This is a genomic window from Serratia sp. OS31 (assembly GCF_014164835.1).
Lineage (GTDB): Bacteria > Pseudomonadota > Gammaproteobacteria > Enterobacterales > Enterobacteriaceae > Serratia > Serratia liquefaciens_A.
Map to the genome: position 1 here is coordinate 1 of NZ_JACJFQ010000013.1, position 115005 is coordinate 115005.

At 56.3% G+C, this 115005-nt stretch carries 104 protein-coding genes and 1 tRNA gene (1 of these 105 only partly in view); 40 read left to right on the forward strand and 65 right to left on the reverse strand.

Annotation, left to right across the window (positions count from 1 at the left end; translation table 11 throughout):
- Window positions 1-118 precede the first annotated feature (118 nt).
- The 8 genes from H5P17_RS12675 to H5P17_RS12710 form a co-directional block, all read right to left on the reverse strand.
- Window positions 119-1756: an ATP-binding protein gene (locus H5P17_RS12675; protein ID WP_182823282.1), complete on the reverse strand. Its 1638-nt coding sequence runs from the start codon at window positions 1754-1756 to the stop codon at window positions 119-121.
- Between the two features lie 312 nt (window positions 1757-2068).
- Window positions 2069-2305 (reverse strand): ogr/Delta-like zinc finger family protein, encoded by a 237-nt coding sequence (locus H5P17_RS12680; RefSeq protein WP_182823283.1) that lies wholly within the window; start codon window positions 2303-2305, stop codon window positions 2069-2071.
- Between the two features lie 3 nt (window positions 2306-2308).
- Window positions 2309-3058, reverse strand: a complete 750-nt coding sequence (locus H5P17_RS12685) for a hypothetical protein (RefSeq protein ID WP_182823285.1) — start codon at window positions 3056-3058, stop codon at window positions 2309-2311.
- 422 nt (window positions 3059-3480) lie between these two features.
- On the reverse strand, window positions 3481-6162 hold the full coding sequence (locus tag H5P17_RS12690; RefSeq protein WP_182823287.1) for a TOPRIM and DUF927 domain-containing protein: 2682 nt from the start codon (window positions 6160-6162) through the stop codon (window positions 3481-3483).
- A 9-nt stretch (window positions 6163-6171) separates the two neighbouring features.
- Window positions 6172-6522: a DUF5375 family protein gene (locus H5P17_RS12695; protein ID WP_182823289.1), complete on the reverse strand. Its 351-nt coding sequence runs from the start codon at window positions 6520-6522 to the stop codon at window positions 6172-6174.
- Window positions 6519-6800: a hypothetical protein gene (locus H5P17_RS12700; protein WP_182823291.1), complete on the reverse strand. Its 282-nt coding sequence runs from the start codon at window positions 6798-6800 to the stop codon at window positions 6519-6521. The genes H5P17_RS12695 and H5P17_RS12700 overlap by 4 nt, the downstream gene beginning before the upstream one ends.
- 44 nt (window positions 6801-6844) lie before the next feature.
- On the reverse strand, window positions 6845-7198 hold the full coding sequence (locus tag H5P17_RS12705; RefSeq protein WP_182823293.1) for a hypothetical protein: 354 nt from the start codon (window positions 7196-7198) through the stop codon (window positions 6845-6847).
- Window positions 7191-7367: a host cell division inhibitor Icd-like protein gene (locus H5P17_RS12710; RefSeq protein WP_021807316.1), complete on the reverse strand. Its 177-nt coding sequence runs from the start codon at window positions 7365-7367 to the stop codon at window positions 7191-7193. Before H5P17_RS12710 ends, H5P17_RS12705 begins: the two co-directional genes overlap by 8 nt.
- Window positions 7368-7504: 137 nt before the next feature.
- Here H5P17_RS12710 and H5P17_RS12715 point away from each other — a divergent pair, with 137 nt between their 5' ends.
- On the forward strand, window positions 7505-7693 hold the full coding sequence (locus tag H5P17_RS12715; protein ID WP_072022365.1) for a hypothetical protein: 189 nt from the start codon (window positions 7505-7507) through the stop codon (window positions 7691-7693).
- Window positions 7694-7730: 37 nt separating this feature from the next.
- Here H5P17_RS12715 and H5P17_RS12720 read toward each other — a convergent pair whose 3' ends face one another.
- The 6 genes from H5P17_RS12720 to H5P17_RS12745 all read right to left on the reverse strand — a co-directional run bounded on the left by H5P17_RS12720 (window position 7731) and on the right by H5P17_RS12745 (window position 13168).
- Complete coding sequence (locus H5P17_RS12720; protein WP_072022364.1) at window positions 7731-8003, reverse strand: AlpA family transcriptional regulator; 273 nt, start codon at window positions 8001-8003, stop codon at window positions 7731-7733.
- Window positions 8004-8135: 132 nt separating this feature from the next.
- Window positions 8136-8990 carry a hypothetical protein gene (locus H5P17_RS12725; protein WP_182823295.1) on the reverse strand — a complete coding sequence of 285 codons (855 nt, stop codon included), beginning with the start codon at window positions 8988-8990 and terminating at the stop codon, window positions 8136-8138.
- Window positions 8991-8998: 8 nt separating this feature from the next.
- Complete coding sequence (locus H5P17_RS12730; protein WP_182823297.1) at window positions 8999-10174, reverse strand: integrase arm-type DNA-binding domain-containing protein; 1176 nt, start codon at window positions 10172-10174, stop codon at window positions 8999-9001.
- A gap of 175 nt (window positions 10175-10349) precedes the next feature.
- Window positions 10350-10444 (reverse strand) — tRNA-Sec (locus tag H5P17_RS12735).
- A 102-nt stretch (window positions 10445-10546) separates the two neighbouring features.
- Window positions 10547-11893 carry an esterase-like activity of phytase family protein gene (locus H5P17_RS12740; RefSeq protein ID WP_182823299.1) on the reverse strand — a complete coding sequence of 449 codons (1347 nt, stop codon included), beginning with the start codon at window positions 11891-11893 and terminating at the stop codon, window positions 10547-10549.
- A gap of 75 nt (window positions 11894-11968) precedes the next feature.
- Window positions 11969-13168 (reverse strand): cyanate transporter, encoded by a 1200-nt coding sequence (locus H5P17_RS12745; protein WP_182823301.1) that lies wholly within the window; start codon window positions 13166-13168, stop codon window positions 11969-11971.
- Between the two features lie 126 nt (window positions 13169-13294).
- On the opposite strand from H5P17_RS12745, the gene H5P17_RS12750 reads away from it, so the two are divergent.
- A complete protein-coding gene (locus H5P17_RS12750; RefSeq protein WP_044554352.1) occupies window positions 13295-14149 on the forward strand; it encodes a LysR family transcriptional regulator in 855 nt (284 codons plus the stop codon).
- Between the two features lie 4 nt (window positions 14150-14153).
- Here the strand turns inward: H5P17_RS12750 and H5P17_RS12755 are convergent, their stop codons facing one another.
- The 6 genes from H5P17_RS12755 to xylF all read right to left on the reverse strand — a co-directional run bounded on the left by H5P17_RS12755 (window position 14154) and on the right by xylF (window position 20332).
- Window positions 14154-14591 carry a DNA-binding protein gene (locus H5P17_RS12755; protein WP_182823303.1) on the reverse strand — a complete coding sequence of 146 codons (438 nt, stop codon included), beginning with the start codon at window positions 14589-14591 and terminating at the stop codon, window positions 14154-14156.
- Entirely contained in the window at window positions 14542-15162 is a 621-nt protein-coding gene (locus H5P17_RS12760) for a nucleotidyltransferase domain-containing protein (protein WP_182823305.1), read from the reverse strand. The genes H5P17_RS12755 and H5P17_RS12760 overlap by 50 nt, the downstream gene beginning before the upstream one ends.
- A gap of 68 nt (window positions 15163-15230) precedes the next feature.
- Window positions 15231-16409, reverse strand: a complete 1179-nt coding sequence (gene xylR / locus H5P17_RS12765) for a D-xylose utilization transcriptional activator XylR (RefSeq protein WP_044554349.1) — start codon at window positions 16407-16409, stop codon at window positions 15231-15233.
- 194 nt (window positions 16410-16603) lie between these two features.
- Window positions 16604-17788 (reverse strand): xylose ABC transporter permease XylH, encoded by a 1185-nt coding sequence (gene xylH / locus H5P17_RS12770; protein WP_182823307.1) that lies wholly within the window; start codon window positions 17786-17788, stop codon window positions 16604-16606.
- Window positions 17766-19307: a xylose ABC transporter ATP-binding protein gene (locus H5P17_RS12775; protein ID WP_182823309.1), complete on the reverse strand. Its 1542-nt coding sequence runs from the start codon at window positions 19305-19307 to the stop codon at window positions 17766-17768. Before H5P17_RS12775 ends, xylH begins: the two co-directional genes overlap by 23 nt.
- A gap of 29 nt (window positions 19308-19336) precedes the next feature.
- On the reverse strand, window positions 19337-20332 hold the full coding sequence (gene xylF, locus H5P17_RS12780; RefSeq protein WP_020824692.1) for a D-xylose ABC transporter substrate-binding protein: 996 nt from the start codon (window positions 20330-20332) through the stop codon (window positions 19337-19339).
- 356 nt (window positions 20333-20688) lie between these two features.
- Between xylF and xylA the strand changes: the two genes are divergently transcribed.
- From xylA to H5P17_RS12805, 5 genes are all read left to right on the forward strand, one after another.
- Entirely contained in the window at window positions 20689-22008 is a 1320-nt protein-coding gene (xylA, locus tag H5P17_RS12785; protein WP_182823312.1) for a xylose isomerase, read from the forward strand.
- Window positions 22009-22054: 46 nt separating this feature from the next.
- Window positions 22055-23506: a xylulokinase gene (gene xylB, locus H5P17_RS12790; protein ID WP_182823314.1), complete on the forward strand. Its 1452-nt coding sequence runs from the start codon at window positions 22055-22057 to the stop codon at window positions 23504-23506.
- A 143-nt stretch (window positions 23507-23649) separates the two neighbouring features.
- Window positions 23650-25044 carry an amidohydrolase family protein gene (locus H5P17_RS12795; protein WP_182823316.1) on the forward strand — a complete coding sequence of 465 codons (1395 nt, stop codon included), beginning with the start codon at window positions 23650-23652 and terminating at the stop codon, window positions 25042-25044.
- Window positions 25045-25143: 99 nt separating this feature from the next.
- Window positions 25144-25695 (forward strand): cysteine hydrolase family protein, encoded by a 552-nt coding sequence (locus tag H5P17_RS12800; protein ID WP_044554343.1) that lies wholly within the window; start codon window positions 25144-25146, stop codon window positions 25693-25695.
- Between the two features lie 2 nt (window positions 25696-25697).
- Window positions 25698-26621 carry a GlxA family transcriptional regulator gene (locus tag H5P17_RS12805; RefSeq protein ID WP_182823318.1) on the forward strand — a complete coding sequence of 308 codons (924 nt, stop codon included), beginning with the start codon at window positions 25698-25700 and terminating at the stop codon, window positions 26619-26621.
- On the opposite strand, the gene H5P17_RS12810 is transcribed toward H5P17_RS12805, so the two are convergent.
- Entirely contained in the window at window positions 26616-27608 is a 993-nt protein-coding gene (locus tag H5P17_RS12810) for an acyltransferase (RefSeq protein WP_182823320.1), read from the reverse strand. The genes H5P17_RS12805 and H5P17_RS12810 overlap by 6 nt on opposite strands.
- A 219-nt stretch (window positions 27609-27827) precedes the next feature.
- Here H5P17_RS12810 and H5P17_RS12815 point away from each other — a divergent pair, with 219 nt between their 5' ends.
- The gene (locus tag H5P17_RS12815) at window positions 27828-29075 is read left to right on the forward strand and encodes an MFS transporter (RefSeq protein ID WP_182823322.1); all 1248 of its coding nucleotides are present in this window, start codon (window positions 27828-27830) and stop codon (window positions 29073-29075) included.
- A gap of 23 nt (window positions 29076-29098) precedes the next feature.
- Here the strand turns inward: H5P17_RS12815 and selB are convergent, their stop codons facing one another.
- The 8 genes from selB to fdnG all read right to left on the reverse strand — a co-directional run bounded on the left by selB (window position 29099) and on the right by fdnG (window position 39352).
- Window positions 29099-30940, reverse strand: coding sequence for a selenocysteine-specific translation elongation factor (gene selB, locus H5P17_RS12820; RefSeq protein ID WP_182823324.1), 1842 nt, complete (start codon window positions 30938-30940; stop codon window positions 29099-29101).
- Window positions 30937-32328: an L-seryl-tRNA(Sec) selenium transferase gene (gene selA / locus H5P17_RS12825; protein ID WP_182823326.1), complete on the reverse strand. Its 1392-nt coding sequence runs from the start codon at window positions 32326-32328 to the stop codon at window positions 30937-30939. Before selA ends, selB begins: the two co-directional genes overlap by 4 nt.
- Window positions 32329-32395: 67 nt before the next feature.
- Entirely contained in the window at window positions 32396-33001 is a 606-nt protein-coding gene (locus H5P17_RS12830; RefSeq protein ID WP_182823328.1) for a glutathione S-transferase, read from the reverse strand.
- 34 nt (window positions 33002-33035) lie between these two features.
- Complete coding sequence (locus tag H5P17_RS12835; protein ID WP_182823330.1) at window positions 33036-33683, reverse strand: DcrB-related protein; 648 nt, start codon at window positions 33681-33683, stop codon at window positions 33036-33038.
- Between the two features lie 148 nt (window positions 33684-33831).
- Window positions 33832-34761: a formate dehydrogenase accessory protein FdhE gene (gene fdhE / locus H5P17_RS12840; RefSeq protein ID WP_182823332.1), complete on the reverse strand. Its 930-nt coding sequence runs from the start codon at window positions 34759-34761 to the stop codon at window positions 33832-33834.
- Window positions 34761-35396: a formate dehydrogenase cytochrome b556 subunit gene (gene fdoI / locus H5P17_RS12845; protein ID WP_013810963.1), complete on the reverse strand. Its 636-nt coding sequence runs from the start codon at window positions 35394-35396 to the stop codon at window positions 34761-34763. Before fdoI ends, fdhE begins: the two co-directional genes overlap by 1 nt.
- Window positions 35393-36292 (reverse strand): formate dehydrogenase subunit beta, encoded by a 900-nt coding sequence (gene fdxH / locus H5P17_RS12850; RefSeq protein ID WP_020824680.1) that lies wholly within the window; start codon window positions 36290-36292, stop codon window positions 35393-35395. Before fdxH ends, fdoI begins: the two co-directional genes overlap by 4 nt.
- A 12-nt stretch (window positions 36293-36304) precedes the next feature.
- Window positions 36305-39352, reverse strand: coding sequence for a formate dehydrogenase-N subunit alpha (gene fdnG / locus H5P17_RS12855; RefSeq protein WP_182823334.1), 3048 nt, complete (start codon window positions 39350-39352; stop codon window positions 36305-36307).
- Window positions 39353-39497: 145 nt separating this feature from the next.
- On the opposite strand from fdnG, the gene fdhD reads away from it, so the two are divergent.
- From fdhD to H5P17_RS12880, 5 genes are all read left to right on the forward strand, one after another.
- Entirely contained in the window at window positions 39498-40355 is an 858-nt protein-coding gene (gene fdhD / locus H5P17_RS12860) for a formate dehydrogenase accessory sulfurtransferase FdhD (RefSeq protein ID WP_182823336.1), read from the forward strand.
- 98 nt (window positions 40356-40453) lie between these two features.
- A complete protein-coding gene (gene sodA / locus H5P17_RS12865; RefSeq protein ID WP_044554332.1) occupies window positions 40454-41074 on the forward strand; it encodes a superoxide dismutase [Mn] in 621 nt (206 codons plus the stop codon).
- 124 nt (window positions 41075-41198) lie between these two features.
- A complete protein-coding gene (locus tag H5P17_RS12870; protein WP_044554331.1) occupies window positions 41199-43127 on the forward strand; it encodes a methyl-accepting chemotaxis protein in 1929 nt (642 codons plus the stop codon).
- 91 nt (window positions 43128-43218) lie between these two features.
- Window positions 43219-43890, forward strand: coding sequence for a 6-hydroxyaminopurine reductase (yiiM, locus tag H5P17_RS12875; protein ID WP_182823338.1), 672 nt, complete (start codon window positions 43219-43221; stop codon window positions 43888-43890).
- Window positions 43891-44003: 113 nt separating this feature from the next.
- Window positions 44004-44783: a class I SAM-dependent methyltransferase gene (locus H5P17_RS12880; RefSeq protein WP_044554329.1), complete on the forward strand. Its 780-nt coding sequence runs from the start codon at window positions 44004-44006 to the stop codon at window positions 44781-44783.
- A gap of 31 nt (window positions 44784-44814) precedes the next feature.
- Here the strand turns inward: H5P17_RS12880 and H5P17_RS12885 are convergent, their stop codons facing one another.
- A complete protein-coding gene (locus H5P17_RS12885; protein WP_044554328.1) occupies window positions 44815-45177 on the reverse strand; it encodes a YibL family ribosome-associated protein in 363 nt (120 codons plus the stop codon).
- A gap of 71 nt (window positions 45178-45248) precedes the next feature.
- A complete protein-coding gene (locus tag H5P17_RS12890) occupies window positions 45249-46715 on the reverse strand; it encodes a PLP-dependent aminotransferase family protein (RefSeq protein WP_182823340.1) in 1467 nt (488 codons plus the stop codon).
- A gap of 140 nt (window positions 46716-46855) precedes the next feature.
- Here H5P17_RS12890 and H5P17_RS12895 point away from each other — a divergent pair, with 140 nt between their 5' ends.
- Window positions 46856-47464 carry a LysE family translocator gene (locus H5P17_RS12895; RefSeq protein ID WP_044554326.1) on the forward strand — a complete coding sequence of 203 codons (609 nt, stop codon included), beginning with the start codon at window positions 46856-46858 and terminating at the stop codon, window positions 47462-47464.
- Here H5P17_RS12895 and H5P17_RS12900 read toward each other — a convergent pair.
- The 4 genes from H5P17_RS12900 to H5P17_RS12915 form a co-directional block, all read right to left on the reverse strand.
- Window positions 47461-48012 carry an MltR family transcriptional regulator gene (locus H5P17_RS12900; protein ID WP_020824669.1) on the reverse strand — a complete coding sequence of 184 codons (552 nt, stop codon included), beginning with the start codon at window positions 48010-48012 and terminating at the stop codon, window positions 47461-47463. The genes H5P17_RS12895 and H5P17_RS12900 overlap by 4 nt on opposite strands.
- Before the next feature lie 94 nt (window positions 48013-48106).
- Window positions 48107-49258 (reverse strand): mannitol-1-phosphate 5-dehydrogenase, encoded by a 1152-nt coding sequence (locus tag H5P17_RS12905; RefSeq protein ID WP_182823342.1) that lies wholly within the window; start codon window positions 49256-49258, stop codon window positions 48107-48109.
- Window positions 49259-49316: 58 nt separating this feature from the next.
- Window positions 49317-51236 carry a PTS mannitol transporter subunit IICBA gene (locus tag H5P17_RS12910; protein ID WP_044554323.1) on the reverse strand — a complete coding sequence of 640 codons (1920 nt, stop codon included), beginning with the start codon at window positions 51234-51236 and terminating at the stop codon, window positions 49317-49319.
- A gap of 533 nt (window positions 51237-51769) precedes the next feature.
- Window positions 51770-52489, reverse strand: coding sequence for a DUF3053 domain-containing protein (locus H5P17_RS12915; protein WP_182823344.1), 720 nt, complete (start codon window positions 52487-52489; stop codon window positions 51770-51772).
- A 276-nt stretch (window positions 52490-52765) separates the two neighbouring features.
- On the opposite strand from H5P17_RS12915, the gene H5P17_RS12920 reads away from it, so the two are divergent.
- Window positions 52766-53731: a Fic family protein gene (locus tag H5P17_RS12920; protein WP_231479002.1), complete on the forward strand. Its 966-nt coding sequence runs from the start codon at window positions 52766-52768 to the stop codon at window positions 53729-53731.
- 38 nt (window positions 53732-53769) lie between these two features.
- On the opposite strand, the gene glyS is transcribed toward H5P17_RS12920, so the two are convergent.
- Together glyS and glyQ are read right to left on the reverse strand one after the other, a co-directional pair.
- Entirely contained in the window at window positions 53770-55839 is a 2070-nt protein-coding gene (gene glyS, locus H5P17_RS12925; protein WP_182823348.1) for a glycine--tRNA ligase subunit beta, read from the reverse strand.
- A 9-nt stretch (window positions 55840-55848) separates the two neighbouring features.
- A complete protein-coding gene (gene glyQ / locus H5P17_RS12930) occupies window positions 55849-56763 on the reverse strand; it encodes a glycine--tRNA ligase subunit alpha (protein ID WP_044554320.1) in 915 nt (304 codons plus the stop codon).
- Window positions 56764-57025: 262 nt separating this feature from the next.
- Between glyQ and H5P17_RS12935 the strand changes: the two genes are divergently transcribed.
- Window positions 57026-58366 carry an MFS transporter gene (locus H5P17_RS12935; RefSeq protein WP_182823349.1) on the forward strand — a complete coding sequence of 447 codons (1341 nt, stop codon included), beginning with the start codon at window positions 57026-57028 and terminating at the stop codon, window positions 58364-58366.
- Window positions 58367-58384: 18 nt separating this feature from the next.
- On the opposite strand, the gene H5P17_RS12940 is transcribed toward H5P17_RS12935, so the two are convergent.
- Window positions 58385-60373 (reverse strand): autotransporter outer membrane beta-barrel domain-containing protein, encoded by a 1989-nt coding sequence (locus tag H5P17_RS12940; RefSeq protein ID WP_182823351.1) that lies wholly within the window; start codon window positions 60371-60373, stop codon window positions 58385-58387.
- A 197-nt stretch (window positions 60374-60570) separates the two neighbouring features.
- Between H5P17_RS12940 and H5P17_RS12945 the strand changes: the two genes are divergently transcribed.
- The 8 genes from H5P17_RS12945 to ghrB all read left to right on the forward strand — a co-directional run bounded on the left by H5P17_RS12945 (window position 60571) and on the right by ghrB (window position 68085).
- The gene (locus H5P17_RS12945; protein ID WP_182823353.1) at window positions 60571-61137 is read left to right on the forward strand and encodes a DNA-3-methyladenine glycosylase I; all 567 of its coding nucleotides are present in this window, start codon (window positions 60571-60573) and stop codon (window positions 61135-61137) included.
- Window positions 61134-61568, forward strand: a complete 435-nt coding sequence (locus tag H5P17_RS12950; RefSeq protein WP_182823406.1) for an N-acetyltransferase — start codon at window positions 61134-61136, stop codon at window positions 61566-61568. Before H5P17_RS12945 ends, H5P17_RS12950 begins: the two co-directional genes overlap by 4 nt.
- A gap of 268 nt (window positions 61569-61836) precedes the next feature.
- Window positions 61837-62499 carry an OmpA family lipoprotein gene (locus H5P17_RS12955; protein ID WP_182823355.1) on the forward strand — a complete coding sequence of 221 codons (663 nt, stop codon included), beginning with the start codon at window positions 61837-61839 and terminating at the stop codon, window positions 62497-62499.
- A gap of 146 nt (window positions 62500-62645) precedes the next feature.
- Window positions 62646-63662, forward strand: coding sequence for a LacI family DNA-binding transcriptional regulator (locus H5P17_RS12960; protein ID WP_041415138.1), 1017 nt, complete (start codon window positions 62646-62648; stop codon window positions 63660-63662).
- 183 nt (window positions 63663-63845) lie between these two features.
- Window positions 63846-64598: a sugar phosphate isomerase/epimerase gene (locus H5P17_RS12965; RefSeq protein ID WP_044554313.1), complete on the forward strand. Its 753-nt coding sequence runs from the start codon at window positions 63846-63848 to the stop codon at window positions 64596-64598.
- A gap of 5 nt (window positions 64599-64603) precedes the next feature.
- Window positions 64604-65563 (forward strand): sugar kinase, encoded by a 960-nt coding sequence (locus tag H5P17_RS12970; RefSeq protein ID WP_182823357.1) that lies wholly within the window; start codon window positions 64604-64606, stop codon window positions 65561-65563.
- 109 nt (window positions 65564-65672) lie between these two features.
- Entirely contained in the window at window positions 65673-66941 is a 1269-nt protein-coding gene (locus H5P17_RS12975; RefSeq protein ID WP_044554311.1) for an MFS transporter, read from the forward strand.
- Window positions 66942-67107: 166 nt separating this feature from the next.
- Window positions 67108-68085: a glyoxylate/hydroxypyruvate reductase GhrB gene (ghrB, locus tag H5P17_RS12980; RefSeq protein ID WP_044554310.1), complete on the forward strand. Its 978-nt coding sequence runs from the start codon at window positions 67108-67110 to the stop codon at window positions 68083-68085.
- A gap of 43 nt (window positions 68086-68128) precedes the next feature.
- Here the strand turns inward: ghrB and H5P17_RS12985 are convergent, their stop codons facing one another.
- Both H5P17_RS12985 and H5P17_RS12990 read right to left on the reverse strand, forming a co-directional pair.
- A complete protein-coding gene (locus H5P17_RS12985; RefSeq protein WP_044554309.1) occupies window positions 68129-68416 on the reverse strand; it encodes a type II toxin-antitoxin system RelE/ParE family toxin in 288 nt (95 codons plus the stop codon).
- Window positions 68406-68654, reverse strand: a complete 249-nt coding sequence (locus H5P17_RS12990) for a CopG family ribbon-helix-helix protein (protein WP_044554308.1) — start codon at window positions 68652-68654, stop codon at window positions 68406-68408. The genes H5P17_RS12985 and H5P17_RS12990 overlap by 11 nt, the downstream gene beginning before the upstream one ends.
- A 188-nt stretch (window positions 68655-68842) precedes the next feature.
- Between H5P17_RS12990 and H5P17_RS12995 the strand changes: the two genes are divergently transcribed.
- Entirely contained in the window at window positions 68843-70912 is a 2070-nt protein-coding gene (locus tag H5P17_RS12995) for an alpha-amylase (protein ID WP_182823359.1), read from the forward strand.
- A 134-nt stretch (window positions 70913-71046) separates the two neighbouring features.
- Window positions 71047-72300, forward strand: a complete 1254-nt coding sequence (locus tag H5P17_RS13000; protein WP_044554306.1) for a valine--pyruvate transaminase — start codon at window positions 71047-71049, stop codon at window positions 72298-72300.
- A 36-nt stretch (window positions 72301-72336) separates the two neighbouring features.
- On the opposite strand, the gene H5P17_RS13005 is transcribed toward H5P17_RS13000, so the two are convergent.
- The 3 genes from H5P17_RS13005 to ibpA form a co-directional block, all read right to left on the reverse strand.
- Window positions 72337-73995 carry a putative transporter gene (locus tag H5P17_RS13005; protein WP_182823361.1) on the reverse strand — a complete coding sequence of 553 codons (1659 nt, stop codon included), beginning with the start codon at window positions 73993-73995 and terminating at the stop codon, window positions 72337-72339.
- A 224-nt stretch (window positions 73996-74219) separates the two neighbouring features.
- Window positions 74220-74648, reverse strand: coding sequence for a small heat shock chaperone IbpB (gene ibpB, locus H5P17_RS13010; protein WP_182823363.1), 429 nt, complete (start codon window positions 74646-74648; stop codon window positions 74220-74222).
- A gap of 98 nt (window positions 74649-74746) precedes the next feature.
- The gene (gene ibpA, locus H5P17_RS13015) at window positions 74747-75160 is read right to left on the reverse strand and encodes a small heat shock chaperone IbpA (protein WP_044554303.1); all 414 of its coding nucleotides are present in this window, start codon (window positions 75158-75160) and stop codon (window positions 74747-74749) included.
- Window positions 75161-75463: 303 nt separating this feature from the next.
- On the opposite strand from ibpA, the gene H5P17_RS13020 reads away from it, so the two are divergent.
- Window positions 75464-75808, forward strand: a complete 345-nt coding sequence (locus H5P17_RS13020) for a YceK/YidQ family lipoprotein (protein ID WP_182823365.1) — start codon at window positions 75464-75466, stop codon at window positions 75806-75808.
- A 34-nt stretch (window positions 75809-75842) separates the two neighbouring features.
- Here H5P17_RS13020 and H5P17_RS13025 read toward each other — a convergent pair whose 3' ends face one another.
- Complete coding sequence (locus H5P17_RS13025) at window positions 75843-77123, reverse strand: DUF3748 domain-containing protein (RefSeq protein ID WP_182823367.1); 1281 nt, start codon at window positions 77121-77123, stop codon at window positions 75843-75845.
- A gap of 172 nt (window positions 77124-77295) precedes the next feature.
- On the opposite strand from H5P17_RS13025, the gene H5P17_RS13030 reads away from it, so the two are divergent.
- Both H5P17_RS13030 and H5P17_RS13035 read left to right on the forward strand, forming a co-directional pair.
- The gene (locus H5P17_RS13030; protein ID WP_182823369.1) at window positions 77296-78264 is read left to right on the forward strand and encodes a threonine/serine dehydratase; all 969 of its coding nucleotides are present in this window, start codon (window positions 77296-77298) and stop codon (window positions 78262-78264) included.
- Window positions 78251-79192, forward strand: a complete 942-nt coding sequence (locus tag H5P17_RS13035) for an ornithine cyclodeaminase family protein (RefSeq protein ID WP_182823371.1) — start codon at window positions 78251-78253, stop codon at window positions 79190-79192. Before H5P17_RS13030 ends, H5P17_RS13035 begins: the two co-directional genes overlap by 14 nt.
- A 43-nt stretch (window positions 79193-79235) precedes the next feature.
- Here the strand turns inward: H5P17_RS13035 and yidA are convergent, their stop codons facing one another.
- The 5 genes from yidA to dnaA form a co-directional block, all read right to left on the reverse strand.
- Window positions 79236-80051, reverse strand: coding sequence for a sugar-phosphatase (gene yidA, locus H5P17_RS13040; RefSeq protein ID WP_182823373.1), 816 nt, complete (start codon window positions 80049-80051; stop codon window positions 79236-79238).
- A 123-nt stretch (window positions 80052-80174) separates the two neighbouring features.
- Window positions 80175-82589, reverse strand: a complete 2415-nt coding sequence (gene gyrB, locus H5P17_RS13045) for a DNA topoisomerase (ATP-hydrolyzing) subunit B (protein ID WP_044554297.1) — start codon at window positions 82587-82589, stop codon at window positions 80175-80177.
- Window positions 82590-82607: 18 nt separating this feature from the next.
- The gene (gene recF / locus H5P17_RS13050) at window positions 82608-83693 is read right to left on the reverse strand and encodes a DNA replication/repair protein RecF (protein WP_012004508.1); all 1086 of its coding nucleotides are present in this window, start codon (window positions 83691-83693) and stop codon (window positions 82608-82610) included.
- Window positions 83694-83738: 45 nt separating this feature from the next.
- Complete coding sequence (gene dnaN, locus H5P17_RS13055) at window positions 83739-84839, reverse strand: DNA polymerase III subunit beta (protein ID WP_044554296.1); 1101 nt, start codon at window positions 84837-84839, stop codon at window positions 83739-83741.
- 4 nt (window positions 84840-84843) lie between these two features.
- Complete coding sequence (dnaA, locus tag H5P17_RS13060) at window positions 84844-86241, reverse strand: chromosomal replication initiator protein DnaA (RefSeq protein WP_048824038.1); 1398 nt, start codon at window positions 86239-86241, stop codon at window positions 84844-84846.
- A 681-nt stretch (window positions 86242-86922) separates the two neighbouring features.
- On the opposite strand from dnaA, the gene rpmH reads away from it, so the two are divergent.
- The 10 genes from rpmH (at window position 86923) to H5P17_RS13110 (ending at window position 95895) form a co-directional block, all read left to right on the forward strand.
- Window positions 86923-87063, forward strand: coding sequence for a 50S ribosomal protein L34 (gene rpmH / locus H5P17_RS13065; protein ID WP_003849659.1), 141 nt, complete (start codon window positions 86923-86925; stop codon window positions 87061-87063).
- An 18-nt stretch (window positions 87064-87081) separates the two neighbouring features.
- Window positions 87082-87441: a ribonuclease P protein component gene (gene rnpA / locus H5P17_RS13070; protein WP_004950547.1), complete on the forward strand. Its 360-nt coding sequence runs from the start codon at window positions 87082-87084 to the stop codon at window positions 87439-87441.
- The gene (gene yidD / locus H5P17_RS13075; RefSeq protein WP_012004505.1) at window positions 87405-87662 is read left to right on the forward strand and encodes a membrane protein insertion efficiency factor YidD; all 258 of its coding nucleotides are present in this window, start codon (window positions 87405-87407) and stop codon (window positions 87660-87662) included. The genes rnpA and yidD overlap by 37 nt, the downstream gene beginning before the upstream one ends.
- Before the next feature lie 2 nt (window positions 87663-87664).
- The gene (gene yidC, locus H5P17_RS13080) at window positions 87665-89302 is read left to right on the forward strand and encodes a membrane protein insertase YidC (RefSeq protein WP_182823375.1); all 1638 of its coding nucleotides are present in this window, start codon (window positions 87665-87667) and stop codon (window positions 89300-89302) included.
- Window positions 89303-89403: 101 nt separating this feature from the next.
- On the forward strand, window positions 89404-90768 hold the full coding sequence (gene mnmE / locus H5P17_RS13085) for a tRNA uridine-5-carboxymethylaminomethyl(34) synthesis GTPase MnmE (RefSeq protein ID WP_182823377.1): 1365 nt from the start codon (window positions 89404-89406) through the stop codon (window positions 90766-90768).
- 155 nt (window positions 90769-90923) lie between these two features.
- Window positions 90924-91724, forward strand: coding sequence for an MBL fold metallo-hydrolase (locus H5P17_RS13090; RefSeq protein WP_182823379.1), 801 nt, complete (start codon window positions 90924-90926; stop codon window positions 91722-91724).
- Between the two features lie 143 nt (window positions 91725-91867).
- Complete coding sequence (locus tag H5P17_RS13095; RefSeq protein WP_182823381.1) at window positions 91868-93181, forward strand: lysine N(6)-hydroxylase/L-ornithine N(5)-oxygenase family protein; 1314 nt, start codon at window positions 91868-91870, stop codon at window positions 93179-93181.
- Window positions 93182-93277: 96 nt separating this feature from the next.
- Window positions 93278-94003, forward strand: coding sequence for a 4'-phosphopantetheinyl transferase superfamily protein (locus H5P17_RS13100; protein WP_044554290.1), 726 nt, complete (start codon window positions 93278-93280; stop codon window positions 94001-94003).
- 179 nt (window positions 94004-94182) lie between these two features.
- The gene (locus H5P17_RS13105; protein ID WP_020837735.1) at window positions 94183-94749 is read left to right on the forward strand and encodes an NADPH-dependent FMN reductase; all 567 of its coding nucleotides are present in this window, start codon (window positions 94183-94185) and stop codon (window positions 94747-94749) included.
- Between the two features lie 96 nt (window positions 94750-94845).
- On the forward strand, window positions 94846-95895 hold the full coding sequence (locus H5P17_RS13110) for a hypothetical protein (protein WP_182823383.1): 1050 nt from the start codon (window positions 94846-94848) through the stop codon (window positions 95893-95895).
- 37 nt (window positions 95896-95932) lie between these two features.
- Here H5P17_RS13110 and H5P17_RS13115 read toward each other — a convergent pair whose 3' ends face one another.
- Window positions 95933-97270 carry an NCS2 family permease gene (locus tag H5P17_RS13115; protein WP_020837732.1) on the reverse strand — a complete coding sequence of 446 codons (1338 nt, stop codon included), beginning with the start codon at window positions 97268-97270 and terminating at the stop codon, window positions 95933-95935.
- Window positions 97271-97494: 224 nt separating this feature from the next.
- Here H5P17_RS13115 and yieH point away from each other — a divergent pair, with 224 nt between their 5' ends.
- Window positions 97495-98160 carry a 6-phosphogluconate phosphatase gene (gene yieH / locus H5P17_RS13120; protein ID WP_182823385.1) on the forward strand — a complete coding sequence of 222 codons (666 nt, stop codon included), beginning with the start codon at window positions 97495-97497 and terminating at the stop codon, window positions 98158-98160.
- Between the two features lie 111 nt (window positions 98161-98271).
- Here yieH and H5P17_RS13125 read toward each other — a convergent pair whose 3' ends face one another.
- The 15 genes from H5P17_RS13125 to atpA form a co-directional block, all read right to left on the reverse strand.
- Entirely contained in the window at window positions 98272-99615 is a 1344-nt protein-coding gene (locus tag H5P17_RS13125; RefSeq protein ID WP_182823387.1) for a DUF1996 domain-containing protein, read from the reverse strand.
- 114 nt (window positions 99616-99729) lie between these two features.
- Window positions 99730-100470: an amino acid ABC transporter permease gene (locus H5P17_RS13130; protein ID WP_182823389.1), complete on the reverse strand. Its 741-nt coding sequence runs from the start codon at window positions 100468-100470 to the stop codon at window positions 99730-99732.
- Window position 100471: 1 nt separating this feature from the next.
- The gene (locus H5P17_RS13135) at window positions 100472-101197 is read right to left on the reverse strand and encodes an amino acid ABC transporter permease (protein WP_020837727.1); all 726 of its coding nucleotides are present in this window, start codon (window positions 101195-101197) and stop codon (window positions 100472-100474) included.
- A 78-nt stretch (window positions 101198-101275) separates the two neighbouring features.
- Window positions 101276-102115 (reverse strand): ABC transporter substrate-binding protein, encoded by an 840-nt coding sequence (locus H5P17_RS13140; RefSeq protein ID WP_182823391.1) that lies wholly within the window; start codon window positions 102113-102115, stop codon window positions 101276-101278.
- Between the two features lie 166 nt (window positions 102116-102281).
- Complete coding sequence (gene phoU / locus H5P17_RS13145; RefSeq protein WP_020837725.1) at window positions 102282-103016, reverse strand: phosphate signaling complex protein PhoU; 735 nt, start codon at window positions 103014-103016, stop codon at window positions 102282-102284.
- A gap of 11 nt (window positions 103017-103027) precedes the next feature.
- Window positions 103028-103798, reverse strand: coding sequence for a phosphate ABC transporter ATP-binding protein PstB (pstB, locus tag H5P17_RS13150; protein WP_369982368.1), 771 nt, complete (start codon window positions 103796-103798; stop codon window positions 103028-103030).
- 54 nt (window positions 103799-103852) lie between these two features.
- Window positions 103853-104743 carry a phosphate ABC transporter permease PstA gene (gene pstA, locus H5P17_RS13155; protein ID WP_044554284.1) on the reverse strand — a complete coding sequence of 297 codons (891 nt, stop codon included), beginning with the start codon at window positions 104741-104743 and terminating at the stop codon, window positions 103853-103855.
- Window position 104744: 1 nt separating this feature from the next.
- Entirely contained in the window at window positions 104745-105701 is a 957-nt protein-coding gene (gene pstC / locus H5P17_RS13160; RefSeq protein WP_020837720.1) for a phosphate ABC transporter permease PstC, read from the reverse strand.
- Between the two features lie 91 nt (window positions 105702-105792).
- Window positions 105793-106833, reverse strand: coding sequence for a phosphate ABC transporter substrate-binding protein PstS (gene pstS, locus H5P17_RS13165; RefSeq protein ID WP_044554282.1), 1041 nt, complete (start codon window positions 106831-106833; stop codon window positions 105793-105795).
- Between the two features lie 336 nt (window positions 106834-107169).
- The gene (gene glmS, locus H5P17_RS13170; protein WP_182823393.1) at window positions 107170-108999 is read right to left on the reverse strand and encodes a glutamine--fructose-6-phosphate transaminase (isomerizing); all 1830 of its coding nucleotides are present in this window, start codon (window positions 108997-108999) and stop codon (window positions 107170-107172) included.
- A 154-nt stretch (window positions 109000-109153) separates the two neighbouring features.
- Complete coding sequence (glmU, locus tag H5P17_RS13175; RefSeq protein WP_044554280.1) at window positions 109154-110524, reverse strand: bifunctional UDP-N-acetylglucosamine diphosphorylase/glucosamine-1-phosphate N-acetyltransferase GlmU; 1371 nt, start codon at window positions 110522-110524, stop codon at window positions 109154-109156.
- 296 nt (window positions 110525-110820) lie between these two features.
- The gene (locus H5P17_RS13180) at window positions 110821-111240 is read right to left on the reverse strand and encodes a F0F1 ATP synthase subunit epsilon (RefSeq protein WP_020837715.1); all 420 of its coding nucleotides are present in this window, start codon (window positions 111238-111240) and stop codon (window positions 110821-110823) included.
- A 20-nt stretch (window positions 111241-111260) separates the two neighbouring features.
- On the reverse strand, window positions 111261-112643 hold the full coding sequence (atpD, locus tag H5P17_RS13185; RefSeq protein ID WP_020837712.1) for a F0F1 ATP synthase subunit beta: 1383 nt from the start codon (window positions 112641-112643) through the stop codon (window positions 111261-111263).
- 32 nt (window positions 112644-112675) lie between these two features.
- Window positions 112676-113539 (reverse strand): F0F1 ATP synthase subunit gamma, encoded by an 864-nt coding sequence (gene atpG, locus H5P17_RS13190; RefSeq protein WP_020837711.1) that lies wholly within the window; start codon window positions 113537-113539, stop codon window positions 112676-112678.
- 58 nt (window positions 113540-113597) lie between these two features.
- Window positions 113598-115005: the 3' portion of a F0F1 ATP synthase subunit alpha gene (gene atpA, locus H5P17_RS13195; protein ID WP_020837710.1), read on the reverse strand. The gene runs 134 nt beyond the window's last position; the window shows 1408 of its 1542 coding nt (coding positions 135-1542); its start codon lies beyond the right edge, outside the window; it ends in the stop codon at window positions 113598-113600.

A 115005-nucleotide genomic window follows, 5' to 3' on the forward strand; every position in this document is an offset into this window, starting at 1 on the left:
TTTTCTACGTCTCGTGGGCGCTGCGATGTGTATAAGAGAGAGTTTTTAATTTATCTAAAGAAATACCATTTTCATCAAAGGATCTCCAACCAGATATTTTTATTCTTCTCATTTTCATTTACTTTTCTCTCCTTTCCCAACCTCTGATAATTGCTTCTACAGAATAACCATCTGGTTGTCCTGTCGTCCATGAGTGATGGTATCTGACATCGTTACTCTTAGGCATTGGTGCTGGGCTCCTGAACATAACTTTTCGAGGTAACTTAATACCATCCCCTGATACTAATGCCTCACCATCTCTTAAGCTTGGTAGCACATCAGCCTGCCCTCCCAATGTATCAGGAAGTAATCTTCTAACCTTATTCTGATCTATATCGTTAGTTAGCCGTAAAGTTATAAAAGTCCCACACTGTGAAAGTACTGTAGTAGATATATTTGAAGGTCTCTGGGTGACAACTATTAAGCTAATCCCGTACTTTCTACCTTCTTTAGCCACTCGTTCAACTCGTCGCTTACATAGCGAGAATCTTGCACTTTCCTCTTCAGGAATATAATTATGCGCCTCTTCAAGAACAAGTGCGAGGGGGAGATTTTCTGGATCCAAATCCCAATACTTATAATCAAAGCACAACCTAGTTAATATACCTATACATATATTTCTCACCTCAGAAGGTAATCCACTCAAATCTAAAATATTAAGATATTTACTTATTCCATTCAAGCCTAGTACTTTATTAAAATAGTTACTTAAATTGGTTTTATTTGAAATATCACAATGAAGGAAAGAATATCTGCTGTCATCAATAATATTCTCAAATTTCAATATTAGCTTCTCCCACGGTTCTGCCTTTGCAGCAGAGCTAGCTTTATCTCTCTTTTCTTTAAACTCTTTAATCAGATCGTTAATATCAAAGAATATTGGAGTATCTACCGATACTCTCTCAGATTCTGTTGATATTTCCGAATACTCTCTCTGTTTTAGAGTTGTTATTATACTTTTAACCTCTGCAAATTGTGTGGTACCAGCTCCTGGATAATATATATCTAAAAACTCTTCTATATCCAAGAACCAATACGGCAATGAGAATTCACTCCAAGCTGTGCACTGTGTTTTTTCTTTATAACCTTCGTTCGGTACATCTCCATATCCAAATGCAGATGGGTATTCATTATGTATATCAAAGAAGATAATTCTAGGGTGCTTATAGCTGTTTAATATAGATTGCATTATACTAGCAACAGTACAACTCTTTCCACTACCGGTTGTTCCTAAGATTGCAACATGCCTGCCGAGTAATTTATCTATATCCAAATAAACTTTATTTAAATCATTATCAGTCACAAGAAAATTTTTGTTTGTTACTTCTGAATCTATACCTAACAATTTATTTACTTGATCTGGCGTTAAAATATATGATTTACAGTTAATAGTCGGGAGTCTACTGGCTCCTCTCGTAAATTTATTGAAATCATCAACTGAACCGACAACGGAAAGTGTTACCTTATTTAGATCGCTTGATTGTATTTGTACCGAATCACCGTCCTTAATTTTTACTTCAACATCTTCAATCTGAATTTTTGAAACTATACATATAGTATCGCCATGCCTGCCTCCGCAATTAACATAACTACCGACTTCTAGTTGATAATTTTTATCTTCCAACTTTTTGTCTAAATCATCGGCTTTTAAAACAATATTTGAACCATCTACTTCTCTAACGCTACCAAACTGCAATTGTTCTAAACGTAATGTCATTAGTTATTCCTTATACTCATGAACTTATCCAAGTCATTATATTTATTACAGCAAAACGCACTTGCGCGCAATGCTATCCCCGCCTCGCCTGCCCGCTTATTGTGTCGCTTTTCATGCAGTTGCATTATGCCCCTTAAACCGCGCCAGCACTGGGACGGCGGGGAGGCCGTAAGGGCATTATAGGCATGCAAATTCATGCACCCTATGCATGCAAGCTCAAAAATGAGAGGCCCGCCAGAGAAAAACCCGCAGAAAACAAACACAGAAGGGAATAAAAAAACCGCCCCTCAAGAAAGGAGCGGATGCTATTAATCAATGTAGACAATTATTATTACCGTAACGGTTCAACGTTCGGTATTCCGGCGACGGTTCCGGAATAGTTTCCGGGGGTATAGGTTGCCGGATCACATGCTCAATACTTTCCCGCGTCTTAAAGGTGCTGGAGCAGTCGATATTTTGGCACTGGTAATAGGCCTCTTTGGTCTGTTCTGTCAGATAGCGACTGGTGCGGGTATGTGCGCCGCTGCGGCAGAAAGGACAACGCATCATCGTTTAGGCCTCCTCTGCTGCTTTAACTTTCTTACGTGCGGCGATTTCCTCAGCGAGTTTCGTGCGTGCTGCAGGGCTGTTAATCAGCGTTTGGTCAAGGCCACTGAAATCCGGGCCATACAACCCAATGGCGTCAAGAATAGGGTCATCCTTTGTGTTCAGGGGGTAGCTATCGGCGCGTGCAAGCAGCGCCTGCATGATTTCCTGCATCACGATACTGCGCGGATCCCGGGCGCACAGGTTATTGTTTTGGAACTGGTGTTCATCATGGCCGAGACGCGATTGGGCATGGATCCGCAATGCAACCGCGCGGATCAGCGACGATGCTTTCTCAAGCGCGATCTCCAGTGTCATTTCAGAGTAGGTACGTAAAATCGTGCGATGTTTCTGGTCATAGCTGCGGGCGGCGGAACAGGCTGAGAGCATTGCCTCTTCCTGTTCATCCGACAGCTCAGACAGCAGACCTTCATATTCATTCACCAGCTCGCGCTTGATGATGCGCTGGGTGTGCAGGTCTTGCATCTCCGGCGTCAGAGCCCCTTTTGCTTTGCGGAACCGCTTACGCCAGCCCTTGTCATCGAGAACGGCCTGCTCTGCTGTGGCACGTTTTTTATCGTGCGTGGACGCAATGGCCTGACGGATATCACTCAGCTCGGTTTTCTTTTGGTTATAACCAACACGAGCACTATCAAAGCCAGATTGTTGCTGCAAAAAACGGACAGACAGGGCGGCAAGCGGGGTCTTGGTGGTCATCGAAAAAACTCCAGTTCGTTATGTTGTGTGAACAGTGTCCGATAACCGGCACAACTGCTCAATCGAACACAGTTGTCACTCCGGCTACACAACTTGGAATTTTTTCAATGCGTTAGGTGACATTTTGCAGTAAAGGATTGCCCGCCAGAGAAAGGGTGTTTCGGTGAGTCGGCCGCTGCCTTTATCGATTTGAAGGGGTAACAGCGGTTACACAGGTTACAGCTATGATTAGAAAGGGAAAAATGTGTTACCCCGGCGATAATTGACGGGGTAACACCGGGTAACAGGGTGAAAAAAAGCCGACTTTGTTACCCCTGTTACCCCAATCAAAACAAAAGGGGTAACAGATTTTCTCCAGTGATTACAAAGCTGTAACCCCTGTTACCTCTGTTACCCTTTAAAAATAAGACTCGCGTAAAGACTTAGCCTAAGACGTCACTGGTAAATACATACAGTTTCTTGACGCCCATCTCTGGCGGGCGGGTGGCCGTTTGCATTTTGCCGTCTTTGGCCGGAACCAGAAAACCGGCCTCCGCGCACAACCTTGCGACCTTCCGCGCATCAAAGCCCTTGCAGATCTCCTTCCAGCCGGAAGGCATCACATAGAACGTTGTCATCGCCTCCACCTGCCGGGCATGGTTGCCTTTTTCCACCTTGCGCCAACCCACCATGTTACCGGGGCGGTTCATCTCGTTATGCCAGTCAGCGAAGCGGCTGAACTGCCCAGCTGTGAAGAAGGTGCGCACCTGCTCCAGCGCGGCAATATCTTCCTGATTGGCGCTGTGGCCACGGTCAGCCAGCCATGCCCGCATGCAGGTCTGGGTCGCCCGCAGCGCTTCCCCCTCCGGCCAGCCGGTGATGCCGAGTCGTGTCGCCAGCTCCCCGGCCATGGCAACCAGCGCAAAGCGGTTGATGGCTCGCCCGACCTGATTACCGGCATCCTCCGGCATCAGCAGTTGGGTGTACTCCTTCATCAGCACCTTGGCGTTGGCCGTCATGCCGTTAAGGTCTGCGGTGAGGGCTTTCAGCCAGGCGCGGAACGGCGTGCCGTACACCGTCGCGGTGGCAACTTCAAAATGTTCCGCCAGCGCCTTACCGCTGTCGAACCCGTGTAGAGTTTCAAACACGCCGTATTTACCGGAGTCGCTCGGTATCTGGAGCATCCGCACTTCCATCCCGGCAAATGTGCGTTCGCCGGCGCGGGCGGCGTGCTCGGTGAGCGACAGCTCCCCGGTCGAGAAGAACAACAGCCTCCACTGCTTGCGGGCGCGTAACTCGCCGTCGGTGCCTGCCCGCCCTTTGCCTTGGCCGTTCGCCAACATATAGGCGATGTTTCCGGCCTCACGGCCATCCACCTCCCGGATTTCATCAAGCATCATGGCTGCATCGTTACGGCGGCTGGCGGTGCCTTCCAGCGCATTACCGGTGGAGCGCCACGTGTGCCAGTAATCCGGGCCACCGCATACGGAGGTGGCCGCCTTCATGGTGGTGGTCTTGCCGTCGGTGGATTCGCCCTTGAGGTGATAACCGCCGCCGTCCATCCCCACCAGACGCAGCAGCGGCGCGGCAAATGCCAGACTGACCGCAAAGGCCACGCGGGAGTTGCCGACACAGTAGCGGCCAATCTGTTCCTGCCACTCCTCCAGCGTCCCGGCCACGCGAAAATCTTTGCCCTGCACACTGGCGGTTTGCAGTATCACCGCCTCCGCATCTTCGCCGATCACCTCATCCTGCAATACATAGACATCGCCGTGCCAGCCGGTCTTGTTCACGCAGGTGACTTTGCGCTCCGGCTTGCACAGGGAGATGTACTCCATCAGCCGGGCGCGGGCCTCGCCGGTGGTGCTGATGTACGACAGGCCGTTGACCAGCAAGATACGGCGCAGTTCTTCACCGCTGCCGCTCAACATCTCCATCGGCATCGCCCATTTGCGCGACTGGCCGTAGGTGTCCTCCCATTCCAGCAAACGGCCGAAGTTGCCGCCGTCGGCATCGCAGGTGATGGCTGTCACCCGCAACGGGTTACTGATTTTAATGTTGCGGATTTCGGTGTCGCCGTCCGACTTTTGCACCTGTTTGTCGAACCACAAATATTCCTGCGTCAGTCGGAACCCCTGCGGCAGTTTCACCGCCGACTTACCCAGTTGCACCAGTTCCTCGTTGAATGCCTCTTTGGCGCGTGCCGGGCCGTTCTCCTGCATAAAGTCATTCCAGTCCGCCTTATGGCGGGTTGGCGGCAGGGTGACGCAGCCGTTGACGGCCTTAGCGGCTTTCTCCGCCCAGACTTTGCCGGTGTTCTCTTTGCCGTCGTAGAAATCATTGTCTCCGGCGATGACGATTCGGGCTTGCGGCCAGCGGGCATGTACCGCCAGTGCCACGTTCGGCAGGTTGCTGGCCGAGATGGCAGCCACTACCCAGCCTGCGGCGAGCTGAGCGGCCGTCAGCGCGGTGGCGTAGCCTTCAGTGATAATGACCTGCGCCGGGGGGACTTCTGCGCCCGGCAGCTCACTGAGGGCGATAAATGCCCCCTTTTGTACCGTCCCCGGCAGCAAACGCTTATCGCCCAGCGGGGAAATAAGCTGTGCACCTGTCACTGCGCCGTGAATATCCGTCAACTCCAGCACCAGTGAACCGGGCGCGAAGTCCACACCGCCGCTTTTGCGGGCTGTGGTGGTCAACGGATGTGGCAGAGCCGGGAAGCCTTTGCCGTTCAGATACTCACTCTGCCCGACAGCGCAGAAGGCCAGCCATTGCGCCACCGTATCCGCCATTGCCGGTGCGGGGTTGGTGGCTTCTTTTCTGGCGGGCTTGGGTGGCTGTTGCTGTACCTGACTCAGTTGCAGCACGTCGGCCACCTCATTGACGGCCTGTCCGACGCTGATACCGTTAACCAGCGCCACCAAGTCCAGCCCGTCACCGTACGTGCAGTGCGTACAAATCCAGCGGCCATCGCCGTTCTTGTCATCCATGCGAAACGGCTTGGTGCCACCGCACTTCGGGCAGGCGCCGTGCTGACCGTGAGGCGGAACCGTCACGCCGAGCAGGGGAAAAAGGGCTTCCCAGCGGCCGCGGGCCGCCTGTTTGGTCTGTTCTAATTTAGTCATTGCGCCCCCTTAATGCAGCGTCGGTGCCGGATGGCTGGACGTGACCGCCACGCCGCACAGCTCCGCCATAATGTTGCAGCCCTGCGCCGTGAGCTGTGGTGCCGCCAGCAGGATATTCGGGGCCACCATCTCGCCCAGCAACGAACAGGCAATCTCCATGCCTTCGTCAATGCCGTGCATCTTCACGAACAGCGCTTCGATGTCGCTGGCAATCAGCTTCTGCAGGCTGTCCAGTGAGTGGGAAAGCGCCACGCCCTGCACGGCACAGGCGGCGAGATAGGCTTCGGCAACCGCACGGCGAAACAGCGCGGTGCGCACTTCCAGTGGAATGCAGGAGGCAGAACCGTTATCCAGCGTCATGCGACCACCTCCCCGTTAATCACGGCGCACTGCGCCTGAACGAAGGCCAAATCCTCCGACAGGTAAGCCACCATCGCGGCCATTTCCTGCGTGGTGATACTGGTCGGGAACTGCGTCGATGTGGTCTGACCGGCGAACAACATATCCAGCAGCGAACAGGCTTGCTTGGCGCGGTTTAATTTCTCAAAGGCGTCTTCGGTCATGCCGTAAGACAGGTACTGGCAGGATGGCGGCAACACAGTGCCCTGAGCTGATGATTGCCCATGTAATGAAGTCATGATTTTTGTCCGTCAGAATCGAAAATTAAGCGTGATGAACCGCGTTACAGGAAGCGGGAATAATGGGTATCGTCGTGCTCCGGCGCAGGACGTTCGGCCGTCCAATGGCGGCTACGCACCACTTTCACCGATGGATGCAGACGTAACGGCGGCTGACTGCCGGACGACCGGGAGCCAAGGGTACGCGGTGCATCGGCGATTTTGGTGTACACCTCAGCGAACCACGGCAGCGGCATAACGGTGACATTGCCGGATAACTCGTATTCAAAAATCACTTCATAGGCAAACTCAGGGTTGAGCTGTGAAATAGCCTCGCGGGCACGTTGCAGGTTCAGGATGCGTACCGTTCTGCCTTCCTGATGCTGATAGCGTTCGCCGTATTGCGGAAACTCACGCATGACAGCCTCCCTGCGGCAGGCGACCGGCAAACAGCAGCACATAATCCCCGGCTAACTGGCGGCGGGCGCTGCGTTCGTCACCGGCGGTAATGCGCAACATCACCGGGCGGATTTTGCGCTGGGTGCGGTTGATTGCGGCAAAGATGTAGGTACACTTTGATGTAGCCATGGCGTTGCTCTCAATTTACGTTGATGGTCAGGCCTCAACAGGTACTGGTAATACTCGTTGGGGCCGCTTGGAAATTAGGTTCAATTTCATGTAAGGTACGTACCTTATGTGGTGTATTACAAACAAAGGTACGTACAATGTCAAGAGTTAAAGACCGCACTCCCAAAACCGGCGGAAAATCACCTACTTTTCAAATCCGTATAAATCCGGAGCTACGCGAACAGTTGGATCAGGAAGCTGAAAAAGATCAAACCACCCTAGCTAACTGGTTCAAAGAACTTGCACGGAAAGAACTCAAAAGTAGAGGCATCGAACCAAAGGGATAACTTAGAGTTGGCGATATTTAGTGTATCGCCATAAAGCTTAATGTTTCCCCTGTCTGATCTTATTTGCTGCCAACCTTTGTTTATCGTATTCAGAAGAAGATTTTTTTTCTAAATTATCGCGCCAATCATAATAGTCGGCTGCACGCCAACGTGACATACGACCTAGCTTAATCGGACGAGGAAATCGTTCCTGAGAAATGAGACGGTAGATCCATTTGTCGCTTAAAAGACAGTCAGTCGTGATGAACTTCATGTCAATCAGGGCATCCATCGGTGGACGGGCAAGGTATGGATTGTTGGCTGTGTGCATTGCGCTCTATCTCCGTAATCTGTTGTATTTTCAGGTCAACGAGACATATTGAATCACTCTAGCATGCGCAAAAAAAGGGGGAGTAATACGCTTTACGCTAGCTATCTATTACTCCTCCTACTTGTTAATTTTTTATTTTATAAGAGGAGGCTTCACTGCTTTTCTAAGTAACCTGATAATTTCATCTTTTGACAGTGGTGCCCCATCTACTTCACCCCAATACTCATACCGCTTATCCCATAGCAGCGATCCCCAGCGAGAGGGATTTTTACTGCATTCATCCGGGAAGCGCTTATATAATGAAATAGCTGCCAACAACACGCGCTCTCTGTTAGCCGCATGTCGCTCAATTTGAGCTGATTTTTGAGATCTGTAACTGTATTTCTTTTTATTTATTAATTTTTTCCCATCTAACGCGCCTGCAATTATGATATTAAAATCACTCTCAGTAACATATAGATCATCAATTTTGCAACAACCTTCAAAATCGTTAGAATATAAACGCAAAAAATTTAAATTATTAAGATCACCATATGGTTGAAGGTGAGTGAAGTTCGCTCGAGGGTTGTATCCCAGAGTACCACATTTTTTAATATATGATTCCGTCAGTCTCCATACCCCAGAAATACTAACATTAACATAGATAACATTCTGTCCACTTGGTTTTACTCGTTCTTTCAAATAACGCTTATCACAATTTTCAGAAGGTATTAATGGCTCATCATCCCACCAATCACTTGGGCCTTTTTTTAACTCAGTGAAACCCGAGGATTTAGTTAAAAAATGAACATTGTCAGCGTATGAACTACCTAACCATGCATCTAATTCTTCTCTATTTCCAGAAAATTCCATATCAAAAATGGAATATTGATTAGATTCTAACTTAGTAAGTATATTTACTTCGCCAGTAATAGCACTATTAAAAATATCATTAATTGACAGGCCGCTGCTTTCTGCTGCCTCATATATCGTTATTAGCTTTTTCATTTTTATAATTAGCGTACTAATCCTTGTAAAAAGTCAGCATACCATTGCATCATTTCTCTACGGCCATCCAAGTATTGTGCATGGTTATAAGCTCCGCGAATTGCGTTTCTATCTACATGCGCTAGTTGCATTTCAACCCAAGCAGAATCATAGCCTTGCTCGTGCAGGATAGTACTCATCGTGTGCCTAAAACCATGGCCAGTCAGCCTGCCTTTATAACCTAAAAGCTCAATAACCTGATTGATGCTTTCCTTACTGATCGGCTTGCGCTGATCGTTCCTGCCAATAAAAACAAGCGGATAATGGCCTGTTATCGGCTGTAACTGCTTCAATAAGGATATGACTTGTCTTGATAATGGTACTTTATGAGGTCGGCGCATCTTCATATGTTCAGCCGGAACCTCCCACATAGCTTTATCAAGATCAATATCTTGCCAACGAGCAAAACGCAGTTCCTGAGTTCTTACACCGGTATACATTATTAAGTAAGTCGCTGTTTTGGTGATAATACTACCGGTGTAGCCCGCTAAATCCTGCAAAAAATCAGGCAACTCTTGCGCTGTTAAGAATGGGAGGTGTTGTTTCTTATGTACAGCTAAAGCACCGGCTAAATCAGGGGCAGGATTATACTCAGCGCGGCCAGTAATAATCGCATAACGGAATACCTCGCCGCATCGCTGGCGCACTTTACGCATTTTCTCCAATGCGCCACGTTTCTCCATTCTTTTGAGTGTTTCTAACAACTCTAACGGCTTAATTTCCGCAATAGGTCGTAACCCGATATAGGGGAAAATATCCTTTTCGAAAGTATCAATGATTTCATCACGGTAACGTAGTGACCAGCGATCAGCCTTGGCTTTATGCCACTCACGTGCAATCGCTTCGAAAGTGTTCTCTGCTGCTATTTTTTTAGCCTGTTTCTCTGCCTTCTTTATAGCCCCGGGATCATTGCCCTGTGCAAGGGCACGCCTCGCCTCGTCTCTTTTCTGACGGGCAACGGCTAAGGATATGTCGGGGTAGACACCAATGGACAACAATTTTTCACGCCCTATCACACGATACTTCATGCGCCAATAGCGGGAACCATTTGTGTTTACCAACAGATATAATCCCCCACCATCAGTGAGCTTGTAGGGCTTGTCTTGGGGTTTTGCTGTACGCACCTTTACGTCAGTCAAAGGCATTGCGTCTCCTTCTGGGGGTATCAATTTTTAGGGGTACTTTTTAACCCCCAAAAACACCCCTTAATGGGGGTAGATTTGAGTAGACACAGGTTGACATCAGAAGAGATGTATTTCAAGTTACCTATTGGTTTTTAATGAAAAATATGGACTTTAGTTGACATGAAAAGATGAGCTTTGGCGGAAGATCACAGGAGTCGAACCTGCCCAGGACCGCTGGCGGCCCCAACCGGATTTGAAGTCCGGCCGCCCCACCGGGGACGAGGATCTTCCTTCGGGAGTCAGAAGCAAGAGCCTGATTATAGCGCAGTTTATCCTTAGCGCTAAGAGGGAAATAGCGGCGGCCTCCGGCAACAATACCGGAGGCCGGCAGAATTACGGCTTCAACAGATCTTTGACGTCCAGCAGGATAAATTCGTTATCATCCGCCACGTTCGGCTGGCGGCTGGAGGAGAACGGGAAGTTATTGTCATTGCCGACAATGATATGGCTACCGTCCACCACGTCGACGTTTTCAATGGTGAAGAACGGGAAGGTCAGCACGCCGTTGTTCAGCGGTTTGCGCGCCAACTTGTTCGGGTCCTGAATGTTCAACAGGTCGATATAAGCCAGTTTGTCCACCGGTTTGCCGACGTTGGCATCAGAAAAAGCGATTTTATATACCCGCTTGAACTTCGCCACCTGGCTGAAGCAGTTGTCGGTTGGCGCCCCCGCCGCACAGGCTTGGTCCGGTGTGCCTTCGCCGTTATCACGCTCAATCACCAGGCCATGGGTAGCGTCGATCATATTGAAATCGCCGATGGCGTTCTGGTTGTCTTCCAACACGTACTGCCAGCTGCGACCGCTCCAGGCCTGCTGTTTCACGTCGAATTCCAGCACCCGCAGGTAACGTTTTCCGTCAAGGTTTTCAAACTTTTCGCCATCCCACAGTGCGCCCTCAAGCAATGGGTACAGCTTGCTGCCGTCCGGTGATGCCGCCATGCCCTCAAAGCCCTTGGAACGCGCCACCTGGAAGTTCTGTTTGCCGTCCGGCGCGCCCGGCAGGGTCAGCGTCGGGTTATCCGGCGATTTGACTACCTTGCCGTCCACCTTGGTGTCGAACACCGCCAGCACCTTGCCGGCAAGATCGGCCTTGATCAGGTAAGGGCCAAATTCATCGCCGATCCACAGGGCATTATCGGCGAACTGGAAGCTTTCGGGGTCGAAGTCGCTGCCGGTGAGATAACGTTTGTCGGTGCTCTCATTGACGATATGGAACGGCACCTTCTGGTCGGGATCGTGCAGGAATACCGTTTTCAGCGGTGTCACCGTGCCGTTGTCAAAGTCGATTTTGTAGTGATTGAGGTACAGCATGGCATCCGGTGAGTTGGCTTTGCTGCCAAAGCCGTTATCGGTCAGTACCCAGTAGGTGCCGTCGGGCATGTGCTTGATACCGGAATGGCCCTGTAGGGGCTGGCCTGCGATCGGCAGGCCGATACCGGTCATGCGATCGGCGGATTTTCCCGCCACGCTGCCCAGTTCAGTCACGCGTTTGCCGCTGGTGTATTTGCCGCTCTGTCGCAAATCAGCGGGGGCATCCTGTGGCGCAGCGATGCTGGATTTTACCGCCAGTAGCGCATGCCCGGCCAGCGTCGCAGGCACCGGTTGGGCATCGGCCCACAGGTTACCGCTCAGCGCCATACAGCCGGCCAACAGCGCCAGACGAGTTTTGGTGATGTGCATGTCATGGTTCCCTTTTGTTGTTATCGCCCAGAAGTAAAAGCAACGTCACTATAGGGAGCCGCAATGACAGAAATATTATTCGGCGAAGGCCCGCCGGTAGCTGTGCGGATGGAAGCGCCAGGTGATGGCGATCAGCACCACCACCAGCAGCGCATGGATCTGCCAATCCAGCACAAAGCCACCGCTGTAATCACGCAACAGGCCGGAAATGTACGGCGTCATGCCCGCCAGCAGGAAGCCGATACCCTGCATAAATGCCACCAACCGCCCCGCCGCCGCCGGGTGCGGGATATGGTCGAGCGCCAGCACCAGACACAGCGGGAAAGCGCCACCCAGCCCCAGACCAGAAAGCAGTACCCACAGCCAAGGCAGCGTTTGCGGCTGGTAGATAAGCCCGATAAAACCAGCCAACTGCATGACCAGCGCCAGCAGCAACAGCGGGCGCCGATCCATAGAGCGCGCCAAGGCGGGCAACAGCAACGCCCCCACGACCTGGCCGAAAGTCATCAGCGCCAATAGCGATCCGCTGGCCTGCGGCTGCCAGCCAAGCTGCATATAATAAGGGGGCAACCAGGCGATCAGGCTGGTGTAGCCGCCATTAATCAAACCGAAATAAGCACCGAGCAGCCAGGCGCGGCGGCTGAGCCATAAGCTCGGTCCGCGAGCAGTACCGGACGGCGTCAAACGTGCCAAACCTCGGCTGACGGGCCACCAGGCGATCAGCGCCACCAGCGCCGGTGCAGCCCACCAGGCCAGCGCGCTATGCCAGTCATGACCGATGCTCGTCAGCCAAGGCGTGATCGCCGCCCCCAAGCCACCGCCCCCCATCAGCGCCGCCGACCATAGCCCGGCCACCAACGCCATCTGCTTGAGAAAGTGATGCTTGATAATGCCGGGCATCACCGCCTGGATAACGCCAATCCCCAGCCCGCCCAGCACCGCGCTTAACATCAACTGCGCGCTGCCCGGTGCCAGCTCACGCCAGGCGGCGCCCAGGCCAATGGCCAACAAACTCAGGACAACGCTGGTGCGTTCGCTGAACAGACGGTTGATGGCGCCGCCAGCCAACGCCATCAGCCCCATCATCAACACCGGCAAGGTGGTCAGCAGGGCCGCGCCGCCAAAACTCAGCCCGGTAGCCTGGCGCAGCGTCGGCAACAGTGGGCCAATCGACGTCAGCAACGGCCGCATATTCAGGCCAATCAGTACCAGTACCCACAGCAGGGGATTAAACCAGCGGCGTAAGAAAGGGGGAGCAATAAAATGATTTAACACGGTCTATTCCTGAACTTCCGGGGTGAAGAGTGCGGCGTCACAACCTGTACGCCGCAGCGTTGCATTACTCTAGGCAACGCCGCTAGTATTGGGAAATTAAATAATAAAATAGCCAGCAGTGGGAAAATGAATCGCTACCCGATGTTCAATCCGCAGTTATTGCTCAGCTTTGTCGCCGTGTGCGACAGCGGTAGCTTCACCCGCGCCGCGGACCGGGTATTTTTATCGCAGTCCACCGTCAGCCAGCAGGTGCGCCGGTTGGAAGAGATGCTCGGTAAACCGCTGTTTGAGCGCTCCTCTCATCAGGTGTTGCTGACCGAGGAAGGCGTCAAGCTGTTGAGCTATGCGCGGCGGATCATTGCGCTGAATGAAGAGGCACACGACGCCCTGACCGGTATCTGGCGCGACGGCGTACTGCGGCTGGGAATGCCGGAGGATTTCGCGGCACCGACCACGGAACTGCTGGCGGAATTCAGCCGGGCGCACCCGCACCTGCGGCTGGACGTCACCAGCGGCCTGAGCGCCGATCTGCACAGCGCCTATGCCCGTGAAGAACTGGATCTGATCCTGGTGAAACAGCGTCGTAGCCAACCCCCACGCGCCGCCAGGCCGGAGCCGCTGCTGTGGCTGGATAGCCTGGCCTTTCCGGCCATCGAACAATCCCCGGTTCCGCTGGCGGTGTTCCCGCTCAATGGCCTGTACCGCGATGACCTGTGCCAGGCGCTGGATAACCTCGGCAAGCGTTGGCGTATCGGCTACAGCAGTGCCAGTCTGGCTGCTCTCACCGCGGCATCCGCCGCCGGGTTGGGCGTCACGCTGTTGCCGGCCAGTTGCCGCTTGCCCCGCCACCGGGTGCTCGGCGTCGCCGAAGGGTTACCGCCGATCGACAGCATCGAACTGGCGTTGTATTACCGCGACGGCGCCCCTGCCGCCACCCCGGCACTGGCCGAACGGCTGAAGGCATTCTGCGGGTTGGTATGAAAGGCTATAAAAGCTGCGGATGTTTGAGCCGCAACCAATCGTTAGCCACTAACCAGAGTGCCTCAGCCTGCTCCAGGCAGGTAAGTACTGCGGCATCAGTCACCAAATCCCCTGAGTAGTCAGCGATATTGCGTTGTTTTCGCAGGGCATCCAGGCAGATCATGACGTCACGCGAAATGCCCAAGGTGAGCGGCAATGATTGGATCATTAGCTGATGATGACCGGGCTTGTTGGTCGAAATTCGAAAGCCTTCGGCCTGTAGAGCCGCATTGGCAATTTGCATGACTGCTTTATAGGCGGTGTCAAAACGGGTTTCATTGCTGAGCTGAGTGATACTGGCGTCATGCCGATTACGTGCAGCGGCAGAGAGTAACTTTCTGATTGCGCCGACGTCAGGCCGTATCGCCTCCAGACCAAGGCCTATCAAGTTGTCTAGGGTCATCCATGTCTCCCAAAATCCTTAGTTGAGGCTTACTCATAATATCCTGAATAAACGCTGAGTTTTCCGCCAAAGCCGCCTGCCACTCCATCAGAGAATACAGTTTTGGGTTAATTTCCCTGCCCAATTCCTGTTGTAACGGATAAAACGCATTGATTACCTCCGGAAAAGACAGATTGCCGACGATCAAAACGTCTATATCACTGTCGGCATTAGCTTTACCACTGGCGATCGAACCAAAAACGAAAGCCAGCTCCAGTTCGACATAAAACTCGGACAATGCCTGCCGCAAACGTTCGACCAGCCCGGAAGTTTTGCGAAAAATGGCGGCCAGTTCTGGAAAAATCAGGCAGTTGAGGTTCGCCCGGTAGCAAATTTGGTTTCCCTGTTGCTCCCTGAGCAAAATGCCGCCCTGAGCCAATTTGTTCAACTCTTTATGCAAAGTACCGGCTTGAGTTGCGGTCTGTCGCGCAATCTCACGCACATGAAATGCTTTTTCCGGCCGACTTAGCAATAAAAGAAGCACTTTTCGCCGATATTCATTGAACAGGAGATCGAGTAAAGGGTCGTACATGATGTCTCTCAGTGTAGCCTTATTGGCTACAAATGTAGCCAATAAGGCTACACTTAACAAGTATATCCCTAATACCCGACCTCACCGTAACGCTCGCGATAATCTTTCGGCGTCATGTCGTAGCCCTTCTTGAATACCGAGTAAAAATACTGCAGTGAGGGATAGCCGCACATCTGCGAAATCTCGTTGATGGTCAACGAAGTGGCCTTCAGCAGGTTACAGGCCCGATCCAGCTTCTCCTGATGGATCACATGGTGGATGGTTTCGCCAGTTTCATCTCTGAAGCGCTTTTCAAGATTGGAACGCGACAGCCCTACCGCGTCGAGCACCTGTTCGACCTTGATGCCCTTACAGGCGTGATGGCGAATATAATGCATGGCCTGGATCACCGCCGGGTCACGCAGCGAGCGGAAGTCGGTGGAGCGACGCTCGATCACCTTCACCGGCGGCACCAGAATACGTTGCAGCGGCAGCTCACGACGATCGAGCAACTGATGCAGCAGCTTGGCGGCACGATAGCCCATCTGGCGGGTGCCCTGCGCCACGGAAGACAGCGCCACCCGCGACAGGTAGCGCGTCAGCTCTTCATTGTCGATGCCGATCACGCACAGCTTTTCGGGCACCGCAATGTCCAGATGTTCGCAAACCTGCAGCAGATGGCGAGCCCGCGCATCGGTCACGGCGATGATGCCGGTCTGCTGCGGCAGCGTCTGTACCCAGTCCGCCAGCCGGTTCTGGGCGTATTGCCAATTCTCCGGCGCAATGGCCATGCCCTGATAGACCACGCCCTGATACTGCTCCAGCGCCACCCGCTGACGGAAAGCCTGTTCGCGCTCTTGCGCCCAACGTTTGCCGCCTTCACTCGGCAACCCGTAGAAGGCAAAGCGATTAATGCCCTTTTCCTTCAGGTGGCTGAACGCCGCCTCTACCAACGCCTGATTATCCGTGGCGATATAATGCACCGGCGGGTAATCCTCATCGCGATGATAAGAGCCGCCCACGCCGACGATCGGCACCCTGACGTTATGCAGCAAATGTTCAATTTCACGGTCGTCGAAATCGGCAATCACCCCATCGCCCAGCCAGTCCTTGATATTGTCGATACGGCAGCGAAAATCCTCTTCGATAAAGATGTCCCAATCGCACTGTGAAGCCTGTAAATACTCACCAACGCCCTCAACCACCTGGCGGTCATACACTTTATTGGCGTTGAACAGCAACGTAATGCGAAAGCGCTTTTCGAACATGCGGTATCCCCGGTAGCCCCCAGTGAAGGTAGGGGGCGAATAAATTCGCCCCGATTAAGGCGGGCGCAGCATGCAGCGCCCCTACCCTGTCTGGGGATGGCGAGTGAGTCGCCTGGCTGCAACTTGAAAGCTACAGGGTATTCTCTGCGAGAGCAGCAAGCATCACCTCATAACTGTGACCGCGGGCGCGATTCTTATGCCCGGCGCTTGGTGGCGGAATCCATCCACACCGCCAGCAGCAAAATGGCCCCCTTGACGATGTACTGCCAGAAAGTCGGTACGTCCAACATGCTCATGCCGTTATCCAGCGAGGCCATAATAAACGCCCCCATCACCGCCCCGGCAACGCTGCCTATGCCTCCCGCCAGGCTGGTGCCGCCAATCACGCAGGCAGCGATGGCGTCCAGCTCGGCAATATTGCCTGCCGAAGGCGAACCGGCGCCCAGTCGCGAACTGAGGATCAGACCGGCAATCGCCACCATCAGACCGTTGATGGCGAACACCGCCAGTTTGGTGCGCTCGACGTTGACGCCCGACAGGCGCGCAGCGTCAATATTGCCGCCGATGGCGTAGATCCGACGGCCAAAGGCGGTGCGGGTGGCCATAAATATCCCCGCCAGCATCAGCGCGGTGAGGATCAGCACCGGCGTAGGCACCCCGCGATAGTCATTAAGCAAATAGATTGCGCCGAGTACCAGCAGCGCCAAAATGCTTTGTCGGGTTACGTCACCGGTCGGCGTGGCTACCGGCAGGCCCAGCTGTACGCGTCGGCTGCGCCGCCGCCATTGCCAGGCCACAAACAGCATCAGCCCCACCGCGCCGATACCGAAACCCAGCCCGCCCGGCAAATAACTCTGACCGATTTGCGACATGGCGCCGCTGGTCGGTGCCACCGTGGTGCCATTGGTGATACCGATCAGGATGCCGCGAAAGGCCAACATCCCCGCCAGAGTGACGATAAACGAAGGGACTTTGCGGTAGGCAACCCACCAGCCGTTCCAGGCCCCCAACAACAGACCGGCCACCAGCGTCACCACGATGGTCAGCGGCAGCGGCCAACCGAACCAGACGTCAAAAATCGCCGCCGCCCCGCCCAGCAGCCCCATCATCGAACCGACCGACAGATCGATTTCCGCCGAAACGATCACAAACACCATCCCGACCGCCAAAATGCCGGTGATCGCCGTCTGACGCAGCAGGTTGGAGATATTACGCGCGCTGAGATAGGCCCCTTCGGTGGTAAAGGTAAAGAACAGCATAATGACGACTATCGCCGCCAACATGACAAACACCTGCAAATTGATGGATTTCAGCTTCACCGCCGTTTTTTTCTCCACCCTTGCCGCTACCATCGCTTCAGACTGCGTGTTTTTCGACATCTGTTTCACTCCTCAATGCGGCTTCCATCACCTGTTCCTGGGTCAAACCACGGTTGATCAACGAAGCCTTTATGCGCCCCTGATGCATCACCAACACCCGATCGCTTAATCCCAACACTTCCGGCAACTCGGAAGAAACCACGATCACCGCGATCCCCTGCTGTACCAGTTGATTGATTAATTTATAGATTTCTTGTTTTGCACCGATGTCGATGCCGCGCGTCGGCTCATCCAGAATCAGGATTTTCGGCTTCAGCAGCAGGCACTTGGCCAGAATCGCCTTCTGTTGATTGCCCCCGCTCAAGCGGGCGATAGCCAGTTCTGGCGACGAGGTTTTCACCCTCAGCTGCGCCAGCGACTGACGGATGGTTGCCTGTTCGCGTGCGTCGTCGATCACCGTCAGCATGCCGCTGAAATCACTCAGCGCCGCCAGCGTCATATTGGCCCCGACACCCATCACGGGGACGATGCCATCACGCTTGCGGTCTTCCGGCACCATGGCAATGCCGTAGCGCATCGCCTGACGGCAGTTGTTGATGGTGGCCGGCTGACCATTGAGGGTAATGCTGCCCTGCCAACGACCGGGGTAGACGCCGAACAGGCACTGCATGGTTTCGGTGCGCCCTGAGCCGACCAGCCCGGCAACGCCGAGTATCTCGCCGCGCCGCAGGCTGAAGGAGACATCGTCCACCCGGCGAACCTGACGGTTTACCGGATGCCAGGCGGTCAGGTTATCCACCTGCAGGATCACCTCGCCTATCTCATGCTGTTGTTGCGGATACAGCTCGGTCAGCTCTCGCCCCACCATCATGGCGATAATGTCGTCCTCACTCATCGCCGCCGCCGAACCGGTGCCGATATGCTTGCCATCGCGGATCACGCAGATCAGATCCGAGATCGCCTTCACCTCGTTCAACTTGTGCGAAATATAAATACAGGCAATACCGTGATCGCGCAGATCCCCGATGATCGCCAGCAGCGTAGCGGTTTCACTTTCCGTCAGCGAAGCCGTAGGTTCATCCAATACCAGCAGCCGAACCTGTTTGTTCAGCGCCTTGGCGATCTCCACCAGCTGCTGCTGCCCCAACCCGAGTTCGCCAATCGGCGTATTGGGATCAACCTCCAGTTTGACCTGCGCCAGCATGCGTCGGCAACGCAGGTACATGGCGTCATAATCCATCACCCCGTAGCGGCGCCATTCATTGCCGAGAAACATGTTTTCCAGCACCGTCATCTGCTTTACCAGCGCCAGCTCCTGGTGAATGATGGCAATGCCTTTCTGCTCGGTGTCGCGGATATTTTTCGCCGCCAATAAATCGTCAGAGAAATAAATATCTCCCTGATAACTGCCGTGCGGATATATTCCGCACAGCACTTTCATCAGGGTGGATTTTCCCGAACCGTTCTCACCACACAGCGATAATACCTGGCCAGCTTCCAGTTTCAGGCTGACATTATCCACCGCCTTAACCGCACCGAACTGCATGGTAATATTTTTCATTTCTAATAGGTTGGGCATTATTCCCTCCACATTACCGGCTTTCGGAATTATTGAATGTCGGCTTTTTTGTGGAAACCGTCGGCAATAATGGTGCTGTCAATATTCGCTTTATCCACCGGGATCGGCGTTAATAACCAGGAGGGCACTTCTTTGCTGCCGTTATTTAAGCTGGCGTTGGTTTTCGGCTGTTCGCCCTTGCCCAGCTGCACGGCAATGCCCGCAGCCTCATCGGCCAGTTTGCTGATTGGCTTATAGACCGTCATGGTCTGGGTGCCGGCGACGATACGCTTCACCGCCGCCAGATCGGCGTCCTGGCCGGAAATGGCCACTTTACCCGCCAGGCCCTGTGCGGCAAGCGCCTGAATTGCGCCGCCGGCGGTGGCATCGTTAGAAGCCACTACCGCGTCAATCTTGTTATTGTTGGCAGTCAGCGCATTCTCCATGATTTTCAATGCGTTTTCCGGCAGCCACCCGTCGACCCACTGATCGCCCACCACCTTGATTTTCCCGCCGTCGATCAGCGGTTGCAGCACCTTCATCTGTCCCTGACGGAACAGCTTGGCGTTGTTATCCACCGGCGAGCCGCCCATCAGGAAATAATTGCCCTGCGGCACCCGCTGCACCAGGCTTTGCGCCTGCAACTCGCCAACCTTTTCATTATCAAAGGAGATATAGAAATCGATGTCGGCGTTGTTGATCATGCGATCGTAAGCCAGGACCTTAATGCCTTCCCGTTTGGCTTCGCTGATGACGTTGCTCAGCACCTGGCCGTTATAAGGAATAATCACCAGCACGTCGACGCCGCGGTTGATCATGTTTTCGATCTGCGCCATTTGGGTTTCTTCATTGCCGTTGGCGGATTGGACAAACACGTCTGCCCCCAGCGACTTGGCTTTGCTGACGAAGATGTCGCGGTCTTTTTGCCAGCGCTCCAGGCGCAGATCGTCGATCGCCATACCGATTTTGACTTCTTTGCTGAACGCCGGTTGGCTGGCCAGCGCCAGCAGCGCGCAGACCGAAAGGAACACAGGTTTAAATTTCATCTTATATACCTTTGTTATTGAAGGCAGTTGAAATAGGCCGGTTACATAGCTTCGAGCAGATTGTTGTCGCTTATTTATGCTTCGGCAATTACTGATTTTTACCGGCCAATTACGATTTTTGGTTTAATGTTATTTTTATGATGGCGGTCATGCTTTCACGCTGTAAAACAGCACAGCGACAAATAAAAATGAAATAAGCCTTAAATAAAAAGTGGTTATAACCCTTATTATGGGATCTACCGCACATTTAATAATTCTGTGAATTTAAGTGTGAAATAACGTAATTGAGCCGCCGGTAGCAAACTCCGAAGATAAAGCCATCCCGTAACTCGGGCATTGCTACCCAGGAGTCGATAATGCAACCTTATTTTGATCAGCTTGAGCAAGTGCGCTATGAAGGGCCGAACAGTCATAATCCGCTGGCCTTCCATCATTACAATCCGGATGAACTGGTGCTCGGCAAGCGCATGGCGGAACACCTGCGTTTCGCCGCCTGTTACTGGCATACCTTCTGCTGGAACGGCGCAGACATGTTCGGCGTCGGCGCCTTCGATCGTCCCTGGCAGCAACCGGGCGACGCGCTGGCGCTGGCCAAACGCAAAGCCGACGTGGCATTCGAGTTCTTCCACAAGCTGAACGTTCCTTACTACTGCTTCCATGACGTAGACGTCTCACCGGAAGGTGCCTCGCTGAAAGAGTATCTGCACAACTTTGCGGTGATGACCGACGTGCTGGAAGAAAAGCAGCACAGCAGCGGCGTGAAACTGCTGTGGGGCACCGCCAACTGCTTTACCCATCCGCGTTACGGTGCCGGTGCCGCCACCAACCCGGATCCGGAGATCTTCAGCTGGGCGGCCACCCAGGTGTTTACCGCCATGAACGCCACCCAACGCCTGGGCGGCGAAAACTACGTGCTGTGGGGTGGGCGTGAAGGCTATGAGACCTTGCTCAATACCGATCTGCGCCAGGAACGCGAGCAAATTGGCCGCTTTATGCAGATGGTGGTGGAGCATAAGCACAAAACCGGTTTCCAGGGCACCCTGCTGATTGAGCCTAAACCGCAGGAACCGACCAAACACCAGTACGACTACGATGTCGCCACCGTCTATGGTTTCCTGAAGCAGTTCGGCCTGGAAAAAGAGATCAAGGTGAATATCGAAGCCAACCACGCCACGCTGGCGGGCCATTCGTTCCACCATGAAATCGCCACCGCCATTGCGCTGGGCATTTTCGGCTCTGTCGACGCCAACCGGGGCGACCCGCAGCTGGGCTGGGATACCGACCAATTCCCGATCAGCGTAGAGGAGAACGCGCTGGTGATGTTCGAAATTCTCAAAGCCGGGGGATTCACCACCGGTGGGTTGAACTTCGATGCCAAAGTCCGCCGCCAAAGCACCGACAAATACGATCTGTTCTATGGTCATATTGGCGCCATGGATACCATGGCGCTGGCGTTGAAGGTCGCGGCAAAAATGGTGACCGACGGCCAGCTGCATCAGCAGGTAGCAAAACGCTATGCCGGCTGGAATGGTGAATTGGGCCAGCAAATTTTGCAGGGCAAACTGTCGCTCGAAGCCTTGGCGCAGTACGCTGAAGGCCATGCACTGGCGCCGCAGCACGTCAGCGGCCGCCAGGAACAGCTCGAGAACCTGATGAACCGCTATCTGTTCGGCTAACTGACTCCCGCGCGGCGCTTCGCCGCGCCTTTAAGGATCTTCGACCATGTATATCGGCATCGATCTCGGCACTTCCGGCGTAAAAGTCATTTTGCTCAGCGAGCAGGGCCAATTGCTCGCCAGCCACGGTGAATCGCTGCCCATTTCCCGTCCTCATCCCCTATGGTCAGAACAGGCCCCGCAGGACTGGTGGCACGCCACCGACCGCGCGATGCTGGCGCTGGGCAAGCAACACAGCCTGCAGCAGGTAAAAGCCATTGGGCTCAGCGGCCAGATGCACGGCGCCACGCTGCTGGATGCACGTCAGCAGGTGCTGCGCCCGGCCATCTTGTGGAACGACGGCAGAAGCGCCGCGCAGTGCCTGGCGCTGGAACAGGCGGTGCCGCAATCGCGCAAGATCACTGGCAACCTGATGATGCCGGGCTTCACCGCCCCCAAACTGCTGTGGGTACAGCAGCATGAACCCGAGCTGTTCAACCGCATAGACAAGGTGCTGCTGCCCAAGGATTACCTGCGCTGGTGCCTCACCGGCGACTTCGCCAGCGACATGTCGGACGCCGCAGGAACCGGCTGGCTGAACGTGGCGCAGCGCGACTGGAGCGAGGAGATGCTGGCGGCTTGCGGCCTGACGCACCGCCAGATGCCACGGCTGTTCGAAGGCAATCAGATCACCGGCCAGACCCCTATTGAACTGGCCAAACGTTGGGGCATGTCGCCAGTGCCGGTGGTGGCCGGCGGCGGTGATAATGCCGCCGGAGCGATCGGCGTGGGTCTGTATCAGGCGGGACAGGCAATGTTGTCACTCGGTACCTCCGGCGTTTATTTTGCCGTCAGCGACGGCTTTCTCAGCAACCCGGCCAGCGCGGTACACAGCTTCTGCCATGCGTTGCCCGACACCTGGCACCTGATGTCGGTCACGCTCAGCGCCGCCTCCTGTTTGGACTGGGTGTGCAAACTGACCAACGTCAATGACGTCGCTACCCTGCTGCGCAACGTCGAACAGGCGCCGCCGCCGGCAGCGCCGCTGTGGTTCCTGCCCTATCTGTCCGGCGAGCGTACGCCGCACAACAACCCTAACGCCAAAGGCGCCTTCTGGGGCCTGACTCACCAACATGGGCCAACCGACCTGGCGCGCGCCGTGCTGGAAGGCGTTGGTTTCGCCCTGGCGGACGGCATGGACGTGCTGCACGCCAGCGGTCTGCAGCCGTCCAGTATCACCCTGATTGGCGGCGGCGCGCGCAGCCCCTTCTGGCGACAAATGCTGGCGGATATCAGCGGTCAGCGGCTGGAATACCGCACCGGCGGCGACGTTGGCCCGGCACTGGGGGCGGCTCGCTTGGCTCAGATTGCCCTGAACCCGCAGCGCCCACTGGCTGAATTGTTGCCTGAATTGCCGCTGGAACAGGTACATACACCGGATGCCGAGCGCCACCAGCAGTACACCGCACAGCGCAGCACCTTCCGTGAACTCTACACGCTCCTGTTGCCACTGATGTAAAACCCGGGGGCGAAACCACGCCCCCTTATCATTGCGAAATCGAATAGTCGCCAGTGGCAAATGTCGCTGCCAACCCGCGTGCTCCTCTCCTAAATTGGTGGCTGTCTTTTGACGCACCTCACCTCTGGATTAAGGAATTGAACGTGGAAAAAAACCAACAACAAAGCCGCAGAGCTTTCCTCAGCCAAACCGGCAAGCTCACCACCGCCTGTGCAGTCATTGGCCTGACGGGGGGCGTGGCGCAAGCCGCCGCGCCAACGAGCAGCGCATGTATACCAGAGAGCACGCCCATGACCCTGACCGATAGCCATTACTGGCTCAGCGACGTCCGACTTGAAGAAGGTTTCGAATACGATGGCGAGACGGTGATCGGCACCCGCACCGCGCTATATCAGCTTGAAATCAAAGACGGCAAAATTGCCGCCCTTCACCCGAAAGAGGCAACGCCTCCCGCTGGCGTAGCGCGCTATCAGGCACAGGGCCAACTGCTGCTGCCGGCATTTCGCGACATGCATATCCATCTGGATAAAACCTTCTACAGCGGCCCATGGCAGGCACCGCGCCCACGCCAGGGCAAAACCATCATGGACATGATCGCGCTCGAACAGACCTTGATCCCCAAGCTGTTGCCCACCTCGCAGCAGCGTGCGGAAAACCTGATCGCCTTACTGCAATCCAAGGGCAGCACCGTAGCGCGCAGCCACTGCAATATCGATCCGGTCAGCGGGCTGAAAAGCCTGGAACACCTGCAACTCGCGTTGGAAAACCACCGGGCGGATTTCAGCTGTGAAATCGTCGCCTTCCCGCAGCATGGCCTGCTGCATTCCAAAGTCGACGGCTTGATGCGCGAAGCCATGCAGATGGGGGTGCAATACGTCGGCGGGCTGGATCCGACCAACGTCGACGGCGCCATGGAGAAGTCGCTGGACGCGATGTTCCAGATTGCGCTCGACACCGGCAAAGGCGTCGATATCCACCTGCATGAAACCAGCCCCGCCGGGGTTGCGGCAATCAACTACATGATCGCCACCGTAGAAAAGAACCCGGCGCTGCGCGGTAAAGTCACCATCAGCCATGCGTTTGCCCTGACCGTGCTGAACCCGAATGAACTGGAGGAAACCGCTAGCCGGCTGGCGGCGCAGCAAATCACCATCGCCTCTACGGTGCCGATTGGCGGGCTGATGATGCCGCTGCCGCAGCTCAGTGAAAAAGGGGTATTTGTGATGACCGGAACCGACAGCGTGATCGACCATTGGTCACCGTTCGGCAGCGGCGACATTCTGGAAAAGGCCAATCTTTACGCCCAACTTTACCGCGGCTCCGACGAATTCCACCTCTCCCGTGCCATGGCAATCTCTACCGGTGGCGTGCTGCCGCTGAACGACAAAGGCCAACGGGTTTGGCCGCAGGCCGGAGACAACGCCGAGTTTGTGCTGGTCAACGCCAGTTGCTCCGCCGAAGCGGTGGCCCGCCTGCCGGCGCGCACGGCCACCTTCCATCAGGGACGGCTGGTCGCTGGCCAGGTCGGCAAAGCCTGATGCTGGTCCGTTGATGCCACCATGATGGCCGTTTTTGGCCTTCTGCCAGATGAGATAACGGCGCAGTATGGCGTCATACCCATTGGCGGAGGGCCGAAAATGTCACAGAGCGCGTTATTGATCATCGATGTTCAACAATCATTCCAGCATCGCCCATTCTGGCAGGAAGAAGATCTGCCCGCTTTCCAGCAGGCACTGACACGGCTGATCGAAGGCTGTCGTCGGCAGGGCGCAGCCCTGGTTGATGTTTTCCACGTCTCACCGGAGGGGCCGTTTTCCCTGGCATCCGGCTGGGTAAAACCGCTGCCGTTCCTCACCCATCAGGCAGACGTCACCGTTCATAAACAGGTGCACAATGCACTGACCGAATCCGGTCTGGACGCCTGGCTGCGCCAACGGGATATCGATCACTTGATTATCTCGGGCATCCGCACCGAACAGTGCTGCGAAACCACCACCCGGGTGGCGTCCGATCTCGGCTATCGGGTGACTTTCGTTACCGAGGCCACGATGACTTTCCCGATGCAGCATCCCAATGGAGAAGTCTTTACCACCGAACAGCTCAAGCGGCATACTGAGACGGTGCTGGTCGACCGCTTCGCCCAGCTCGCCAGCGTGGATGCCGTGCTGGCGCAACTCTCACAGGAGTAATCATGCCGCAGGCCGTCTACTTTTTGATGTTGCCCAACGCGCTGTCGCTGGACGTCAGCGGCCCGGCCGAGACCCTGCGTTTGGCCGGGGTATTCAGCCTGCACTACATCAGCCCGCTGCCGCAGATCACCTGCTCGATTGGCATGACGTTGAGCCAGCTGCAGCCGCTGCCTGCCCGACTGGAAGACGGCGCTATTGTGGTGGTACCAGGCGCACGCGATTCACGCAGCGATTTCGACCATCAGGCGGCCGAACAGGCCCGCCACTGGCTGGCGGCGCTGCAACCCGATTTGCGGCAGCAACGCATCACGCTGGTCTGTATCTGCTCCGGCGCCCTGCTGGCGGCGCAGGCCGGGCTACTCGACGGCTATCAGTGCACCACCCACCATGATGTGATCGAACGCATGCGTCAGCAGGCCCCGGCCGCGCAGGTGAAAGAGAACCGTATCTTTGTTGAAGACCGCAACCTGTATACCAGCGCCGGCATTACCGCCGGTATCGATCTGGCGCTGCATTTGATTAACCGCCAATGCGGAGCAATACGCGCAATGGAGATTGCCCGCGAAATGGTGGTGTATTTTCGCCGTTCCGGCGATGACCCACAGCTCTCCCCCTGGCTGCGTTACCGCAACCATCTGCACCCGGCGGTGCACCGTGCGCAAGACGTGATGGCCGCCGAACCCGAGGCCGAGTGGTCAGTACCTCAGGTGGCGGAAAAGGCCCATGTCAGCAGCCGCCATTTGGCCAGGCTGTTCCGTAGCCATGTCGGCATCAGCGTGCGTGAATACCATGAACAGCTGCGGCTGGCGGTGGCGCAGCAACGATTGCAACAAGGCTACGGGCTGGAAAAGGCAGCGCTGGCGGCGGGTTTTTCCTCCGGTCGTCAACTGCGACGTGCCCAGCAGCGCGGCTCAACCGCGTTATGACACCAGTCGCCGAGGGTCTATTTTCTGCAGCCCCATCGACAACAGCAGGCTGAGCGCCAGCGCCACGCCAAATACCCAAAAGATATCCAGTAACGGATGGGCGGTCAGCGTCAGGTGACGGCTGCGCATAAAATTGACGATAATGGCGTGAAAACCGTAGATCGCCAGCGAATGTCGGGAAAAAGTCGCCAACCAACCTATCGGCTCGGACAGACAATTTTTGAACCACACCACCAGGGATACCGCAGCGATAAACACCAGCGGCCCACAGTAGATGTAGTAGGTATCGGCAAAGTTGCCGTTGATGAACATCTGGCTTTTGGTGCCCTGAACGATCAGCGCCACGCTAGCCACAAACCCCAGTGCCGCCAGCCAACTGACGCCTCGCCCCTGAGTTTCCATCATGCCAATCGCCCGGCCGGCCAACGCGTACAGCAGGTAGTAAAAGGTGTCCCCGTAGATATACAGATTGACCGGCAGCAGGTGAGCGTTACCCAGGGTCAGCGGGCTGGTATTGGGATTGGCAATCACCGCCAGGATCACCAGCACGCCGGCAAGGTAGCGGCGTGATACCGGTTTGACGTTGATCAGCGGCGACAGAAGATAAATCACCGCAATCGCATAGAAGAACCACAGATGATAGAACACCGGCTTTAACAATATGCCGCGCAGCGACGGCCAGAAACCGATTTTGGTAAACGCCGCGATATAAATCAGCGCCACCGCGCTGTAAAACGCGATACAGCAGCCAATGCGGATGAAATGCTTTTTGCCGGCGCTTTTCTCGCCGAAAAACAGGTAGCCGGAAATCATGAAAAACAAGGGTACCGAAACGCGCGATAAAGAGTTCAGCACGTTGGCGATGTCCCAGTTATGTTCGCCCACCGCCACTCCGCTGGTGACGTAGTAGGTGGTGGCGTGGATCATCACCACCATCATGCACGCCACTGCGCGCAAGTTATCTATCCAGCCAATTTTATTGCTCAAAAGCGCGCCCGCAATGTTGTCATCTTGGTTTGTTAAAATGAGGTTATAGAGCGAAGGTGCAGGTGGCAACCCCGGCGGCGAATATCAGAATGTGCTGAAACAACACCTTATCGTTGCTAAGGTGAACAATTGGCGGCAAAATAGCCGCCACAACTCGCTCAGATTGCGCTTCCCGCCCTGGCAGTTCCTTATTTCTTCTTTACTTTCAGTACGATAAATATGAAAACAACGTTACCACCTGCGGCTCGCTTGGGTCGACAGGCGCTTTTATTCCCGCTTTGTCTGGTGCTGTTCGAGTTCGCTACCTATATCGCCAACGATATGATCCAGCCTGGCATGTTGGCAGTAGTGGCCGATTTCAACGCCGGTGAAGAGTGGGTGCCAACCTCAATGACCGCTTATCTGGCCGGCGGTATTTTCCTGCAATGGCTGCTGGGGCCGTTGTCGGATCGTCGCGGGCGTCGCCCGGTCATGCTGGCCGGCGTGGCGTTCTTTATCGTCGCCTGCCTGGCCATTTTGCTGGTGACCAGCATCGAACAGTTTATCTTTATGCGCTTCCTGCAGGGGATTGGCCTGTGCTTTATCGGCGCCGTGGGTTACGCCACGATCCAGGAGTCGTTTGAAGAGTCGGTGTGCATCAAAATCACCGCGCTGATGGCCAACGTGGCGCTGATCGCCCCGCTGCTCGGGCCCTTGGCCGGTGCAGCGCTGATCCACGTCGCGCCGTGGCAGAGCATGTTCGTGCTGTTCGCCGCACTGGCGGCGTTTGCCTTTTATGGCCTGTGGAAAGCGATGCCGGAAACGGCCTCGCTGCAAGGTGAGAAATTCTCGGCCGCCAACCTGTGGCGCGACTATCGTCAGGTACTGTCCAACCGTCGCTTTATCTGCGGCGCATTGGCCATCGGTTTCGCCAGCCTGCCGCTGCTGGCCTGGATTGCCCAATCGCCGGTGATCCTGATCAGCGGCGAATCGCTGTCGACGCTGGATTACGGTCTGCTGCAAATTCCGGTGTTCGGTGCACTGATCCTCGGCAACCTGACGCTGGCACGTCTGACCGGCAAGAACAGCGTACCGCGCCTGATCAAATTGGGTGCCGGGCCGATGATGGTGGGTCTGCTGATCGCGGCGCTGGCGACGATATTCTCCAGCCATGCCTACCTGTGGATGACCGCGGGTCTCAGCCTGTATGCCTACGGTATCGGGCTGGCCAACGCCGGGCTGTACCGTTTGACGCTGTTCTCGAGCAACGTCAGCAAAGGCACGGTCTCCGCCACCATGGGCATGTTGAGCATGATGGTGTTCACCGTCGGTATCGAGCTGGCAAAAGTGGCTTACGTGTGGGGCGGCAGCGGGCTGTTCAATCTGTTCAACCTGCTCAGTGGCCTGTGCTGGCTGGCACTGGTGGCGCTGTTCCTCAGCAAACGCCGCAGCGGCGATGCAACGCCGACGCCCAACGCTGCGTTATAATTCAAGCGGGGCAAATGCCCCGCTTACCCACCAAAAAGTCCGCCGTCCCGCAGCAGGTGTTGATTACCCTTGCGGCGGGTGAATCCGCTGCGGTCGAAAAATTCCAGCACCTGAATGGCCAGTTTACGGCCCACGCCGAGCCGGTCACGAAAATCGGCGGCGTTGGCGCTGCCCTGCGTTTCATCCAATTCACGGATCAACGCGGCGAATTGTTCTATCCGTTGGCTAAGATAGTAACGATCCACCACCACGGCCGTGACATGGCCCAACTGAGCAGCTTTACGCAGCGTGGTCCTCACCTGCGCCTCATCCTCGCCCAATTCAGCAGCCAGATCGCGCACCCACCAAGCCTCGTCGCCGAACAGCGGCTCAATACGGGCCCACAGGATTTGCTCTTCGGCGCTGAACGCCAAACCGTGCTCCGGCAGGTGCAGCCACCCGCGCGTATTGCTAAGCAAACCGGCTGCCAGCAGCCGATCGATCATCATAAATGCCAATGGCTCAGACAGTTGCGGTACCGCCATGCGCCGCAGGCGCGCACGCCCCAGGCCGAGCTGATCGGCATGCTGCTGATGATACTCGGCCAACACCTGCAACAGGCGCTGCTGGTCCAGCTGTGCATTCTCCTGCGCCAATGCCCTATCGCCGGCAATCAGCAACTCATGACTCGCCAACAACGCCGCCAGCGGTTTCTCGGTCAGTTGTCGCGCCCAGGCAAAGGCCGCCAGATCCAGCGCGCCCTTGGGCAAATGCAGCGCCAGCACCTGACAGTCATCGTCGGCCTGCGCCAACGCCGTCAGCCAGGCCAAATACTCGGGTTGGCGCTTACCGCGTTTGGGCGTCGTCAAGCTCAGCACCCTTGCGCCGCCCAGGGTTTGGCGTGCGCCAATATCGCGCAGCACCAGCCGGTCGTTTTCGGCCAGCCATAGCGGACGGTCGAGGATCAGTTCTGCCAGCCCATCACTGAGCAACGAAACACGTCCGGTGATATGGCTGGCGGCATGATGCAAATGCAGCGGCTGCCAGTGCTTTATCGGCAAATCCTTATCTAATGCCACCAGAATTCGTTCGGCGGCGATCGCCGGCTTTTGCGCCAGCAACCAATCGCCGCGGGCGACCTGCTCTTTGCTGACGTCACCGCTAATATTCAGCGCAATGCGCTGCCCAGCCTGCGCTTGCTCAGCCGGTTGGTTTTGCGCGTGCAAACCGCGCACCCGCACCGGCGCGTCAGCGCCGGTCAGCCACAGCGTATCGCCCACCGCGACCTGTCCCCCCAACGCGGTACCGGTTACCACCAGACCGGCGCCTTTCACGCTGAACGCGCGATCGACCGCCAGGCGGAAGCGGCGCGTTACCGCATGTTCGTCAGGCTGCAACGCCAGCAAATGGGCGCGCAGTGCGTCGATCCCCTGCGACTGCGGCGCGGCGGTGACAAACACCGGTGCCTGTGGCCAACCCTGGCGCGTCAGCTCCTCGTCAAGCTGCTGTCGAACCTCATCGACACGCGCTTCATCCACCCGATCGGCTTTGGTCAAGGCCACCGTCAGCGCCGGACGCCCGCTCAATCGCAATATCGCCAGGTGCTCGCGGGTTTGCGCCATGACGCCATCATCGCAAGCCACCACCAGCAAGGCATGGTCAATGCCGCCAACGCCCGCCAGCATATTGGCGAGGAATTTCTCGTGTCCCGGCACGTCGATAAAGCCCAACACCCGGCCATCGGGTTGCGGCCAGTAGGCATAACCCAGATCTATGGTCATGCCACGGCGTTTCTCTTCCGGCAGGCGATCCGCATTGATCCCGGAGATCGCTTGCAGCAGGGTAGTTTTGCCATGATCGACATGGCCGGCGGTAGCAATAATCATGCGCTCAGGGCCTCAATCAGCGCGTCTTCCTGCTCCAGACAGCGCAGATCGAGCCACAGCCTGCCGTCGTTAATGCGGCCTATCACCGGCTGCGGCAGCCGACGCCAGCGCTCTGCCAGCGCTTCCAGCGTTGCGCCACGGCCATCGAGCGGCGCAAAGGTCAAAGCATAGCTGGGCAGCCGATCGACCGGCAATGAACCGCTGCCAATCTGCGACCAGCAGGGTTCGGTACGCAGTTGGAATTGCCCGGCAAACTGCGGCGCCAGCGCCTGCAACAGGCGTTCGGCAGAGTCCTGCATCGCCTGCTGCGGGCGGGTCAATAGCCGCAGCGTCGGCAGCCGTTGTGCCAACAGTTCGGGCTGTTGATAAAGCCGTAAGGTCGCTTCCAGCGCCGCCAGCGTCAGTTTGCCAACGCGCAGCGCACGCTTCAGCGGGTGTTGCTGTAGCCGGGCGATCAGCGCCTTTTTGCCTACGATGATGCCGGCCTGCGGGCCGCCGAGCAGCTTGTCGCCGGAGAACGTCACCAAATCTACCCCGGCGGCGAGCAATCGCTGCGGCATGGGTTCTGCCGGCAGACCGTATTGCGCCATATCAATCAACGAGCCGCTGCCCAGATCGGTGGCGGTCGGCAAGCCATGCTCTGCGCCGAGCTGCGCCAGTTCGGCTTCCTCCACCGCGGCGGTAAAGCCCTGGATGCTGTAATTGCTGGTATGCACCTTCATCAGCAGCCCGGTCTGTTCATTAATCGCGTTGCGGTAATCTTTCAGGTGGGTGCGGTTGGTCGTGCCGACCTCCACCAGTTGGCAACCGGCCTGGCGCATGACATCCGGAATACGAAACGCGCCGCCAATTTCCACCAGTTCGCCACGTGACACCACCACCTGCTTGCCGGGGGCGATCGCCGCCAGCATCAGCAGCACCGCAGCCGCATTGTTGTTGACGATGCAGGCGTCTTCCGCGCCGGTCAGTTGGCACAATAAATCCGCCACCGCGCGATCGCGGTGCCCACGGCCGGCACCGTCCAGATCGTATTCCAGCGTCACCGCCGCACTCATGGAATCTGTCACCGCCTCTATCACCGGCTGCGCCAGCAGGGCCCGGCCAAGGTTGGTGTGCAGCACGGTGCCGCTGAGGTTGAATACCGGCGCCAATGCCGGGCGCTGCCATTGCTCCAGCCCCGCGCTGAGCGCCTGTGCCCAGTCGCCGCACCAGTCGGGTAACCTTTGATGGTGCTTAATGGTTTCACGCGCCTGCAGTTGCAATTGACGCAGTAACTCGCCAATCAGCGTTTGTCCGTGCTGCGTAACCAGCGGTTCGATAGCGGGATCGCGCAGCAGGCGATCGATGGCGGGTAACTGGCTGTAAAGAAGCTGGGATTCAGTGCTCATGGTCGCTCGGTTTCAGTGTAGAGGTCTCGGCATCAAGTAAAACCCCGCCGCAGCGGGGTGAGGGAGATCAGGGGGGCAAGGTGCGGGCAAAGCTTTCGCGGGCAAACAGCCGTTCGGCCAGTTTGATCAGCGCCGGTCGCTCGACACACCAGTTGGGCATGATGCGGCGGAAATTCAGGTAGCCCAGCGCACAGCCGGTAGCGATATCCGCCAGCGTCAGCGCTTCGGCATTGAGCAACGTTTTTTCCTGCGCCAGTTTTTCCAGCGCATCCAGTCCGTGCGTCAGCTTGTCTCGCTGGCGCAAGATCCAGTTTTCGTCCTGTTTTTCCGACGCCCGCTTGCTCTCGCGAAACAGCGTGGCGGCAGCTTCCGTCACGCCATCGGCCAAGGCTTCCACCTGGCGTATCCGCAACGCGGCGGCGCGTTCGGCAGGTAAAAACGCCGGGGCCACGGACAACAGCTCGAGGTATTCGGCAATCACCCGCGAGTCGTAAAATACGGCGCCATCATCGGCCACCAGCACCGGCACTTTGGCCAAGGGGTTCAGCTCAACCACCCGGCTGCCCGGTTCATACGGCGGATCGTTAACGAATTCGAACGCCATTCCCTTTTCCAGCAGCATCACGGAAATCTTGCGGACAAAAGGGCTGGTGTAACTGCCAATAAGCTTCATCAGTCTTCCCCTCGGCTTGCAAACCACAAAGTTGTTATTGCACCGCCAGCGTGTCGATAACCTTCTGGACCAGCGCCTGGTGCGCTTCCGGCGTTTTGGCCGGCGACAGCATTTGCAGCGTCACCACCCGCTTGTTGAACACCGTCAGCATAATGGTAGACACCACCTTCTGCCCGCTGACGCTCTGCTCGGTGTCCAACCGATGGAACTTCTGCTTGCCGACGGTGAAATTCTCTTCTTTGGTGGTCCGAATATTTTGATAGCGATCGGCCAGTTCGGTGAGCATGCTCTGCGTCAGATCCTTGAGCATTTTATCGCTGCCGTTGAGCTTCATGCCGTCAGGCGGGATCACTTCGGAAGAGACGGTACTCTGGCGCGATTTCCCGTCGAGGAAGCGCTGAATGGTGGATTGGCTGTCGTTGACGATGCCGCTGTTTTCGGTCTGATCGCTAAAGCCCGGCGGCAGTTCAAAGGTAATCTTGCCCTTTTGCATCGAGACTTTCAGCCCCGGAGGCGGCGCTGGCGGGGTCTCGACCACCGGCGGTGGCGGTGCAGGCTGCGTGACGGTCGGTTTGGGATCCGGCTTTGGTATCTCCGGCTTGGTATCGTCCTTGTTGTCACAGGCCGCCAACCCAACCGCTAAAACAGCAACCGCAGTGAATTTCGCAATGGTCTTCAACATCGTCTGTCCCTTTTCCTTTCGCTTCGCGCGTCATTGCGTAAACGTAGCAACTCGCCCGGGCGAATGCCAGAATCCCCGTCCGAAATTACTCATCCGGTAAATGCTATGGACCGAATATATTCAGCCCATAGCAGAGTGCGCGGCGATCTTACGACCCCGGGAACAGGAACGGATTGATGCTGCTGCGGGCAAAGCCTTCGTCTTCCATTTTGGCGTCGAGCACCAGCGTGGCCAGATCGTCGGCGACGGCCTCAACCTGCGGGTCTTTTTCCTGATACAAAATCTTCAGGTAGGTACCGCAGTCACCGCAGCTTTCCGCTTTAACCGATGCCAGCTCGGTGCCCAGCGACCAATAGTTGAGATCGCGGGTCTGCTCACAGTTGCTGCATTTGATCCGCACCACGTGCCACTCGCTTTCGCACAGGTTGCAGTGCAAATAGCGCAGGCCGCTGATGGTGCCGATATGTACCACGCTGGAAACCGGGATGCTGCCGCACACCGGGCAGAATTGACGGTGTTCGCCGTACTCGGCGCGCGCCTTGCCGGGGATAAGGCTGGCCATCTGCGCCCAATAGAGCGACAGCGCGGCCCAGATGAACGGCGCTTTTTCGCTGCCGATCTTGCCGAAGTCCTGGTTAAGCAACGCGTCGGCCAACAATTCCAGCTCGTGCGCCGAGGCTTTTTCCAGGTTATCCAACACCGCCAGAATGTGTTCCGGCGCCTGCGGGCGCAGCTCGGCAATCAGCGATGTCAGCAACCGGTGCCAGTGTTGGCTACGCGGGAAAACGCTCAGATCCAGCGGCGGTTTGCCGCTGTCGGCCCCCTGTTGCAGAACTTCGGTAAGATCAAGCGTCAGCGGGTTGTCGTGCAACGCATGGTGCTGCGCTTCGGCCAGTTGGGCAGCAAAATTCAGGTAGTCGCCCAGCGGGTTGTCGATCGCCAGCTTACGCAGGCGTTCAGCGCGGCGGCTGTACAGGCTTTTCAGATTAGCGAAAAGTAACGGCGGGATGGTCTCCGCCGTTGTGGACTTCTCGCGCTGTGCCCCTAACTGCTCTTTAGGAACGATGCGGATGCTCATCAGGGTTTGTCTTCCTGTTGTTTCTCGCGGACCTCTCGGTACCAGCGCGGGTGATGTTTTTTAGCCCAGGCCGCCGGCACCCAGCCTTCCACCATCGCGGTAATGGTGCCTTTTACCCACAACGCGGCGTAAATGTGCACCATAATCACGATGATCAGACCAACCGCAGCCAGCGAATGCACCAGCAGCGCAATGCGGATCAGCGGTATCGGGAACGACGGCGCAAAGTAAGGCCGCCAGATCACCACACCGCTGGCCAACAGCAACACCAGGCTAATGATTGCCGCCCAGAATACGCACTTCTGACCGAAATTATAACGCCCAGTGTCACCCACTTCCTCGTTCATGGCGATTTTATGGATGTTTTTGGCCCAGACGATATCCTCGCGATTGATCAGATTATGCTTCCAATAGCGCAGGAACATCAGCAGGAAGGCCGCAAACATAATCACGCCGACAAAGGGGTGCAGAATGCGCGCCAGCTGCGGCGTACCGAAAATGTTCATCAACCAGTTGAAGGAGGGGAAAAAGAACCCCAGCCCGCTGATGGCGGCGAACACAAAGCAGAACGCCACGATCCAGTGGTTAATCCGCTCCGGCGCGCTGTAGCGCTGAATACGCTTTTCCTTCTTCATTTGCGCGTCTCCTCATCGTGCAGCTCGTCGTTGTCTTCCTCTTCGACGCGGTTTGGCCCGACGCCGACGTAGTGGAACACGCTCGCTGCAAAGGTGGCGGCAAAGCCGATGGCCGCCAGGGGTTTCCACACGCCTTTCCAGAACGTGACCGCCGGGCTGATGCTCGGGTTATCCGGCAAACCGTGATACAGCTGCGGTTTGTCCGCGTGGTGCAGCACGTACATGACGTGGGTGCCGCCAACGCCCGCCGGATCGTACAGACCGGCGTTCTGATAGCCACGGGTGTTCAGCTCGCTGACGCGATCGGCGGCGACCTGCTTCATCGCTTCCTTGGTGCCGAAGTGAATAGCGCCGGTCGGGCAGGTTTTCACGCAGGCCGGTTCCTGGCCGACATCAACGCGGTCGACGCACAGGGTGCACTTGTACACCCGATTGTCATCCTTGTTCATGCGCGGCACGTCGAACGGGCAACCGGCGATGCAGTAACCGCAGCCGATACAGTGCTCAGACTGGAAGTCGACGATGCCGTTGGCGTACTGGATGATCGCCCCTTCCGATGGGCAGGCCTTCAGGCAGCCCGGGTCGGCGCAGTGCATGCAGCCGTCCTTGCGGATCAGCCACTCCAGCTTGCCGTTTTCCTCCACTTCGGAGAAGCGCATCACCGTCCACGACTTGGCGGTCAGATCGGCGGGGTTATCGTAAACCCCGACGTTGTGCCCGACTTCGTCGCGAATGTCGTTCCATTCGGAACAGGCCACCTGACAGGCTTTGCAGCCGATACAGGTGGTGACATCGATCAGTTTGGCCACTTCTTCCTGGTGGTCACGGGCGCGCGGCGCCGGCGTGAAACCATTGGTGGCGGATTTACGAATGATGTCCTGAGATTGCATTGCCATAATTCGTCTCCGTTACACCTTTTCCACGTTAACCAGGAACGCCTTGAACTCTGGCGTTTGCGTGTTGGCGTCGCCGACAAACGGCGTCAGCGTGTTGGCGATAAAGCCTTTCTTGGCCACCCCTTCGTAACCCCAGTGGATCGGGATGCCGATAGTGTCGACCTCCTGGCCGTGCACCTGCAGGGTACGGATACGCTTGGTCACCACCGCCTTGGCCTTGATGTAGCCACGGTTGGAGCTGACCTTCACGGTATCGCCGTGCTTAATGCCCTTTTTCTCCGCCAGTTTTTCGCCGATTTCCACGAACTGCTCCGGCTGCGCGATCGCATTGAGCAACGCGTGCTTGGTCCAGTAGTGGAAGTGCTCGGTCAGACGATAGGTGGTGCCGACGTAAGGGAACTTGTCGGATTTGCCCATCGCTGCCAGGTCGTCCTTGAACACGCGCGCCGCCGGGTTGGACACCACGTTCGGGTGCAACGGGTTGGTGCCGAGCGGCGTTTCGAATGGCTCGTAGTGTTCCGGGAACGGTCCTTCGGCCATTTTGTCGGTGGCGAACAGGCGCCCCATGCCTTCCGGCTGCATGATGAACGGCCCGACGTCACTGCCGGGTGCGGCGGCGCTGTAGTCCGGGATATCCACCCCGCCCCACTTGGCACCGTCCCACTCCAGCAACTGACGTTTTGGATCCCAAGGCTTGCCCTGTGGGTCCGCCGAAGCGCGGTTGTACAGGATGCGGCGGTTAAGCGGCCATGCCCAGGCCCACCCCAGCGTATTGCCGAGGCCGGACGGATCGGCGTTATCGCGGCGCGCCATCTGGTTGCCGGCCGGCGTCCAGCTACCGGCGAAGATCCAGCAACCGCTGGCGGTGGTGCCGTCATCGCGCAGATGAGCAAAGGTGCTTAGCTGCTCACCCTTTTTCGCCAGCACTTTGCCGTCGGCGTCGAGAATGTCCGCCAGTGCCTTACCGTTGCTCTCCATCGCCACTTCTTCGGCAGCAGGGTTGTCCGGCGTCAGGTAATCCCAGCTCATGTTCAGCACCTGTTCCGGCACCGCACCGCCGTCGCGCGCATACATCTCGCGCAGACGGGTGAAGATGCCCGCCAGGATTTCGCCGTCGTTCAGCGCTTCGCCAGGGGCATCGGCGCCCTTCCAGTGCCACTGCAGCCAGCGGCCGGAGTTGACGATCGAGCCGTTTTCTTCGGCAAAGCAGGTGGACGGCAGGCGGAACACTTCGGTTTGGATCTTCGACGAATCAACGTCGTTGAACTCGCCGTGGTTCTGCCAGAAGTTCGAGGTCTCGGTGTTAAGCGGATCTATGGTCACCAGGAACTTCAGTTTGGACAGGGAAGCCACGACCTTGTTCTTGTTCGGGAACGACGCCACCGGGTTGAAACCCTGGCAGAAGTAACCGTTGACCTTGCCTTGTGACATCATCTCGAAGTACTGCAGTACGTCGTAGCCTTTGTCCCACTTCGGCAACCAGTCAAAGCCCCAGCTGTTGTCCTTCTGCGCCTTGTCGCCGTAGAAGCTCTTCATCAGGCTGACGAAGAATTTCGGGTAGTTGCCCCAGTAGTTCACCTGGCCCGGCAGCAGCGCCTTCGGCGTGTTGGCTTTCAGGTAACTGTCGAGATCCGGTTGCTTATCCGACGGCAACGTCATGTAGCCCGGCAGGCTCTGCGACAGCAGACCCAGATCGGTCAGGCCCTGAATATTGGAGTGGCCGCGCAGCGCGTTAACGCCGCCGCCCGCCATGCCCATGTTGCCGAGCAGCAGCTGGATCATCGCCATGGTACGAATGTTCTGTGCGCCGACCGAGTGCTGAGTCCAGCCCAGGGCGTACAGGAACGACGCGGTTTTATCCGCCGCGCAGGTTTCGGCGATGTATTCACACACCTGGAGGAAGTCTTCCTTCGGCGTGCCGCAGATGTTGGTCACCACGTCCGGCGTATAACGACTGACGTGCTCCTTGAGCAGGTTCCAGACGCAGCGAGGATCTTGCAGCGTGACGTCGCGCTTGGCGAAGCCGTTCTCGTCGAACTGGTAGTTCCAGGTGGTTTTATCGTATTTGCGGTTTTCCGCGTCATAGCCGCTGAACAGGCCGTCGTCGAAGGCAAAGTCTTCCCGCACCAGCAGGCTGGCGTTGGTGTAGGCCTCAACGTATTCGCGGTTGATTTTGTTGTTGGTCATCAGGTACAGCAACACGCCCGACAGGAAAGCAATGTCGGTCCCGGAACGGATTGGCGTATAGAAATCCGCTACCGATGCAGTACGGGTAAAGCGCGGATCGATAACGATCAGCTTGGCTTTATTGTGAATTTTGGCTTCCATCGCCCAGCGGAACCCCACCGGATGCGCTTCCGCCGCATTACCGCCCATGACGATAATCAGATTCGCGTTCTTGATATCAACCCAGTGGTTGGTCATCGCACCGCGACCAAATGTTGGAGCAAGACTTGCTACCGTTGGTCCGTGTCAGACACGCGCCTGGTTGTCTACGGCAAGCATGCCGAGAGCGCGACTAAATTTTTGCGATAAATAACCGGTTTCGTTGCTGGCGGCAGAGGCGCACAGCATGCCGGTGCTCAGCCAACGGTTGACGGTAACGCCCTGTTCGTTGGTTTTGATGAAATTGGCGTCACGGTCTTCTTTCATCAGCTTGGCGATGCGGGTGAAGGCGTCGTCCCAGCTGATGCGTTGCCATTTGTCCGAACCTGGCGCACGGTATTCCGGGTACTTGAGGCGGCTTTCGCTGTGGATGAAGTCGACCAGGCCGGCGCCTTTCGGGCAAAGCGCACCGCGGTTGACCGGGTGATCCGGATCCCCTTCAATGTGGAAAATGCTTTCTTTGGCGTTTTTGGCGCCATCACCAAGGCTGTACATCAACAGCCCACAGCCGACGGAACAATACGTACAGGTATTACGGGTTTCGCGCGCGCGCAGCAGTTTGTACTGCCGGGTCTCCGCCAACGCCACTTCAGGGGCAAAGCCCAGCGCAGCTACCGTCGTTCCTGCCATACCGCCAGCGCAGATCTTAAAGAACTGCCTTCTGCTGACCTGCATGGGGGTCTCCTTTCACTCTCGATTGTCACATTGTTTCAAATGGCGCTTTCCCCCTCGAAGCGGGAAGCGCTAAAATTACTGTTGTTTTTGCGGTGGCAATATTACCACAGCGTGTATGTGGTTGTTACAAACAGGTGCCAGTTAAGTGAACAATATAAACTCAGACCAACACATAAATGAGACCTCGCTCACAGGGGTGACTCAGGCTCAGGTTTATCAACGCGGGCAACTCGCCACCGCACAGCCGGATTGGCTGGCGGAAGAGGTTCCGGTCGCGCTGGTCTATAACGGCATCTCTCACGTGGTGATGATGTGCACACCCAAAGATCTTGAGGCGTTCGCCCTGGGCTTTTCCCTGTCGGAAGGCATCATCGAATCGCCACGCGATATCTACAGTATAGAGATTAACCAAACCTGTAACGGACTGGAGGTGCAAATAGAGCTTTCCAGTCGCCGCTTTGCCGGTTTGAAGGAGCGTCGTCGCGCCATGGCAGGCCGTACCGGTTGCGGCGTATGCGGTATTGAACAATTGGCGGACATTTTCCGTCCGCTGCCTGCACTGCCGTTCAGCCAGACTTTTTCCCTGAATAATCTCGACTCCGCATTGAAACAGCTGCGAGAAGTACAGGAAGTTGGGCAGTTGACCGGTTGCACCCATGCCGCCGCCTGGTTATCTCCACAGGGTGAAGTACTTGGCGGATGCGAAGACGTGGGCCGTCATGTCGCCCTGGACAAGCTGCTCGGCGTACGTGCCAAACAGGGCTGGTCTCAGGGCGCGGTATTAACGTCCAGCCGTGCCAGTTATGAAATGGTGCAGAAGGCCGCGATGTGCGGCGTGGAAATTTTGTTCGTGGTGTCTGCGGCAACCTCGCTGGCCGTGGAAATCGCCGAGCGCAGCAATCTGACGCTGGTCGGCTTCAGCAAACCCGGCCGCGCCACGGTGTTTACCCACCCACAGCGCCTGGTTGATCAGATTAAACCCACACTGCAAGTAGGGCATTGATAATCATTTTCAATATCATTTAAATAACTATAATGATCCGACTGCTTACGCGGTGCTCACAACATTGCGCCGCCCATACACCACTGGAGATGATGATTATGAGTTATTCACTGCCATCCCTGCCGTACGCCTACGACGCACTGGAACCGCATTTCGACAAGCAGACGATGGAAATCCATCACACCAAACATCACCAGACCTACGTTAACAACGCCAACACCGTACTGGAAGCCTACCCAGAGCTGGCGCAATACAGCGTTGAAGAACTGATCCAGGATCTGGATAAAGTGCCTGCTGACAAGCGCACCTTCATGCGTAACAACGCCGGCGGCCACGCTAACCACAGCCTGTTCTGGAAAGGCCTGAAAACCGGCACCACGCTGGGTGGCGATCTGAAAGCCGCTATCGAGCGTGATTTCGGCAGCGTAGAGAAATTCCAGGAAGAGTTCGAGAAAGCCGCAGCGACCCGTTTCGGTTCTGGTTGGGCCTGGCTGGTGCTGAAAGGCGACAAACTGGCCGTGGTGTCTACCGCTAACCAGGACAGCCCGCTGATGGGCGAAGCCGTTGCCGGCGCTTCAGGTTTCCCAATCGTGGGCCTGGACGTGTGGGAACACGCTTACTACCTGAAATATCAAAACAAACGTCCAGACTACATCAAAGCATTCTGGAACGTGGTTAACTGGGATGAAGCGGCAGCACGCTTCGCAGCGAAGAAGTAATTCGCCCCCGGTTGTGAAGATGCCCGCGTAATGCGGGCATTTTTTTGCCCAAAATCCGCTAAAGTTTAACCGCCCTTTGCCGATGATTTGTTCAATTGACGTTCGCCCGGAAAGGAAAATCATTATGGCGGCATTGCAAACACTGGCAGGAAAGTTCGTACATCTCACCGTGGGTAAAAAGCTCGGCCTCGGTTTTGGCCTGATGCTGTTACTGACGGCCATTATCGCCGGAACCGGCGCACAGTATCTGCATACCATCGAATCCCGCGCCGATCGCATCGACTTCAGCAACAGGTTGAATGACGAGATCAATCAAGCCAAATACAACCGTGCGCTGTTCGGCCAAACCTATAAGCCTGAATACCTGAAAAATAACCGCACCAGCATCGAGAACGCGGTGAAGATGATTAACCAGGGCCAGGACCTGGACTGGGATCCCCAAAGCCGCAAAGACCTGCAGCGTTTGATGGAGCTGATCGGCCACTACCAGCAGCAGCAAAACGCTTTCGAGAAGGCGGTCGCGGCAAAGGATGCCGTGCGCCAAAGCTGGAACATGTCGGAAGTGCAAGACAGCCTGAATCAGGTAGAGCGTCAGCTTACCAATGGCGACCTGCAGCTGGCCTTCATTCAGTTGAACCAAAAACTGACCCTGGTGCGCTACGGCGCGCGCGGCCTGTTGTTGAGCCTGAGCAGCGAGTCCGAAGCCCCGCTGGTCGCGGCGATAGATGATGCCCGCAGCGCGGCCAATGCGCTCAGCCGGCGGCTTAATGACGCTCAGCGCCCTCTGCTCCAACCGCTGCTGACCGCGCTTGATGATTACAAGAACCGTATCCAGGCCTACTTGCCGGCTTATCAACAGGAGCAAAACATCAGCCAACAGCTGGGCAACAGCGCGCAGGAGGTCGGTACGCTGGTCAACGCCTTTATGCAGGATGAACTGACGCAAACCCATAACGATATCAACGCCGCGCAGCTGCAAATGGGCATCACCACGCTGGTTGCCATCATTGCCGGGCTGCTGATCGCCTGGCGCATCACGTTGCAAATCACCCGACCGCTGCAAAGTACGCTGGCGCTGGCGGAACGCATTGCCAGTGGCGATCTGCGGCAGGCGCAGACCAGCACCCGTCGCGATGAGCTGGGGCAGTTGCTGAATGCCGTGGCGGCGATGAGCCAGAACCTGCGCGACATGATTGAGAAAATCCAGATGGGCGTCAGCCAGGTGTCCACCGCCGCCGCGGAGATTGCCGCAGGCAATACCGATTTGTCCTCCCGCACCGAGCAACAGGCCGCTGCGGTGGAAGAAACCGCCGCCAGCATGGAACAGCTCACCGCCACGGTGAAACAGAACGCCGAAAACGCCCATCACGCCAATCAGCTGGCCACGGACGCCTCACAAACCGCCCAGCAAGGGGGCAAACTGGTGGAAAACGTCGTCAGCACCATGCGCGACATTTCCAGCAGTTCGCAGCGGATAGCCGAAATTACCACCCTGATCAACGGCATTGCCTTCCAGACCAATATTCTGGCGCTCAATGCGGCAGTGGAAGCGGCGCGTGCCGGTGAACAAGGCCGTGGCTTCTCGGTGGTGGCCAGCGAAGTACGCAACCTGGCGCAGCGCAGCGCCCAGGCGGCAAAAGAGATCGAAGGGTTGATTACCGAGTCGGTCAGCCGGGTACAGACCGGCACCACCTTGGTGGAAAACACCGGCAATACCATGGAGCAAATCGTCCTGTCGGTCACCCATGTGCGCGACATCATGGCGGAGATCGCCGCCGCCTCCGACGAGCAGACTCGCGGTATTGCCCAAATTGGCCAGGCGATTGTGGAAATGGATCACACTACTCAGCAGAACGCCGCGTTGGTGGAAGAGTCTGCCGCCGCAGCCGACTCGCTGGAAGAACAGGCGGAGATACTGCTGCAAAGCGTCTCGGTATTCCGTCTGGCGGAGCTTTCTGCACCGGCCCCCGTGAAAGGGGCGGTGGCCAAGGCGCCAGCGATGAAAAAGCCGACGGCCAGCGCCGAAGCGGAAGATAACTGGACCACCTTCTGACCCTCAGCCGCCTGAACCTCTCGGGCGGTTATTGTTCCCCCCGGCCAACTCAGGCTATGCTGAACCTTCGAAGCGAGACATGGAGGCGCATATGCATCACCCTGAGGTTTACATCGGTACCGTTCAGCCTTACGAGGGCGGGCGGCCGAGCGGCATCGCCAAACGCCAGGTAGAAGGTGTCATCAAGCTGACGCCACTCGGCCTGGAAGGCGATGAGCAGGCGGAGAAAAGCTATCACGGCGGGCCGGATCGCGCGCTGTGTCACTATCCCCGTGAGCATTATCAACACTGGCGCGAACAGTTCCCAACGCAGGCGGAACTGTTCACCGCGCCGGCCTTTGGCGAAAACATTTCCACTCAGGGGCTGACCGAACACAACGTGTTTATGGGCGACATCTTCCGCTGGGGCGACGCGCTGATCCAGGTCACCCAACCCCGCTCTCCCTGCTTCAAGCTCAACTACCATTTTGATATCGACGACATCTCGGTGCTGATGCAACAAAGCGGCCGCTGCGGCTGGCTGTACCGCGTGATCTCCGCCGGTAAAGTCAGTGGCGATCGCCCGTTGGAACTGGTGACTCGCAGCAGCGATGTCTCGGTCGCCGAGGCGATTGGCATCGCCTGGCATATGCCGTTTGATGAAGAGCAATATCGCCGCCTGCTGGCGGTGGCCGGGCTGTCCGCCAGCTGGAGTAAAACCATGCTGACGCGCATCAGTGAACACCGTATTGAAGACTTTAATCGCCGCTTGCTGGGCCGCTGAAAAACAGCTGCCGGGAATGAAAAACGTGGCGCAGGAGACTGCGTTAAGCATTTTTACCGGCCTATACTGTGATGCAACCCAACCGGCAACCCCTTTCAGGCAGGAGCAAAGCTATGACCTCCCCATCTCATTCGATCCACCATGCCGCAGCCGTTGGCTATCAGGCCAATTCCGATCGCTACGTTAAAGGGCGACCGGATTACCCACCGGAAATTGCCGCTTGGCTGCGCGATACCCTCGGCCTGCATGCCGGTATGACGGTGATCGATCTCGGGGCCGGCACCGGCAAATTCACGCCCCGCCTGCTGGAAACCGGCGCTCAGGTGATCGCCGTCGAACCTGTGGCGCAGATGTTGGAAAAGCTGTCGATTGCGCTGCCGCAGGTGAAAACATTGGCGGGCACCGCGGAGTCGATCCCGCTGCCGGATGAATCAGTGGACGCCGTGGTCTGCGCGCAGTCCTTCCACTGGTTTGCCACGCCGCAGGCGTTGGCCGAGATAAAGCGTATTCTCAAACCCGGCGGCAAGCTTGGCCTGGTATGGAACATGCGCGATGCGCGCGTAAGTTGGGTACGTAAGCTGAACCAGATTGTTGATCGACACGAAGGCGACGCCCCGCGTTTTTACACCGGAGAATGGCGTAAGCTTTTCCCGTTCAAAGGGCTGGATGCGCTGCAGGAGCAGGTATTTATGCTCGCCCACCAGGGTGCGGCAGAAGATGTGATTTATAACCGGGTGCGTTCCACCAGCTTTATCGCTGCCTTGCCGCCCCAGCAGCAGGAAGAAGTGATTGAGCAGATCCGCCAACTGGTGGCAGAAGAAGAGGAATTGCAGGGCAAAGAAAACCTGACCGTGCCCTATCAGACCAAGGCGTATTTCACCACCAAGCTATGAAAGCCGGGCGCCATTGACGGCGCCCTGGCGATCAGAAAGCTTTTCTGGCGTAGCCGGTGACCACTTTCAGGCCCATTTCACGGCCCAGAGCGGTCATTGGGTGCACCACGATCAGGCCGCGCACGTTTTTCTTCAACGAGCCCATATCCGCCTGTTCTTTTTTGGTAATTTCACGACTGAACGGCAGTTGGCTCAGCTTTTGCGCTTCTGCGCTCAGCTTTTCAACACGTACGCCTTTCAGGCGCTCGATTTCTGCCGCCAGCTTCTCTTTTTCTTTGGTGTGCTGGGCAATCAGATCGAGATTGCCCTGTTGGATCACCAGGGTGTCTTTGTGGTTCAGTGCGTCCAGCAGGTCGCTAAGGCGCTTAATCTCTGCCTTTTCTATCTCTTTCATGGTTTCTGGCCTGTTGTGCCTGTCGGCACGCTAATCAATGATGCCCACATTGTAGCAAAATGCGCGCGTCGTTACCCGTCTTGCGCAATGCCCGGCGGCAAGCCACTCATCTCGCAGGCTTTGGCCCCCACGCGCGCCAGCGCCTGGCTGTAGCGCGCATTAAACGGATAACAACAGGAGAGCCGCAGCGCATTACGATAGCGGCCGCTGGGAGAATAAAGCGTGCCGGGCGTCAGGCAGATCTGCTCCTCCAACAACTGGTGGAACAACGCTACGCTGTCGACCCCGTCCGGAAACTCCACCCAGAACACAAATCCCCCCGCCGGTTGCGTGGCTCGCGTGCCGCGAGGAAAGTGACGCGCAATCAACCCTCGCGCCTCATCCACCTGGGCCGCATAGCGCTTGCGCAGGTTACGCAGATGGTGATCGTAACCGCCGGTTTCCAGGAACATCGCCAGAGTTTCCGACAGCAACTGCGACTCGGACATCGACGAAACCGCTTTCAGCTTGCGCAACGCGTCGTTGAAACGTCCGCCGCTGATCCAGCCGATGCGAAAATCCGGCGCCAGCGTCTTGGTAAAGCTGGAACAAAACAGCACCCAACCGTCGCGGTCGAATGATTTCACCGCCGGGGAGAGCGCGCCTCCGAACTGGATCTCAGCGTACAGCCCGTCCTCAATTAACGGCACCTGATGATCGTTCATCAGCCGCGCCAGGCGTTTTTTCGCCGCCAGCGGCATGGTGTAGCCCAACGGGTTTTGCACCGTCGGCATGGCAATTACCGCGTTCAACCGTTTCTCGTTCAGCAACAGTTCCAGCGCGTCCAATGACAGGCCGTGTTGCGGATCGGTGGGGATTTCCAGCGCTTTCAGCCCCAGACTGGCCAGCAGCGGCAGCAGGTAAAAATAGGTCGGTGATTCCAGCCCGACGCAATCGCCCGGTTTGGTGGTTACCCGCAGCGCCAGTTGCAATGCTTCCATGCAACCGTGCGTCAGCGTGATATCACCCGGCTCCAGCAGCATACCCAGCGTCATCGAACGCCGCGTGATCTGCTGGCGCAGCCGCAAACTACCGGGCGGCAGCGCGTACTGACCGATCAGGTTCGGCTGGCGACGCAGCTGCGATGAAAGCATCCGCCCCAATTTCCCGCCGGGGTAAAAATCCGAGGTCTGTGGGCAGGCCAGCGAAAGGTTGGTGAATGCCGGGTTCTGCTGGGCGGCAAACACGGTGTCGATCAAGGCCAGCACATCGTCCGCCGGTGGCTCTATTCGGCTGCTGGTCGGCAAGGCGGCCTTCAACGCCGGCAGAGTGTTGCACACATAAAACCCCGACTGTGGCCGCGCTTCTATCAACCCACGATCTTCCAGCGTGCGGTAAGCCGCGACCACGGTATTGATGCTGACGCTGTGAGTTTGCGCGCAGCGACGCACCGAGGGTAAACGGCTGCCGGGCAGCAGCGTGCCTCGGCGAATGGCTTCTGCCAGCGTATCCGCCAGCTGTTGGTAGCGCGTTTCCGGCATTTCATCGAGCAGGGTCACAGTTTGTCTCCAGGCAATGGGTACAGTTTAATATTGATGTAACTGTATCCATAACAATAACTGGTTTTTGGTTCTGTCACCATCCATCGGCAGGTTTTATGCTGGTTCCCTTGCTCCCCCAGCCCTGTGAGGAACCCATTATGCTGGACTCCGCCTTTATCAGTTATGTCACCGTCATGTCGATCACCCCAGGCCCCAACAACCTGCTGCTGGCGTCGTCCGGCGTAAATTTTGGCCTGCGTCGCACTCTGCCGATGGTTTTTGGCATCAGCGTCGGCTGCGCAGTGCAGTTGGCCCTGACCACCACCCTGCTGGCGCTGATTTTGAGCTGGGCCGGCATGATCCGTTTTCCGCTGGCGGTGATCGGCTGTACCTATCTGCTGTGGCTGTCCTGGAAGCTGTTCAAAGCGGCATCGCCAGACGGCAAGCAGCAAGCGCAGCCGATGCGCTTAATCAACGGGGCGTTATTCCAGGCGGTCAATCCCAAAGCCTGGCTGATGGCCATTAACGTCGCCATTCTGTTCACCCCGCGGGAAGGGGCCAGCCTCGGTCATACTTTGATGATTATTGCTGCCTTTACTGCGCTGAACATTCCATGCGTGTTGGTCTGGGCGGTGTTGGGCGATCGCCTGCGTGATGCGCTGCGAGTGACCTGGAAATTGCGGTTGTTTAACGGTGTGATGGCGGGATTGATGGCAGCCACGGCACTGTGGCTGCTGTTCGACGAGTGGCGCGCGGCCTTTGCCTAACTGCGGCCGAGAGGAGAGAGCCGGGACGGTTGTTTGGCGCCGATACCGGCTATCAGATCGGTGACGGAAAGCACCATTGTGGAACGCAGCACCTGCTGGTAGCGCTGGCGCTGCATGGCGATCAGCGACTCTTCCGCTTCGCCGGGCTGCAGGAAGGTCGGCACCGGCGGCAACGCGGTCACGCAGTGCAGCTCGCCGAACGGCCCGAGGATTTCATCATCGACAAAGCGGTATTCTGTCCCGTCGTGATTCAGCTCTTCACGCATCGCCATCAGCAACTCGGCATCTTCGTATTCGTGGCGGGAGATCACTCCCAGCCCGTACATCAGCTTCAGGCGTACCGACAACTCCCCCAGCGGACCGGCACCGGACAATAGCGGTTCGACGGCATACTTCACCGCATAATCGTCCTTGCGAAACACCTGCACCACCAGTACGTTGAGCGCTTCCGCCAGCAGCTCTACCGCCGCTATCAGGAAACTGCGCACCGTCTTGCCTGCGTTCAGCCTTTCCAGAACCTTATTTTCAAATGCCTGTGCTTCTTCCATCGTCGCTTTTCGAATGGCCTGGGTCGCGCCGTCAATGCCGAAGTCGGGGTGTAAGGGCGCAACTTGCTGCGCCCGTGAATTCATCATGCTGAATCTACTTTTGCATGGCGTTATACACAGCAACAGCCTGTTCTACAACCTCGCTTTCCGCCGGCAGGCCGGAAATTTGCGCCAGCGCCGCTTTTGGTCCCAGTTTGGCTAACAGTTCCACCAGCTCTTGGGCCTGCGGATCCTGCTCGCTGCGGTAGCTCATGGCGGCGGCGATGCCCTGAATCAGGTTCGCGTGCGGCAGGCCGTATTCCAAAGTGCCCAACAGCGGTTTGATCAGACGATCGCCCGCGCTCAGTTTGCGCAGCGGTTGGCGGCCCACGCGCTCAACGTCGTCGTGCAGATACGGGTTCTCAAAGCGACTGAGGATTTTATCGATATAAGCGGCATGCTTGGCGGCGTCGAAGCCATAGCGTTTGATCAGCACCGCCCCGCTCTCTTCCATCGCCCCTTTCACCACGCGGCGGATCGCCGGGTCCAGAATGGCATCGCGAATGGTCTGCAGACCGGCCTGTTGGCCAAGATAAGCGGTGATGGCATGACCGGTATTGAGCGTGAACAGTTTGCGCTCGACAAAGGCCATCAGGTTATCGGTCAGCTCCATGCCGGCGATCGCCGGTGGCTGGCCCTTGAACTGGGTCTGGTCGACAATCCACTCGCTGAAGGTTTCCACCGTCACTTCCAGCGGATCGCTGCTGCCTGCTTCCGCCGGCGGCACAATGCGGTCAACCGCCGAGTCGACAAAGCCGACATGCTGCTCGACCCACGCCTGCTCATCCTGCGGCAACGCATCAAACACATGTTGTTTTAACTGGCTGGTGCCGCGCACCATGTTCTCGCAGGCAATGATGTTCAGCGGTTGGTTGTTGCCCTGCTGATGACGCTTGATCAGCCCTTTGGCGATCGTGCCGGCAATTTTACCCAGGATCTGCGGGCCTACGGCGGTCGTCACGATATCCGCTTCGGCGATCAGCGCTACCGCCTCTTCACTGCCGCTGTTCACTGCGCTGACGTTGTTGACCGGCTCGACCCGCTCCTGCTCGCCGACCACGTGAACCTGGTAGCTTTTACGGCTGTTCAACAGATCCAACACCGTCTGGTTAACATCGGCAAAAGTCAGTTCGGCCTGTGCGTCCGCCAGCAGCTTGCCGATAAAACCACGCCCAATATTTCCCGCACCGAAATGTAATGCTTTCATATTCCTACCTTTCTAATGTCGAAGGGTGCAGCAAGCTGCACCCCTTAAAATGATTCTGTTATCCGGCTTTTTTGCCGCTGAGCAGGTCCAGCACTTCCTGCCGGCTTGTGGTATGCGCCAGCCGCTCGATGACGCCGTCGTCGTCCAGGGCATTGGTCAGGCTGGTGATCACCTGAATATGTTCGTTGTTGCGTGCGGCGATACCGATAACCAGCCGTGCCACCTCGTCCTCTTCATCGCCAAAGCGCACGCCTTGCGGGTACTGGCAGAACACCACGCCGGTGCGCAACACCCGGTCCTTGGCTTCGATGGTGCCGTGCGGCACGGCGATCGACTCGCCCAGGTAGGTTGAGGTGAGTTTTTCACGCTCCAGCATCGCCGCGACGTATTCCGGCTCAACGTAGCCCCCTTTGACCAACTGCTCGCCGGCGAAGCGGATCGCCTGCTCTTTGTCGCCGGCCTGCAGATTAAGGAACACGTTGCTTTCGCTCAGTTTGAACAGGTTTTGCTCGGTGGCCTCAAAGCTGTCGTCAAGCGTGCTGATGACTTTCTGCTGGTTATCGGTGGTTTTATTGGCCGCCACCAGGCGCTCGGTCAGATCGTTATACAGCTTGCTGTCGAGGAAATTGGTCAGCGAGATGTGCTGCGCCTGTGGCGCATGACGCATCGCGCGCTCAGTCAGGTCACGGTGAGTGATCACCAGATCCACATCATCCGGCAGGTTGTTGATGGCGCTGTTGGTCACGGAGATATTTTTCAGCCCGGCGTCCGCCACTTTTTTGCGCAGCACCCCAGCCCCCATAGCACTGGACCCCATGCCCGCATCGCAGGCAACGATGATCTTACGCACCGTGGTCAGGTCACCATCGACGGCTGCATGAGCCGCAGCACCGCCCTTAGACTCAGATTTCATCGCCTGTACGCGGCGAGTGGCCTCTTCCAGATCATCCTCTTCTTTCGCTTTCGAGGTTTTCAGCAGGAAGCCGGCAACCACAAAGGACACCGCGAACGCTGCGGCGATCGCCGCCAGGTTGGCGAAGTAAGCGCCCTTAGGGGTCATTGCCAATACCGCCAGAATCGAACCAGGAGAAGCCGGAGACACCAGACCGCCGTTGAGCAGGGTCAGCGTGAACACGCCGGTCATACCGCCCAGGATCACCGCCAGCAGCAGGCGTGGATTCATCAGCACGTACGGGAAGTAAATTTCGTGGATACCACCGAAGAAGTGGATGATCGCGGCACCGCCGGCAGACTGTTTGGCACTGCCGCGGCCAAAGAACATGTAGGCCATCAGTACGCCCATACCCGGGCCTGGGTTGGCTTCAATCAGGAAGAAGATGGATTTACCGGTTTCGGTCGCCTGCTGGATGCCCAACGGCGAGAAGATACCGTGGTTGATGGCGTTGTTCAGGAACAGGATTTTCGCCGGCTCCACGAAGATCGACGCCAGCGGCAGCAGGTTGTTGGTCACCATGATGTTCACGCCGGTAGCCAGGATATGTGACAACCCTTCGACCAGCGGGCCAATGGCCATAAATGCCAGAATAGCCAGCAGCATGCCGATAATGCCGGCGGAGAAGTTGTTCACCAACATCTCAAAGCCGCTTTTGATTTTGCCGTCTACCCAGCGGTCAAAATGCTTGATCGCCCAGCCGCCCAGCGGACCGGCAATCATGGCGCCGAGGAACATCGGCATATCCGCCCCGACAATCACGCCCATGGTGGTGATAGCGCCCACCACCCCACCGCGATCGCCCCCCACCAGGCGACCACCGGTAAAACCGATCAGCAGCGGCAGCAGGTAAGTGATCATTGGGCCTACCAGTTTGGCTAAGGTTTCGTTCGGCAGCCAACCGGTAGGAATGAATAACGCGGTGATGATACCCCAGGCGATAAAGGCGCCAATGTTGGGCATCACCATGTTGCTTAAGAAGCGGCCAAAGTTTTGAACTTTGACTTTGATGTCTGGTGAAAACATAAAACACACCCCTATTGTTACGCGCTGACAATAAGAGCGCGTGATTATTGTTGTTACGATCCAGCCATGTTGTCGCTGTATGCGAAATGGACTCTATCACGCGGTTTTTACCGTGCGAACTTCACGGATTTTTTGTGACAAACATCACACTACAACCCCCATCAACCGGGCAGTTATAGTGATCACGATCACATTTACTCAGTGTAAAAAAGCCACAACGAGAACAAAAATCGCTTAAATGCCCATTAAATGTGATATTAATCACATTTTTCTGATGCGTGTTTGTTTTTAAATTGTGACATTGATCACAATCTATTTTTCGGTGGCTACCGAATCCTGGCTTGGGGGTGTTCTTCCCTGTGAGCATTCATCCCGTCGGGAAATAGCGGTGTGATGAATGAAAGAAAACTACATGTCGGAAATCGATGATTAATTGAAGTGTAGTACAGAAGCGTGGTGCAAGAAGTGAGCAAGCCGTTGGAAAGTCACAGGGGAATGGCAGAAGCCGGAATGCCGGCCTCTGCGTTTGGAGATTACTGAGTAACGCTGGAGACGACTTTTTGTGCGTTAAGTAAATCCTGCTGCTTGGCCACCAGATTCGACATCATGGTGTTGTACTGCGTTGCCTGCTGGGAAGTACGGAACTGCACGCCGTTATTGTTAAACGCTACCTGATTACCCTGGGCACGCAGGAAATCCCCCACCTGAACCAGATCCTGAACGAAGCTGGCCGTGGTCGGAATCACCGGCATCAGCGCATTGGCCGGCCCGGTAACAATCTTGTCGTACGCCTGGTTATACACGGCTTTCAGATCGTCAGGTTGCTTCAGCGCGGCCCGGGCGGTATCCGCCTGCGACTTGGCTGACTGGATTTGCTGCCCCAGCAGGTTCAGCGCCCCAACGGACTGTTGCAGCGTATCACGCTTGCTCATGTAGTCCTGTGCGGCGCGGATCTGGTTAATCTGATCCAACGCCGGCGTCAGACTGGCATCCAGTGACTTGGACAACTGCTGAGAAAAACCGACCAGGATGGCGTAATCACCGGCATAGTTGCCGAACTTCTGTTTCTGATCTTCGCTCAGCGTCGGGATTTTCGCGCCGCTGCGCATCACCGAATTCTGGATGTAATCAATAAACGCCTTGCGTTGTTCCGGCTCTTTATCGCCGCAGGCGGTCAATTGCATGACCACCAACAATGCCAATACCGGGGCCAACCAACGCGCGAAAACTCTGCTCTTGATCCCTACCGCCATGTGACATAACTCCTGTTATAAACCTGCTTTTTCATCGGACTCCGTCCCTTTTGCTGCACTCCTTGCGCCTATAAGAATAGATCAACTGAATGCGATTCGATACGCGATTCACCTTTTGGTGGTTATTCTTCGGTGAAAGGCCAACATGCAAGGCGCTATACGCGCTGGCAAGGGCTACTGTACCGACTCAGGGGCATGATACACTTTTGTATCATTTATCACCGGGCCAAGCTGCGTATGCCATCCTATCAGCCACCGTTGACCATCAGCTCACGCATGCTGCATCTGGTAACCGATGTCGGCGATCGGCTTGCGCGTTTAAAAATGCAGGCTGAGCAAGAACATGCCTTACGGCTGCGCCGCATCAACCGCATCCGTACCATTCAGGGCTCTCTGGCTATCGAAGGCAATACTTTAAGTGAAGAGCAGATCACCGCCATCATCGAAGGTAAACGTATCATTGCGCCACCTCGCGATATTCAGGAGGCGCTCAATGCCATTCGTTGCTATGGAAACTTGAACAACTGGCGTCCCATGCAGGAGGAGGATTTACTCGCTGCACACCGGCTGTTAATGGCTGGCCTATTGCCAGATGCCGGACATTATCGCCACGGCGGTGTCGGGGTGATGAACGGTAAAACCGTCATTCATATGGCGCCACCTGCGGAAAGGGTTTGCCAGTTAATTCGGCAACTGCTGCTCTGGTTAAAAGAGACCGACCTACCGCCGCTGATCGCAAGCTGTGTATTTCATTACGAATTTGAGTTTATCCACCCTTTCGCCGATGGTAACGGACGAATGGGCAGACTGTGGCAAACGCTGATCCTGTCACGTTGGGAGCCCTTGTTTGCCAACGTGCCGGTTGAAAGCCTGGTACATGACAATCAGTCCGGTTATTACCAGGCGCTGAACACCAGTAACCAACAGAGTGACTGCGCTCCCTTTGTCGAATTTATGCTGGGCATGATCTTGCGAGCGTTAGAGCATAGCCTTACCCCCCAAGTCACCCCCCAAGTCACCCCCCAAGTCGCCGAATTATTGGCGATACTGAAAGGCGAGATGTCACGCGAGGAAATTCAGCATGCGCTGCAGCTGCAGGATCGAAAATCTTTCAGTGTGCGTTATTTACGTCCTGCGCTAAACGCGCAACTGATTGAAATGACTCTGCCCGAAAAACCGAACAGCCGCCTGCAAAAATACCGACTAACCGCTCAAGGTGCTTCGCTGCAACGACGGCAATAAAAAAGGCGCCCTAAGGCGCCTTTTCACCACTGAACCGCTTACTGCAGTACGGAGATATCCGCGACCTGCAGGAACAGCTCACGCAGCTTGCTCAGCAACGTCAGACGGTTTACACGCACTGCTTCGTCATCGGCCATCACCATCACGTTGTCGAAGAACGCATCGACCGGCTCACGCAGCTCCGCCAGTTCCACCAGCGCATCCTGGTAGCGGCCTTCAGCAAAGAAAGGCTCCAGCTTATCGCGCAGCACCACCAGGTGGGTCGCCAGTTGGATCTCAGCCGCCTCTTTCAACACCGAAGCGTGAACGCGATCGTTCAGCGTATCGGTAGATTTGGCCAGGATGTTGGAAACACGCTTGTTGGCCGCTGCCAGCGTCGTGGCTGCTTCCAGCGTACGGAAGTGGGTGACCGCCTTGACGCGTGCGTCGAAGTCCGCAGGCTTGGTCGGACGACGTGCCAGCACCGCTTGAATGGTGTCGACGGCGTGGCCTTCTTCCTGATACCAGGCGCGGAAACGGCCCAGCATGAATTCGACAACTTCGTCGACGACCTTGGCGTTGGTCAGCTTGCTGCCGTACAGGCGCACGGCCTCTTCGGTCAGGGTTTGCAGATCCAGCGGCAGGTTTTTCTCAACGATGATGCGCAGCACGCCCAGCGCGGCACGGCGCAGCGCGAACGGGTCTTTATCGCCTTTCGGATGTTGCCCAATGCCGAAGATACCGGCCAGGGTGTCCATCTTGTCGGCGATCGCCAGCGAACAGGCCACCAGCGATTCCGGCAGCGCATCGCCGGCAAAACGCGGCTGGTACTGCTCGTTCAGAGCAACGGCAACGTCTTCCGCTTCGCCGTCATGACGCGCATAGTGCATGCCCATCACGCCCTGAGTGTCGGTAAATTCGAAGACCATGTTGGTCATCAGATCGCACTTCGACAGCAGGCCCGCGCGGGTGGCGTGGTTAACGTCAGCACCAATTTGGCCGGCAACCCAGCCCGCCAGTGCCTGGATGCGATCGGTCTTGTCGCGCAAGGTTCCCAGTTGCTGTTGGAACAGCACGGTTTCCAGACGCGGCAGATTGTCTTCCAGGCGTTTTTTACGGTCGGTATTGAAGAAGAACTCGGCATCGGCCAGACGCGGGCGCACCACCTTCTCGTTACCGGAGATAATTTGCTGCGGATCTTTGGATTCGATATTGGCCACGAAGATAAAGTTCGGCATCAGGTTGCCCGCGGCGTCATACACCGGGAAATACTTCTGATCGCCCTTCATGGTGTAGACCAGCGCTTCCGCCGGCACCGCCAGGAATTTCTCTTCGAATTTGGCCGTCAGCACCACTGGCCATTCCACCAGCGAGGCCACTTCTTCCAACAGGCTTTCGCTCAGATCGGCTTTGCCGCCAAGCTGCTGCGCTGCCAGCTCCGCATCGCGCTTGATCAGCGCCTTACGGGTTTCATAATCGGCCACCACTTTACCGCGCTCCAGCAGGATCTGCGGATATTGGTCGGCGTTGTCGAGGGTGAATTCGGCTTCACCCATAAAGCGGTGACCGCGAACAGTGCGGGCAGAATCGATGCCCAGCACGGTGCCTGGGATCAGTTCTTCACCCAGCAACATAGTCACGGTGTGTACCGGACGCACGAACTGCACGTCAGAATTACCCCAGCGCATCAGTTTCGGGATAGGCAGCTTGGCCAACGAATTGCTGACCATGCCCGCCAGCAGCGCTTGCGCAGGCTGGCCTTTAACATGGGCGCGATACAGCAGCCATTCACCTTTATCGGTCACCAGGCGCTCGGCCTGATCGACGGTGATGCCACAACCGCGTGCCCACCCTTCGGCCGCTTTGCTTGGCTTGCCTTCGGCGTCAAACGCCTGGGCAATGGCCGGGCCGCGCTTTTCGACTTCGCGATCGGCCTGCGCTGCGTGCAAGTTGGCCACTTTCAGCGCCAGACGGCGCGGTGCGGCAAACCAGCTCACTTCGCCATGTTCGAGATTGGCACTGTCGAGCTCGGCGGTAAAATTCGCGGCAAAGGATTCTGCCAGTGAACGAAGAGCCTTCGGCGGCAGCTCTTCCGTGCCGATTTCCACCAGGAAAGTCTGTTGAGTCATGGCTGCCTCTTAGTTCTCGTTCTTTTTGCACATTGGGAAGCCCAGCGCTTCGCGGGAAGCGTAGTAGGCCTCGGCAACGGCTTTGGTCAGCGTGCGGATACGCAGAATATAACGCTGACGCTCGGTCACCGAGATCGCCTTGCGCGCATCCAGCAGGTTGAAGGTGTGGCCGGCCTTCAGAATACGCTCGTAAGCCGGCAGCGGCAGCGGTTTCTCCAGCGCCAGCAGCGACTGGGCTTCTTTCTCGTACTGCTCAAAGCAGGAGAACAGGAAGTCCACGTCGGCGTATTCGAAGTTATAAGTGGACTGCTCCACTTCGTTCTGGTGGAACACGTCGCCATAGGTGGTCACACCCAGCGGGCCATCGCTCCACACCAGATCGTAGACGCTGTCCACGCCCTGGATATACATCGCCAGACGTTCCAGACCGTAGGTGATTTCGCCGGTGACCGGTTTGCACTCCAGGCCGCCAACCTGCTGGAAGTAAGTGAACTGCGTCACTTCCATGCCGTTGAGCCAAACTTCCCAACCCAGGCCCCAGGCGCCGAGCGTCGGGTTTTCCCAGTTATCTTCCACGAAGCGGATGTCGTGAATGGTCGGATCCAGACCCAGCTCTTTCAACGAGCCCAGGTACAGTTCCTGAATGTTGTCCGGCGATGGCTTAATCACCACCTGGAACTGATAGTAGTGTTGCAAACGGTTCGGGTTTTCACCGTAGCGGCCGTCAGTCGGACGGCGGGACGGCTGCACGTAAGCGGTAGCCATTGGCTCCGGCCCCAGCGCGCGCAGGCACGTCATCGGGTGAGAAGTTCCCGCGCCGACTTCCATGTCCAGTGGTTGAACGATGGTGCAGCCTTGGCGCGCCCAATAGTCCTGCAGTGTCAGGATCAGGCCCTGAAAGGTCTTGGTATCAAACTTTTGCATGTTGAATTCGCACGCGATACAAGTGGATTTAAATGGGATGGGCCAGTATACCCGTTGACCGTAAGATATACAGCCAGAATCCCGCAACAAGTGTGAATCATCAAAGAAGCGCGGTCTTTTCACGCACTAAAACAGGGCAAATGCCCCTCTTTAGCACCGGTTCAGCGTCTTAATCCCCCCCATTCCCCGGCCCGAGGGCGTCACTCAGGCTGGCACCAACCTTGCTAGCGTCCTGATATTCGTCCCTTCAGGAGATTCGCTGATGACAACCACCTTAACCGACAGCCGCTATCGTTACCGTATTTTCGCCATGGTGTTCTTCATTGCACTGATCAACTACGTCGATCGCGGAGCGCTCTCCTTCGCCGCCAACGATATCTCCCATGAATTCAACTTCAACAAGGCGCAGCTGGGCGCCGTGCTGGGCTATTTTGGCTTTGGCTATTTGTTCGGTTCGCTGTGCGGCGGTTTTCTGGCCGACCGTATCGGCACCAAAAAAGTCTGGCTGATCGCCGGGGCGCTGTGGTCACTGCTGGAGATTGCTACCGCCTGGGCCGGCGAGCTGGGCGTGGCGCTGTTCGGCGGCTCCGCCATTATGGGGTTTGCCGCACTGCGGATCATGTTCGGCTTTGCCGAAGGTCCGGCCTACGCGCTGATGAATAAAACCATCGCCAACTGGGCGCCGCGCAAAGAGCGTGGCTTTTCACTGGGCATCGGATTGCTGAGCACCCAGGTGGGTTCGCTGCTGACCGCGCCGCTGGCCGTGGGGTTACTGCTGCTGACCGATGACTGGCGCAGCATGTTCATGCTGCTGGGCCTGTTTTCGCTAATCGCCATTCTGCTGTTTGCCCGTTTCTTCGCCGACACACCGCAGGAGCATCCTGAAGTCAACGCCGCCGAATTGGCCATCATCAGCGCCGATCAGGAAGCCGATAACGCACAAACGCCTCTGCCATGGTGGGCGTTTTTCACCAACCGCACGCTGGTGTTTAACGCGCTGGGTTATTTCTCGTTCCTTTACGTCACCTTTGTGTTGGTGACCTGGGGCCCCAAATACCTGCAGGATACTTTTAACTACGATCTGCATTCGCTGTGGTACGTCGCGATGATCCCGTGGAGCGGTGCCTGCTTCACCGTGCTGCTCGGCGGCCGCATCGCCGATGCGCTGTTGAAACGCTTTGGCAACCTGCGGCTGGCGCGCAACCTGTTTGCGGCAGTCACCCTGTTACTGACCGCCACCTGCTTCGTCCTGATCCCCTTTATGAACACGCCGACCGAAATCATTTTGTTGATGACGCTGGGCAATGCGTTGAATGCGCTGGTCAATAACGTGTATTGGTCGGTAGTGATAGACGTCACGCCGAAGGCTTCGGTGGGGGCTTACAGCGGCATGACGCTGGCGATCGCCAATATTGCCTCGATCACCGCGCCGATGCTGAGCGGCTGGCTGGCACAGCACCACGGCTATGGCGCCATGTTCTTCGCCACCGCCGTGGTGTCTTTCTGCAGCATGCTGTGCATGACGCTGCTACAGCCGGAAAAAAAGATAGTGGCCGAGGGCACCCTACCCAACCGCCCGGGAGTGCAGCAAACAGCTCCCTAAGCGATCGGGCATCGACACTCAAAAACGCGCGCTGACCCCGACGTTATACATAAACTGTTCGCCACTGCTCAGGCCGCCGGTCTGAGAAACGGTGGCGAAAGCCGCCACCTGATCGGTCAGCGGCATATTCGCCCCCAGCGTCACATCCACCCAGTTTTTATCCTGGCTGGCGCTGTCGCGGGTGAACGAGGTCTGGGTGGACTTCAGTCCACCGCCGGCACGGTAAACGTCATCACCAAACTGATGTTGGTAGCTTACCTCGGCATAAGGGTTAAACAGGCCGAACTTGCTGTCCAACCGCCAACCCAACGCACCGATCTGCGAATGGTAGGTCTGATCGTTAAAGCGCATGGCGGTGCTGTCATTGCCGTCTTCGCTGTAACCGGAAACGTTGCTGTAATCCCAGGCAAACTGTGCCATCGGTCCGGTGGTCAGGTAAGAGGTGACGGGGAAATCGTAACCGGCGGTGATCCGCGCCCCCCATTGCTTGCCGTCGGTGTTGCCGGTTTCGGTACGGGTTAACGCCCCAAGCTGCATGCTGCGGCGAATATCATCGTAATTCATCGTCGCATAGTGCAGATCGGCATTCACCCAACCGTTTTCAAACAGGTCAAGGGCGGTAAAGGCGGAAAATAGCAGGCCACGCGCTTTGTAGTCGTAGCGGCTGGAGGGCTGCTGATCGTCATTGGAGCCGGAAATCAGCGCGCCGATCAGCCAACCCTCGGTCAACTGGTAATCCACCCCTACCGTCAGATTGTGAGTGGTGGCGTTGCCATCGCCTGCCGCCAGATTGGAAGAATAGTCATAGTGCTGCCCGGCATAGCCGCCGAACACCCCCAGCGATCCTTGCGGGTTGTCGCCACTGCGCAACTGTTGGAAACGGCTGTCGAGGGTCGCGCGGCTGTCACGCGCCATGGCCGCCGTCGCCTGATTCAGCGCCACCACCTGCGCCGGGCCGTCGAGCACCGCCTGAATGTAATCGGCAATCAGCAGATGCGCCTGCGGGCTGGGATGAAAATGGTCGGCGAACAGGTAGGCCTGGCTGCTATCAAAGCCCGGCATGGCAGAACGGCACACCGCAGAGGAGACGCCCGGCGGACAGGCCATGCCCGCGGTATTGGTAAAGCCAAACTGCGCCGGGTTGGCCATCGCCTCGCCAAACAGTTTGTTCACATCAACCCGAACGATATTCCCGCTCCCCTGCGCCAACAGGCGGTCTTCGCTCTGATTGTAGAAATCGGTCAGTTGCGCCGCCTGCGCGCTAAGGCTGTCATAAGCGGCAATCAGCTGCGCGGCGATCGCCTGCTGCACCTGCGGGATCGCGCTGCCCTGCGCCGCTGCCGCCGTCAGGGCCTGATGGATAGCCTCGGTACGTGAAGCGTTATCCGGCGTGGCCAGCGAATTCAGGGTGGCGTAAGCCGCCTGAACCGCTGCGTTTTGCACCGGCGTCAACGCCTGCTGGATAATCAGCTCCATCAACTGCGGCGTGGAGCCAATATTCGGCACCGTCGGCACAATCACCGTACCGGCGCCGGCATTCAGCAATGAATGAACCTGAGCGGCCGCCGCCGCTGCGCTGTTGTAGGCTACGCCCGGCGCGGTCGTCGGGTTTAATGCCGCCGCCGCCAGGTCGTTGCCGCCAATCCAGTGTATATACAGACCGTCACCGTCTGCCCGGCCATTGACCCGGTTGAGGTAGCTCTGTACCTGATCCTGCGTATTGTCCACCGGATTCAGTGCCGGCACCGCCACGCCACCGCCGGCAGCATAGTTATTGCCGCCATCGTCCGACGCCACTAACGCCGCGCCGATGCGCTGCGCCAAAACTTCGTCGTATAACAGATGCTTATTGCTGTCGTAGGTAAAGCGGCCATTGTTGCCGGTGTCGCTCAGGCTGTCGCCGAAGACGTAGAGTTGATCATAGGCCAGCACCGGGGTCGTCATACTGCACAATATCGCCACTGCAAGCACCGCCGGACGGTGCATACGAGTTATTTTTAGAGGCATGAATAGACTCCTGAGAGCCAGCAAATGAAGGAAAATACGTTTTTATCATTGGCCTTTTTACCTGCCGGCCATCTAGTAAATATTGCTGGCTTTTCCCCCACGTCAAGCCGACTGATGATAAAACAATCAGGGGCTTGCCAAGTTCATCACTTCAGGTAATGATTACTGTAAATAAACACAGCACAAGGACAGTCAGTATGACCAACGAACGTTGCGGTTGGGTGACGGCAGATCCGTTATATCTCGAGTATCACGACAAGGAATGGGGCGCACCAACCACCGATGCGCGCGAGCTGTTTGAAATGCTCTGCCTGGAAGGGCAGCAGGCTGGGCTTTCCTGGATCACCGTGCTGAAAAAGCGTGAAAATTACCGTCACGCCTTTCACAACTTCGATCCGCAACGGGTGGCCGCTATCGATGAAAAGGAGATAGCAACGCTGCTGCAGGACAGCGGCATTATCCGCCACCGGGGCAAAATTGAAGCCATCATCGCCAATGCCAAAGCCTATCTGGCGATGGAGGCGGCCGGGGAAGATTTCGTCACTTTCATCTGGTCATTTGTCGACGGCGAGCCGCAGCTCAACAGTTGGCAGACGCTGGGCCAGGTGCCGGCGAAAACCGAACGCTCGGACGCCTTGTCCAAGGCACTGAAAAAACGCGGCTTCAAATTTATCGGATCCACCACCTGTTACGCCTTTATGCAGGCCAGCGGGCTGGTGAACGATCATCTGACAGGGTGCCTCTGCTACCCAAAGCCGCAGTGATCCGCCCCTGCCAACCGGCAGACATGGCGCAGTTAATGGCCTTGTGGTTGCCCAGCACCATTGCTGCGCACCCGTTCGTCAAGGAAAGCTACTGGCAAGAAAGCGCGACGCTGGTGCGGGAAAACTATCTGCCGCGAGCGCAAAGCTGGGCCTATTGGCATCAAGGGGAAATCGTCGGGTTTATCAGCGTGTTGGATCAACGCTTTATTGGCGCACTGTTCGTTGAACAGGCCTTTCATGGCCGCGGCGTCGGGCAGGCACTGATGGCGCACGTACAACAGCACTATCCCCAGCTAAGCCTGGAGGTGTATCAGCAAAACCTGCGCGCCTGCGCGTTCTACCACAAGCTGGGTTTTCAGGTGACGCAGCGTCTGTTTAACGAAGAAACTCAGGCCTATACCTTAATCATGAACTGGCCTTCCGCAGTCTAAATCTTGTCACTTCCGGCTAAAAAAGGCGCATCCCACACCGGGATGCGTTCAATTCAGAATCCGCTGCATGGTATTCCCTCGCTTTTTGCCGGATAACAGGCTCAAGCCCGTTATCCGCTTATATTTTGTCACGTTTTTTTCCGGAACTGCCGGAAAGTATCCGCGTCATAGTAGCGCTTCGGTACGTCTTGGCGTGCCGACAACGGTTTTTTAGCGCCCCCCAAATTGGATTGGCGCACCCAGATTCTGATGCCACAAAGGAAAAAAGATGAAAAAACGCATTGCGATTATTGCCAGCGCGGTGAGCGTGGCGCTCACGCTGTCAGCCTGTACCACCAACCCGTACACCGGGGAATCCGAAGCCGGTAAATCCGGCATTGGCGCAGGCCTGGGCGCCGCGCTGGGTGCCGGCGTAGGCATGCTGTCCTCGTCGAAAAAAGACCGCGGCAAAGGCGCACTGATCGGCGCAGCGGCCGGTGCGGCATTGGGCGGCGGTGCCGGCTATTACATGGACGTGCAGGAAGCCAAGCTGCGCGACAAAATGAAAGGCACCGGCGTCAGCGTTACCCGTCAGGGCGACAATATCGTGCTGAACATGCCGAACAATGTCACCTTTGACAGCAGCAGCGCCACCCTGAAACCGGCAGGCGCCAACACCCTGACCGGCGTTGCCATGGTCCTGAAGGAATACCCGAAAACGGCGGTTAACGTGGTTGGCTACACCGACAGCACCGGCTCCCGTTCACTGAACATGACCCTGTCGCAGCAACGTGCCGACGGCGTTGGCAGCGCATTAATCACCCAGGGCGTGGCGGCTAATCGCATTCGCACCACAGGAGCCGGTCCGGACAATCCGATCGCCTCCAACAGCACGGCAGAAGGCAAGGCGCAAAACCGTCGCGTCGAGATCACCCTCAGCCCACTGCAATAATCCCGTGCGGGGCACAACGCCCCGCCATTTTTATCCTGTCGATCCCCTTCCCGTATCCCATTCAACATTCCCGGCTATACATTCTGTGTGATAGTCTCCTTGGCAATTAACCTCAGGGGAGATCGGTTGTGAGCAGTGTTAAGGCAATGCGCGCCTCGGGGCGGGCCACCATCAGCGATGTGGCGAAAACCGCCAAGACCGGTAAAACCAGCGTATCGCGCTACTTGAATGGTGAGCAGCATCTGCTTTCTGACGATCTCAAACAGCGCATCGAGCAGGCTATCCTCCAGCTCGACTACCGTCCAAGCCAGATGGCGCGGAGCCTGAAAGGCGGACAGACGCGGCTGATTGGCCTGATCATCGCCGATATAACCAACCCCTATTCGGTGGACGTCATGCGCGGCATCGAAGCCGCCTGTCGTCAGCACGGCTTTACCCTGCTGGTGTGTAACACCAACAACGAGGTCAATCAGGAACAGCACTACCTGCAACTGCTCAGCAGCTACCGGGTAGAAGGCATTGTGGTCAACGCCGTCGGTATGCGCGAAGAGGCGTTGTCGACGCTGCAACAATCCATGCTGCCGATGGTACTGATCGACCGAAAAATTCATGATTTCGCCTGCGATGTGGTGGGCCTCAACAACCACGAAGCCGCCACGACTGCCACGGAACACCTGCTGCAACAAGGTTTCGAAGCCATTCTGTTTCTCAGCGAGCCCATTGGCACGGTCAATACCCGTCTGGAACGACTGCACGCGTTTAACCAAACCATGGCGCAACATGCCGGGCTGTTGGCCGAGCAGGCCGAAGTCCCGCTGAACGACGTCAAGCTTCTGGAAGGCGTGCTCGGCGATTTTAATACCCGCCATCGCGGCATGCGCAAAGCGGTCATTTCCGCCAACGGTGCGCTGACGCTGCAGGTAGCGCGCGCCATGCGTCGACTGGGTATCCAATGGGGCAGCGATATCGGTCTGCTGGGCTTTGACGAACTGGAATGGGCCGAACTGGCCGGCGTGGGCATCACCACGCTGAAACAGCCGACCTACCAAATGGGCCACGCCGCGCTAGAGCAATTGGTGCAACGCATTCAGGGTCTGGATACCCCCATCAGCGAGCAGATGTTCCCCGGTGAACTGATCGTGCGCGGCTCCACCACCCGATAGTCCCCTTCTTTCCCGCTCAGGGCGCGACATACGGCGCCCCAGCCAGCTTCTCCCCAGACTATTTTTTGCTCATGTTCGTGATTGCGATCATATTTTTACACTCTGTCGCTTTCTCCTGGAACCGGTACCATTTAACGTGTGGTTAACAGCAGCGGTGGGATAACGCCACCTCAGGAGCAAAAAATGACAAGAGAAATTATCGTGGTGACCGGTGCCTACGGCACTGATACCGTCCAACAGCTCGGCGGCCAGGCCGCATTATTGCCGATCATTGCCGATGCCGGCGCCGACGGTGTAGAGATCCGCCGCGAACTGTTTTCTGCTCAAGAGCTGGAAAACCTGCCGGCACTGGCTCAGGCCATCGAACAACAGCAGCTGTTTGCCGTTTACTCTGCGCCTGAGGCTCTGTTTACCCCACAGCATACGCTCAACCCGAACCTGCCGGCACTGCTGGCGGAAGCCCAGACCCTGAACGCGCGTCAGTTGAAACTCTCACTTGGGCATTACCAGCCGGGCTTCGACTTTACCGAACTGAAAGTGGCACTGGAGCAGCACCCGGTCAGCCTGGTGGTCGAGAACGATCAAACGCCTGACTGCGGCATTCTGTCGCTGCTCAACGCCTTTTTCCACGCCGCAGAAGATAACCGTCTGCCGGTCAGCATGACGTTCGACATGGCCAACTGGCACTGGGTGGGACAAGACGCCTTCGCCGCCGCCGAGCGTCTGGCCCGCCACGTCAGCTACGTTCACGTTAAAGCCGCCACTCATAGCCTGAAAGGCTGGCGTGCCGTGGCGCTGGATGACAGCGACGGCAAATGGCGCGATCTGTTGACTCGCCTGCCGCTGGACGCACCACGCGGCATTGAATTCCCACTGCAAGGTGACAGTCTGGAAGACGTGACCCGCTACTACGTTAACCTTTTGCGCGCGGAGTAAACATCATGACAACGCTGACTACCGCGCATCGCGCGCAACTGGACGTCGTCACTCTGGGTGAAGCCATGGCGATGTTCGTGGCAACCCAAACCGGCGACCTGGTGGAAGTGGACAACTTCACCAAACGCATTGCCGGCGCCGAGCTGAACGTCGCGATCGGCCTGGCTCGCCTGGGGCTGAACGTCGGCTGGGTCAGCCGCGTCGGCAACGACACTTTCGGCCGCTTCACCCTGCAGCAATTGAAAAAAGAAGGCATCAACGCCCAGCAAGTGACGGTAGATGCTAATTATCCGACCGGTTTTCAGATCAAATCCAAAACCACCGATGGTACCGATCCCAGTGTGGAGTATTTCCGCAAAGGCTCGGCGGCCAGCCACCTGTCGGCCGACGACTTCAGCCGCGATTACTTCGGTTCCGCACGCCACCTGCACCTGAGCGGCGTGGCGGCGGCGCTGTCCGGTCAATCGCTGGCGCTGTGTAACCACGCCGCGCGCGAGATGCGGGCGATGGGCAAAACCATTTCATTTGATCCCAATCTGCGCCCGGTGTTGTGGTCCAGCCAGCAGGTGATGATCGAGCAGCTGAATAAGCTGGCGTTTGCCGCCGACTGGGTGCTGCCGGGGCTGAAAGAAGGGCAAATTCTTACCGGCCAGTCGACACCGGAAGGGATTGCCGATTTTTATCTGGAACGTGGCGTACAGGCGGTGATCATTAAAACCGGCCCAGACGGCGCCTGGTTTAAAACCGCAGCGGGCGATCAGGCGGCGGTAGCCGCAATTAAAGTCAGCAATGTGGTGGATACCGTAGGTGCAGGAGACGGCTTTGCCGTCGGGACCATCAGCGCCCTGCTGGAGGGCAAAACGCTGAAACAGGCGGTGCAACGCGGCAATAAAATCGGCTCGCTGGCCATTCAGGCCATCGGCGACAGCGAAGGGTTACCGACCCGCGCGGCACTGGCTGAATAAATATAACAAAACAATATCAGTTAATAGCCTTCTCCGAACGGCTGATGCCTCTGGCCCTACAACCAGATCCGCCGGGAGAGCACTACGACACCACTGAAGGAATCTGAACATGACCAAAGCGACTATCGCGGCTAAACGCTGGTGGTACATCATGCCCATCGTGTTTATCACCTACAGCCTGGCCTATCTCGACCGGGCCAACTTCAGCTTTGCCTCTGCGGCCGGCATCAATGACGACCTGGGTATCACCAAAGGCATGTCTTCGCTGTTGGGCGCACTGTTTTTCCTCGGCTATTTCTTTTTCCAAATCCCGGGCGCGATCTATGCCGAACGCCGCAGCGTTAAAAAACTGATTTTCTGGTGCCTGATCCTGTGGGGCGCCTGCGCCTCGCTGACCGGCATGGTCAGCAATATCCCGATGCTGGCGGCGATCCGTTTTATTCTCGGCGTGGTGGAAGCCGCGGTGATGCCGGCCATGCTGATTTACATCAGCAACTGGTTCACCAAGTCCGAACGTTCGCGTGCCAATACCTTCCTGATCCTCGGTAACCCCGTCACCGTGCTGTGGATGTCGGTGGTTTCCGGCTACCTGATCCATGCCTACGGCTGGCGTGAAATGTTCATCTTTGAAGGCATTCCTGCGGTGATCTGGGCCTTCTGCTGGTGGGTGCTGGTCAAAGACAAACCGGCGCAGGCCAAATGGCTGAGTGATGACGAAAAGCTGGCCCTGCAGCAACAGTTGGAAGAAGAGCAGAAAGGCATCAAAGCGGTGCGTAACTACAGCGAAGCCTTCCGCTCACGCAACGTGATCCTGCTTTGCGTCCAGTACTTCGCCTGGAGCATTGGCGTGTATGGCTTCGTGCTGTGGTTGCCTTCCATCCTGCGCAGCGGCATGGAAATGGGCATGGTGGAGGCCGGCTGGCTGTCGGCGGTGCCTTACCTGGCGGCGACCATCGCCATGATCCTGGTGTCTTGGGCTTCGGACAAAATGCAAAACCGTAAGCTGTTCGTCTGGCCGCTGCTGCTGGTTGGCGCGCTGGCGTTCTTTGGTTCTTATGCCGTAGGTGCCAACCACTTCTGGGTCTCTTATGCCCTGCTGGTGATTGCCGGTGCGGCAATGTACGCCCCTTACGGTCCGTTCTTCGCCATCATTCCCGAGATGCTGCCGAAAAACGTCGCCGGCGGCGCCATGGCGTTGATCAACAGCATGGGGGCGTTGGGTTCTTTCTTTGGCTCATGGTTCGTCGGTTACCTCAACGGCGCGACCGGCAGCCCGGCGGCTTCCTATATGTTCATGGCCATTGCGCTGCTGGTCGCCGTGTTCGTCACGTTGATTGTCAAGCCCGCTCGCAACGAGGCTCACCCACAGCTGGCTTAGTCTCGTTATAATTTATGTTCTGTTGAATATACCCAATGGCTTTCAGGCTGCAGCCAGACGACAAACGAACTTCCCTCAGGCGCTTACTTAAGTAAGTCACTGGGGGAAGTTCGAGCCGTTAACAACGCAGCAGTCTGAAAGACGAAGGGTATTGCTGGAGTAAGTGATGAAGCCTTCTATCGTGTTATACAAAAGCATTCCCACCGATCTGCGTGAACGACTGGAACAGCACTTCACCGTGCATGCCTTCAACGGGCTAAACCCGGAAAACCGCGATGAGCTGCGCCAGGCGCTGCAACAGGCAGAAGGGATCATCGGTTCCGGCGGCAAAATTGATGAGGCTTTCTTGCAGCAGGCACCCAAACTGCGCGCGGCCTCAACCATTTCCGTCGGTTACGATAATTTCGACGTTGACGCGCTGAATGCCCATAACGTGCTGCTGATGCACACCCCAACCGTGCTGACTGAAACCGTCGCCGACACCATCATGAGCCTGGTTTTGGCGACAGCTCGTCGAGTGGTAGAAGTGGCCGAGCGGGTGAAAGCCGGCGAATGGCAGGGCAGCATCGGGGCAGACTGGTTTGGCGTTGACGTGCACCACAAAACCATCGGCATCCTCGGCATGGGCCGTATTGGTCTGGCGCTGGCGCAACGTGCTCATTTCGGCTTCGGCATGCCGGTGCTGTATAACGCCCGTCGCACTCATGAAGAAGCGGAGCAGCGTTTTAATGCCCGCCGCTGTGACCTGGATACCCTGTTGGCCGAATCCGATTTCATCTGCATTACGCTGCCGCTGACCGACGAAACTTTCCATATGATCAGCCGTGACCAACTGGCGAAAATGAAAAAGAGCGGCATTCTGATCAACGCCGGCCGCGGCCCCGTGGTTGATGAGGTGGCGCTGGTTGAGGCGCTGCAAAACGGCACTATTCATGCCGCCGGGCTGGACGTGTTCGAACAGGAACCGCTGCCGGTTTCTTCACCGCTGTTGACGTTGCCGAACGTCGTGGCGCTGCCGCACATCGGTTCTGCGACCCATGAGACCCGTTACGGCATGGCCGCCTGCGCCGTGGACAACCTGATCGCCGCACTGACCGGCAAGGTCACAGAAAACTGCGTCAACCCGCAGCTGTTGAAGAAGTAACTTTCATGGATGCCAGTGAGAAAAAACTGGCATCCATGCAAAATCACCAACACTTTTTTGGCGCACGCCTGCGCATATGGAATATTCTAAGGATATGTATTTCATTGTTTTTAATTCTGTACGGGATCAGGTACGGGAAGGTTTTCATCACGATTTCCCGGGTGCCCATCACCCTGCCAGCTCTGCCGAGGGCCGGGTTTGAAACCAGCAAATTCACTAAGCGAAAGACCTCCCTGGCAAACTCTGTCGCAACCTGAGGACTCTCTTGATAAAACCAATCATATTCGTCATCAAGATTGCTTGCGGCTTTCCTTAGCCATTTAATTTTCATCGTTATCAATCACCCCCATCTTCTTGAAGCGGGTTTCCATTTCATCGTCAGAAACAAAATCACCCTGATCCGCCTCAATGATTGCCTGCTGAGTTTCAGCTATTTGCCAGGCTTCGCGGTTAATGAAATCTCGGATAGCCTGCCCGGCCAAAAACGATTTAGTCCTGCCGGTCGCTTTGGCCAAAGCCTCGAGCTGCTCACTGAGATCTTCCGATAGTCGAACGGACATCACGCTCATAGATCACCTCACACTACAATGTATACATTGTAATATAGATTAAAAAATCATCGGATAACAGCCTCGGCTCTCCCCCTGCCTTCTCCTCCCTGAAAATCTCGCGCCGGGATGAGGCTATTTTTTCATCATTCGTCACACTGGGCATTACCCTACGATAAAAACGCTTCCTGCCACGCGTAAGGAGAGCCATGAAACGCCTGACCCTTCCCCTGCTGATGCTGCTGTCGCCTGCGGCAATAGCAAGCTGGACGCTGCAAAGCTTCCCGGCCTTTGACGGTACTTCCGCCGATGGCTTGTTCACCAGCCACGCCACGCTGCCCAAAGGCGAACTGCCGTTGAAGATTTACCAGGACCAGCAATGCTGGCAGCCAACTGCGCCGGTCAAACTGAACCAAACGTTGTCACTGCAACCCTGCGGCGATAACCCGCCGGTTAACTGGCGGCTGTTCCGCACCGGGGAATACCAGGTGCGCATCGATACGCGCAGCGGCACGCCGACGTTACAACTCAGTCTGAAAACCGCACCGGAAACCGCCACTGCCGCCGCCACACACACCTGCCAACGCTGGGACGGTAAACCGGTCACCCTTGACGTCGCGGCAACCTTTGACGAAGGCGAATCGGTACGCGATTTCTATTCAGGCCAAACGGCGAAGGTCAGCCAGGGCAAAATTACCCTGCAACCTGCCGCCGGTAGCGGCGGACTGCTGTTACTTGAATCTGCCGGCAGTGAAAAACCGGCCCCCTTCAATTGGCACAACGCCACGGTGTATTTTGCCCTTACCGACCGCTTTGAGAACGGCAACCCGGCCAACGACCACAGCTACGGGCGCCGCAGTGACGGCATGCAGGAGATCGGCACCTTCCACGGCGGCGATCTGGCGGGTCTGACCAAAAAACTGGATTATCTGCAACAGCTTGGCGTCAATGCGCTGTGGATCAGTTCACCGCTGGAGCAGATCCACGGTTGGGTCGGCGGCGGCACCAAAGGGGACTTCCCGCATTACGCCTATCACGGCTACTACGCGCTGGACTGGACCCGACTCGATGCCAATATGGGCAGCGAGCAAGAGCTGCGCACGCTGGTCGATCAGGCGCACCAACGCGGCATCCGCATTCTGTTTGACGTAGTCGTAAATCACGTCGGCTACGCCACGCTGGCGGATATGCAGGCCTTCCAATTCGGTTCGCTGTATCTGAAGGAGGAAGAAATCGAAAAAACCCTGGGTAAACATTGGGGCGACTGGCGGCCAGGCCCCGGTCAAAACTGGCACAGCTTCAACGATTACATCAACTTCAGCGACAAAGCGGGCTGGAGCTCATGGTGGGGCAAAAACTGGATCCGTACCGATATCGGTGACTACGATCCACCGGGCTATAACGATCTCACCATGTCGCTGGCTTTCCTTCCGGACATCAAAACTGAAGCGCCCGGTGCCAGTGGCCTGCCCCTGTTTTACCGCCATAAACCCGATACCGCCGCGCGGGATATTCCCGGCGCCACCACACGAGACTACCTGACCACCTGGCTCAGCCAGTGGGTACGCAACTACGGCATTGACGGTTTTCGCGTCGACACCGCCAAGCACGTAGAAAAACCAACGCTGGCGCTTTTGAAACAGCGCGCCACCGCAGCTCTGGCAGAGTGGAAAGCCGCCCATCCACAACAGGCACTGGATGACGCCCCTTTCTGGATGACCGGCGAGGCCTGGGGCCATGGCGTGATGAAAAGCGATTATTACCAGAACGGCTTCGACGCGATGATCAATTTTGACTTCCAGGATCAGGCTTCCCAGGCGCTGGGCTGTTTCTCCACTATCGACGCCACCTACCGGCAGATGGCCGACAAGCTTCAGGATTTCAACGTGTTGAGCTATATCTCCTCGCACGATACCCGGCTGTTCTTTGCCAGCGATGCTAAAGGGTCGCTGGCGCTACAGCAGCGCGCCGCCGATCTGCTGCTGTTGGCGCCCGGAGCGGTGCAGATTTACTACGGCGATGAAAGTGGCCGTCAACTGGGCCCCACCGGCTCAGATCCGTTGCAGGGGACCCGTTCCGATATGAACTGGAGTGAGTTGCAGGGCGTCAAGGCGCCTCTGTTGGCCCATTGGCAGCGATTGGGGCAATTCCGCGCTCGTCACCCGGCGATTGGTGCCGGCACGCAGCAGTCGCAGCAAACGGCACACTACTATGCTTTCAGCCGGCGGCTCGGCGACGATAAAGTGATGGTGGCCTGGGTCGGCGATCGGTCACGATAATTCAGAGAAATATGCTGCTAAAAAACCATCGGGTGAAGTTTACTCCCGATGGTTGTTTTATGAACCGCATTGCACCGGAAATTGTCTGGCGGTATGGTGGGGTATTACCTGCTAAAAACAATACAGTTGCACCTATGACTTTTTCACTTTTCGGCGACAAATTTACCCGTTACGCGGGCATTACCCGTTTAATGGATGACCTGAACGAAGGCCTGCGCACCCCCGGTGCCATCATGCTCGGCGGCGGTAATCCGGCGCAAATTCCAGAGATGGAAAGCTACTTCAAACAACTGTGCCAGGACATGCTCGATCAGGGCAAACTGACCGAGGCGCTGTGTAACTATGACGGCCCGCAGGGCAAAGACGCCCTGCTGAAAGCGCTGGCTAATTTGCTGCGCGATGAGCTGGGCTGGCAGATCTCACCACAGAACATTGCACTGACAAATGGCAGTCAGAGCGCATTTTTCTACTTGTTTAACCTGTTTGCCGGGCGCTATGCCGACGGCAGCCGTCGCCGCGTGCTGTTTCCGCTGGCGCCGGAATATATCGGCTATGCCGATGCCGGGTTGGACGAGGGGCTGTTTGTTTCAGCCAAGCCCAACATTGAGCTGCTGCCGGAAGGCCAGTTCAAGTATCACGTTGACTTTGAACATCTGAATATCGGCGACGATATCGGCATGATCTGCGTGTCACGCCCGACCAACCCGACCGGCAACGTGATCACTGACGAAGAGCTGATGAAGCTTGATCGGCTGGCGCAGCAGCGCAATATCCCGCTGGTGATCGATAACGCCTACGGCGTGCCCTTCCCCGGCATTATCTTCAGCGACGCTACGCCGCTGTGGAACCCAAACATTATCCTGTGCATGAGCCTGTCGAAACTGGGCCTGCCCGGCTCGCGCTGCGGCATCGTGATCGCCGATGAGAAAACCATCGGTGCCCTGACCAACATGAACGGCATTATCAGCTTGTCGCCAGGCAGCATGGGGCCGGCGATGGCAACGGAAATGATCGAACGTGGTGACCTGTTGCGGCTGTCAAACGAGGTGATCCGCCCGTTCTACAAGCAACGCGTCGAACAGACCATCAGCATTATCCGCCGCTATCTGTCGCCGGAACGCTGCCTGATCCATAAACCGGAAGGGGCTATTTTCCTTTGGCTGTGGTTCAAGGATCTGCCGATCACCACCGAGCTGCTGTATCAGCGTCTGAAAAAACGCGGCGTGCTGATGGTGCCGGGCCACTACTTCTTCCCGGGGCTGGAGCATGAGTGGCCGCATACTCATCAGTGCATGCGGATGAACTACGTGCCAGATCCGGAGAAAATTGAACGTGGCGTGGCGATACTGGCGGAAGAGATTGAGCGTGCTCATCAGGAAGCTGGCTGATCCTCGAATGGGGCGCGCAGAAGGCGCCCCAAAACTTCACATTACCCAGAACAACACCGCCAGCAGTTGAGGCGACATGATGCGCAGGAACATCGCCAAAGGGTAAACCGTGGCGTAAGACAGCGCGGCAGCGCCGCTGGTCGGGTGCAGACCGTTAGCAAAGGCCAGCGCCGGCGGATCGGTCATTGAACCCGCCAGCATGCCGGACAGCGTCAAATAATTCATCTTGCCCACCATCCGCGCCAATACGCCAACGCTGAGCAACGGGATTGCGGTGATCAATGCACCGTAACCAATCCACGCCATCCCTTCGCCATTAATCAGGGTATCGACAAAGTTACCGCCCGACTTCAGCCCCACCACCGCCAGAAACAGCACGATACCCAGTTCACGCAGCGCCAGGTTGGCGCTGGGCGGCATAAACCAATACAGCTTGCCGATGCTACCGATACGCCCGAGTATCAAGGCCGCGACCAAGGGCCCACCGGCCAGCCCGAGGCGCAATGCTGCTGGAAAACCCGGCACAAACAGCGGTACAGACCCCAAAAGCACTCCCAAACCGATACCGATAAACACCGGCAACATTTGCACCTGCTGCAGCTTCTGTTGGGCATTACCGACAATGGCCGCCACCGCCTCGATGGACTCCGGTCGGCCAACCAGGTTGAGAATGTCGCCGAATTGCAGCGTCACATTGCTGCCTGCCACCAGTTCGACCCCCGCGCGATTGAGGCGCGAAATCACCACATCGTATTTTTGCTTCAGGTTCAGATCGCGGATTTTGCTGCCCAGGACTTTTTCATTGGTCACCACCGCCCTCACCACCTGCAGCTCCGTCCCCCGCGTTGACAGCGAGACGTCGACCTCTTCGCCAATCACCAGCCGGGCGTTTTCCAGACTTTCACGTTTGCCCACCAGATGCAGGTAGTCGCCCAGTTCCAGCCTCTCGAGCGGCGCCGGTACCATCAGCAACTCACCGCGTTTCAGGCGTGAACAGATAATATCCTCACCGTTCAGCAGCGGCACATTCTTGATCGCCATCCCCTGCAGGTTCGGGTTACGCACCGCGATATTCATGGTTTGCAGCAGCTCGCGCTGGTTACCCAGGCTGCTTTCAAAGGCCTGAGCCTCGCGTTCGATATTGATGCGGAAAAACAGGCGTATCAGCCACATCACCAGCAGAATGCCGCAGATACCGAATGGATAGGCCATGGCATAGCCCATCCCCATGCGATCGACCATTGCCGGATCTGAGCCCAAATCGGTAAGAATTTGCTGCCCGGCGCCGAGTGCAGGGGTATTGGTGACCGCGCCGGAGAACACGCCAAGAATGATCGGCAGCGGGACGTCAAACAGCTTGTGAACCCCCGCCGCGACCACTCCGCCCACCAGCACCAGCAAAATGGCGAAGCCGTTGAGCCGCAACCCGGATACCCGCAAGGAAGAGAAGAAACCGGGCCCGACCTGAATACCTATGGTGTAAACGAACAGGATCAGGCCAAATTCCTGAATGAAGTGCAGCATGTCGCCATTGAGACTGAGCTGCCAACTCTGGGCGAAATGCCCGACGATAATGCCGCCAAACAGCACCCCACCAATACCCAATCCAACCCCATACAGCTTCCAGTTACCCATCCACAGCCCGAGAACGGCCACCAACGCCAACATACTGACGGTCAGGGCGATTTCGCTCATAGGTCACATCCTTGCCAGAAGTTTAACAACCGGTTTGCGGCCAAAGTCACACAATTAACAGGGATTTTGGCATAGGTAGGAAAACGCGACTGTGGGTTAAGCCACATAATGCAACGGGGGAAGCCCGTTTGGACTTCCCCCGTCGATACCTTTTCTCTTTCAGGCCGCCGTACGAACCTCTGCGGCCTGAAATGCATAGGTAAAACTATTAGTTTTTCAAAGCGTTATTTGGCTTCCAGCCCCGGCGTGGTGCCGATGGCGATACGCTGTGGCTGCAGAGCTTCTGGGACATGACGCACCAGATCGATATGCAGCAGGCCGTTTTCAAACTTGGCCTCAGAGACCTGCAGGTGTTCAGCCAGCGTGAAGGTCAGGTTGAAGTCTTTGAACACCAACCCCTGATGCAGATATTCCACCTGTTTTTCTGGCGGTGTCGGCTTGCCACGTACGGTCAGGCGTGGGCCTTCTACTTCAATATCCAGCTCACTTTGTTTAAACCCGGCTAACGCCAGAGAAATGCGGTAGTGGTTGTCGTCGGTTTTCTCAATGTTGTAAGGCGGGAACCCCTGTGGCTCCTGGCCGCCCATTGAACTGGCCAACTTGTCGAAACCAATCCACTGACGCAGTAAAGGTGAAAGATCGTAATTACGCATGATGTAAACTCCTTCTATGAAGCGAGGTAATTTTTAGTGCCCCCTGTCGGCAGGCATGAACATTGCACCAGCGAGACGTTTCGCCGATGAAATATGAATTATTTAATTTCTATACGACGCGGTTTTAATGTTTCCGGTACCAGGCGTTCCATATCGATATACAGCAACCCGTTTTCCAGTTTGGCGCCTTTAATTTGGATATGCTCGGCCAGCTGGAATTTGCGTTCAAAATTACGCTCGGCAATACCTTGATATAAGTAGGTTCTTTCCGCCGGTTCACTATTATGGGCGCCACGGACTATCAGCAGATTGTCCTGGGTAGTGATTTCCAGTTCCTGCTCGGCAAATCCGGCCACCGCAATGGCAATGCGGTAATGATTTTCATCTACCAGCTCAACGTTATAGGGTGGATAACCGCCATTGCCTTGGCTCTGTCCTGCCTCCAACGCGTTAAACAAACGGTCAAATCCAATCGCGGAACGGTAAAGCGGTGAAAGATCAAAGTTACGCATAAAACAGCCTCCTAAGACACTTCAGCGAGGTTGAATAATTAAGTCTTCCATCATGGACAGACTAAATAGCCAGAACTCCCTTACGGCAAATTCTTAATTTGGCTCTGATAAGAAAATGGGGGTCGCTTTCACCATTTCAACCGCCCACGATCAAAAAAATGACAATCAGTTCGGCGAAAGTTTTTTTATCCCTTACAATAAAGTGAGACAACCGCCACAGAGCGGGTCCTTGCTCCTTTTAAAACATCCAGAGGATGTTATAGATCAGCAGATTTTGGGGAACAGCACCCTGCAGGATGGAAAATGAAAACGATAAGAGTCATAGCAACCAGTTGCATGCTGTTAGCGACCAACGGCTGCTCCAGCGTAATGAGTCATACTGGCCCTAATCAGGGTTACTATCCTGGCACCCGTGCCAGCGTGGATATGCTGAAGGACGACAATACCAGTTGGGCGATGATGCCGCTGGTGGCGTTGGACCTGCCATTCTCGGCGGTGATGGATACCGTATTGCTGCCTTACGACTACATGCGCTCCGGCAGCGACAGCACCACAGACTCACCCAGAGCGCGGATCTTGCGCGGTGAAGAACAGAATCTGGCCGCCAGCGGCGATCCTGCCCATGCCGCCACGACAACCCCACAGTAAACTACGCAGTTGCGGGCTTGTGGCCCGCAGTTGATCAGGCTTCAACCACAAAAATCTGGCTGAATCCGTCGACCTCGCGCATAAAGGCCACTTTGTTTCCATCCGGTGAAAATACGATAGCATCGCCCGATGGCGGCAGCGCCGTCCGCTGAGTCAGGCGCTGCATGCGGCCACTGGCCACCTCGCACAGCATCAGGCTGTTGTCACATACCAGCGCAATCCGGCCACCCTGCGGGTGCCAGCTGAACGCCGATTGGATCCCCTGATCGCCGCGAGTGACCTGCCGTGGTTCGCCGCCATTCGGTGAAACCGTCCATAACTGCACCACGCCCGCATCATCCTTCATCAAACAGGCAATCATGCTGCCGTCTGGCGAGCTGCGCAGCCAGTGACGTGGGGCGGTTACCACGCCGGGATAACGACGCTCGCCGGTAAAGGTCAGCCGCCGCTGACGCACACCACGCGGTGGAGCAGGCAAGCTGTTTTCGGTCCCCTGCAGCGGCCGGGAACCGGCCTTTGCATAATCCGCGTCATCCTGCGGCAAATCCACAATAAACACTTCCGGCAACTTTTCACCGCCGCTGGAAAGGGTATCGCCGATAAATGCCAGCGCCCAGCGCTGCTGACGCCCATCGGGCCGTACATAACCCCGTTGCCCGACCCAGCCCTCTTCATAGGCGCGGTTAATCTGATCGCTACCGGGCTGCGGCTGTGCCGTGGTCTCGCTCACCAGCACGCAGTAGTGGCTGCCGTCATATTCACGTGGATGCTGCTTCGGCGGATTCACCCCCTGCAACGGCACGGCCACGCCGACGTTACGCAGGTCCTGCGCCCGATCCAGCTCATGCATCACATGGTCGTTATAGGTAAAGCTCAGGCGGCTGCCGTCCGGGCTGAACACGTGTACGTGAGTGCCGCCACGCAGTGCGCCCGGCGTATAAGGGGGAGTGATGTCCATCGCATCCAGGGTAATGGCCAGCTCACGGTCGGGTTCGCTGACGATCACCCCGCGGCGATGGTGAAAATCGTAATGCCAGACGCTGTCCGGGTGCTCAGGCCCATGAATGAAAGCATAGCGGGCCGGTTCATCCGGGCTGACGGTCACAACGCCAACGTGGGCCCCCTGTTGGGCGCGATATACGACTTCGACTACGCCGCTATCGACATTCACCCGCTCAATGCTCAGGCCGGTGAAGGAGGCACCATTCGGGCGCACGTCGTAAGCCAGCCACTGGCTGTCCGGCGTCCAGACATTAATATTGGTTAACTGATGCCCACGTGGGTCAAAAGTCAGCTGTTTTTCCCGATGGCTCATGGCGGCTCCCCTGCGCATGCTGGCACTGAGTCGCCATCTTACCGGATTGGGGCGCGGCTTCACATTGCCCATCGACACACTTTCCCGCAGACAGATTGGGGTTTACAAAAAATACTAAAAAGTACAAACTGGATTTTATAGTACACAAAAACACCTTTTTACCGGAGCCGCCATGAGCCACTTATTCGATGCCATTGTTTCCGCCCATCAGCAATTGCGCCCGCAGGTTCGTGTGACCCCGCTGGAACGCAGCGTGCTGCTGTCGCAGCAGTTGGGTTGCGAGCTGTATCTGAAATGCGATCACCTGCAGCCTACCGGCTCTTTTAAATTCCGTGGCGCTAGCAACAAGCTGCGGCTGCTGAGTGACGAGCAACGCCTGCGCGGGGTGATCGCCGCCTCCAGCGGTAATCACGGCCAAGCAATGGCACTGGCGGGAAAGTTGATGGGCATTGAGGTCAAGGTTTATGCGCCGGAGACGGCAGCGGCGATAAAACTCGACACCATTCGCGCTCTGGGCGCCCAGGTGGAACTGGTGGCGGGCGATGCGCTAAATGCCGAGCAGGCGGGGGAAAAGGCGGCGCAGGAACAAGGGAAGGCTTATGTCTCCCCCTATAATGACGAGCAAGTCATCGCCGGTCAGGGGACCTGCGGCATGGAGCTGGTCGAACAACAGCCGGATTTGGATGCGGTGTTTGTCGCGGTAGGTGGCGGCGGCTATATTTCGGGTATCGGCAGCGTTTTGCGGCGACTATCGCCGAAAACACAGCTAATTGCCTGCTGGCCGGAAAACGCCACCAGCATGTACAGCGCATTGGAAGCCGGCCATATTTTCCCGGTGGAAGAACAAGATACCCTGTCCGACGGCACTGCCGGCGGCGTGGAGCCCGGCGCCATCACCTTCCCTCTGTGTCAGCAGCTGATCGACCGCAAAGTCTTGGTCAGTGAAACTGAAATCAAGCGGGCTATGCGTCAAATTGCCGCCAGCGATCGCTGGATTATCGAAGGGGCTGCCGGGGTAGCCTTAGCCGCCGCCATCAAACTGGCACCGGAGTTTCAGGGAAAAAAAGTGGCCGTGGTCCTGTGCGGAAAAAACATCGTGCTGGAGAAATACCTCAAGGCGATCGCCGATGAAAATTCTTAACAAACGGCAGATACTCGAGGCTTTCGACGCAGATGCCACCACTTTACTGCTAAAAGAAGGATTTATTGCCTACTCACAACGGCAGGTACAACAACCGCCGGTACAACATTTTCTGTTTGAGCAGGCATGCGGCGATTGCTGTATTAAATCGGCGTGGCTGGAAGGAGATGAGCAATTTGTCCTCAAGGTTTCCTCCGGTTTTTACCGTAATCCGGCGCAAGGGTTGGCCAGCAATCAAGGGCTGATGATGGCTTTCTCGGCACAAACCGGTGAACCGCAGGCGTTGTTGCTGGACGAAGGCTGGTTAACCGCATTACGCACCGCTCTGGCCGGGCGGATCGTCGCCGAACTGTGTGCACCAACGGAGATCCCGGCAATAGGTATCGTCGGCTGCGGTATGCAGGCCCTGTTGCAGTTGCAACAGCTAAAATCTGTGACCGCCTGCCGGGAAGTCTGGGTATGGGGCCGCAGCGAACCAGCGCTGCAAGCCTACCGTCGCAGTGCTGAAGCCGAAGGTTTCCGGGTGAATATCAGCCAGGATGCGGCAGAGCTGGCGGCATACTGCCGGTTGATTATCACCACCACACCCAGCCGCGAGCCCATTCTGCGGGCTGCCGATATTCAGCCCGGCACCCACATCACCGCGGTCGGCGCCGATGTGCACGGCAAACAGGAACTGGAGAGCGGTCTGGTGGCCAGGGCGGATGTCTTGCTGGCAGACTCTGTTTCTCAATGTACAGAATACGGCGAGATCGCCACGGCTTATCGGCAGGGATTGTTGGCTTCGATGCCCATCGTCGAATTAGGTACCGCTCTGGCGCAAGGAAAGCAGGTGCGCAACGATCCGGAGCAAATCACCCTGGCCGATCTGACCGGCTTGGCAATTCAGGACGTGCAGATTGTGAAGGGAATTTTAGCGCGGTTATAACGGGATTAAGGGGCGCAGCTGCGCCCCCTGATGCAAAACAACTTTAGGCATTCAGTACAAATTTCTCGATGGCGCGGGCCACGCCGTCTTCAGTATTGGTGGCGGTCACAAACTGCGCCACCGCCTTCAGTTCCTCAATGGCATTGCCCATGGCCACGCCAACGCCGGCATACTCGATCATCGCGGTGTCATTGGCTTGATCGCCCAACGTCATCACGTTTTGCTGCGCAATACCGAGATGATCGGCCAGCATTTTCACGCCGGTCCCTTTATCCACGTTCTTATGCAGGATCTCCAGGAAGTACGGCGCGCTTTTCAGGATGGTATAACGCTCCCGCGTTTCAGCCGGGATGCGAGCGATGGCGCGGTCCAGCAGCTCAGGCTCATCGACCATCATCAACTTAGGGAAACGAATCGCCGGATCCATCTCTTCCACGCCGCGGTACTTGAGCGGAATGCCGGTCATCTCCGATTCGTGCACGGTGTATTTGCCGATATCTTTGTTCGGCGTATACAGCGTATCGAAATCAAATGCCTGATAGTGAACGCCGAATTCGCGTGCCATCTGCTCGAAGTAGAGATAATCCTCAAAGCCCAGCGTTTCCTGCAGGATGCATGCGCCATCTACCGCCTTCAAAACCAACGCACCGTTATAGGTAATACAAAAATCACCGGGCCCCTGAATGTCCAACTGACGCAGATAGTCCTGCACGCCGACGTAAGGTCGCCCGGTGGCCAGCACCACATGCACCCCTTTACGGCGCGCCTCGGTGATTGCCTGCTTTACCGCCGGCGTAATCTGGTGCTGCGGGTTGAGCAGCGTGCCGTCCATATCAATCGCAATCAGTTCAATAGCCATTCGAGCCTCTCCCAGTGGTTTTTCCCCATGCTAACGCGTTTCAGCCCGCCGTGTCAGCGTCAAAAACGGCGTAAAAAAATCCGCGCGGGTTGCCCGGCGCGGATTTTCACAGTCATCAATGCGTTAGATATCGATATTGGCCGCTTTCAGGGCATTCTCTTCGATAAAGGCACGACGAGGTTCAACCGCATCACCCATCAGGGTGGTGAACAATTGGTCTGCAGCAATGGCGTCCTTCACGGTCACGCGCAGCATGCGGCGGCTTTCCGGATCCATGGTGGTTTCCCACAGCTGCTCTGGGTTCATCTCGCCCAGACCTTTATAACGTTGTACCGCCAGACCGCGACGTGACTCTTTCACCAGCCACTCCAATGCCTGCTCGAAGCTTTCAATCGGCTGACGGCGCTCACCACGTTCGATGAAGGCACCCTCTTCGATCAGGCCGCGCAGTTTCTCGCCCAGCACGCAGATTTTGCGGTACTCGCCACCGTGGATAAAGTCGAAGTCGAGCGCGTAGTCGGTATCCACACCGTGGGTACGAATGCGCAGCACCGGCTCAAACATCTGGCGTTCGCGGTTCTCGAAGATCACCGAGTCATAGCTGCTGCCGTGCTGCTCTTTGTCGTTCAGCAGTTTCACCAGAGAATCAATCCAGGTCTTAACCTTGGCCTGATCGCTCAGATCCTCTTCTTGCAGAGTTGGCTGATAGATCAGGTTGTTCAGCAGCGCGCGCGGGTAGCGACGCTCCATACGACCGATCAGCTTCTGCACGCTGTAGTGTTCGGCAACCAGTTTTTCCAACTGCTCACCGCCCAGCGCCGGGGCGCTGGCGTTGATGTGCAGGGTAGCGCCGTCCATCGCGATGGCGATTTGGTATTGATCCATCGCCTCGTCATCTTTGATGTACTGTTCCTGCTTGCCTTTTTTCACTTTGTACAGCGGCGGCTGAGCAATGAACACGTGGCCGCGCTCGATGATTTCCGGCATCTGACGGTAGAAGAAGGTCAACAGCAGCGTACGGATGTGCGAGCCGTCGACGTCGGCATCGGTCATGATGATGATGCTGTGATAGCGCAGTTTGTCAGGGTTGTACTCGTCACGGCCAATGCCGCAACCCAGCGCGGTGATCAACGTCGCCACTTCCTGTGAAGACAGCATCTTGTCGAAGCGCGCCTTCTCTACGTTGAGGATTTTACCTTTCAACGGCAGGATCGCCTGGTTCTTACGGTTACGCCCCTGCTTGGCAGAGCCGCCCGCTGAGTCCCCTTCCACCAGGTACAGTTCAGACAGCGCAGGGTCACGTTCCTGGCAGTCTGCCAGTTTGCCCGGCAGGCCGGCCAGATCCAGCGCGCCCTTACGACGGGTCATTTCACGTGCTTTACGCGCCGCTTCACGAGCACGAGCCGCATCGATGATTTTGCCGACGACGATTTTCGCATCGCCCGGGTTTTCCATCAGATAGTCGACCAGCTTCTCGTTCATCAGCGTTTCAACCGCAGTTTTCACCTCGGAAGACACCAGCTTGTCTTTGGTCTGAGAAGAGAACTTCGGATCCGGCACCTTCACCGAGACCACGGCAATCAGACCTTCACGCGCATCGTCGCCGGTGGCGCTGATTTTGGCCTTTTTGCTGTAGCCTTCTTTATCCATGTAGCTGTTCAGGGTACGGGTCATCGCGGTACGGAAACCGACCAGATGGGTACCGCCGTCACGCTGCGGGATGTTGTTGGTGAAGCAGTAGATGTTTTCCTGGAAACCGTCGTTCCACTGCAGCGCCACTTCCACGCCGATGTCGTCTTTCACGGTCGAGAAGTAGAACACGTTCGGGTGGATCGGGGTTTTGTTCTTGTTCAGGTATTCAACAAACGCCTTGATACCGCCTTCGTAGTGGAAGTGGTCTTCTTTGTCGGTACGTTTGTCTTTCAGGCGGATAGACACGCCGGAGTTCAGGAAAGAGAGTTCGCGCAGGCGCTTGGCCAGGATGTCGTACTCAAATTCGGTATTGTTGGTGAAGGTTTCATAGCTCGGCCAGAAACGGACCGTGGTACCGGTCTGATCGGTTTCACCGACCACTTTCAGCGGCGACAGCGGCTCGCCCATGGCATAGGTTTGCTCGTGCACCTTGCCTTCACGACGGATCACCAGTTCCAGCTTCTCAGACAGGGCGTTAACAACGGAGACGCCCACGCCGTGCAGACCGCCGGACACCTTGTAGGAGTTGTCATCAAATTTGCCGCCGGCGTGCAGCACGGTCATGATCACCTGTGCTGCGGAAACCCCTTCCTCTTCGTGAATACCGGTTGGGATACCACGGCCATCATCCTGTACCGAAACGGAGTTGTCGGCATGGATGGTCACCTGAATGTCACTACAGTGGCCAGCGAGTGCTTCGTCGATAGCGTTGTCCACAACCTCGAATACCATGTGGTGCAGACCGGTGCCATCATCGGTGTCGCCGATATACATGCCCGGGCGCTTACGCACCGCGTCCAGCCCTTTTAATACCTTGATACTTGAGGAGTCATAAGAATTCGACATCAACGTTTCTCGCTCATTTTAGTCCTGTGGTTGAACCTCTATTTTACCTTGTTCCACGCGGAACATCTTGCCCTTTTCACCGGCCATATCGGTCACTTGTTCAGCGCTCACGGCACTGACAAAGACCTGGGCCTGGGTGGCTTTCAGGCGATCGGCCAGCAACCGGCGACGGCCGGTGTCCAGCTCGGAGGCAAAATCATCAATCAGATACAGGCAACGCCGCCCGCTCTGCCGGGTGAGAAACTCACCCTGCGCTAAGCGCAATGCGCACATCAGCAATTTAAGCTGACCGCGCGATAACAAATCCTCTACCGGCGTGCCGTCGGCACGGATGCGGAAGTCCGCCTTATGCGGCCCCACCGCGGTATAGGTTAACGCCCTGTCGCGCTCAAACTGGCGCTCCAGCAGCTCTCCGTAGTCGCTCTCTTTGTCCCAGCCGCGCTGGAAAGAGAAACTCAGGGCAAATTCGGGCAAAAACTGCGCGCACGTCGCGGTAATATCCGCGGCAATCGCGTCGCTGTAAGCTGCCCGCCACTCGCTGATGCGCTCTGCCAACGGGATCAGTTCCTGATCCCAGGCGCGGATTTGCGCATAGCGACTGACCTGGCGCAGCGCGGCATTGCGCTGCTTCAGTAACCGTTTCAGGTTGCTCCAGGCGGTGAAAAAACCGGGTTCGTTATGAAAACAACCCCAGTCCAGGAAGGCGCGCCGGAATTTCGGCCCGCCGTTTAGCAGGGTAAAACCTTCGGGGGTAATCAATTGCATTGGCAACAGCTGCGCCAGTTCAGCCACTTTGTGGCCGTCGCTGCCATCGATGCGTACCTTGCTGTCCCCCTGACGGCTCTTGCTTAATCCTACGGAAATTTCACGTTCTGCACCGTCAATGCGGCCGTGCAAAATGAACTCCGGCTGGTCGTGGCGGATCACCCGACCGGCCTGCAGGCTGCGAAATGCACGCCCGTGCCCAAGGGTATACACCGCCTCAAGCACGCTGGTTTTCCCGCTGCCGTTGGCGCCAACCAGGAAGTTGAATCCCGGCGCCAGCGCCAAATCCGCCGCTTCTATATTGCGAAAGTCTTTAATCAGTAAACGCGTCAGAGCCATGCAATCTCTTTACCGATGACGGTGCTGTAATTCAAGGTAACGAGACTACAACCGCATTGGCATGACGACGTAAGCCGCCGCCTGGCTGGCACCGTCTTCGATCTGCACGCTGGAAACCGAGTCGGTCAGCAGCAGGCGCACATCTTCACACTTGAGCGCGTTCAAGACGTCCAGCACGTAACTGACGTTGAAACCAATCTCCATCTCGGTGCCGTCGTAGCTGACATCGAGGATCTCTTCCGCTTCTTCCTGTTCCGGGTTGTTGGCGGTGATCTTGAGCTGGTTTTGGCTAACGTACAGGCGCACGCCGCGGAACTTTTCGTTCGACAAAATGGCCGCACGGGCAAACGCCTGCTTGAGCAGGTCGCAACCGGCCTCCAGCGTTTTGTCCGGGTTCTTCGGCAATACGCGACGATAATCAGGGAAACGGCCATCAACCAGCTTGGAGGTGAAGATAAAGTCACCGACGTGAGCGCGAATGTTGTTGCTGCCGATCTGCAGTTGCAGCAAGGTCTCGCCACCGTCCAGCAGACGCACCAGCTCCATCACGCCTTTACGCGGCACGATCACCGAATGTGACGGCAATTCCTGGCCGATCGGCATCGAGCACACCGCCAGGCGGTGACCGTCGGTCGCCACGGTACGCAGCTCTTCCCCTTCGGTTTCGAACAGCATGCCGTTTAAGTAGTAACGCACGTCCTGATGAGCCATCGAGAACTGCGTGGCTTCAATGAGGCGCTTCAACGTCGCCTGAGGCAGCGAAAATTCAACTTCGCTCTGCCAGTCGTCCAGGTTCGGGAAATCCGCCGCCGGCAGCGTAGAAAGTGAGAAGCGGCTGCGGCCGGAACGCACCAGCATGCGCTCGCTTTCAAGCGTTACGGTGATCTCGGCCCCTTCAGGCAGGCCACGGCAGATATCAAAGAATTTACGCGCGGGGACGGTAGTCGCGCCCGCTTCATGGGGCTGGGACAGGGCAACGCGCGCCACCATCTCCATCTCCAGATCGGTACCGGTCAGCAGCAGGGAGCCTTCCGTCACCTGCAACAGCAGGTTACCCAGAATTGGCAAGGTTGGGCGGCCGCCCAGCGGGCTGCTCACCTGTTGCAGCGGTTTTAGCAGATGCTCACGTTCAACGATAAATTTCATAGCGCTAGGAAGATAATGTTCTGATTAAATTGGAGAAATCTTCTTTGATGTCGTGACTTTCCTCACGCAGCTGCTCAATCTTCCGGCAGGCGTGCAACACCGTGGTATGGTCGCGGCCACCAAACGCATCGCCGATTTCTGGCAGGCTGTGGTTGGTGAGTTCTTTTGCCAATGCCATCGCCATTTGGCGCGGGCGGGCAACGGAACGCGAACGCCGCTTGGACAACAAATCCGCGACTTTAATTTTATAGTATTCCGCCACCGTCTTTTGAATATTATCGATGGTGACCAGCTTTTCCTGCAGAGCCAGCAGATCGCGCAGCGCTTCACGCACGAAATCAATGGTAATGGCACGGCCGGTAAAGTTTGCGTTGGCAATCACGCGGTTCAGCGCCCCTTCGAGCTCACGCACGTTGGAACGCAGGCGCTTGGCGATAAAGAACGCCACTTCGCCTGGCAGACGGATATCGTTCTCGTCGGCCTTTTTCATCAGGATCGCCACGCGGGTTTCCAGCTCAGGCGGCTCGATCGCCACCGTCAGCCCCCAACCGAAGCGAGACTTCAGGCGATCTTCCACGCCGTTAATCTCTTTGGGGTAGCGGTCTGAGGTCAGGATAATCTGCTGATTGCCTTCCAACAGGGCGTTAAAGGTATGGAAGAATTCTTCCTGCGAACGCTCTTTATTGGCAAAAAATTGGATGTCATCGATCAGCAGCGCATCGACCGAGCGGTAATAACGCTTAAATTCTTCAATGGCATTGTTCTGCAAGGCTTTGACCATGTCCTGAACAAAGCGTTCAGAGTGCATGTAGACCACTTTGGCGTTGGCCTTGCGGGCCATGATGCCGTTGCCTACCGCGTGCAACAGGTGCGTTTTACCCAGGCCGGTGCCGCCATACAGGAACAACGGGTTATAGGCACCGCCCGGGTTATCCGCCACCTGGCGGGCCGCCGCGCGCGCCAACTGGTTGGATTTACCCTCAACAAAGTTATCAAAGGTATGCTTTGGGTTAACGTTGGAGCGGTAGGAAAGTTCAGGCTGAGGAGCCGCGTTGTCCCAGCTGGGACGGGACGGTGCCACGGCTCGCGCTACCGGTGCGCTGGGTGCGCTTGCACTCACGCTGGCGGTAACGGTCTGGCTGATGATTTGGGAGAGCGGTTTGCTGCCCACTTCAAAACGCAGCAAGGGGGCATCCGTACCGCAGAAATCATTCAACAGGCCATTGATATTGTTTAAGTACTTATCGCGAACCCAATCCAGCACAAAACGATTTGGCGCATACAGCGCCAGGGTGTTGTCACTCAGTTCCGCCTGCAATGGGCGTATCCACATACTAAATTCTGTGGCAGGTAACTCATCCTGCAATCGGGCAAGACACTGCTGCCAAAGCGAAAGTGACACGGCGGACTCCACTCGAACAAGATCAATAAAAGAAAAGAATCAGGCTACTTTTTTATAACTCATGATTTTTGACACATACCCGGCATCGGCTGTTTGCCTGTGGGGGATGCGAACCGCCTTTCACGGTTTATGTCCCTCACGATCCCCGCTTGAGAGATCGCGATCGGAATGACGGATCATAGCGCAATCCGCGCAAGAGATCCTCCCCTTCATCACAGATTAGATCCATTTTATCCACAGGCCCCGGCCTGCGGCGATCTTTTCACCAGCCGCGCCAAATTGCAGGCAAAATCCCGCCTGAGGAACGGCATTTTTTACATTGTCAACCGGTTATACCCTGTTATCCACGTCGGATCCTTGGCTTTAGCCACAAGGATCGCGTCGGGATCCTTGCGATTTACCCCCGAGTCCGTATAATCTTCGCCCTACGTGTGTACCTGGTTCCTTAATGGTGTGTCATTAACCAGACAGGATTCTGCGGTGACCACGGGCCAAGACCGGATTTTACTCCGTATTGGCAGACAACCAGGTAGGCTAGCGCGATGTGAATTGACTCAGGACTGTACAATTATTACAATCCCGCTTCTTTATATATTGCGATTGAGGCGTCGGTCGTCTTCACGCCGAATAGCCAAACGCGTTTACTGATCAGTAATTATTTAAGTTTAGGTAGAAATCGCCATGAAACGCACTTTCCAACCGTCCGTATTGAAGCGCAACCGTAGCCACGGTTTCCGTGCTCGTATGGCCACCAAAAATGGTCGTCAAGTTCTGGCCCGCCGTCGTGCGAAAGGCCGTTCTCGTCTGACTGTTTCTAAGTAATAAAAGCTAACCCGCTGAGTGGTTAAGCTAGCTTTTCCCAGGGAGTTACGTTTGTTAACTCCCACTCATTTCACTTTCGTCTTCCAGCAGCCACAACGGGCTGGCACGCCGCAAATCACCATCCTCGGCCGCCTGAACCAGCTGGGGCATCCCCGCATCGGTCTTACCGTCGCCAAAAAACACGTCAAACGCGCGCATGAACGCAATCGGATCAAACGCCTAACCCGCGAAAGCTTCCGTTTACGTCAGCACGAGTTACCGGCGATGGATTTTGTCGTGGTGGCCAAAAAAGGGATAGCGGATTTGGATAACCGCGCGCTGACGGAAGCTTTGGAAAAATTATGGCGTCGCCACTGTCGCCAGGCTCCCGCATCCTGATCGGGCTGGTGCGGGCTTACCAGCTCGTCATCAGTCCGCTGCTTGGGCCTCGTTGTCGCTTCCAGCCGACATGCTCTCATTACGCAATTGAGGCATTAAGCAGGTTTGGCATGATAAAAGGCAGTTGGTTAGCATTGAAACGCGTATTAAAATGCCACCCCTTGAACCCAGGTGGCGATGATCCCGTGCCGCCGAAACCCGACGATAACAGAGAACACTAACGATGGATTCGCAACGCAATCTTCTCCTCATCGCTCTGCTGTTCGTGTCTTTCATGATCTGGCAAGCCTGGCAAACGGACAACGCTCCGCAACCAGTCGCCCAGACCACGCAACAGACTTCGAACACTGCTACCGGTGATGCCGCAAGCTCAGCAGTTCCAGCCAGTGGTCAGGGTAAACTGATTACCGTTAATACTGACGTGCTGTCGCTGACCATCAACACCCGTGGTGGTGATATCGAGCAGGCTAAACTGTTGGCTTACCCGGACACTCTGGGTTCATCGACGCCATTCCAACTGCTGGAAACCACACCGTCATTTGTTTATCAGGCGCAAAGCGGCCTGACCGGCAGAAACGGTCCGGATAACCCGGCAAACGGCGAACGTCCTCTGTACCAGACGGCGCAGGACAGCTACACCCTGCCGGAAGGCCAGGAAGAGCTGCGCATTCCGCTGACCTTTACCGGTAAAGACGGCGCAATCTACACCAAGACTTTCGTGCTCAAGCGTAATCATTACGCGGTTGCTGTTGACTACAATGTCGACAACAAAGGCACCACCCCGCTGGAACTGACCCTGTTCGGCCAACTGAAGCAGACGACCGAGCTGCCTAAGCACCGTGACACCGGCAGCAACAACTTCGCTCTGCACACCTTCCGTGGTGCGGCCTACTCTTCCAGCGAAGACAAATACCAGAAATATGCGTTCGATAAGGACGAAAACCTGAGTGTCACCACGCAGGGCGGTTGGGTTGCCATGCTGCAACAGTACTTCGCCACCGCATGGGTGCCGGCAACTCAGGGCAGCAACACCTTCTATACCGCCAAACCTGGCGACAACCTGTCCACCATTGGCTTCAAATCTACTCCGGTAGTGGTGCAGCCTGGTGCGCAGCAGCAGCTGAATGCCACCCTGTGGGTGGGTCCGGAACTGCAGGACCAGATGGCCCAACTGGCGCCGCACCTGGATCTGACCGTGGATTACGGTTGGTTGTGGTTCATCTCTCAGCCGCTGTTCAAATTGCTGAAGTTTATCCACGGCTTTATCGGTAACTGGGGCTTCTCCATTATCATCATCACCTTCATCGTGCGTGGCATCATGTACCCGCTGACCAAAGCGCAGTACACCTCGATGGCCAAAATGCGCATGCTGCAGCCAAAACTGCAGGCGATGCGTGAGCGTATTGGTGATGACAAACAGCGCATGAGCCAGGAAATGATGGCGCTGTACAAGTCTGAGAAAGTGAACCCGTTGGGTGGGTGTTTGCCGCTGGTTATCCAGATGCCAATCTTCCTGGCGCTGTACTACATGTTGATGGGCTCGGTTGAGCTGCGCCATGCGCCGTTCGCCCTGTGGATCCATGACCTGTCGGCGCAAGACCCGTACTACATCTTGCCAATCTTGATGGGCGTGACGATGTTCTTCATCCAGAAGATGTCGCCAACCACCGTCACTGACCCGATGCAGCAGAAAATCATGACCTTTATGCCGGTGATCTTCACAGTGTTCTTCCTGTGGTTCCCGTCAGGTCTGGTGCTGTACTACATCGTCAGTAACCTGGTGACCATCCTCCAGCAGCAGCTGATTTACCGTGGCCTGGAAAAACGTGGTCTGCACAGCCGCGACAAGAAAAAGACCTAAGCGTATTGTAGGGGTTCGGCGCGCTGAACCCTTGCAGCAAAAGATAAGAGGCGGTCATTAAGACCGCCTTTTTGCATATTGAATCGTCAGAGAGAATCACTATGAGCACCACCGATACCATCGTAGCCCAAGCCACCCCGCCGGGACGCGGCGGCGTCGGCATTTTGCGTATTTCCGGCCGTGGCGCCAAAGACGTAGCCCAGGCCCTGCTCGGCAAACTGCCGAAGCCGCGTTACGCCGATTATCTGCCATTCCGTGATGCCGAAGGCGCTACCCTGGATCAGGGCATCGCGCTGTGGTTTCCAGGCCCGAACTCGTTTACCGGCGAGGACGTGCTGGAACTGCAAGGCCACGGTGGGCCGGTTATCCTCGATTTGCTGCTCAAACGCGTACTGGCGCTTCCCGGCGTGCGTATCGCTCGTCCCGGCGAATTTTCCGAGCGTGCCTTCCTGAATGACAAGCTGGATCTGGCGCAGGCCGAAGCGATTGCCGACCTGATCGACGCCAGTTCTGAGCAGGCGGCGCGTTCTGCCATGAACTCGCTGCAGGGGGCGTTCTCCACCCGCATCAATCAGCTTGTGGAAGCACTTACTCACCTGCGAATCTACGTAGAAGCAGCGATCGACTTCCCGGATGAGGAAATCGACTTTCTGTCTGACGGTAAAATCGAAGCGCAGCTCAACGGAGTCATGGCCGATCTGGACAACGTACGCGCAGAAGCGCGTCAGGGCAGCCTGCTGCGCGAAGGGATGAAAGTGGTGATCGCCGGGCGACCTAACGCCGGTAAATCCAGCCTGTTGAACGAACTGGCCGGTCGCGAAGCGGCTATCGTCACCGATATCGCCGGCACCACTCGCGACGTGTTGCGTGAGCATATTCACATCGACGGCATGCCTTTACACATCATCGACACCGCCGGCCTGCGCGAAGCCAGCGACGAAGTGGAGCGTATCGGTATCGAACGTGCGTGGAACGAGATCGAACAGGCTGACCGCGTGCTGTTCATGGTCGATGGCACCACCACCGCGGCGACCGAGCCGGCAGAGATTTGGCCGGAGTTTATGGCCCGCCTGCCACATCGTCTACCTATCACCGTGGTGCGCAACAAAGCCGACATCACCGGTGAAACCTTGGGTATGACAGAAGTAAATGGTCACTCACTTATTCGCCTGTCGGCGCGTACCGGTGAAGGTATCGACCTGCTGCGAGACCACCTGAAGCAGAGTATGGGCTTCACCAGCAATATGGAAGGCGGTTTCCTGGCGCGCCGCCGTCACCTGCAGGCGCTTGAGCAAGCGGCCCAGCATCTTGTCGAGGGCAAAGAACAGTTAGTGAGCGCTTACGCGGGGGAGCTGCTGGCCGAAGAATTGCGACTGGCGCAGCAAGCGCTGAGTGAAATCACCGGCGAATTCACCTCAGATGACCTGCTGGGACGTATTTTCTCCAGTTTCTGCATCGGTAAATAAGCGGCGGTAACGCACCGACCGACCTATTCACGGCCAGGACAAGCCTTTGTTCTGGCCGTTTTTCTTTGCCCCGCTCTGCGCCTTGGCTCACAGAGCCGTCACAACCCTCTACGATATACTGGTGGGTCAGGGATCCCTCTCAGGAACGAGCAAAGATGGCATTAACCTTCAAGGTGCTGCTGGAAAACCGCCGCGCCGCCGGCGCCAATCCGTCACTGCTGGCCAAGGCCGGCTTAAGCCTGCTGCTTCAGGATGAAACTGCCAGCGTTTTATTTGATACCGGCCCTGACGGCAGTTTCCTGCAAAATGCACGGCTGATGGGCGTCGATCTCTCCACAATAACCGCAACCGTGCTCTCCCATGGCCACTATGATCACTGCGGCGGCGTCACCTGGCTGCCTGACGACAGCCGCATCATCTGCCATCCGCAGATCGGCGACGAGCGCTATGCGGCGCTGAAGGTGCTGGGCCACAGCCGAAAAATCAAAAAGCTCTCTTTGGATATCGATTACTCACGCCACCGCATGGAGTACAGCCGCCAGTCGCTGTCTATCAGCGATCGCTTTATGTGGTCAGGCGAAATCGCAGTACCCGCACCGCGCGCTTATGGGGTGACTGCCGGGGAAAATGCAGGGGTGGATTATGTCATCGACGAAGGCGTGCTGATTTATAAATCCGATCGCGGACTGGTGATTATTACCGGTTGTGGGCATCGTGGGATCATTCACATCGTGCGTCACTGCCAGAAAATCACTGGGATCGATCGGATCCACGCGTTGATCGGCGGTTTTCATCTGCGCTGTGCGTCACCTCGCACGCTATGGCGGATAAGACATTTTCTTCATCAGCAAAAACCGGAGAAATTAATGGGCTGCCATTGCACCGGAACCTGGGGACGGCTGTGGTTACCGGAGATGGTGTCACCCGCGACCGGAGACACTTTCGTGCTGGAATAAGACGCTGACAAGCCAGCTGGTTTTCGCCTCCTGCCACGTAGCATGGCAGGAGAGGTAACCGACAAGCGACCTCTATCTCTCCCTCCTTACCAAAATTCACCTAAGCTTAATCTCAGCGATTTCCATCAAAGAGATAAGAAAAAATGAATGAACCACTGGATTTACTCGGCGTTGGCCTGGGCCCGTTCAACCTCAGCCTGGCGGCGCTGGCCTATGAAAGTGGTGCTCTTAATTATGCCTTTCTCGATCGCAACGCCAGCTTCCGCTGGCATCCCGGAATGCTGTTACCTTCCGCTTATATGCAGACCTATGTCCTGCAGGACCTGGTCACCGCGGTAACGCCTCGCAGCCAATTCTCCTTTATCAATTACCTGGTCGAGCAGAAAAAAATTTATCGTTTTTTGATCACCGAACAGCAAATCATCAGTCGCGAAGAGTTCTCTGATTATTTGAGCTGGGCCTGTAATAGATTAGAAGGGTTACAGTTTTCCCAGTCGGTTGAAAGCATTGATTTTGACGATGACAAACAGCTGTTCGAAGTCCGCACCCTCGACCAAGCCCTGTGGGCGAAGAATATCTGTCTGGGCACCGGCCACGATCCCTGGCTGCCGGCCGAATTTTATCCGGCGCTGGGCGAAAACTGCCTGCATGCCGCCGAAATCGCCCTTCGTAATCCGGATCTGACCGGTAAGCGGGTGGCGGTAATTGGCGGCGGCCAAAGCGGTGCCGATATTTTTCTGAATGCGCTGCGGGGTCACTGGGGCGAACCGGCCCAGCTCGACTGGATTTCCCGTCGGCCCAATTTTCAGCCGCTGGATGAGTCAGCCTTCACCAATGAATATTTCACTCCGGAGTACGTCGATTATTTTTATACGCTGCCGCAGGACATCCGCGAGCGCGAACTCAAGACTCAGAAACTGCCGGCCGACGGTATTAGCAACCATACGTTACGTACTTTGTACCGGGAGCTTTATATGCGTTTCGATGTGATGCACCAGCCGCGCAACGTGCGTCTTTTGCCGCATCGCACGCTACTGGCGATCGAGCCGACGGGCAAAGGGTTGCAATTGCGAACCCGACACGGTCTTGAAAATCGCCAGGAAGGATTTAATGCCGATGTCGTCATTTTAGCCACCGGTTATCGCCCTTCACTCCCTGCCTATTTGAAACCCCTGTTGCCACGCATTCCTTTCGACGACCAACAACACTTGCCGTTACTGCCCGATTTTAACCTCGAATGGCAGGGGCCTGAGCAGAATCGCATTTATGCGGTGAATGCCGGTATCCACAGCCATGGCAGCGCGGAAGGCGGACTCAGCCTGATGGCCTGGCGCTCAGCACGCATTCTCAATCATCTGCTCGGTAAACCCCATTTTGATCTGGCGCCAAACGCCTCGCTGATTCAATGGTGGAGTGACGCTGCCCCGGACAATGATATTACTCAAACAGATAAATAGGATAAAACGCATACTGTTTTTTGATGATAAATCCTCGACTTATGCTTAATCTAACTCCCCTGCGTTTTCAGCGACCCCTCTGTTATGGAGTGAATAATGGCGTGTCATTTTGCCCGATGGATCCCCACGTCCACCGCACTGGATACCCGGAGACTCTCCGCCGAGATCGTTGCCGCTACCGCTGCTTTTTCCGTTAAACGCCGCCAACGCTTTCTGCAGGGACGCATCCTGCTCGCCGAAATGATGTTTTATCTCTACGGCCTGCCGACATTGCCCCCCATCGCGACCACACCAACCGGCCGTCCCTGTTTTGTCGACAACCACCTGCCCGATTTCAGCCTGGCCTACGCCAGCGATACGGTAGGGGTTTTGTTAAGCGATGAAGGCAAGGTGGGGCTGGATATTGAAGTCATGCGCGCCCGGGGCGGGCAACAGAAAAGACTGCAGGACCAATTTCAAACGCCGGCGGAAAGTGCCTGGATCAGTGCGCAATACGATCGGCTGGAGGCAGAAACGCAGCTGTGGAGCATCCGCCAAAGCGTGTTGAAAATTTCCGGCCTGGGTAACAGCGGGCAATCAACGCTGCTGTTGCACCCTTTTTCCGGTCACCTGCGATCCAGCATCACCCCCCAGGTTCAGGTGATGAGCGATGCCGACGAATATCTGAGCTGGGCTTGCGCGCGCGAACCTGTTCTCGAACGCTTGGTATGCTGGCAGTATGAAACCCATAAAGGCCTGCAGAAAAACGGCGAGATCTCTCCACGCGCACCGGCCAGTTCCACCCGCTTTATCAAACTGACCAGCCTGTCACTTAACCGCTGACATCAACCGCTTACCCTGCGGCGAAACCCTGAGATAAAACTTTCTTTAACGCATAAATTTCTGCATAAAACTGTAAAGTCAGCTAAATATTCAGCAATCATCTATTCTCTCCTGCAGCTTTGCCCTACTATCTCCTGATGTTCTAAGCTGAATCTGTTCATTCGAAAGGGAGAATCACCATGTCAGACCAAGCATTAAAAATCGTTACCCTGCTCGGCAGCCTGCGTAAAGGCTCGTACAACGCCATGGTCGCCAATGCCCTGCCGGGCCTTGCGCCACAAGGCGTCACCATCGAAGCGCTTCCTTCAATCCGTGATATCCCGCTGTACGATGCCGATGTGCAACAGGAAGAAGGTTTCCCTGCTGCAGTGGAAGCGATCGCAGAGCAAATCCGTCAGGCGGACGGCGTTATCATCGTTACCCCGGAATATAACTACTCGGTGCCAGGTGGGTTAAAAAACGCCATCGACTGGCTCTCCCGCCTGCCGAACCAGCCCTTAGCCGGTAAGCCCGTAGCCATTCAGACCAGCTCTATGGGGCCGATTGGCGGCGCGCGCTGCCAGTATCACCTGCGTCAGATCCTGGTGTTTCTCGATGCCATGGTGATGAACAAGCCGGAATTTATGGGCGGCGTGATCCAGAATAAAGTGGATGCTCAGGCTGGGGAGTTGATTGACCAGGGCACGCTGGACTTCCTGACCGGCCAGCTGTCCGCATTCAGCGATTATATTCGTCGTCTGAAATAAACGCCTTTTACAGATGCCTTCACCAAAAAGTTGGCTGAAGGCGTCATACCAATGAGAGATCTATCTATAAACCATTAAAAATAAAGTCATTAAATTATGTATTTTTTCATATTAGCCATGTTACTGGCTTTCATCACCAGACCACTATTAGCCACAGAAATGCGTTATCCCGCCGGAGAAGAGCCGATCGAGCTGCCGGTACATAGCCCGTTGAATGCCCAATATCCACGTACCGCCCAGAGCCAGGAAGACAAAAAGATTGCGGCCATGTCGCTGTACCTGACGCTGATGCGTGAAGATGGGCGGAACATATGGGCCCCCTATCAACTGGCGGCCTCTTCGGCGGAAAAGGGCCAAACCGAACTGGCTGAACGCTATCTGCAGCTGAGTGCCGATCGCGGGTTGTGGTATTACTACAACCTGTTGGAGGACGATGCCTTCAATAGCATTCAGCACAGCAGGACCTATCAATCAATTTTGGCGGTCACCAAAGCCCGTTACCTGCAACATGCGCATTGGTACGAAGGCAAAGCCAGCTACGCCATTCCTGAAGGCACACCGCCTGCCGGCGGTTGGCCAACGGTGGTGTACCTGCATACCTACGGCAAGAGCGCCGGTATCACCCCCGAAGAGCGTTTGTTGTTTAGCGAGATGGGCGTGGCCTATGTTGAGATCAACGGTACCCAGATGCTGTCGGAGAACAGCTTCCGCTGGTCGAATTACAGTGACGAAAGCACTCAAAGCGCGATCCAGCGGGCTTTGCAGCCGGCCGCGGAGCTAAAGCTCAATCCGCAACGGATCTACCTGACCGCCCGCGGGCAAGGCGCGCTGCACGCCGCCAATCTGCTGGCCAAATACCCGCAGCTTTATGCCGGCGCGATGCTGATCGCCCCCAATGGTGAGATCAAGCAGGCTCAGCAATCGCTGGCGGCCAATAAGCGGTTGGTGGTGGCATATTACGATCGGCAAAACTTCAGCGATCAGGCGTTGGCGATGCATTTCGCCAATTTGTTCAGTGAGAATAACCAGGTTGAAACGCTGCATTTTTCTCAGGGGGAGAATCCTGACGGTGGCTGGCAGGCCCGTTTTAAACGGCCTTTACAGTGGATGTTGCAGCAGGCGCCCGATGCGACGCCGGGTGCCTAAAAGATAACAGGGCCGACCAGCGTCGGCCCTTGCCGTATTAATGGCCGTCTACAAACACGATTTTCAGCACAAACAGCAGCGCCACTACCACCACGCATGGGCTGATTTCGCGCCAGCGACCGGTCCCGAGCTTCATCACGCAGTAGGAAATAAAGCCAAGCGCAATACCTTCGGTGATCGAGAAGCTGAACGGCATCATGACTGCCGTGACGAACGCCGGAACGGCTTCGGTCAGGTCATCCCACTTCACCCGCGCCAGGCTGGAGGTCATCAACACGCCAACGTAGATCAGCGCGCCGGCTGCGGCATAAGCCGGCACCATACCCGCCAGCGGCGACAGGAAAATCACCAGCAGGAACAGGATGCCGGTTACCACGGCGGTCAGGCCGGTACGGCCACCGACGGATACCCCGGCGGAGCTTTCAATATAGGCGGTAACCGAAGAAGTGCCGACAAAGGAGCCGGCTACCGAACTGATGCTGTCGACATACAGTGCCTGCTTCATGCGCGGGAACTTGCCCTTGTCATCCGTCAGCCCGGCCTTGTCGGTCACGCCAATCAGGGTGCCTGAGGAGTCGAACAGGTTGACCAGCATAAAGGAGAAAATCACCCCGGCCAGGCCAATATTCAACGCCCCGGCCAGATCAACCTGACCCACTACCGAGGTAATGTTCGGGGGCATCGAGAAGACACCGCCGTATTTCACATCCCCCAGCGCCCAACCGATCAGCGTAGTGACCACAATAGAAATCAGCACTGCCGCATGGAAGTTGCGTGAAGACAATACCGCGATGATAAAGAAGCCCAGCGCGCCGAGCAGCACGTTGTGCGAAGTCAGGCTGCCGATGGTCACCAGCGTATCCGGGTTAGCCACCACGATACCGGCGTTTTTCAGCCCCATCATGCCGATAAACAGACCGATACCGCTGGTAATGCCCACCCGCAGGCTCATCGGAATATTGGCAATCATCCAGTAGCGGACGCGGAAAATGGTCAGCAGCAATAAGCCGACTGCCCCCCAGAAAATGGCGCCCATGCCGATCTGCCATGAGATGCCCATCGCGCCGACCACCACAAACGCGAAGAACGCATTGAGACCCATCGCCGGTGCCAGCGCTACCGGAAGATTCGCCAGCAGGCCCATGAAAATACTGCCGAAAGCGGCAATCAGACAGGTTGTCACGAACACTGCCTGCGTATCCATGCCCGCCGCGCCCAGGATTTGGGGGTTAACGAACACGATATACACCATGGTCAAGAAGGTAGTAATACCGGCAATCGTTTCCGTACGCGCCGTAGTGCCATGTTGCTTGAGTTTAAACACGCGCCCAAGCAAGCCTTGCTCGACGTCAAGGCCAGATACTGGTTTGCTCATTATCAGAATTCCGAAGAAGGGAATGGACAGTCGCCGGCTATCCTATAACAAAAAGTCAGGGTTTTGACGCCGCTCACAGGTTTTTTTCGCCGTCTTTACGGCTATAAACCCCAACAGGTTGTATTTGCTGATATTCATCGGAAAACCGGGATTCAGCAGTCGCAATCCTGACTGATGCGGTTAAAGTGGCATTATCGCTGTTGACTCGAAGGACACTGACGCTGATGAACCAGATTGACTGTATTTTGTTTGATTGCGACGGCACGCTGGTGGACAGCGAAGTGCTGTGCAGCAAAGCCTATGTGCACATGTTTGCCCACTACGGCATCCACCTGTCACTGGACGACGTGTTCAGAAGATTCAAAGGGGTGAAGCTGTACGAGATTATCGAACAGGTTAATGCACAACAGGGCACCACGTTGGCAAAAGAAGAGCTAGAGCCGCTGTACCGTCAGGAAGTAGCCCGTCTGTTCGATAGCGAGCTGCAACAAATCGCCGGGGCGCGTGAACTGCTGGCGCAGGTGAAGGTGCCGATGTGCACCGTTTCCAACGGCCCGGTCAGCAAGATGCAACACTCGCTCGGCCTGACCGATATGCTGCACTATTTTGATGACCGGTTGTTCAGCGGCTATGATATCCAACGCTGGAAGCCGGATCCGGCCATTGTGTTCCATGCCGCCGAAAAAATGCAGGTGCCGGTGGAACGCTGCATCCTGGTGGATGATTCCGCCGCCGGCGCGCAGGCCGGGATCGCCGCCGGGATCCCGGTGTTTTACTTCTGCGCCGATCCGCATAACCAGCCGATCGATCACCCCTTGGTCACCGCATTCGACGACCTGGCGCAGTTACCGGCGCTCTGGCGCGAGCGCGGCTGGCAGCTGACTCGCTAACCAGCGTCACAAAAAAGGGCCATAACGGTGTTAACCGCAGGCCCTTTTAAAGGCGAGGCGTGGAGGGACGATCCGCCCTGATTGCCCATCACCACCGTTGCTGTTTAAAGGTTAACGCCATACTAATTTAGGACCCAATTTGCTTTCGCGGGAGAAGAAATTCAGCTCGCTTCCCTGCTGTTTATTTCGGACACAAACCGCCATTTCTTTCTTGCCTGCCGCCAGTTGCTCTTTGGCATAATCGGTAAAGTCACTAAAGCGCGCACCGGGGTGATCCCATTTTTGCACAACCAGAAAACCCACGAAGCGATCGCTGCAATTAGCCGTTGATGGGAGGTTATCGCTGTCGTTCCAATGGCTATCGGCAGCAAACATAGACAACCACTGTTGCCCGGTCCCTTCCCCCTTGGTATAGCCACCGATATTGTGGAGTTCTATCTTATTGTGCGGATAATCCCCCAGGAGGCGGTCAACGTTCTCGGGGATAGCCAATTTAATCATCATGGTATCGCTACTGTTTAACCGAAGATTTTCATCCGTGGCATTGACCTTACCTTGTGGATCAATCCACACATCGGCAAGCGCAGAGCTTTGCGCCAACGGAACACGATCATTACAATCAACGTTGTTATTCATACAATTATCTACCACAAACTGCAGCCCCTCAGGTTTCCAGCCATTGATAAAGTCTGCATGGGCCGTGTAGAGACTTCCCCATTGCTCTTGCCATTGCCCATTTTTCCACACCGGATCTAGAGAAAGCTGCGCCTGTGAAACATCTGGGTTTTCCCCTAGTTCATACACCGCGCTAAGATGCATCTCAGGCAACGTGATTGGATGGCTAGCCGGGCAACTGCCACTTAATGGATAAACGACGTTCATCTTGTGGTTAACCACATCCGGCTTCAGATTTTCTCCATCCCAGCAGAAAGGAAAGTGCACGTTGATATTTAATTGATATTGGCCATTTTCATTCTTTTTAGAACAGCTTTGCGGTGCGGTTTGAGTGTATCCGTTACCAGAACAAAGATAATCGACGTGGCTGTTAGGCTTTACGCCCATATGGTCGCCTGCCAGCATTTGCAATCCCGTCGGGAATGGATGGATCTTTGCCCGCTCATCTTGATTCCAATAGTAAGTTTTCTGCATCTTCGGCTTGATGATTTCATCGCCTCGCCGTAAAGAAGGCGTCCAATAGGCTGAACGGTCTGCGCTGGAGTGGCAGGTTGTCTGTGGATTTTTCACCAAGGATTCGGTGGTGGTAAACGCATCAACTTCCGTGTTGCCAAAAAAATCATGCAACATCGCTTCGCCTGGCTTCTGCGGGTACAAAATGGCATCGTCGGGCAAGGTATGTGAATAGTCGCAGATAACGTTAAAACCTACGGCACTCCATGCCTGCCCACCCCATAAAGCCGTGGCACATAATGCCAATTTTATCATTTTATTTTTCATTGAGTTACTCCCTTTATTTGCGTGAGTGTCTGGCCGAACACCTGCAAAATACACCCATGGGAGCACACAATCAGTCAGCCTGCGTCCGGTGAGGAGCAGTACGACAAACCAGTTTTAACTAGCCGGTAACGGCGGTTTGTTGCGCCACCAGCGCCATGATCGTTTTACAGCCCGGGTCTGCGGGCTGTAGCGGCGATTGACCGCATTGGCCAGCAGATCCAACGCCAGGCAGAACACGAAGTACACTAACGCGATAAACAGGAATACCTCCATCGGATACACCATGCTGCGGTTGTTGACCTGGGTCGCCAGAAAGGTCAGTTCGCCGACGCCGACGATATAGGCCAGGGAGGTGTCCTTGATCAGCGAAATCCACTGGTTGATAAACGACGGCACCATCATGCGCAGCGCCTGCGGCAGCACGATCAGCCACAGCGTTTGCCAGCGAGTCAGGCCCAACGATAACCCGGCCTGCCACTGCCCCGGCCCGATGGCGGCAATGCCGGCTTTCACCGCATGCGCCAGATAAGCGGAGGCGATCAACGCCAGAGCGCAAACCACCGTGGTAATTTCCGGAATATCTACGCCAAAAACGATGGGTAGCAGGAAATAGGTCCAGAAAATCAGCATGATCACCGGAATTGCGCGGAAAAAGCCCAAAACCGCCGCCAACAACCCGGCCGCCACGCCGCGTGACATCGCCAATGCCACTCCCAGCAGGGTGCCGAGAACCGCCGAAGCCACCCCCGCCATCAGGCTGATCGCCAGCGTCAATGCCGCACCGCCCAGTGGCCCTTCCGGCCAGGTCCCCCACAGCAGATACCCGAGGTTATCGCCAATGATGCTGAAATCCATCTTAATGTCCTCCCAGCGGTTTACGCTGCTGCCGCCACATGCCCCAGCCTTCCAATAGCGCAATGATGGCGATATACAACACCGTCGCCACGCCAAAGGCCTGGAAGGTACGTAGCGTCTCTGTTTCTACCTGACGCGAAGCATAGGAAAGTTCAGCTACGCCGATCGCCATGGTCAGCGAGGAGTTTTTTATTACGTTCATGTATTGGCCCAGCAGCGGCGGCATGGCAATTTTCAGCGCCTGCGGCAGTACCACATAGCGCATGGCCTGCCATCCGGTCAGCCCCAGCGCGTTGGCGGCGTACTTTTGTCCGCTGGCGACGCCACGGATACCGGAGCGGATCTCTTCGGCGATAAAAGCGGTGGAGTAAAGCGTCAGGCCGAAGAAACCGGCCAGAAATTCAAACGAGGGCCACTCAAGCGGGCCGATGTGGTGTGGCGTATTCAGCCACTGCATGGCGGCGGATGGCAAAATCTGCCCGGCGGCGAAATACCAGAAGAACAGCTGCACCAGCAGCGGCGTATTGCGAAACAGTGAGCTGTAACCGACCGCCAGCCAGCGCAGTACCCTCAGGCGGCTGTCACGCATCGCCGTCAGTAAAAAGCCCAGCAGCGTGGCTGCCAGGCTCGCACAGGCGGAAAGCCACAGCGTCAGCAGGAAGCCATCCCATAACCAGCTCAGATACTGCGGCGCCAGCAGCCAGTCTGAGAGTTGTTGCAAATTCATGCCTAATCCTTGTCTTGCACCATGCGCCAAGGGCGCAGCAAGCTGCGCCCCTCCGTTCTGACATCACGATCCCCAGAATCAGGCCTTAGGCTGCTGATCCAGAGGAGCGATAGTGAAGTCGCCGCGCGGTTGAGCGGTTTTGGTTTCCGGCCCGAACCAGCGATTGTAGATTTTCACCGCTTCGCCGTCCTTTTCCAGTTTGATCAGCGTGTCGTTAACGCTGGCGGTCAGGCGATCTTCGCCTTTGGGAATGCCAACCCCCTGGTACTCTTTGGTAATGCTGAACGGCGAGATCTCGAAGTCAGCTTTCTGGGCGGCCGGCAGGTTGCCGAGCAGGCCCACCAGCTTGGCGTCATCCTGGGTGATCGCCTGCACGTTACCGTTACGCAGCGCCACGAACGCCAGCGGAGTGTCGTCGTAAGAGATCACTTTCGCCGTCGGATAATTCTCGCGCAGGGTAATTTCCTGCACCGTGCCTTTGTCCGCGCCAATACGCAGCTTTTTGATATCTTCCGGGGTTTTCAGCACGCCTTTATGGGCGATGAATTTCTGGCCGGTGGCGAAATACGGCACGCTGAAGTTCACTTCCTTGGCGCGCTCGTCGGTAATGGTGAAGTTAGCGGCAATCAGGTCGACCTTTTTCGAGACCAGCAAAGGAATACGGTTGGCCGGGTTGGTGGCTCGCAGCTCAACCTTCACGCCCAGCGCTTTGCCGATCGCATCGGCGACATCCACATCGTAACCCACCAGCTTTTTGCTCTGCGGGTCGATATAACCGAACGGCGGATTGCTGTCGAACACCGCGATACGCACTACGCCGGCTTTCTTGATGTCGTCGAGTTTGTCCGCATGTGCGGCGCCGGTGGCGAGGCTGGTCAGGCTGGCTAATAAGGTTAAGGCCAAAGCGCGATGTTTCATGGGGAGCTCCTAAGGGTTGATGTCCTGCTGGCTGCTAAGCTAGCAAGACCCACTTAGGTCAGGAAATAATATAAAAAGCTATATTTATAACCTTTTTGTCTTTAAGGATTTTAAACAGCATAAAGGCGCAGTTTTCTGCGCCTTCAGGGGTAACTCTCGGGGGAAATTACTCTTTTTTATCGTCTTTTCCGTCGGATGACAGCAGCTTTTCCAGCGCGTCGCCACCGATATGACGGAAGTCCTGACCTTTGACGAAATAGAAGATAAATTCGCAAATGTTCTGGCAGCGGTCACCGATACGCTCGATCGAACGGGCACAGAATAACGCGGTCAGCACGCTTGGGATAGTACGCGTATCTTCCATCATGTAGGTCATCAACTGGCGCACGATGCCTTCATATTCCTGATCGACCTTTCGGTCTTCACGGTAAATCCGGATCGCTTCATCCAAATCCATGCGCGCGAAGGCGTCCAGCACGTCATGCAGCATCTGCACGGTATGGCGGCCAAGCGACTCCAGGCTGACCAACAGGGGCTGATGCTGATGCGAGAACTTCTCCAGCGCGGTGCGGCAAATCTTGTCCGCCACGTCGCCGATGCGTTCCAGCTCGGAAATGGTTTTGATGATCGCCATCACCAGACGCAGGTCGCTTGCGGTTGGCTGGCGTTTGGCAATGATCCGCACGCAGGCTTCGTCAATCGCCACTTCCATCATATTGACCTTTGCGTCGCCTTCGATCACGCGCTTGGCCAATTCACCGTCCTGATTGTGCATCGCGGTGATAGCGTCGGTCAGTTGCTGTTCCACCAGCCCGCCCATGGTCAATACCTGGGTGCGGATATGCTCCAGTTCTGCGTTGAACTGGCCGGAAATGTGCTTATTTAAATTCAGGTTATCCATGATGCATCCTATCAACCATAACGGCCGGTGATGTAGTCTTCGGTCTGTTTTTTCTGTGGCGCGGTGAACAGATTATCAGTATCACTGAACTCGATCAGTTCGCCCAGATACATAAATGCCGTGGAGTCAGAACAACGCGCGGCCTGCTGCATGTTGTGGGTTACGATCACCACGGTGTAGTCAGACTTCAGCTCGCTGATCAGCTCTTCAATCTTACCGGTGGAAATCGGATCCAGCGCCGAGCAAGGTTCGTCCAGCAATAACACGTCCGGACGAATGGCGATGCCGCGGGCGATGCACAGACGTTGCTGTTGGCCACCCGACAGGCTGTAACCGCTCTGGTGCAGCTTGTCCTTGGTCTCGTTCCACAGCGCCGCCTTGGTCAGGGCCCACTGCACGCGCTCATCCATGTCGGCGCGTGACAGCTTTTCAAACAGGCGCACGCCGAAGGCAATATTGTCGTAAATCGACATCGGGAACGGCGTCGGCTTCTGGAACACCATGCCGACCTTGGCGCGCAGCAGGGCGATATCCGAGTTGTCGGTCAGAATGTTCTGCCCATCCAGCAGGATGCCGCCTTCGGCACGCTGCTCGGGGTACAGCTGATACATTTTGTTGAAGGTGCGCAGCAGGGTAGATTTGCCGCAGCCGGACGGGCCGATAAACGCGGTGACCTTGTTCTTGGCGATATCCAGCGTGATGTTTTTCAGCGCATGGAATTTGCCATAGTAGAAGTTCAGATCGCGTACCTGAATTTTGCTGCTGGAAGCGTCAGTAACCATACTCATCAAGACTTCTCTCTTTTCATCAGCGCCGCCACGGCAGCGCTCAAAATTTTATGAATGCTTTTTCTTGGCGAAAACAACACGCGCCAGGATATTCAGTAGCAGTACGCACAGGGTAATCAACAGCACCCCGGCCCAAGCCAGCTCTTGCCATTCGGCGAACGGGCTCATGGCGAATTTGAAAATGGTCACCGGCAGGTTGGCAATCGGCTGCATCAGATCGGTGCTCCAGAACTGATTCGACAGCGAGGTAAACAGCAGCGGTGCGGTTTCCCCGGCGATACGCGCAATCGCCAGCAGCACGCCGGTGATGATGCCGGAAACCGAGGCTTTCAGCGTGATGGCGGAAATCATGCGCCATTTCGGCGTGCCCAGCGCATAAGCGGCTTCGCGCAGCGTATCAGGTACCAGCTTCAGCATATTTTCAGTGGTACGGATCACGATCGGTACCTGCAACAATGCCAACGCGATGATCCCGGCCCAACCGGAGAAGTGCTCCATCTTCGCCACCACGATGGTGTACACGAACAGGCCCACTACAATCGACGGTGCCGATAACAGAATGTCGTTAATAAAGCGGATAACTTCCGCCAACCAGGATTTACGGCCATATTCCGCCAGGTAAATGCCGGCCATGATTCCCAACGGCGTACCGAACACGGTAGCCCACAGGATCAACAGGCCGCTACCGGCGATGGCGTTAGCCAGGCCGCCGCCTGCGGTATTGGGCGGAGGGGTCATTTCGGTGAACAGCGCCAGCGACATGCCGTCGATGCCCTTGGTCACGGTAGAGAACAGGATCCACACCAGCCAAAACAGGCCAAACACCATGGTCGCCATCGACAGGAACAGGGCCAGTCGGTTTTTCTGGCGACGCCAGGCCTGCATCTTGCGGCGGCTTTCCAGCAGCTCTACGCTATTTTGCATATCCATAGTCGTCACGTTAGCGTCCCTCACTCTTAGCCAGGCGCATCACCATCAACTTCGACAGCGCCAGCACGATAAAGGTGATAACAAACAGGATCAGCCCCAGTTCCATCAACGCGGCGGTATGCACGCCCGATTCGGCTTCGGCGAATTCGTTGGCCAGTGCAGAGGTGATACTGTTGCCCGGCATATACAGTGAAGCGCTGTCGAGCTGGTAGGTGTTACCGATGATGAAGGTCACCGCCATGGTTTCCCCCAGCGCACGGCCCAGGCCGAGCATCACACCGCCAATCACGCCATTCTTGGTAAACGGCAACACGATACGCCAGATCACTTCCCAGGTGGTGCAGCCGATGCCGTAGGCCGACTCTTTCATCATCACCGGGGTTTGTTCGAACACGTCGCGCATTACGGCGGCAATATAAGGAATAATCATAATCGCCAGGATCACCCCGGCAGCCAGAATACCGATACCGAACGCCGGACCTGAGAACAACTCACCGACAATCGGAATACCGGACAGCACGTCGCCGACCGGGGTCTGGAAATATTCGGCAAACAGCGGGGCGAACACGAACAGGCCCCACATGCCGTAAACAATACTCGGGATCGCCGCCAGCAGCTCAATGGCGATACCCAGCGGGCGTCTCAGCCAGTTTGGCGCCAGCTCGGTCAGAAACAGCGCGATGCCGAAGCTGACGGGGACGGCGATAATCAATGCGATCAGCGAGGTGACGACGGTGCCGTAGATCGGTACCAGTGCACCGAACTGCTCGGCAGGGGCGTCCCACTCTTTGGTCCACAGGAAGGAGAAACCGAATTTCTGTATGCTCGGCCAGGAGGCGAAGATCAGCGAAACAATAATGCCGCCCAGCAACAATAGGGTAATCAGCGCCGCCAGTTTAACCAGCGCGCTGAAGATGACGTCACCATTTTTACTCGGTGCTTTTATGGTCGGCTTGTACTCAGCCATAGATCACTCTCTGTGTTAACCCTGGCAGGCCCAACCTGGATTGAGCCCTGAAAAACTGAGTGGGGCGCGCAGATCACGCGCCCCTGCGTTGTTAGTACAGCGCTTTACCGGAACTGTCTTTTACGTTGGTTTTCCATGCTGCACGCACCTGCTCGATAACTTCGTTCGGCAGAGTGGCGTAATCCAGGTCGTTAGCCTGTTTGGCGCCCGTTTTGTACGCCCAGTCAAAGAATTTCAGCACTTCGGTGCCCTGAGCGGGGTTTTTCTGCTCTTTGTGCACCAGGATGAAGGTGGTGGAGGTGATTGGCCAGGCGTTGTCGCCTTTCTGGTTAGTCAGATCCTGCGCGAAGGTTTTGCTCCAGTCCACGCCTTTAGCCGCGGCGCTGAAGCTCTCTTCTGTCGGGCTAACCGCTTTGCCGTCGGCAGAAATCAGCTTGGTGTAGGCCAGGTTGTTTTGTTTGGCATACGCGTATTCAACGTAGCCGATGGAGCCTGGCAGACGCTGTACGAATGCGGCGATGCCGTCGTTGCCCTTGCCGCCCAGACCGGTTGGCCAGTTAACGGTTGAGCCTGCGCCGATTTTCTCTTTCCACTGCGCGTTGGCTTTAGACAAGTAGCTGGTGAACACGAAAGAGGTGCCGGAACCGTCAGCGCGACGTACCACAGCAATGTTCTGATCCGGCAGCTTGACGCCTGGGTTCAGTTTGGTGATCGCCGGGTCGTTCCATTTCTTCACGTTACCCAGGTAGATATCGCCCAGGGTTTTCCCATCCAGGGTCAGCTCACCGGATTTGATGCCCGGGATATTAACGGCCAGCACCACGCCACCAATTACGGTAGGGAACTGGAACAGGCCATCGGCCGCCAGCTTGTCATCAGTCAGAGGCGCGTCGGAAGCACCAAAGTCAACGGTGTTGGCGACGATTTGCTTCACGCCGCCGGAAGAGCCGATGCCCTGATAGTTAACTTTGTTGCCGGTTTCTTTCTGATAAGAATCTGCCCACTTGGCATAAACCGGAGCGGGGAATGTCGCACCTGCACCGGTCAGGCTAGCAGCAGCGAACGCGGACACGGCGGTCAGGGAGAAAGTCGCTGCCACAATACTGGCGACGGTGGTACGCATCAGTTTCATAATCCCTCCTAATGGGATATTCAAAAATCGACTTCGAGTCGTTTTCATCAGAGTAAGTATTGCTGCAGGAGGGAAAATAGGACAGTTTGGTGACAGTAAAATGTACGAAATATGACAGTTATATTACAACAACAAACCCAAGACCATTATCAAATTAAAATCAAATAGTTACAGATAAAACCACTCAGTAATTAATCAATAAAAAAACCCTTTCCATCGCCGCTATCCGCTTGAATATGACAACTTTTATCCCGACTGTCGCACGCCTGTCATATTTTATTTCGCCATGAAAAAAGCCGGCTCAACGGCCGGCTTTTAGACACTAACAGATGCGGATTACTCTACGGTGACAGACTTCGCCAGGTTACGCGGCTGGTCAACGTCGGTGCCTTTGATCAGTGCCACATGGTAAGACAGCAGCTGCAACGGCACGGTGTAGAAGATAGGTGCCACGATTTCTTCTACGTGCGGCAATGGAATGATGGTCATGCCTTCACTGCTGACGAAACCGGCGTCCTGATCGGCGAACACGTACAGCTGGCCGCCACGCGCACGAACTTCTTCGATATTGGACTTCAGTTTTTCCAACAGTTCGTTGTTTGGCGCCACCACGATCACCGGCATATCGGCATCGATCAACGCCAACGGGCCATGCTTCAATTCACCGGCCGCATAGGCTTCCGCGTGAATGTAGGAGATCTCTTTGAGCTTCAGCGCACCTTCCATGGCGATCGGGTACTGATCGCCACGGCCGAGGAACAGCGCATGGTGCTTGTCGGAGAAACCTTCCGCCAGCGCTTCAATCTCTTTATCCATCGACAGCATCTGTTCGATTCGCGCCGGCAACGCCTGCAGGCCATGTACGATTTCATGCTCAACGCTTTCCGCCATGCCTTTCAGACGGCCCAAACGCGCCACCAGCATCAGCAACACCGCCAGCTGGGTGGTGAAGGCCTTGGTGGAAGCCACGCCGATTTCAGTCCCGGCCTTGGTCATCAGCGCCAAATCGGATTCACGCACCAGCGAAGAACCGGCCACGTTGCACACCGCCAACGAACCGAGGTAGCCCAATTCCTTCGACAGGCGCAGCGCCGCCAGGGTATCGGCGGTTTCGCCGGACTGCGACAGCGTGATGATCAGGCTGCCCGGACGTACGGCAGATTTGCGGTAACGGAATTCAGACGCGATCTCGACGTCGCAAGGCACACCGGCCAGGGATTCGAACCAATAACGGGCAACCATGCCAGAGTGGTATGACGTACCGCAGGCAATGATCTGCACATGCTGTACCTTCGCCAGCAACTCATCGGCGCGCGGGCCCAGCTCGCTCAGGTTGATTTGCCCATGGCTGAAACGCCCTTCCAGGGTGTTTTTCAGCGCCAGCGGCTGTTCGTAAATCTCTTTTTGCATGTAATGGCGGTAAGCGCCTTTATCACCGGCGTCGTATTGCACCTGGGATTCAATCTCAGGACGTTCAACGGCGTTGCCCTGTTTGTCGAAAATGTTGACGGTGCGGCGGGTCATTTCCACCACGTCGCCTTCTTCCAGGAAGATAAAGCGACGGGTCACCGGCAGCAGCGCCAGTTGGTCGGATGCCAGGAAGTTTTCACCCACGCCGCGGCCGATCACCAGCGGACTGCCGGAACGTGCAGCCACCAGCACACTCGGGTCACGGCTATCCATTACTACGGTGCCGTAGGCGCCACGCAGCTGTGGGATCACGCGCTGTACCACTTCCAGCAAGCTGCCGCCCTGGAGCTGTTCCCAATGCACCAGGTGAGCAATCACCTCGGTATCGGTCTCAGAGCTGAAGTGATAGCCCCGTTCGATCAGCAATTCACGCAGCGGTTCGTGGTTTTCGATGATGCCGTTATGCACCACGGTGATGTAATCAGAAACATGCGGGTGCGCATTCGCTTCGGTAGGTTCACCGTGCGTAGCCCAGCGGGTGTGAGCAATACCGGTGCCGCCGTGCAAAGGGTGTTGCTCCGCAGCTTCAGCCAATTTATTGACCTTGCCCACGCGGCGTAAACGGTTAACGTTGCCTTCCGCATCCACCACTGCCAAACCGGCTGAGTCATAGCCACGGTACTCAAGGCGGCGTAAACCTTCCAACAGGATCTCTGCAATATCACGTTGCGCTACTGCGCCTACAATTCCACACATCAGTTGTATTCCTAATTAAACGCCTTTCGGGGCGCTTTCGATGTCTTGACCTGATTTTGCCGGTTTTTACCGTGCGTCCCCGAGCCTGTAGAGAATGGGGATTATTATGTTTTGTATTGGGCTCGCCCGCGGAGCCCAACGCAAAACACAATGCTTATTTCTTTTTCACCGGACGCTGCCAGCCCTGGATATGCACCTGCTTAACGCGGCTCAGCACCAGTTCGTCCTCGCCGATATCACGGGTAACCGTAGTGCCAGCGGCGATGGTAGAACCTTTGCCGACGGAGACCGGTGCCACCAGCTGGGTATCGGAGCCGACAAACACACCGTCGCCGATAATGGTTTTATGCTTGTTGGCACCATCATAGTTACAGGTGATGGTACCGGCGCCGATATTCACATCGTCACCAATCTCGGCATCGCCCAGGTAGCTCAGATGGCCCGCTTTGGAGCCTTTACCCAAGCGCGCTTTTTTCATTTCGACGAAGTTGCCGACATGGGCGCCCACCGCCAGCTCCGCGCCCGGGCGAAGACGGGCAAATGGCCCCACGGTGCATTCTGCTGCCAGTACCGCGTCTTCCAATACGCTATACGGGCTGATCTCGCAGTCGTCGCCAATCACGCAGTTTTTCAGCACGCAGCCGGCACCGATTTTCACGCGATCGCCCAGCTTGACCGAACCTTCAATAATCACGTTGGCATCAATAGAGATGTCGCGACCGTGCACAAGTTCCCCGCGCAGATCAAAACGCGCCGGATCCAGCAGCATTACGCCAGCCAGCAGCAACTTTTCAGACTGTTCTGCCTGATAGATGCGCTCAAGCCGCGACAGCTGCAGACGGTTATTCACGCCTTCCACTTCGCTCAGACGTGACGGATGCACCGCCTCAATTTTCTTGCCGTCCGCATGCGCCAACGCAATGATATCGGTGATGTAGAACTCACCCTGCGCGTTGTCGTTGTTCAGCATCCCCAGCCAGCGCTTCAGATCGCGCCCGTTGGCCACCAGGATACCGGTATTGATTTCATTGATCTGGCGCTGGGCTTCGCTGGCATCCTTGTGCTCAACAATCCCCACCACCGTCTCCTGCTCGCGCACGATACGACCGTAGCCGCTCGGGTCAGCCAGTTTTACGGTCAGCAGACCAATGCCGCCCTGTGGCTTCGCCGCCAGCAGGCGCTGCAAGGTATCGACAGAGATCAGCGGAACGTCGCCGTACAGCATCAACACGTCTTCATCATCGGCAAAATGCGGTGCAGCCTGCTGCATGGCGTGGCCGGTTCCCAACTGCTCGGCCTGCAGCACCCAGTTCAGCGCACTGTCGGTCAGGGTCTTTTTCAGTAGATCACCGCCGTGACCATAGACCAAATGGACGTTTTTCGCGCCCAGTTTCATCGCGGCATCAATGACGTGCTGCACCATCGGCTTACCGGCCAACGGATGTAACACCTTGGGAAGATCGGAATACATGCGTGTTCCCTTGCCCGCGGCGAGGATCACCACACTCATTGCGCTGTTCGACATAAGCAACCTGATAACTCCATTTTGATAGACGAAAGTAGAACTCTTTAGTGACGATATTACTACATATTTCTCTTCACGAACCCGGCGCAAGCCATGGGGCACTAGGCGCGCCGCAGTTAACACTCAGGCAACCTCAGCCAGGGTGGAACTGTCGGCGATCGGAGACATTTTTAGCCTCTTGCAAGGGTTATACATCACAATGCCCACCGGGTTGAAACCCTTATTTTAAAGCAAAAAAAAAGCGACCAAATAGGCCGCTTTCTTAATTCTGGTTGCGTTATACACGCGCCAAAATGTTACATCGCTCTTCTGGTGAGCTCGATAACGCGCAGTTTTGCGATCGCTTTCGCCAGTTCCGCAGATGCCTGAGCATAGTCGACATCGCCATGAGAGCTACGGATGTGCTCTTCAGCTTTACGCTTAGCTTCCAGCGCTCTCGCTTCGTCGAGGTCCGTTCCACGGATGGCAGTGTCCGCCAACACGGTGACCACGCTCGGCTGTACCTCAAGGATACCGCCGGACAGGTAGATGAACTCTTCTTCACCGTGCTGTTTAACAATACGCACCATGCCAGGCTTGATGGCAGTCAGCAGCGGCGCATGGCCAGGGAAAATCCCCAGTTCGCCTTCGCTACCTGTCACCTGGATCTTTTGCACCAGGCCGGAAAACATATGTTTTTCCGCGCTGACTACATCCAGATGGTAAGTCATAGCCATATCACCCTCCTCTCAAGGCGTTACAGTTTCTTGGCTTTTTCCACTGCTTCTTCAATGGCGCCAACCATGTAGAACGCTTGTTCAGGCAGGTGGTCATAGTCGCCGTCCATAATGCCTTTGAAACCACGAATGGTGTCTTTCAGCGATACGAACTTGCCCGGAGAACCGGTGAAGACTTCTGCCACGAAGAACGGCTGAGACAGGAAGCGTTGGATTTTACGCGCACGGGATACGACCAGTTTGTCATCTTCTGACAGCTCGTCCATACCCAGGATTGCGATGATATCTTTCAGTTCCTGGTAGCGTTGCAGAATAGACTGCACGCCACGCGCTACATCGTAGTGCTCCTGGCCAACTACCAGCGGATCCAGCTGACGGCTGGTGGAATCCAGCGGGTCAACGGCCGGGTAGATACCCAGAGAAGCGATATTACGGCTCAGTACCACGGTTGCATCCAAGTGAGCAAAGGTGGTGGCTGGTGACGGGTCAGTCAAGTCATCCGCAGGAACGTAAACGGCCTGTACGGATGTGATAGAACCGGTCTTGGTAGAGGTGATACGTTCTTGCAGAACGCCCATCTCTTCCGCCAGCGTTGGCTGATAACCTACCGCAGATGGCATACGGCCCAGAAGTGCGGACACTTCGGTACCAGCCAGGGTATAACGGTAAATGTTATCAACGAACAGCAGAACGTCGCGGCCTTCGTCACGGAATTTCTCCGCCATGGTCAGACCGGTCAGAGCAACGCGCAGACGGTTACCCGGTGGCTCGTTCATCTGGCCGTAAACCAGGGATACTTTGTCCAGTACGTTGGAGTCGTTCATTTCGTGGTAGAAGTCGTTACCCTCACGAGTACGCTCACCCACGCCTGCAAACACGGAATAACCGGAGTGCTCGATCGCGATGTTACGGATCAGCTCCATCATGTTTACGGTTTTACCAACACCAGCACCACCGAACAGACCAACTTTACCGCCCTTAGCGAACGGACAAATCAGGTCCATAACCTTGATACCGGTTTCCAGCAGATCCTGGGAGTTGGACAAATCTTCGTAGCTTGGCGCCGGACGGTGAATCGCCCAACGTTCTTCTTCGCCGATGTCGCCTTTCATGTCGATTGGTTCACCCAATACGTTCATGATACGGCCCAGGGTAGCTTTACCTACCGGTACTTCAATTGGGTGTTCCAGATCGTTCACTTTCAGACCGCGGCGCAGACCGTCTGAGGTCCCCATCGCGATGCAGCGAACTACGCCACCGCCCAACTGCTGCTGAACTTCCAGCACCAGCTTCTCGGTACCGTTTTCTACCTCAAGAGCATTGTACACTTTTGGTACGGCATCCTGAGGGAACTCGACGTCCACTACGGCGCCGATTACCTGGATAATCTTTCCAGTAGCCATCTTGAATCCTCTACGTAATTCGTAAACCTAGCTTAAACCGCGGAGGCTCCCGAAACGATCTCGGTGAGTTCCTGAGTGATGCTGGCCTGACGAGCCTTGTTGTATACCAACTGCAGCTCTTTGATCAGGCTACCGCCGTTATCGGTTGCGGCTTTCATCGCTACCATTCGTGCGGCCTGCTCGCTGGCCAGGTTTTCCACGACGCCCTGATAAACTTGCGATTCCACATAGCGGCGCAGCAAGGTATCAAGCAGCACTTTTGGATCGGGTTCATACAGGTAATCCCAAGATTTTTTCTTCAGCTCACCGTCATCGGAAGGCGGCAACGGCAGCAGCTGAATAATCTGTGGTTCCTGGGACATCGTATTGATAAATTTGTTGCTGACAATGTACAGCTTGTCCAAACGACCTTCGTCGTAGGCTTGCAGCATCACTTTCACCGGACCGATCAGTTCCGACAGGGAAGGTTTATCCCCCATGCCGGTCACCTGGGCAACCACGTTGCCGCCCACGGAGCCAAAGAAAGAGGCCGCTTTAGAGCCAATCAGCGCCAAATCAACTTCAACGCCTTTTTCGGACCAGCCTTTCATCTCTGCCAACAGACGCTTGAACAGGTTGATGTTCAAGCCGCCACAGAGACCACGGTCAGTAGACACCACCAGATACCCGACGCGCTTAACGTCACGCTCATCCAGGTACGGGTGCTTATATTCCAGATTACCCAACGCAAGGTGACCAATCACTTTGCGCATGGTCTCTGCATAAGGACGGCTGGCCGCCATGCGTTCCTGCGATTTACGCATTTTGGAGGCGGCGACCATTTCCATCGCTTTAGTGATCTTTTGCGTGTTTTGCACGCTCGCGATCTTACTACGTATCTCTTTTGCGCCGGCCATCTCTGCTTCTCCTCATTGCCAGACGGCCTGCTGTCTTTCAACTGCAGGCCGCTGAGCGTTACCAGGACTGGGTTTTCTTGAAGGTCTCGAGGACGGCTTTCAGTTTGCCCTCGATCTCATCGTTGAAATTGCCAGTTTGGTTGATGTGGTTCAGCAACTCGGCATGCTCGCGGTCTGCGTAAGCAACCAGAGCGGCTTCGAAGCTCACGACTTTCGCGACTTCAACGTCGTTCAGGTAGCCACGTTCTGCGGCAAACAGCACCAGAGACTGTTGTGCGACGGACATCGGCGCATACTGTTTCTGTTTCAGCAGCTCGGTCACTTTCTGACCGTGGCTCAGCTGTTTGCGGGTCGCATCATCCAGATCGGAAGCGAACTGAGAGAACGCAGCCAGTTCACGGTACTGTGCCAGCGCGGTACGAATACCACCGGACAGTTTTTTCATGATCTTGGTTTGCGCTGCACCGCCCACACGGGATACGGAGATACCCGGGTTAACCGCCGGACGAATACCGGAGTTAAACAGGTTGGATTCCAGGAAGATCTGACCATCGGTAATCGAGATTACGTTGGTCGGAACGAACGCGGAAACGTCACCCGCCTGGGTTTCAATGATCGGCAGAGCGGTCAGTGAACCGGTTTGGCCTTTGACTTCACCTTTGGTGAAGGCTTCAACGTAGTCGGCGTTAACACGCGCAGCACGCTCCAGCAAACGGGAGTGGAGGTAGAATACGTCGCCTGGGTAAGCTTCACGACCTGGTGGACGACGAAGCAGCAGGGAAATCTGACGGTAAGCAACGGCCTGTTTGGACAGGTCATCATAAACGATCAGTGCATCTTCACCGCGGTCACGGAAGTATTCGCCCATCGCACAACCGGCATATGGCGCCAGGTATTGCAGTGCAGCGGATTCAGACGCGGTAGCCACCACAACGATGGTGTTAGCCAGTGCGCCGTGCTCTTCCAGCTTGCGCACCACGTTAGCGATGGTAGACGCTTTCTGGCCGATAGCCACGTAAACACATTTGATGCCGGAATCGCGTTGGTTGATGATCGCATCGATAGCCAGAGCGGTTTTACCGGTCTGACGGTCGCCGATCACCAGCTCACGCTGGCCACGGCCGATTGGGATCATGGCGTCGACAGATTTGTAGCCAGTTTGAACCGGCTGATCTACGGACTGACGCTCGATAACACCAGGGGCAATAGCTTCAACCGGGGAGAAACCGTCGTTATCAACCGGGCCTTTACCGTCGATAGGTGCGCCCAGGGTGTTAACTACACGGCCCAGCAGGCCACGGCCAACCGGAACTTCCAGAATACGGCCGGTACATTTAACCTTCATGCCTTCGGCCAGATCCGAGTACGGACCCATAACCACGGCACCTACGGAGTCGCGCTCCAGGTTCAATGCGATTGCGTAACGGTTGCCTGGCAGTGCGATCATTTCGCCCTGCATAACTTCG

What these genes read in the sequence shown, in the direction of transcription:
- H5P17_RS12675 (WP_182823282.1), bottom strand. Translation starts at nt 1,756, where the DNA reads ATGACATTACGTTTAGAACAATTGCAGTTTGGTAGCGTTAGAGAAGTA.
- H5P17_RS12680 (WP_182823283.1), bottom strand. Translation starts at nt 2,305, where the DNA reads ATGATGCGTTGTCCTTTCTGCCGCAGCGGCGCACATACCCGCACCAGT.
- H5P17_RS12685 (WP_182823285.1), bottom strand. Translation starts at nt 3,058, where the DNA reads ATGACCACCAAGACCCCGCTTGCCGCCCTGTCTGTCCGTTTTTTGCAG.
- H5P17_RS12690 (WP_182823287.1), bottom strand. Translation starts at nt 6,162, where the DNA reads ATGACTAAATTAGAACAGACCAAACAGGCGGCCCGCGGCCGCTGGGAA.
- H5P17_RS12695 (WP_182823289.1), bottom strand. Translation starts at nt 6,522, where the DNA reads ATGACGCTGGATAACGGTTCTGCCTCCTGCATTCCACTGGAAGTGCGC.
- H5P17_RS12700 (WP_182823291.1), bottom strand. Translation starts at nt 6,800, where the DNA reads ATGACTTCATTACATGGGCAATCATCAGCTCAGGGCACTGTGTTGCCG.
- H5P17_RS12705 (WP_182823293.1), bottom strand. Translation starts at nt 7,198, where the DNA reads ATGCGTGAGTTTCCGCAATACGGCGAACGCTATCAGCATCAGGAAGGC.
- H5P17_RS12710 (WP_021807316.1), bottom strand. Translation starts at nt 7,367, where the DNA reads ATGGCTACATCAAAGTGTACCTACATCTTTGCCGCAATCAACCGCACC.
- H5P17_RS12715 (WP_072022365.1), top strand. Translation starts at nt 7,505, where the DNA reads ATGTCAAGAGTTAAAGACCGCACTCCCAAAACCGGCGGAAAATCACCT.
- H5P17_RS12720 (WP_072022364.1), bottom strand. Translation starts at nt 8,003, where the DNA reads ATGCACACAGCCAACAATCCATACCTTGCCCGTCCACCGATGGATGCC.
- H5P17_RS12725 (WP_182823295.1), bottom strand. Translation starts at nt 8,990, where the DNA reads ATGAAAAAGCTAATAACGATATATGAGGCAGCAGAAAGCAGCGGCCTG.
- H5P17_RS12730 (WP_182823297.1), bottom strand. Translation starts at nt 10,174, where the DNA reads ATGCCTTTGACTGACGTAAAGGTGCGTACAGCAAAACCCCAAGACAAG.
- H5P17_RS12740 (WP_182823299.1), bottom strand. Translation starts at nt 11,893, where the DNA reads ATGCACATCACCAAAACTCGTCTGGCGCTGTTGGCCGGCTGTATGGCG.
- H5P17_RS12750 (WP_044554352.1), top strand. Translation starts at nt 13,295, where the DNA reads ATGAATCGCTACCCGATGTTCAATCCGCAGTTATTGCTCAGCTTTGTC.
- H5P17_RS12755 (WP_182823303.1), bottom strand. Translation starts at nt 14,591, where the DNA reads ATGACCCTAGACAACTTGATAGGCCTTGGTCTGGAGGCGATACGGCCT.
- H5P17_RS12760 (WP_182823305.1), bottom strand. Translation starts at nt 15,162, where the DNA reads ATGTACGACCCTTTACTCGATCTCCTGTTCAATGAATATCGGCGAAAA.
- xylR (WP_044554349.1), bottom strand. Translation starts at nt 16,409, where the DNA reads ATGTTCGAAAAGCGCTTTCGCATTACGTTGCTGTTCAACGCCAATAAA.
- xylH (WP_182823307.1), bottom strand. Translation starts at nt 17,788, where the DNA reads ATGTCGAAAAACACGCAGTCTGAAGCGATGGTAGCGGCAAGGGTGGAG.
- H5P17_RS12775 (WP_182823309.1), bottom strand. Translation starts at nt 19,307, where the DNA reads ATGCCCAACCTATTAGAAATGAAAAATATTACCATGCAGTTCGGTGCG.
- xylF (WP_020824692.1), bottom strand. Translation starts at nt 20,332, where the DNA reads ATGAAATTTAAACCTGTGTTCCTTTCGGTCTGCGCGCTGCTGGCGCTG.
- xylA (WP_182823312.1), top strand. Translation starts at nt 20,689, where the DNA reads ATGCAACCTTATTTTGATCAGCTTGAGCAAGTGCGCTATGAAGGGCCG.
- xylB (WP_182823314.1), top strand. Translation starts at nt 22,055, where the DNA reads ATGTATATCGGCATCGATCTCGGCACTTCCGGCGTAAAAGTCATTTTG.
- H5P17_RS12800 (WP_044554343.1), top strand. Translation starts at nt 25,144, where the DNA reads ATGTCACAGAGCGCGTTATTGATCATCGATGTTCAACAATCATTCCAG.
- H5P17_RS12805 (WP_182823318.1), top strand. Translation starts at nt 25,698, where the DNA reads ATGCCGCAGGCCGTCTACTTTTTGATGTTGCCCAACGCGCTGTCGCTG.
- H5P17_RS12815 (WP_182823322.1), top strand. Translation starts at nt 27,828, where the DNA reads ATGAAAACAACGTTACCACCTGCGGCTCGCTTGGGTCGACAGGCGCTT.
- selB (WP_182823324.1), bottom strand. Translation starts at nt 30,940, where the DNA reads ATGATTATTGCTACCGCCGGCCATGTCGATCATGGCAAAACTACCCTG.
- selA (WP_182823326.1), bottom strand. Translation starts at nt 32,328, where the DNA reads ATGAGCACTGAATCCCAGCTTCTTTACAGCCAGTTACCCGCCATCGAT.
- H5P17_RS12830 (WP_182823328.1), bottom strand. Translation starts at nt 33,001, where the DNA reads ATGAAGCTTATTGGCAGTTACACCAGCCCTTTTGTCCGCAAGATTTCC.
- H5P17_RS12835 (WP_182823330.1), bottom strand. Translation starts at nt 33,683, where the DNA reads ATGTTGAAGACCATTGCGAAATTCACTGCGGTTGCTGTTTTAGCGGTT.
- fdhE (WP_182823332.1), bottom strand. Translation starts at nt 34,761, where the DNA reads ATGAGCATCCGCATCGTTCCTAAAGAGCAGTTAGGGGCACAGCGCGAG.
- fdoI (WP_013810963.1), bottom strand. Translation starts at nt 35,396, where the DNA reads ATGAAGAAGGAAAAGCGTATTCAGCGCTACAGCGCGCCGGAGCGGATT.
- fdxH (WP_020824680.1), bottom strand. Translation starts at nt 36,292, where the DNA reads ATGGCAATGCAATCTCAGGACATCATTCGTAAATCCGCCACCAATGGT.
- sodA (WP_044554332.1), top strand. Translation starts at nt 40,454, where the DNA reads ATGAGTTATTCACTGCCATCCCTGCCGTACGCCTACGACGCACTGGAA.
- H5P17_RS12870 (WP_044554331.1), top strand. Translation starts at nt 41,199, where the DNA reads ATGGCGGCATTGCAAACACTGGCAGGAAAGTTCGTACATCTCACCGTG.
- yiiM (WP_182823338.1), top strand. Translation starts at nt 43,219, where the DNA reads ATGCATCACCCTGAGGTTTACATCGGTACCGTTCAGCCTTACGAGGGC.
- H5P17_RS12880 (WP_044554329.1), top strand. Translation starts at nt 44,004, where the DNA reads ATGACCTCCCCATCTCATTCGATCCACCATGCCGCAGCCGTTGGCTAT.
- H5P17_RS12885 (WP_044554328.1), bottom strand. Translation starts at nt 45,177, where the DNA reads ATGAAAGAGATAGAAAAGGCAGAGATTAAGCGCCTTAGCGACCTGCTG.
- H5P17_RS12895 (WP_044554326.1), top strand. Translation starts at nt 46,856, where the DNA reads ATGCTGGACTCCGCCTTTATCAGTTATGTCACCGTCATGTCGATCACC.
- H5P17_RS12900 (WP_020824669.1), bottom strand. Translation starts at nt 48,012, where the DNA reads ATGGAAGAAGCACAGGCATTTGAAAATAAGGTTCTGGAAAGGCTGAAC.
- H5P17_RS12905 (WP_182823342.1), bottom strand. Translation starts at nt 49,258, where the DNA reads ATGAAAGCATTACATTTCGGTGCGGGAAATATTGGGCGTGGTTTTATC.
- H5P17_RS12910 (WP_044554323.1), bottom strand. Translation starts at nt 51,236, where the DNA reads ATGTTTTCACCAGACATCAAAGTCAAAGTTCAAAACTTTGGCCGCTTC.
- H5P17_RS12915 (WP_182823344.1), bottom strand. Translation starts at nt 52,489, where the DNA reads ATGGCGGTAGGGATCAAGAGCAGAGTTTTCGCGCGTTGGTTGGCCCCG.
- H5P17_RS12920 (WP_231479002.1), top strand. Translation starts at nt 52,766, where the DNA reads ATGCTGCATCTGGTAACCGATGTCGGCGATCGGCTTGCGCGTTTAAAA.
- glyS (WP_182823348.1), bottom strand. Translation starts at nt 55,839, where the DNA reads ATGACTCAACAGACTTTCCTGGTGGAAATCGGCACGGAAGAGCTGCCG.
- glyQ (WP_044554320.1), bottom strand. Translation starts at nt 56,763, where the DNA reads ATGCAAAAGTTTGATACCAAGACCTTTCAGGGCCTGATCCTGACACTG.
- H5P17_RS12935 (WP_182823349.1), top strand. Translation starts at nt 57,026, where the DNA reads ATGACAACCACCTTAACCGACAGCCGCTATCGTTACCGTATTTTCGCC.
- H5P17_RS12940 (WP_182823351.1), bottom strand. Translation starts at nt 60,373, where the DNA reads ATGCCTCTAAAAATAACTCGTATGCACCGTCCGGCGGTGCTTGCAGTG.
- H5P17_RS12945 (WP_182823353.1), top strand. Translation starts at nt 60,571, where the DNA reads ATGACCAACGAACGTTGCGGTTGGGTGACGGCAGATCCGTTATATCTC.
- H5P17_RS12955 (WP_182823355.1), top strand. Translation starts at nt 61,837, where the DNA reads ATGAAAAAACGCATTGCGATTATTGCCAGCGCGGTGAGCGTGGCGCTC.
- H5P17_RS12960 (WP_041415138.1), top strand. Translation starts at nt 62,646, where the DNA reads ATGCGCGCCTCGGGGCGGGCCACCATCAGCGATGTGGCGAAAACCGCC.
- H5P17_RS12965 (WP_044554313.1), top strand. Translation starts at nt 63,846, where the DNA reads ATGACAAGAGAAATTATCGTGGTGACCGGTGCCTACGGCACTGATACC.
- H5P17_RS12970 (WP_182823357.1), top strand. Translation starts at nt 64,604, where the DNA reads ATGACAACGCTGACTACCGCGCATCGCGCGCAACTGGACGTCGTCACT.
- H5P17_RS12975 (WP_044554311.1), top strand. Translation starts at nt 65,673, where the DNA reads ATGACCAAAGCGACTATCGCGGCTAAACGCTGGTGGTACATCATGCCC.
- ghrB (WP_044554310.1), top strand. Translation starts at nt 67,108, where the DNA reads ATGAAGCCTTCTATCGTGTTATACAAAAGCATTCCCACCGATCTGCGT.
- H5P17_RS12985 (WP_044554309.1), bottom strand. Translation starts at nt 68,416, where the DNA reads ATGAAAATTAAATGGCTAAGGAAAGCCGCAAGCAATCTTGATGACGAA.
- H5P17_RS12990 (WP_044554308.1), bottom strand. Translation starts at nt 68,654, where the DNA reads ATGAGCGTGATGTCCGTTCGACTATCGGAAGATCTCAGTGAGCAGCTC.
- H5P17_RS12995 (WP_182823359.1), top strand. Translation starts at nt 68,843, where the DNA reads ATGAAACGCCTGACCCTTCCCCTGCTGATGCTGCTGTCGCCTGCGGCA.
- H5P17_RS13000 (WP_044554306.1), top strand. Translation starts at nt 71,047, where the DNA reads ATGACTTTTTCACTTTTCGGCGACAAATTTACCCGTTACGCGGGCATT.
- H5P17_RS13005 (WP_182823361.1), bottom strand. Translation starts at nt 73,995, where the DNA reads ATGAGCGAAATCGCCCTGACCGTCAGTATGTTGGCGTTGGTGGCCGTT.
- ibpB (WP_182823363.1), bottom strand. Translation starts at nt 74,648, where the DNA reads ATGCGTAATTACGATCTTTCACCTTTACTGCGTCAGTGGATTGGTTTC.
- ibpA (WP_044554303.1), bottom strand. Translation starts at nt 75,160, where the DNA reads ATGCGTAACTTTGATCTTTCACCGCTTTACCGTTCCGCGATTGGATTT.
- H5P17_RS13020 (WP_182823365.1), top strand. Translation starts at nt 75,464, where the DNA reads ATGAAAACGATAAGAGTCATAGCAACCAGTTGCATGCTGTTAGCGACC.
- H5P17_RS13025 (WP_182823367.1), bottom strand. Translation starts at nt 77,123, where the DNA reads ATGAGCCATCGGGAAAAACAGCTGACTTTTGACCCACGTGGGCATCAG.
- H5P17_RS13030 (WP_182823369.1), top strand. Translation starts at nt 77,296, where the DNA reads ATGAGCCACTTATTCGATGCCATTGTTTCCGCCCATCAGCAATTGCGC.
- H5P17_RS13035 (WP_182823371.1), top strand. Translation starts at nt 78,251, where the DNA reads ATGAAAATTCTTAACAAACGGCAGATACTCGAGGCTTTCGACGCAGAT.
- yidA (WP_182823373.1), bottom strand. Translation starts at nt 80,051, where the DNA reads ATGGCTATTGAACTGATTGCGATTGATATGGACGGCACGCTGCTCAAC.
- gyrB (WP_044554297.1), bottom strand. Translation starts at nt 82,589, where the DNA reads ATGTCGAATTCTTATGACTCCTCAAGTATCAAGGTATTAAAAGGGCTG.
- recF (WP_012004508.1), bottom strand. Translation starts at nt 83,693, where the DNA reads ATGGCTCTGACGCGTTTACTGATTAAAGACTTTCGCAATATAGAAGCG.
- dnaN (WP_044554296.1), bottom strand. Translation starts at nt 84,839, where the DNA reads ATGAAATTTATCGTTGAACGTGAGCATCTGCTAAAACCGCTGCAACAG.
- rpmH (WP_003849659.1), top strand. Translation starts at nt 86,923, where the DNA reads ATGAAACGCACTTTCCAACCGTCCGTATTGAAGCGCAACCGTAGCCAC.
- yidD (WP_012004505.1), top strand. Translation starts at nt 87,405, where the DNA reads ATGGCGTCGCCACTGTCGCCAGGCTCCCGCATCCTGATCGGGCTGGTG.
- yidC (WP_182823375.1), top strand. Translation starts at nt 87,665, where the DNA reads ATGGATTCGCAACGCAATCTTCTCCTCATCGCTCTGCTGTTCGTGTCT.
- mnmE (WP_182823377.1), top strand. Translation starts at nt 89,404, where the DNA reads ATGAGCACCACCGATACCATCGTAGCCCAAGCCACCCCGCCGGGACGC.
- H5P17_RS13090 (WP_182823379.1), top strand. Translation starts at nt 90,924, where the DNA reads ATGGCATTAACCTTCAAGGTGCTGCTGGAAAACCGCCGCGCCGCCGGC.
- H5P17_RS13095 (WP_182823381.1), top strand. Translation starts at nt 91,868, where the DNA reads ATGAATGAACCACTGGATTTACTCGGCGTTGGCCTGGGCCCGTTCAAC.
- H5P17_RS13100 (WP_044554290.1), top strand. Translation starts at nt 93,278, where the DNA reads ATGGCGTGTCATTTTGCCCGATGGATCCCCACGTCCACCGCACTGGAT.
- H5P17_RS13105 (WP_020837735.1), top strand. Translation starts at nt 94,183, where the DNA reads ATGTCAGACCAAGCATTAAAAATCGTTACCCTGCTCGGCAGCCTGCGT.
- H5P17_RS13110 (WP_182823383.1), top strand. Translation starts at nt 94,846, where the DNA reads ATGTATTTTTTCATATTAGCCATGTTACTGGCTTTCATCACCAGACCA.
- H5P17_RS13115 (WP_020837732.1), bottom strand. Translation starts at nt 97,270, where the DNA reads ATGAGCAAACCAGTATCTGGCCTTGACGTCGAGCAAGGCTTGCTTGGG.
- yieH (WP_182823385.1), top strand. Translation starts at nt 97,495, where the DNA reads ATGAACCAGATTGACTGTATTTTGTTTGATTGCGACGGCACGCTGGTG.
- H5P17_RS13125 (WP_182823387.1), bottom strand. Translation starts at nt 99,615, where the DNA reads ATGAAAAATAAAATGATAAAATTGGCATTATGTGCCACGGCTTTATGG.
- H5P17_RS13130 (WP_182823389.1), bottom strand. Translation starts at nt 100,470, where the DNA reads ATGGATTTCAGCATCATTGGCGATAACCTCGGGTATCTGCTGTGGGGG.
- H5P17_RS13135 (WP_020837727.1), bottom strand. Translation starts at nt 101,197, where the DNA reads ATGAATTTGCAACAACTCTCAGACTGGCTGCTGGCGCCGCAGTATCTG.
- H5P17_RS13140 (WP_182823391.1), bottom strand. Translation starts at nt 102,115, where the DNA reads ATGAAACATCGCGCTTTGGCCTTAACCTTATTAGCCAGCCTGACCAGC.
- phoU (WP_020837725.1), bottom strand. Translation starts at nt 103,016, where the DNA reads ATGGATAACCTGAATTTAAATAAGCACATTTCCGGCCAGTTCAACGCA.
- pstB (WP_369982368.1), bottom strand. Translation starts at nt 103,798, where the DNA reads ATGGTTACTGACGCTTCCAGCAGCAAAATTCAGGTACGCGATCTGAAC.
- pstC (WP_020837720.1), bottom strand. Translation starts at nt 105,701, where the DNA reads ATGGCTGAGTACAAGCCGACCATAAAAGCACCGAGTAAAAATGGTGAC.
- pstS (WP_044554282.1), bottom strand. Translation starts at nt 106,833, where the DNA reads ATGAAACTGATGCGTACCACCGTCGCCAGTATTGTGGCAGCGACTTTC.
- glmS (WP_182823393.1), bottom strand. Translation starts at nt 108,999, where the DNA reads ATGTGTGGAATTGTAGGCGCAGTAGCGCAACGTGATATTGCAGAGATC.
- glmU (WP_044554280.1), bottom strand. Translation starts at nt 110,524, where the DNA reads ATGTCGAACAGCGCAATGAGTGTGGTGATCCTCGCCGCGGGCAAGGGA.
- H5P17_RS13180 (WP_020837715.1), bottom strand. Translation starts at nt 111,240, where the DNA reads ATGGCTATGACTTACCATCTGGATGTAGTCAGCGCGGAAAAACATATG.
- atpD (WP_020837712.1), bottom strand. Translation starts at nt 112,643, where the DNA reads ATGGCTACTGGAAAGATTATCCAGGTAATCGGCGCCGTAGTGGACGTC.
- atpG (WP_020837711.1), bottom strand. Translation starts at nt 113,539, where the DNA reads ATGGCCGGCGCAAAAGAGATACGTAGTAAGATCGCGAGCGTGCAAAAC.